Below are 115,343 nucleotides of genomic sequence, written 5' to 3'. Positions count from 1 at the left end.
TAAAAATCAAGCTAATGCCACATCATTGTGCCAAAAGATGTGGGCGGTAGCGTGCAAAACGACACGCGCTGGAGTGAAGCCGAAAACCTGCAGGGCCACCAGTTATCGAAATATCGGATCACCTATACCAAGACCAAAGGCAAGAAAAACCGCACCGATATCTCAGGATCTGTATAACGAACTCCCCAAGAACAGAGGGAAGTTATTCACCCCATGCAGAAAAGCCTTTGAGCGGGCGGTAAAAAGAGCTGGTGTTGAGCTGCCAGAAGGCCAATGCACTCACGTTCTGCGCCATACATTCGCCAACCATTTTATGATGAACGGTGGTAACGTCCTTGTGCTCAAAGAAATACTTGGGCATTCAGATATAAAAATGACGATGATTTATGCACATTTTGCTCCAACACATCTTTAAGATGCCATAACTAAAAACCCTTTATCTAATTTAACGGATTAAACAAAAAATGATTAATGATTTTTTTAAGATGATATCAAATGGTTACCCATTAATTATTTTTGTAGTATATATTATTGGCGAGATTTTATATTTAAAAGCAACTAATGGTTTTAATATGAATACCCGTCCATTAACCGAGCAACGCCTTTTTTGGAGCGCGATACGTATCCCTCTTATTGCATTTCTGTGGTTTGGCGTCTTTTCATGGAAAGGTACTGGCTTACTAATTTCATCAGAAGGATTTAATAATTTCCTTAATATTAGCAAACTTCCATTAGCATGTCTTTCTCTCTCCCTTCCCTTAGGAGTGATAGTCAACAATATCCATAGAACCATTCAAACAAATAAACAAATTGAAGAAACCGAAAAAAAGAACAAGAACGATATTTATTATAGCCACATCAAATTTATAGTTGACAATTTAAATGCAATATCCCTAAAGGAAATAAAAATAAAACAATATCATGGGGAATATTTTTTTGACTTATCAATTGAAAAACCCTTTAAGTTATATAAAGCTTTATTTCAAAAATCATCCTCTACAGACAATAATTTCACTGTTTCCGAGAGTTTCATGACTAATTCACTTCAACACTGGGATGAATTAAACACTCAATTATCAATTTTCCGAGATGGAAACTCCAAATTAATCGACATAGCATTGACTGTATCCTCCATTCAAAATATCTTAGAAAAGATAAGAAAGGAAACCCATATAAAACTAAATGGTATGTCAACTGACTTTTATGCCTGTAATGAAGAATTTTCAATTAAAACAAAACTTACAGATGAGGAATCCATTCAAAAATTCATTAGTGCTCATATCGAAATTTTCATTGAACTAACGGATCTGCTTAATATTCCCTTACCAGATAATTCAGTCATTTTTTCGGTTAAAGAATTCACAACATCAAAAACTGGCAATATAATAGATTTTTCAAGTCTGGATTTTTCACTAAATAAACCAATCAATCTAAATTCAATTTTTCATGCTGGTCCACAAATTGTCCGCATAGGGTTTTAACCATTGTTATCGCGTGTAAACGACTGACAACCGCCCCTTGATTTAGTTGGTAACTTATTGTTTTTAAATGACCCGCATAAGAATGTAGGAATTTCGGACGCGGATTAAACTCCCGACAGCACCAAAATTCTCCATTGGTGATTACCAGAGTTATCCGATGAAGTCCTAAGAGCCCGCACGGCGCAAGCCCTGCGGGCTTTTTTGTGTCTGCTATTGTCCGAGGACATCCGGCTAAATCCAGAGAAAATTGGTACACGTATAGGTACACGCTATCTATACTGTGGTCCATTAAACATGTACCAACTATGGAAAGAATCCAGACATGGCGCGTATCACATGCCCCTCACTAACAACGAGATCCTTAAAGCTAAGCCCCGAGAAAAAGAAACCATGGTCAGTTTTGAACGATATACTGACCTTTACTTGCGAAAAACGTCTTAGATTACAAACTCAAGGCACTAATACAGAGCAGAAGTTTTTCGGCTGCATTGCTGGCGGCATCCCAGATGTTAGCGATAAGAAGGGACTTAGTCAGAGTACTCTTTCAGCATGGCAAGAACCGCCCAACGAGCCGCATCGTCTGCAATATTGTCAGGCAAAGCATCAGCTCGCAGATTGATATAAGCATCAGCGGCCATTTTGATGGCCATGCCGACGGAGTCACAATCGTGCGTGGACAGCGTAGAAGTCAGCAGGCCATCAGGATCAATGCTGAGGAATTCAATGCGGCGAACCCCACGTTGCGGTAAATTTGCACGACGGTACAGCATAGGTCCCAGCACCTGCTCGCGGAAGAATGCCAACATACCCATCGCTTCAAAAAGTTCGCCCCTTCCCAGTTTAACCACCGCATAATGAAGCCAGATCCAGGCGCGGGACTCAAACCACTCCGGCGTCATGTTTGGCCAGTGAGCGCTAAACTTTGCCAGTTGTCGCTCCAGAGCAGTGTTATCACGGGTAAATAACACCGCTGGCTCCTCAACGCGTTGAGTGAGCATATCCAGGGTGACGAATTTCAGATCAACATGAAGGAGTTCAGGGCCATACAGGCATATAAGCAGACGAGGCTCTCCGACATGTTCCCCGGTGAAAGCATGCAGCAGATGGCCTAATGTTCCGGCGAGCGCCCTACGCTGCGCCATGATTTCGTTGTAGTAGAGGGGATCTACGACAACGACAAAATCGAGGTCGGAGTATTTATCAAACCCGCCATGAACAATCGAGCCACCAGCAAGAAGGGAATGGATTCGCAAATCCGACTGAAATTTAAGCTTGAGTTGCTCTGCAAAACTTCTGTGTAAATCGGGTAATGTACTAAGCATACTTTTTCCTGTTCACAAAAAATACAAAGCATTTCAGAATATCGAGTAGTTTATATTCAGGCCAGATATTTTTTGCAGGAACAGTCATGTCCTTTGAAGACGCTCACTTAGCCGCATGCCCACTATTGGTGGGGAAGACCAGAGAGCGAAGTGCAGCGTTTAGCTGGGGGAACGTTTGATCGTCTGCATTGGCAACGTCCTCAGATTCCATCGAATGGTGAAATCCTGCCCACCTTTCAGTCGTATTGCTAGCACAGTTTTAGAACGTCCTGTCAGAACGAATAGCGGATATGCAAGCCAGGATAAAATGTAGTTAGTCAAACCACCAACAAGTAATCTGCCGACACGGGAAAATACGCCATAAGAATTGCTACTTCATCGCGTCTATAAATGTTCAGGAGGGTTCAATGTCTTCATCTTTTCAACATCGTATCATTCTTACAGGTGGCCCTGGGTCAGGCAAAAGCACGATAATTGATACCATAAAAAAAAGAGGTTTTTGGTGTTCTAAAGAAGCTGGACGAGGTGTTATACAAGACCAGGTTAACATCGGCGGTGATGCATTGCCATGGGCCAATCAAACTGCGTTCGCAGAGCTCATGCTATCCTGGGAAATGCGTTCATGGCACGAAGCAGAAGGGCAAACAAGACCCTGCTTCTTCGACCGCGGTGTTCCTGATGTTGTAGGTTATTTACGTCTTTCAGAGCTTACCATACCGAAGCATTTGGAAAACGCCATCGAGAGATTTCGCTATAACCGAACCGTATTTATAGCACCACCCTGGCGTGACATATATGTACAGGATACCGAGCGCAAGCAATCTTTCGATGTCGCCGTCGCGACCTATCACGCAATGGTGCAAACATACCGTATGTATGACTATCAGTTGATTGAATTGCCATGCGTTTCTGTTGAGGAGCGTGTGGATTTTATCCTTTCCAGGATAGTATGCTGATAAAACAGCAACTACGCGTAATGGTGAATCCCCCTGCCTGAATCGGCCATCGTGGCATGAAAATACATTCTCTATGCGCGCGCTTGCAGACTGCAATTTATGTTTGTATGAAAATCCGCAATGAGGGTTTAAATTTTATTTAAGAGGGAATAAATGCGTACTCGTCCATCCTCTCGATTGATAGTCCTTTCACCTGAAAATCACGTTCTGCTCTTTAGGTTCTGCCATAAAGATGATGCTCTGGATGGAAAAACTTACTGGGCAACGCCAGGGGGAGGAGTTGAGCACAACGAGTCTTTTGAGCAGGCGGCGTTACGTGAATTATTTGAAGAAACGGGCCTGACAAGAAAAACGGCGGGACCACAAATAGCCTCCAGAACCTTTCCTATGATGTTGCCAGGTGGCGAGAACGTTCTTGCTGAAGAACGTTTCTTTATTATTACTGCAGATAAATCAGATATTGACCGCTCAGGTTGGAGTAACAACGAAAAAGAAGTCATTCGCGAGCACTACTGGTGGAGCTTAGAAGAGCTCAGACAAACTAATGAAATCATCTTCCCACTCGATTTGATAATTAACATACTCGAAGGTTCCCCCTGCACTTAACTCTCTGAAACGGCTTAGATGTCCACTTCTGACACAAAGTGGACAAGTTACCTGAGCTGAAGGTCCGCTGTGAGCGAGGAACGGACATTTGCGATTCCCTGGCTAGCGCGTTAACTAACGCTGTTAGTATTATTTCAATAATTTTGCCATCAACTCAAAAAACATAGGCAGGTCGCGGCTGAAAGAGAAGGATGCGTTTATAGCCTTGCGCGCGATTAAACCGTCAATAAAGGCAAAAAGAATAATCGTGACTTCCTCAAGGCTAATGTCCCGACGAAACTCTCCCGCTGCAATTCCGTCTACAATAATTCCCGCAATACTTTGCCGCATGATGGTATCACTGGATATATACGTTTTCTGCAATTCAGGGTTCCGCGCAGACTCCGCCATGATTTCAACCCACAGTTGATGCGTAACTGGGTAACCTACATCGCTTATGCACGATGTAACCTGCGCGCAAAGGCGCTCGAAATAAGTACCGTTAGACGGATCATTGTGAGCGGTCAACGCTGAATTCTGCTCTTCAAGAACGATTGCCTTGATGAGGTCATCCTTGCTTTTGAAATACGTGTACATCGCTCCCTGGCTGATCCCTGCCCGGTTAGAAATTTCACGCACGCTTGTCGCACTAAAGCCTTTTTCTGCAAAACAGGCAGCGGCAGCGGTAATCAGCTTATGGTAGGTTTCGGTTTTCTTTAACATGTTGACTATTATGTTTAATCCAGGGCCCAGACTTTAGCGCGCTTTTTATCCTGGAGCCAGTATTGAACTCTGACCCCAGAATCAGACATTACTTCATAAGCGGCAATGCATTGAGCATGTTCTTCAGATTCAGCATATCCCAGGGTAAATGTTCAGCAAGTGTAAGGCCGACAGGTTCCGCTTTTGAGGTTGCCTGATCTACCAGATTTAGAACATCTGCAATAGATAGTTTACCTTCGGCGACATCACCAAAGTCATGTTCTCCTCTGCCAGGCCTGGCGAAAAGAACCGAACGGAAAAGTGACGGATCGAGAACGTCCAGATCAATGTGTATTGCCAGATGTTCAATATTTTCTCTCTCTACCCATTCCGCGACATCTTTCGCGTCGTTTTTGACCTTTTCAGGACCTATTGTCTCAATGCGATGACTAGCCAGATACTCAGCTTCATAAGGCAGTGGATCGTGGATACCTGCAATCATTATTTTTGAAGGGTTGAGTCTGGTGGATACATGAGCAACTAAATCTTTATCACCTGTCCCAATTAGCGCGCCAAGAACATGGGCATGGGCGTTTGGATATTGTTTGGAAGTCTGCACATCAGGATGAGAGTCAATCCAGAGCACCCCCAGTTTATCACCGTATTTATTGAGCAGATGGGCAAAAGGAGCCAGTGATACCAGGCAATCGCCACCAAAAACGACGATTGAATCAGGATCATATTTCTTAATCAGAGCGCCTGCATCGGTAAGCTGACTGATAATTTGAGGTTTGGCTGTGATGCCGTCCACTTCGGCCTGTGGCTCCGTTGTGGGCTCATCAACCGGAACAGACTCAAAAGGGCCATCTGATTCGGGGGAAAGATACGAGAGAAGAAGCGAGCCAAGATGATAGGCTGGATTATTGCCACCTTGCCATTGAGGGAATAAAAGTCTGAGCGTTTTACTGGTCATAATTTGCCTGTGCCTATTTATAAACGAAATGATTTGCGTGAAGTAATTACCCGCAAAATGAATGAACGTTCATTCATTTTTGATCAGTCGTTGATCCTTCGCAAGCAGGGCAGCACGTTTAGTAAATTAAAAAAGGGAAAGAATCTTTGCAGTCTTATTTCAACCAAAGTCCGCTTCTGGCACTAAGCTGACGACCAACAGAATCATGGGCCGTGACAAGCAACGCGCGAACATAGTTTACATCTCTACTGTTTATAGTAACGCTGAGTGGATGCAGGGTGCCGCAGGAGGGATGCTTCGGGGCGTATTGGACGTCGCACCAGCTCCCCACCGCAGTTCGGGCACTGGCCATTAAGTCGTTGGGTCACGCAATCTACGCAAAATGTGCATTCGAATGAACAGATGTAGGCCCCTTTTGATTCAGGTGGCAGATCTTTATCACAGCATTCGAAATTAGGACGGAGTTCAAGCATGGTGCTCTCTTATTGTTAAAGGCACATCATTGGACATACCAAAAGCCCTCTATCGGTATCACTTTTGCGATAAACGACGTTATTGTTTATGCCCGTATTAAATAAGCATGGTCTACAGGCCGGAAAAATCAAGAGAGTGAATTATTTGATAGAAACGCTCACCTCCGGAAACGAACGACAAGCCTATAACGCTCCAATCAATCACATAAAAATCAAACAGATAACACTTTTTATATCAACATTATAACTACGCTTTTTGCACCTTTCCTATCGCGCAAAAAAACAAAACCCGCAACAAAAATAACCGTATTAATTGCTCACAGCTGCACTAAATGGATAAATAACGTTATCAGCACTTACAGTTTTTTCCTAAAGTCAGCGCTTCGTTTGTATGCCATGCTTCATTACGCTAATAACTTATAACGCTAAGCGAGGATATTATGAAAAAGACAATTATCGCATTATCTGCCATTCTGCTGGCTTCTCCTGTTATTGCCGCAACAACACACGCAACCGATAATGATGTAGCCGCCGCGCACGAAAACGCGAATACTGCAAAAGAAAAACTGCATCAGGCGCAGAATCAGGGCGAAGAGCAAAAATTAAAAGCAAAACATGCTGCTGAAGGTAAGCAAGATGACCTGAGCAGCAAGGTGAGTGAAGGTTCACAAAAAGCCTGGAATGATACCAAAGAAGGTACAGAAAAAGGCTGGAATGCAACAAAAGAAGGTGCAGAGAAAGGCTGGAATAAGACCAAAGAAGGTGCAGCCTCCGTTGAGAAAAAAATCAGCGAATAATCCTCCAGCCATTCAATAGTAAAAAGCCGCGAAAGCGGCTTTTTACTATTAGCATGATCCGTCCTGCACAGCGTTGACACGTTCCTGACTTAAATCCGCAGAACGTGATGATGACAGCGTTCAAACGGACCCAACATGATGCCATGATCGTCACCGGATGATAACCTTGTGGCGCCATCACCATCACCATCACGGTTGTAGACTGTCATACACTCATCCAGCGCCCCGTTAAAATACTGTCTGTTATTACCATAAGCTACAATTATATTAATTTTAGATAATCAGCCTCGCGCCTGCTGACAATAATGAGTAAAGGTTTACTATAGACCTGTCTTTTTTTAGCAGGAAAGTAAAATGAAAAAAACAAAAGGGTTGCTGATTATTGCCCTTGCTTTCACTCTGGCATCATGTGCTTCAATTCCTGAAAATATCAAAGGTAATAATCAACCAGATATACAAAAAAACTTTATCTCCGTGCATAACCAACCGGGGTTATATACAGGCCAGCAGGCCCGATTTGGGGGTAAAGTCATCAATGTAATTAACACCAAAACGGATACGTTACTGGAAATCGCCGTTCTGCCGCTGAACAACGACGCTAAACCACAAATAGACGCCAGCTATCAGGGCCGTATTATTGCCCAACAGAAAGGTTTTCTCGACCCGGTAAACTACAGAAACCACTTCGTGACTATTTTAGGGACAATTCAAGGGGGTGAACAAGGATTCATCAACAAAATCCCGTACAATTTTGTTAAAGTTGATTTACAAGGTATTCAGGTTTGGCATTTAACTGAGTCCGTCAACACCACCTATAATATGTGGGATTACGGTTATGGCGCATTCTGGCCAGGACCGATGTGGGGAATGCCCTACTCCGCAAATACCGTAACCGAGGTTACTCCAGAGCTAGTGAAATAATCTCTGTAGTACGATGACGTGAATAGACTCCGGAGCCGAGTGTTTGCCAACACGCTTTCTAATCACTCCGCGCTTTGCTTATTTCGTCATCGTGCTCCATGCGATCCTTCGCTAAATATTCATTGTTTCTGTTACATATAATTTTAACCGCTAACTTTTAGCGCGGAAATGGGCGTTACTCTTCTCATGCCTGACCATCTTCTGTTATTTACCGATAACTCCCCCACCCTGCATGCCATAAAAAAACATTTGTGCTTACGAATTCTTCAGGGATTACTATGAACAGAAAATGCTTACTGTTGATACCACTATTTTTTAGCAGCGTCATTATTACCGCCTGCGATAATAAACCTGCAGTAAAAACCCCCTCCATGGAGCCCGAGGTCGGCGTTGTGACCTTAGCGCCTTCCTCGGTGAATATTAAAAGCGAACTTCCTGGCCGCGCGGTTTCATTTGAGATCGCCGAAATCCGCCCTCAGGTTGGTGGGATCATCATTAAACGTAATTTTATTGAAGGTGACAAAGTCAGCAAAGGAGAGTCACTGTATCAAATTGATCCCGCCCCGTTGCAGGCCAGGCTGGATGCAGCCAGAGGCGCACTGGCAAAGGCGCAGGCGACGGCCAATAATGTGCGACTGACATTAAATCGGCAGTCAGCATTAATAAAATCCAATTACGTCAGCCGCCAGGACTACGACACGACGCGCTCACAGCTTAATGAAGCAGAGGCCAATGTCGCCGTCGCCAAAGCGGATCTTGAGCAGGCCACCATCAACCTTCGTTACGCCAATGTCACCTCGCCGATTGAGGGTATCAGCGGTAAATCCTCCGTAACCGTGGGCGCGCTGGTCACCGCGAATCAGGGAAACGCGCTGGTTACCGTGCAAAGACTGGATCCGATTTATGTTGATTTAACGCAGTCAGTACAAGACTTCTTACGCCTAAAAGAAGAAAAAGCCAGTGGGAAGATTGCCCAGCAAAAGGGCAAAATTCCGGTTGAACTGATGCTGGAAAATGGCAAGCCCTATCGCTATACCGGCACGCTTGAGTTTTCCGATCCTGCCGTCGATGAGACTACCGGTTCCGTGACCTTGCGCGCCGTATTCCCCAATCCGCAGGGTGAAATTTTACCCGGAATGTACGTCACTGCATTGCTGGATGAGGGCAACCAACAAAATGTTTTAATGGTCCCACAGCAAGGGATTACGCATAACGCGCAGGGAAAGGCCACTGCGTTAATCCTCGATCAAGAAAACGTGGTGCAACTACGCGAAATAAATGCGGTGAAGGCTGTAGGCAATCAATGGTTGGTGACGACAGGATTACATCCCGGCGATCGGGTCATTGTGTCCGGATTACAAAGAATCCGTCCGGGAATCAAAGCCAGAATCCTCGCTGCAAAACCAAACACACCTGACACGGTAACTGAACAGTAATATTTCAGGTATTAAGGACACTTTCTTCATGGCTAACTTTTTTATTGAGCGCCCGGTTTTCGCCTGGGTGCTCGCTATTATCATGATGTTTACCGGCGGTATCGCGATAATGAACTTGCCCATCGCGCAATATCCGCAAATTGCTCCCCCCACCATTACCATTAGCGCAGCCTACCCCGGTGCAGACGCCAAGACCGTTGAAGACTCGGTAACTCAGGTGATTGAACAGAATATGAACGGGCTTGATGGCCTGATGTATATGTCATCCACCAGCGATGCGGCCGGTAATGCGTCGATTATCCTGACCTTTAAAACGGGGACCTCACCTGATATAGCGCAGGTTCAGGTACAGAATAAGCTACAGCTGGCGATGCCTTCCTTGCCACAGGAAGTCCAGCAGCAAGGGATCAGCGTTGATAAATCCAGCAGCAATATCTTAATGGTTGCGGGTTTTATCTCTGATAATAACAGTCTGAGCCAATATGATATTGCTGACTATGTGGCGTCGAATATTAAAGACCCACTGAGCCGCACCCCCGGGGTCGGGAGCGTACAGTTATTCGGTTCGCAATACGCCATGCGTATCTGGCTGGATCCGCAAAAGCTCGACAAATATAACCTTACGCCGCAGGACGTTATTACCCAGATCAAAGTACAGAATAACCAGATATCGGGCGGACAGTTGGGAGGAATGCCGCAATCAGCCGACCAGCAGTTAAATGCGTCGATCATTGTTCAGACACGCCTGCAAACTACCGATGAATTTGGCAAGATCTTCCTTAAGGTTCAGCAGGATGGCTCCCAGGTTCTGCTGCGGGATGTCGCTCGTATTGAGCTGGGTGCGGAAAATTATGCCACGGTGGCACGTTACAACGGAAAACCCGCTGCCGGGATTGCAATTAAACTTGCCGCTGGCGCCAATGCCCTTGAAACATCTCAGGCCGTTAAACAAGAGCTGAACAGGTTATCAGCCTGGTTTCCGGCCAGCATGAAAACCGTTTATCCCTATGACACTACCCCCTTTATCGAGATTTCAATTCAGGGTGTGTTTCATACATTGATCGAGGCAATCATCCTGGTATTCCTCGTCATGTACCTGTTTTTGCAAAGTTTCCGCGCGACGCTTATCCCCACTATCGCGGTTCCGGTTGTTATTCTCGGAACCTTTGCGATACTCGACGTCGCCGGTTTTTCGATCAATACGCTCACGATGTTTGGCATGGTGCTGGCAATAGGACTGCTAGTTGATGATGCCATCGTGGTGGTTGAGAACGTAGAACGTATTATTGCCGAAGAGCATTTGTCACCCAAAGCGGCGACGCATAAAGCGATGGAGCAGCTCCAGAGAGCGCTGGTTGGTATTGCCGTCGTTTTATCCGCCGTGTTTATGCCAATGGCATTTATGAGCGGGGCAACGGGTGAAATTTTCCGTCAGTTTTCCATCACCTTAATTTCCTCCATGCTGCTGTCGGTATTTGTGGCGATGAGCCTGACGCCCGCACTCTGCGCTATGCTGTTGAAATCCCACGAGGGAGAAACAGAAAACACCCATTTTCTGTTTACCCGTTTCAATCACTTCATGGAGAAATGCACCCATCACTACACTGACAGCACCCGTAGGCTATTACGTTGCACCGGACGCTATATGGTAGTCTATTTAGTGATTGGCGCTGGCATGATGGTGCTGTTTCTCCGTACTCCCACCTCCTTTTTGCCTGAAGAAGATCAGGGCGTTTTCATGACCACGGCACAATTACCTTCCGGTTCAACGATGGTAAATACCAGCAAAGTGCTTGGGGAAATAACGGATTACTATCTGACAAAAGAACAGAAAAATGTTGCGTCTGTTTTTACCGTTGGCGGATTTGGCTTCAGCGGACAGGGGCAAAATAACGGTCTGGCATTTATCAGCCTGAAACCGTGGTCAGAACGCGTTGGCGAAGAAAACTCGGTTACCGCCATCATTCGACGGGCAATGATGGCATTAAGCACCATTAATAATGCCGTCGTTTATCCGTTCAATTTACCCGCAGTCGCCGAATTGGGTACCGCTTCAGGTTTTGATATGGAGTTGCTGGATAACGGTAACCTTGGGCATGAAAAGATGATGCAGGCCCGCAACCAGCTCCTGGCTTTGGCCAGCCAGTCACCCGATGAAGTTAACGGGGTGCGCCCAAATGGGCTGGAAGATACGCCGATGTTTCGCATTCATGTCAACGCGACAAAAGCAGAGGCGATGGGTGTGGCATTGTCGGATATCAACCAGACCATCTCTACGGCGTTTGGTAGCCGCTACGTCAATGATTTCCTTAACCAGGGGCGCGTTAAAAAAGTGTATGTCCAGGCCGATACGCCGTTCCGTATGTTGCCGGACAATATCAACCACTGGTACGTACGTAACGCCTCCGGCGCGATGACGCCGCTTTCAGCCTACTCATCAACCGAATGGACCTACGGCTCTCCCCGTCTTGAACGCTACAACGGACAGCCTGCAATGGAAATTCTCGGCCAACCGGTCGCAGGGAAAAGCAGCGGCGATGCGATGAAATTTATGGCATCACTGATTAATAAACTGCCCGCGGGCGTCGGTTATGCCTGGACGGGACTGTCGTATCAGGAGTCGCTGTCCACCCATCAGGCGCCAATGCTGTACGGCATTTCTCTGATCGTCGTATTTCTGGCGCTGGCGGCACTGTATGAAAGCTGGTCAATACCATTTTCCGTAATGCTGGTTGTACCAATTGGGGTGGTCGGTGCTTTGCTGGCGACCGATCTGCGTGGCCTGAGCAATGATGTTTACTTTCAGGTTGGCCTGCTCACCACCATGGGACTTTCAGCTAAAAATGCTATTCTGATCGTCGAGTTTGCCGTCGAGATTATGCAAAAAGAAGGAAAAACGCCGCTTGAAGCCGCGGTGGAAGCTGCGCAAATGCGTTTACGTCCTATTTTGATGACGTCATTGGCCTTCATTCTGGGGGTTATCCCACTGGCAATAAGTGACGGCGCTGGCTCTGGCGCGCAAAACGCCGTCGGTACGGGCGTTATCGGTGGAATGTTGGCCGCGACCGTGCTGGCGATCTACTTTGTTCCGGTCTTCTTTGTTCTTGTCGAAAACATGCTGGCGCGATTTAAAACCCGACATTGATTCCCTACCCTTGTAAGTGCTTATCCCTGGGATCGGGTAATAAGATCCCAGGAATGGCGCTTCGCTTATCAGACCTACAGTAGTTAGCAGACACTGCTATCCAGCGAGTTTCCTCGTGGATAGCTGAGCGAGTTATTTTATTGTGAGGGGAAATGTGGGTGTGGGGACAGAGGTTGTCAATTCTAACTAAAGCCAGGCTATCGAAACGGTTAATCAGTAATGCAGACCGGCCCCCTTCAGATTTACGGTCAGTTCGCCTAATTTCGTATCCGGGTGTTGATGACACATGTTAATCATTTTCGGAACAGCGACAGTTTCCACCTCATGCAGCGGAACATAATCATCGCCTTTAAAGTCAGAATTTTTATTAACGATCACAAAGGCAATTGCCGTCATGTATTGCCGACTCATATCAGCAAACTCTTTACAGGTCATATCTTGTGGCGCAGCTTCGGTTGCCTGAGTAGCAAACGCACAGCTCATCGGTGCCAAAACAGAGGTCATAATAACAACAGCTGAAACCATCATTTTAATATTCACGATACACTCCAGAGGCAGTTTTAATGGTTATTAGCAAGTTTGTCTGTTGCTACCAACTTCGTATTCCTGCGCAGACTGATAAAAGCCAAAGAACTGAAGATCATCTCGACCCCAATAAAAATCGAGGTAAACACGTAAGACTTGTCGGGATCCATATTCAGCCATACGCCAGCAATAAGCAGATCTAAAATGCCGATAAAAATGTTCCAGCCATAGCCCGGACTGCGGAACATTTGAACTCCGGAAGCCACACGAAAAATACCGCCAAGAATAAACAAGCAGCAAAAAACCATAGCCAACGAATTCATGCCAATCACCGGGTTAACAAGGAAACAGTACCCCAGCAGTAACCATGCGATAGCAAAAAATGCATAGGTAAATTTGGCTTTCAACTGCTTCTTCCCGGCGCTAAACAGGCTATAAATAGAATAAAAACCGCACACCAGGAACATAAAACCTGTCGCATAGCTTAAGTAAACGCCAGCAGCGATAGGATAGATTAAGCAGCAAATACCACATACCAACAACAGCACCGCCATAATTGTTGCGTGTCTTTTATAATGAGAAAGTGTTTTTTCGTTAAACGTTCTCAGGGCTTGCTGATTAAAAATGAACATACATCCTCCGTTACATGTAAACGTAATGTAACCTACTAATAAAAGAGTTAATACTCACACAATACATATTACTTACAATGAAATAATAAGACTTCAGATAAGGATGCGTATATAAGAAGAAAGGAATGTTGTTATCCGTTTAATCCTACACATGTCAGACGTCTGACACCTGTAAGATTAAGCGCTCATTATTCTATCCTGGCTCTGATTCCTCTCTTTAAACTTATTTAATATGATTATTGCGTTTGGTGAACAATACCAACTTTATTCAGGAGAACGTAATGAAAAAGATTATTCTTGCAGGTCTGCTTGCAACTATGATGGGTTCAGCTCCGGTAATGGCATCTGCCACTACTCCCACTGCGGCACAAACAGCCACAGCCAATGTACAAAAAGAAGCAGCCGATATTATGCAGGTCGCCGTACAAGGCGCCAATGCGATGCGCGATATTCAACTGGCTCGTCTGGCTCTGTTTCACGGACAGCCTGACAGCGCAAAAAAATTAACCAATGACGCCGCTTCCCTGCTGGCAGGCGACAGCAGCGACTGGGCGAAATTTGTCAAAGCAGCGCCTAAGGCGAAGATGATTGACGATCAGTACGTAATTATTAACGCTACGATCGCATTATCAGAAGATTATATTGCTACGCCGGAAAAAGAATCTGCTATCAAAACCGCGAACGGCAAAATGGCCAAAGGTGACTGGAAAGGTGCAGTGGATACCTTGCAACTGGCAGGGATCAGCGTGCTTCAGACCCAATACCTGATGCCTTTGAATCAGACGCGTAAAGCCGTTGCCAGCGCCCAAAAACTGCTGTCCACGGGTAAATTTTATGAGGCTAACCTTGTGTTAAAAGGTGCTGAAGAAGGTATTGTTATTGATAGCGAAATGGTGGGTGCAGGCCAGTAATACTCTGTACTAACGAGTGATGAATCAAGACATTTCTCTCCGGATCGGGCAGCTACGGCTACCTGATCCGGGGGGATTAATGGCTCATCAGACTGTCGATCTCAATTTCAATTTCTCGCATGACAGCAACAATTTTCTGTAATGCCTGCTGCCGTACAGCCAGCGGAAGATCGTCATGTCGCATAGACTCAAAAGGTTCGCACAGCGTCTGAAGCGCGGTGATACCCAGAATTTGCGCCGAACCATGCAACCGATGAAGCGCCCGTAAAAACAGCTGCGGCTCATCTTGCGCAACGGCTTTCTCAGCCGCTTGTAAATCACTCAGCGTTGCTTCGCGGAATGTTTCGAGTATCTCGTTCATTAATGCGCGATCGCCACCGGTATTTTCAGTCAGTACATTGAATTTTAAATGCCGGATTGCACAAGGTGACGCATAGCCCGTGTCGATTTTGCTCAGTTCATGCGTCAGCGTCTGGATTGACACCGGCTTAAACAGACACAAATTCATACCGTTTTGCAAACATCGATCGCGTGACTGCGGGAGCGCACTGGCCGTCAGCCCCCATATTTGCAAATGAGGTTGTTGACGACGTAGTGAAGCCGCGAGATCAAACCCGTCTTTCTTCGGCATATTCACGTCGGTTATCAACAGGTCGTATGATTTTTTGGCCAGTTTGGCTTCGGCTTCCTCGCCATCACAGGCCTCATCTACGCTGTAGCCAATGGTATTCAACTGGCGTTTAAGCAGCAGGCGATTAGTTGGGTTATCGTCTGCGATCAGAATCGACAGACACGGTAGCGGCAACACTGCGCCCGGGGTATCCCCATCCGCTACTATCGATTGTCGGGCAGTTTCAACCGGTAGCGTAATCGTGAACGTGGTTCCCTGAGCCGGAATACTCCTCAGTTCCAGCGTACCGCCCATCAGCGTTACCAGTTCTTTGCAGATAAATAACCCCAGACCAGACCCCGTTTGTTGACGTCCGCAACGCCCCTGAGCATAACGATGGAACAGTCCAGCCTGCTCTTCTTCGCTAATGCCACAACCGGTATCACTGATGGCGATTGTCAGGGTGCCGTGATTATCTGTGTCCGGAGTCAGTCGGGCCGTAACATGAATACTGCCCTGCGCCGTAAACTTCAGCGCATTTCCCAGCAGATTGGTGAGAATTTGCCGCAAAGCCTGCTGATCGACAAATACCCGTTCATTTACTGGCAACTGGCTGACGCAGGCAAGCGATATACCTTTCTGCCTGGCCAGGGCATCGAAAGAGTGGCACTGCAATTCAATAAGCTGCGAGAGATCGGTCCACTGGGGAACAACCTCATATTTTCCGGATTCAATCTTATCAACGTCCAGAATCTTACCAATCAGTCCCAGCAATGATTGGGCCGTCGCCCCGGTCAATGCAATGGCCTCTTTGCGTTGTGCCGGACTGAGCTCAGAGCTTGAGAGTAATTCCACAAAACCAACAATCGAGCTTACCGGGGTACGTAACTCATGACTCATGCTCGCCAGAAAACGGCTTTTGGCTTTTGTGGCGGCAATCGCTTTATTCTTTTCGGTCTCCAGCTCTTGAGATAAAACCTCTTTGAGATGCAACTGTTCTTCCAGTAACCGCTGCGATTGCTTTCTTTTACGGACTTCACGGGAGAGTGATATCCCCCAGATCAGGCTAATAGCAATAAGTACCAGCGCAAATAACCCCAATTGATAGAACTGTTTACTATATCGGCTCCAGATATCAACCTGCGTATTGGAAATCTTCGACCACTTCTCCGTCATTTGTAAAATTTCACGCGGAGGTATGGCTTGCAGGGCCTTATCAATGACAGACTTCAGCATCGGCTCATGAGAAGAAATAGCAAAACTCACCGATGCGCCTGGCATATCAGGCAGCCGGAAGAAGTGCATATTATTCTGGTAGTAATGATCGGTAATGAACTTTGCCGACAATTCGGTCGCGATTGCCGCATCAACGTCGCCCTCCTTGACCATAGCCATTGCAGCGCTACCGGTATCCGCATTCACCCAGGTCACCTGCGGATACTGTTGTTTAAGGCCACGTTCCAGAATATGTCCGGCAGGCAGAGCAATACGTATCGGTTTTCCCAGCAGCGAGTCGACTGTTTCCTGGCGCGATGTGATAACCACGAATGCAACATTCATCAGCGGATCGCTCAATGCCGAATCGTCCTGGTTTTGGTTAGTCGGGGCGATCGTCGGATACATATCCCACTGCCCACCACTGATGAGTTTGGTCTGTTCACTTCTGGACGTGGCCAAAACAGGTTCAAAATCAAGACCCGTTTGCAGATGAATAATATTCAGCAAATCGCCAAGAATACCGCGTAACTCGCCGCTGCTATCTACCAGCGTATAGGGTGGGTAATCCGGGTTGATCAAAATGCGGATAGTATGTTTATTCTTCAGCCATTCTTTTTCCTGATGACTGAAAGGAATGGGCGCATTCAGATAAGCAAGATTACCGCGATTTAACCAGTTCTGCATCACCTGCATATGGATTTCATTACTTATTGACGTAATAAAACCATCAAGAATATTTCTTAATAGCGGTTGATTTTCATTAACCACAAAATAATTATATTGTTCTTGCTTATCAAAATAATGCGTAATAACCAGGGATTGCGAGAAATACCGCGAGATACAATGACTAGTGGTAATATTGTTACCAATATAATATTGGTTATCATCGTTCACCACCGACGCCATTGCCTGATACTCGTCGTCATAAAATGAGACTTTAGCATCAGGAAAAGCGTCCTGGATAACGTTAAGAAAAGGGCAATCCCGCACACAGGCGACGCTGACCTTATGGTTCGTCATCAGCGGTAGCATCGTGTTTTTTAATGACGTCACAAGCGTCGGCCACGTTGTGAGTAATGCCGATGTGCGCAGTAAATGCCCGCCGACATCCTGCCGCCGGGAAAGCTGGGTTATCAACGTATCAACATCATTACTGGCGAGTGCGGCAAGCGCCTGCTGCTCGTTATCGTATTGCTTTATAACAATTTTTACATTGAGACTTTTTTGCATTAGCGCAAGGTAGTCCGCGTTAACGCCCCGATAATTTTCCCCGCTGTTTTGATAGACAATAGGTGAGACTTCCGGTAACCAGGTGCCAACCACTAATGTTTTTTTATGCGCCAACCAGTTTGTTTCTTCCCTGTTTAAGCTGATATTTTGCACCGCAGTATTATAGTTACTTTTTAGTTCAACCTGGCGCGCTGAACTCACATCCGTAAATAATCCGATGGTAAATATGACCATCAAAAAAATAAATAAGCGTTCCAGCATTACTCTACCCTATTTTATTTCTTTGCGCGTAATCATAAATTTCCATTAATGAAGAACAATCTAATTTTTCCATTAAACGACTTTTATAAGTACTGACCGTTTTATTACTGATATTCATTTTACTGGCAATCGTACTGTAATCCATACCATTAAGGATATAACGCAACACTCTCATTTCCTGTGTTGATAGCGTATCAAGTTTATCCTGTTCGCTGGCCGATGAACCAGTAAAGTGTTCAAGGGAGAAAGGGAAATAACTATAACCATTTTTGGCGGCTTCGATGGCGGCAAGAATATTATTCATGCCTTCTTTTTTACTCACAAATCCGTTAGCACCGTATTCAGCACTACGTTTACCATAAAAATATTCATTTTTTGCTGAAATGATAATGATCACACCAGCATAGTGCCGCTTGCGTAATTGTTCCAGCACCTCAATGCCACTGATACCAGGAATATCCACATCAATAATTAGTAGTTCAGGTTTGTTTTTCTCAACCACCTGTACGACTTGCTCGCCACTGTCGAGTTCAGTGGTCACAGTGATACCATTAGTATCGAGTAAGTTGCGAATGGCAATGCGGGCCAAAGGGTGATCATCAACGATTATCGCGTTCATTGCGTATAAGAATCCCGATAAATAAAGAGAGGCGATGGCTATAGTGCAGGTGAGTCTTCAATATTACTGATTTATAAGTGCCAGACCCAGGACGCAAATTCTAACATAGTCACGTGTATATTTTATGATTTTTTCATAATCAAGATGAATAAATCATAAAAATAACATTTAGACTTACAAGAATTAAACCTTGAGCCTTTCTGTAGATCAAATCATTAACACATTATAGAGGGAATATTCCTACACATGTAGGACTGGTCTTTCATTTATTATGCTTAATTCTTAATAAGGAGAGGAATAGAATTGCAGTGGTAACTGTACATCTGGCGGGAAATTCAGTTATTGCGAGTGATTAAACGTTGATGCCCCTCAATCCCTGTGGCTCTGAAACAGCAGAGCCACAGGAGACAGACATTAATCAAGCCTGACTGGGTAATGCTCCAACCGCGCGCGAGTTTTTCACGGTCAGCGTAACGACGGCAGAACATAACAGTGCGGCAATCATAAAGATAAAGGCGCTGTTATAGCTTCCTGCGCTGCTTTGGATCAGCCAGCCGATGATAGGTGCAGAAACAACGCCCGCCATCTGGCCGCCAAAGTTAACGATCCCCGACGCCCGTCCCATAATGTTGCTGGGGATGGTATCCATCAAAATTCCCCAGAACGTCGCCATAGCGAAGAACATGAACAGGGCTGAAATACACTGATAAACCACCGCCATATCTGCGCTGCTTACGCTGAAGGTCAGGTACAGGAAGCCTGCGGCAATGACTGAGGTGACGACGTACAACGTTTTACGCATCGGTTTGAATTTATCTGAACAGTATCCGCCTAACAATGTGCCTCCTGCGCCAAACAGGAAGGGAATTGCCGCCATTACGCCGGTCTTGGCCAGAGAAAATTCACGTACGGTGATCAGATAACTGGGCAACCAGGTTGAAAATCCCCAGAAGGTGATATCAAACAAAAACCAGATACTTGCCATTTGCCAGAGCACCGGCATTTTGAGTACGTCTTTAAACGCGATAGCGCTGGTATTTTGCAGCCCACCCTGATCGTCAACGGCCAGTTCCGCCAGATCCTGCTGCGTAATGGCGGGGTGATCTTTCGGGTTGTCACGCGTAAATAAGTAGATCCCTGCGGCAATAAACAGTCCAGGAATACCCAGCACGATAAAAACCATATGCCAGCCAAAAGCCCCAATAATGCTGGCTGCGACCACAACCGCCAGCGCCGGGCCTAAGGTGTTCACCGTTGATTGAATCGCCGTCGCGCGCCCGCGCTCTTTCGACGGGAAATAGGTCGAAATCATCTTCCAGGAGGCCGACGGGAAGCACCCTTCGCCGATACCAAAGAAGAAGCGCACTGCCAGCATTAGCGGTAGCGTCAGCACAGCGCCGGTTAAGCTGGTGAAAACAGACCACCAGGCAATACCAATGGCCATGATTTTACGCGAGCCAAACTTATCCGCCAGTAAACCACCGGGAATTTGAAACGCGGCATAACCAATAAAAAAGGCGCTAATAATTAAACCTTGTTGGGTGGTATCCAGATTTAAATCTTTGCCGATATAAGGGAGCGAAACGCTCATGACCATTCTGTCGAGAAAAGAGAGGAGCCACGCCAGCCAGATTAATGTCAGGACGGTATATCTTGCTTTCCAGGTCTTTGGTTTACCTGAAGGTAAAGATGTTTGTAGGTTCATTGTGATGTCCTTAGGGTGTAGCGATCTACCGCGGCCATAAATAGTCGCGATAGATCAATGCGTGTTTAGCGTTATTTATTAATATTGTTTTCTTATAACCGTACCGCTACAGGCATAACTTTCCGTGCCATTAATTAAGGCAATGCGCCCATTAACCATGACAATTTCAATCCCTTGCGGATACTGATTAGGTTCAACAAACGTGCCCCTATCAGCGATAGTGTTCGGATCGAACATCACAATATCCGCCGCGTAACCCACCTTCAGCAGCCCGCGATCCTGCAGGCCCAGCACCTCAGCAGGTTTACCCGTCATTTTGCGAATTGCCGCTTCCCAGCTCAGACATCCCTCTTCACGTACGTATTTACCGAGCACACGTGGGAATGCGCCGAACACGCGAGGGTGCGGTTTTCCGGCCCCCATTAAACCGTCGGTACAAACGTTTTGCTCTGGCCGACAGAGAAACTTAATCACATGCTCTTCAGTGCCGTAGAAGTCGACCATTCCGACAGCGTTTTCTTCTTCATAAAGTAGGTCGAAGGTGGCGTTGTAGGGGTCTTTCCCGCGCAATTCACCCAACTGGACGAGGTTCAGACCAACGGCATCCTGATTTTTGGCCGTTTTCACGCTGGTAACAAAAATCTGGTCCAGACCGGCAAAATCGATAAAGTTATCCCAGCCAGGGATGCCCTGCTGAATATCCTCGATCATTTTGGCGCGCAGTTCAGGTGAGGCCAGGCGTTCCAGTAATTTGTCTGTTCCACCGGAGTGGACCCATGGCGGCAGGATCACGCCGAGCATCGTGCTGCCCGCCACATAGGGATACTGGTCGAAAGAGATGCGGATCCCCTCTTCCTGCGCCTGCTCCAGCATTCCCAGCATCTGGTCGATCAGCCCCCAGTTTTTCTTTCCGCAGACCTTCATATGTGAAATATGTAGCCAGACGCCTGTGGCTTTGGCGATATCAATCAGCTCCTGCGTTGAGTTGATAATATCGTCAGCTTCACTGCGCTGATGTACCACAAAGATCCCGTTATATTTCGCCGTGACCTTGCACAGTTCAATCATTTCGGCAGTATCGCCAAAGGCGCAAGGCATATAGATAAGCCCGGTGGAAAGACCAAACGCGCCCGCTTTTAATTCCCGCTCAAGGACTTCGCACATCCTCGCCACATCTTCACGGGTCGAAGGCCGCCCATCCAGCCCCATCGCCTCCATGCGCACGTTGCCATGCGGAACTAAATAGGCAAGGTTTGTCGCCGGATGTCGTGATGCCAACAGATTGAGATAACCGTCCGTATTTTTATATTTCCAGTCTATTTTGTCGGTATCACCGTCCAGTCCGGCAATATTTTTACGCCACGCCGGAATATATTCTTCCGGCAACGGTGCTAACGCGACGCCATCCTGCCCCAGCAATTCAGTGGTAATTCCCTGGCGAATTTTTGCCGACAGCGCGGGGTTAATAATCGCCGACAGGTCAGAGTGCGTATGGGTATCAATAAAGCCAGGACAAATAATTTTTCCCGTGGCATCAATAACCTGTTCATTGACGCCAGCTTCTATTTGACCGATTGCGACAATACGTCCGTCATCAACGACCACATCGGCAATTCTGCCTTCACTGCCCGTCCCATCGATCACATTTCCGTTTTTGAAAATGGTTTTCATCGTTATTCTCCATTGCGGCGGCGCTGCGCGGCACCGCCTGTAAGGTAAGAGGATTTTTATCGTTCTTTTATTGGCGATAGAGTGTCTGGATGATGCTGTAATAGCCGCTGGCCGAACCGGTTAACTGATCGATCTCGATATACTCATCAATGGTGTGCGCCAGATTTTCACGCGAAGGTCCGAAGCCGATAGTTTTAATTCCCGCTTCGCCCGCATAGTGACTACCGTTGGTGCAAAATGAGTATTGCGTGATGGTCGGATTAAACCCGGCCTCGCGGACGCCAGCCAGAGCGGCTTGCACGAATTCGTCCGACTCGTCATACACCCAGCCCGGGAAGAAGCGCTCCCCCTCAATGGTGGCACCGGTATAACAAGACTCCTGGCCCACAGCGTAGGAGACACGGGCCTTAAACTGCGGATCCTGCGTGATGAATTCTGCCAGGACATTTTCCAGCGGGGCAATGACGCTTTCTTTGGTTTCGCCCACCAGCAAACGGCGATCGTAGGTTGCGCGGCAGTAATCCGGCACGACCGAGGCACCCGGGTACGGCGAAGATTTAATGTCGGTCAGTTCGAGAATGCCAGGCCCGAGTACGGGGTGCGTTGGCGGGGTAATGGTGCGAATTTTGTCGATCAATTGCGCCATTTTATACACCGCGTTAATCCCTGCCTGCGGGTTGGCGGAGTGCGCAGGTTTACCAAACGTTTCAACCACAATTTCAGCACGGCCACGCTGGCCAATTTTCAGGTTTAGCTCGGAAGCTTCACCGATGATTACGTAGTCTGGCTTATAGCGCTCGCTGACCAGACGAGCGGCAATGCCTTCAAAGCACTCTTCATGCACGATACAGGCAACGTAGATTTTCCCGGCGAAATTACGCTGGTTGTCCTGGCCGAAAAAACCCACGGCGGAGATCATTGCCGCCACGGCGCCTTTCATGTCGGTCGTACCGCGACCATAAATCTTGCCATCTTCGATATCACCGCCGTACGGGTTGCGGGTCCACTTCTCTTCGTTCACCGGTACAGTATCAATATGTCCATCGAGGACCAGCGTTTTCCCTGGCTGATTACCCACGATACCGCCAACAATGTTGCCGTACTTATCAACATGGATGTCATCGAACTGGTAATGCTGCATCATTGTTTTTATGGCATTAACCACTTCCCCTTCCTGACCGGAATAACTTTTTTGTTGGATTAGCGCCTGACAGTTTTTAATCACTTCTTCAATACGGTTTGCAGATAACATGGGTTTCTCCGTTCTTATTCTCAATCAGGAAATTATTTGTTGATGCCCGGGTACTGACCGCCCCAGACAATATCCAGATACTGTTGTGGGTCAGTGTCACCCTCAGTACTTATCAACAACACGCGGGAATGCTCATTCAGTCCCAGTTGCGCACGCGTTTGCGCCAGTTCAGGCGAGGACATCAGCAGTGACAGCAGGCCGGTCGTCACCGCCCCGGACTCACCAGAAACGATCTGCGGATCGCCTGCCAGCGGATTACCCAACATGCGCATGCCAAGCGCCGCAACCTCATCCGGGCAGGAGGCAAATGCGGTGGCATAATCACGCAACAGCTTCCAGCCAATGCTATTTGCCTCACCGCAGGCGAGACCAGCCATCACGGTTTGCAAATCTCCGCCCACCGCTATGGCATCACCCTCTTTCGAGCGGGCGGAGCGGTAGAGACAATCGGCAATTAACGCCTCGGCGACGATCACTTTCGGGCGATTTTCTCCCCATGCCGCTGTCACCATTCCCTGAACCATGCCGGCAAACGAGCCAACGCCTGCCTGAACAAAAATATGCGTCGGCGCAACCTGATGCAGTTGGTCGATCGCCTCCAGCATCAGCGTGCCGTAACCCTGCATAATCCACTGCGGGATCTTTTCATACCCTTCCCAGGCGGTATCCTGCACCACTATCCAGCCATGCTTTTCCGCCTGTTCCGCGGTCATGCGAACCGCATCGTCATAGTTCATATCGACGATTTCGGCAGTAGCGCCTTCGTTACGGATCGACGTCAGACGTTGCTGTGAAGAACCTTTTGGCATGTAAACCACGGCATTTTGCTTCAACTGTCGCGCCATCCAGGCAACGCCGCGACCGTGATTGCCATCGGTGGTGGTAGCAAACGTAACGGTTTGCAGATCGCGGCGCACCTCTTCGCTGGTCATCACATCAAACGGTAATTCGCTGATATCTTTACCGAGTAATTCAGCGATATGGCACGCCATCGCATAGGAACCGCCCAGCGCTTTAAAGGCTTTCAGGCCAAAACGCTGCGACTCATCTTTGAGGTAGATATTTTTTACACCCAGTTTTTGTGAAAGTGCCGGCAGCGTATACAACGGCGTTGGGGAATATCCCGGAATAGACCGATGAAAATTCAACGCCTTGACCAACTCCTGGCGGCTAAACGGAGCCAACGGCGCGTTCGGATGTTCGGTAAACGGTGTCTGGTTGATAAAAAATGATAAGTTTTCCTGCATCATAAAACCTCATTGTGCTGGTAATCCATTCCCTGCAATTGATGTCATACAGAGATATTTCCGCTATCGGTAATGCCAATAGAGCAAAATGCTTACCAGCTTTTTATTAATTGAGTAAAATCTTATAAATAATTTAATAAACACTTAAATTTCAATTAAATAGATAGAATACAAGATTTGCAGCCAAAAATATCATCGCGTTAGTTTATCGTTTCATTTTGATAAATTCTCACAATTGATAAATAGTGTGATCGCGGAAGATAAAATAAAAAAAACATACTAAAACAGAGCGGTAGATTGATTTTTCGCAAATCATTTTGGGATTAGTTCGCCTATTTATCATTTTCCATGAGAAATGCGACACGCGCCGGAGAAGTAGCATGATTTCAGTACTCAGCAATATTCAGGATGATATATGCAATTATGCCGATGCTATTTCTGGCATCACCGGAACGGATGTTGAGATCATTGATGAATCTTTAATGCGCATCGCTGGCACCGGTAAATACCGGCATATGCTCAATGAAAACGTGGCAAAAAATGGCTACATCTACCGCCACGTTTTACAGGTGCGGGAAACGGTGCTGATCAAAAATCCTGGCGAACATCCGCTGTGTCAGTTATGTGAAAAACACCACTATTGTTCTGAAATGCTGGATTTGAACGCACCAATTTTTCTCAACAATCGCGTCATTGGGGTGATCGGGATTATTTGCTCAACCCAGGCGCAGCGCGACACCCTCCTGGGCCAGATTGAGAAATTTGTTACTTTCATTGAGCAAATAGCCGTGATGATCTCCAGTAAGGTTTTTGAATGTCTGGAACGTTTACGCGCGCAAGAACGGCTGGGCGCATTTCGCCGTCTGATCGATGCCATGGACCGCGGCGTCGTGGCAATCGATGGTGATGGTCTTGTCTGGCATGCCAACCATTCAGCCGATCGCATTCTCAATCGCGAGGTTCAGGGATTACCGTTGACCATTGAAACAACCGGGGACAGTTTGTATGGCGATGAGGAGGCCTGGCTGACGCTCGAAGGTCAGAAATACCATGTACTGTGCAAGCAAATTTCGCTCTCGTCTTTGGATAACGATCGCTTAACCATGATTATCTTTCGTGACGCGCACGACTACCTGAGTACCCTTCTTCCATCGCCTTATGAGGCCGACACCCAGGTGCGGTTGATTGGTCACTCCCCCTTGATGGAACAGCTCAGAAGCACGATCGGTAAAATCGCCAACAGCTATGCCAGTGTGCTTATTACCGGCGAAAGTGGCTCAGGAAAAGAGGTCGTGGCATTTGCCATTCACCAGAGCAGCCCCCGTAAAGCCGCCCCCTTCGTAACAATCAACTGTGCTGCCATTCCCGAACAGTTGTTGGAAAGCGAACTGTTTGGTTATGTGCGCGGCGCATTCAGCGGGGCCGACCCCAAAGGCCGCGTGGGAAAATTTGAACTGGCCAACGGCGGCAGTCTGTTTCTGGATGAGATCGGCGATATGCCGCTTCATCTGCAGGCTAAGCTGCTCAGGGTTCTGCAGGAAAAAGCGATCACCCGCGTCGGGTCTAACAACACCATCAATATTGATGTACGAATTATTGCCGCGACTAACAAAAACATTAACGCGATGGTGGAGAGTAATCAGTTTCGCGAAGATCTTTTCTATCGCCTGAACGTGGTCCCTTTGGTTCTTCCCTCGTTGCGCGAACGGCGGGCAGATATTGCGGTCCTCGCACAATATTTTGCCGATGAGTTTTCGGTCAGTTATCAGCGACCATCACAACAACTTCCCGATGACGTCATCAACCGCCTCTATGCCTGGCACTGGCCTGGCAACATTCGTGAATTACGTAACGTTATCGAATATATTTTCGTGATGCGCGGGGAAGCCGCAGGGATCAACGCCAGCCATCTGCCTCCTTACCTGCTCACCGCAGCTGACAACAGAAAAACGTCGATGACAGCCCAGCCTCAGCAGCTTGCTAATAAGGGAAAACAAGCGGAAAGGGAGGCCATAGAAAATGTCATCCAGCGATTTGGCGCAAGCGTGGAGGGGAAAAAACAGGCAGCGACCGAACTGGGGATCAGCATTGCCACGCTTTATCGAAAAATAAAGCTGTACGGGTTATGAACCTGACCTTACTTAACGAAAAAGCCCGCGTAATGCGGGCGTCCAGCAGGCACAACAGAGCAAATTAATTCCGTGGCGAATCAATCAAACACGCCATTAATAACGGCAGTGACAATCGCCGTGCTCAGTGCAATCAACACCAAATTGTCGCCAACGACCTGCCATTCATAACCAGGATAATACGGCAGTTGATTCAACATAGAAGGTGGAACGCTTTTTTTAGCGATCCCCGGAGGAAGCGGTTTTCCTCGCGCCAGATTTTTGGCAATGCCTGGCGGCAGTGATTTATACCCTGTCAAACCGTATCTGACAGCATACTGCCTGGCCACGTTATAGCTGATGTCGCTATCCACGTGATCCGGCTTGCCATAATTTTTACGCTGTTCCGTATGTGCATTATTTTTTTGGCCGGCGTTTCCTTTCTGGCTGTTACCACTATTACCTTTGTTTCCGCTATTACCATGGTTGCCACTATTACCATTGCCGTTACCGTTACCGGGGTTAGCGAATACAGGGGTGGCGCACATCGTCATCGCGGCAACGGCGACTAAAGCCGTTGCTAAAGTACGGAGTCTGGACATGATGATTCCTTAAGATGTGGATACATATAAAAATGTAAGGTATTCCATGATGACTTGCTATCGCTATAACTCCGATTTATTGGCAAAAAAAGCGATGTCATTTTACCAGGCGTAGGCTTGCGAATATCCCCATTTGCAGTTTACCCCCGCCATCTGTTAACTCAGAACGGCAGAACGCGTATCGCATTTCGCCCTCGCTACGGTGGAGAAAAATCAGTCAAAAATGTTGCAAAACTGCTATAAACTCTTTCGCTTCTGTCGGCTGGTGTTAAACTGGAAAGTGTGATCTTCATCATAACCTGCTCAAACAGAGAAAAGAGACACTGCTATGCAACATATCATTGAGGGCTTCCTCAACTTCCAAAAAGAGATTTTCCCTCAACGTAAGGAACTCTTCCGCAGCCTGGCATCCAGCCAGAATCCAAAAGCGCTTTTCATCTCCTGTTCCGATAGCCGTCTGGTGCCAGAACTGGTGACTCAGCAAGAGCCCGGGCAGTTGTTCGTTATCCGCAACGCCGGCAATATCGTCCCCTCTTTCGGACCGGAACCCGGTGGTGTCTCCGCCACCATCGAATATGCGGTAGTCGCACTCGGTGTGACGGATATTGTCATCTGTGGCCATTCCAATTGTGGCGCGATGAAAGCCATTGCTGATAGCCAGCCCCTCGATCCAATGCCCGCAGTGGCGCACTGGCTGCACTATGCCGATGCAGCTAAGGCCGTGGTCGAGAAGAAAACCTGGGATAATCCCATCGATAAAGTTAACGCCATGGTGGAAGAGAACGTTATCGCTCAGTTGAACAATATTAAAACGCACCCTTCCGTTGCTGTTGGGCTGCGAAATAATGCGCTGCGTCTGCATGGCTGGGTGTATGACATCGAAAGCGGTGAAATTCGTACCCTGGATAAAAACAGCAAAACCTACGTTTCCCTTGCTGACAATCCGCAGGTGCATTTCGAGTAAACCCTCCACTGGAGCAAGGATGCTCTGGATAATTATTTCCTACTTTTGTGCTATAGACAAAAAACACACCCGGACCTAATTTTTAAAAATAGCCTTTGATGTTTCTGCATTAGTCTTCGCGCATTCATTCAACATTACGACAGATATCATGTACGCAGCAGCAAATTAGCTGTTCGTATGAGATTTTTGTTAAGATGCAGGTAATTAAAGGAGCAGGCGCGAATGCAAACGAAAATAAAAAAAATAATTAAAACATTTTTCTATCATGAGTCGTGGGACATCATGATTCTAAAGGATCATGGCTCACACTTATTCCCCGATAACACTCTGGAAATACTGAGTAAAACTACTGCCCAGCAGTTAAAAAAGAAATATACGTTTCAGGCCGACCCTTTTATTGTTGAAAAGGCCGATAAACTGTATGTTTTTTATGAAGCTTTTAGCTTTCGAAATTCGAAAGGTACGCTAAGATGCCGCGTCCTGGATCGTGAATTGACTGAAATCGATGATGTTAAACTTGAGGGGTTTGACGACTTAAAGTGTCATTTGTCATTCCCTTTCCTGATTCATATCAACGATCAGCTTTTCATGATCCCTGAGTCTTCAGAAAGAAAAGAAGTCATACTGTTTCAGTCGGTAGAATTCCCGGTACGCTGGAAGAAAATCAAAGTCTTAATATCGGATACTGAAGTAACAGATAACGTGTTTCTCACAATTAATGAAACCTGCTATCTTTTATCCACCACAATGGATAATGAAATCATTATTCACTCTGCTGAGAATATCTTTGGGGAGTGGCAGCGGATTGCCCCCTCACTGAAGGTGAGCAACCACCACCACCGGGGAGCCGGCGCGCCTTACAGTGTCGATAATAAAATGTACTTCCTCACCCAGGAGTGCACACCAGAAACCTACGGAAAATCCATCTACATCAAAGAGTTAGTTACATTAAATGATACTGTTTTCGATGAAAGCCTGATCGAGAAAATCAATTCCTCGATCAACCACAGTGATGGTGTCCATACACTAAACTTCTCAAATAACTATATTGTTTATGACTCAAAAATAAACAAGTTCAGTTTTTTATCTATACTTAAAAAAATATCTTATAAATGTATGGTGAGATATCGTAACTACAACCTTACCAGACTTCACCAATAGCATGTTTTCTATGGTAGTGGCGTGAATCAATGCCCGTTTTGATAGCATAAATCTGGAGTCTGTATGGCAATTCTTGTCACTGGTGGCGCAGGTTATATTGGTTCACATACTGTTTTAACACTACTGGAAAGAGGCGATGATGTCGTTGTCATTGATAATCTGTCGAACTCTTGTCAAGTCTCGCTGGACAGAGTCGCGGAACTCGCCGGAAGGAAACCGACTGTCTATATCGCCGATATTCTGGATCGGCAGGCGTTAAAGAACATTTTCACCCGCCATAACATCACTGATGTCATTCATTTTGCGGGACTCAAATCGGTTTCGGAGTCGATAAAAGAACCCCTCGCCTACTATGAAAACAACGTCACGGGTACGCTGGTATTACTTGATGAGATGCGGGCCGCAGGCGTGAATCGTTTTATTTTTAGCTCATCGGCCACGGTATACGGTAATCCGGAAAGCGTGCCGCTAAGCGAGCAGTCGCGCACGGGCGGTACGACCAATCCGTACGGCACGTCTAAATTAATGGTCGAACAGATTCTGGCCGATTTTTCACGCGCACAGCCCGATTTTCGCATCACCTGCCTGCGCTATTTTAACCCGGCCGGTGCCCATCCATCGGGTCGAATTGGCGAAGATCCTAACGGTATTCCCAATAATCTGGTCCCGTATATCTCCCAGGTCGCGATTGGTAAACTTGAGACCGTGTCGGTATACGGTAATGACTACCCAACCTCCGACGGTACTGGCGTTCGTGATTATATACACGTCATGGATCTGGCGACCGGCCACTTAGCCGCGTTGGATTCCCAGAACAAAGGCGCCGCTTACAAGGTGATTAATCTTGGTACCGGAGTCGGGTATTCCGTACTTGACCTCATTGAGGCGTTTGAAAAAGCGGCGCAGACAAAAATTAATTATCAGTTTGTCGCCAGAAGACCCGGAGACATTGCCGAGTGTTGGTCAGACCCTTCTCTGGCGCGAAAAGAGTTAGGCTGGCAGGCTATCTATAGCCTTGATGAAATGATGCGCGACACGTGGAACTGGCAAAAAAATAACCCGAATGGTTATAACCTGTGATGTTCTCAGCCACGAGCCAGGTCGCAAGGCTCGTGGCTTTACCAGGCTAGCGTGACGTTATTGTTGATACACGATACCAGCCGTTGCTCTGCTTCCCTTCATTGGCCAGGTTGATTCTCGCGGCGCCGGATTTATCCAGCATCGCAACCTCAATCGCATATTGCCCTTTCGCCAACTGCTCCGGCATAGGCAGCGCATAACTAACCTGATGAATTCCAGGGAGCCAATGTCGTATATCATCCGCCGCATTGCCCTGCGCCACCACCTTATTAGCACTGTCTACTACACGAAATGCCAGCGTATAGGACAGATAGATCGGTGCCACTCCATCGTTATACCAGGTACTGTTCAACGTCAGAGTTTGTCCACTGTTCCACACTGACTCATGGCTCAGGGACGCTAAGCGAAATCGGTAGCCCAGTTTGGTCAGCGCATCGTCGACAATCGGTCGATAATCGCTGGGTATCGCTCTCGATTTCAGGTTGATGGTACTGGCATGCTGCTTGAGCGCCCAGTCAAAAATCCCCTGCACTTCGGCGCGCGTATAATGAAAAGAATTCTTCCAGTCCTGCATATACGAACAGATTTCCAGACTCACCGGCGCGCGTTTCCAGGCATCGTTAAAGCCTGCATAACTTTGCTGCGCTGCCAGTAATCGCTGAGGATAGTCATCTTGCATATGATTCCACGAGTCTGAAAACACGCGCAGGTCGCCCCAACAGTCCGCTCGCCACCCGGCCCCACGCGCCACCGCATTTGCCAGGCTTTGCCCACCGCTTATCAGCATAATTTTGGGCGTTTTGGGAAAGGCAGAAAAGTGCATCGCAACGTAGCGATCCAACTGTCCGGTGGTGTATCGCTGCATGAGTGGCTGCAGGTCGGGGAAGTTGCTGTTATGCCACTCTCCCCACGACCCCACCATGCCGATATCAACAAAAGCGAGATTCTCATTACCATCGTAGCGCTGCCCCAATGCGTTGAGCAGTCGCTGGCTGTATTCGATAAACAAAGGGTCATCTAAATCCGGCACAAACGTCTTATTATCAGACGTCCAGGTCCCTTTTACGCCTTTTTTAATCAGCCAGTCGGGAATTTTAGTACCGTCCGCCGGGTCGGCAAGCGCCATAAATCGTAGCCCGACATTCATCGCAGGACGATGCGCCGCAGCGTATTTAAAGGCATCATCCACCCGCGCAAAATTGTACTGGCCCTCAACAGGTTCCAGATCTCGCCAGTAAAATCGCTCATATTCGAACCCGGTATTGGGATAATCCGCCAGACTCAGCGTTTCACCGTATCCCTGATGAAAACTGGCAACGCCAATCCCCGGATTAGTTAACGGCCCCGTCAATGCTTTGGGAGTTACGGTCGTTAATGCGGCCATGACCGACAGCGGGAGGAACATACCCAATAGCGCAGAAACCCATTTACTCTTCATCGCAGTAACGCCCCCCACTGGTTTAATCACGCTAGTGGTTTTTCAGATTTAACCACCAGTCCCAAATACCGACGTGAAAATTTTGGAATACATCAATACCTAACGCTGATTTGATCATATACAACGTCAGCAATACGCAGCAGGTGACGAACAGCACGGCGATCAACAGCAAAAAAGTGAGCAAGATCCGCGACAAGGTCGATTCCTGGCGATGCTGGCGGCGTAAATCTCTGCCAAACAAAAAAACCAGATAAAAACGTTTACTGAAAAAAGGAAAACTCCGGCGAATATCAATCTGATGCCGTGACGCCAATGTCGAGGCCAGGATCGCGTTTTCTACCCCTGCTTTTTGTTCCGGGGTCAACCCCGCCGCTATTTGCTCATCTAGGTGAGCGTAGAATCGCTCGATGACGGGAGGACGATTTTGAGGACTGGTCAAAATTAACCTATATCTTTATCAATTGAGTGATAGACGTTGACTGTCTTTTTGGCGATTTCATACCAATTATAGTTTTGCAAATATACACGATAGTCCACGCGATTGGCTGTCAACCACTGGGTTAATTTCTCGGCCAGACTGTTCACATCCCCGACCTTAAAATAGGCTTCGGCAGGTAGCTGAACTTCCAGGTTCGCCGGAATATCACTGACCACGGCGGGAAGAGAAAAGGACATCGCTTCCAGCAACGCAATAGGCAGACCTTCGTGATATGAAGGCATCACAAACAGTTTCGCCTGTGAAAATACCGCCTGCAGCTCATCACCGCGTAAAAATCCGGTCATCACGACGCCTGGCGTGTCGGCGGCCTGCTTTTTGAGGCGAATGCTGTATTCAGTCGGATGATCCGCATCGCCAATTAACACCAGCGGCATGGTCAAACCGCTTTGTTGATAAGCGGCGATGGCGTCATGCATCCCTTTTTCTTCGACAAATCGTCCAACCACCACAAGATAATTTTTCGGCTGTAGCCTAAAGCGGGAGAGCGTATTTTCGATAGTCAGCTCAGATAATAACCGCGGATCGTTCACACCGTTGTGAATTAAATGCGCGTCATAGCGACCATGTTTTTTCTGGATCAGTTGATTAATCACCTCAGAAATCACAATCACCTCGTTGGCGTATCTCACCGCCCAGCGTTCACCCAGTAACAGTATTTTTTTGGCAATGAAACCCCATTTCTGACGATCGTAGTCAGGCCCATGGTGGGTAAAAACGACCTTCTTGCCTAAAACACGTAATAATGGGATCACAAGGCCTGGTCCGATAGCATGCACATGCACAATATCCGAATGGTCGAAAACTGCCCTCAATGCCGCTAAAACGGAATGAACAATCGCTTCCAGCGAACGTTTTTTGGGCGCCCACAGCGCATAGGTTTCGACTTTCTTATACGTTGACCGTTTGTAATTCACATACGGTGAGCGAGCGATAACACAAATATCAACATCGAGCTGCTGCTTAATAGCAGGATAAAGATTCTGGCAGTGCGTCTCCACGCCGCCCAACACATCCGGAATACCTCGTGTGCCAAAAACCGTTATTTTTTTCATACTATGGCCTGCTCAGCAGTTCTTTATACAGCGCCAGTAAGGTATCCATATGTTTACTTAGCGCATATTTTTCACTTAACCGCGCACGACCATGTAACCCCATAACCCGCGCTTTCTCTGGTGCGTCAGCCAGCGTATCCATCGCATTCGCCAACGCTTGCGCATTGCCCGGCTCGAATAAAATCCCTTCGATACCGTCACGAATTTGTTCCGGGATCCCGCCAATGCGCGATCCAATCACCGGCTTACCTAAAGCCATCGCTTCTAATATCGCCATGGAACAGTTTTCATAACATTCAGAAGGAAGGATCACCGCCCGCGCATGCTTAATAAGCTTATCGAGGGCCTCCCCTTGCTGCACATAACCTAAAAACTCGACATCCGGGTATTGGGCGACTAACTCGTCATGTAGCGGACCGTGGCCCACAATTTTTAACGGTGCTTTGTTCTGCATTTTCTTATGCGCCGCCAGCAGCGTTGCCACCCCTTTTTCACGGCTCAGGCGACCAAAGAACAACATATAGCCTTCATCGCTTGTCTCATCCAGAGGACGGCTGTCATCGACCCCATTAACGATCACATCAATGCGGGAATTCGGCAGCGTACGCAACAACACACCGCGTAAAAAAACGCTCGGCGAAACAATCACATCCAGCGTCTGGTAATTTTGCGCAATGTATTGCCAGGTTGCCTCCAGAGAGAGCAATAAGCTTTTTGAAGCGGAACCTTCCTGACAACGATACCTGAAGGCATTAAAAACCGTGCCGGTGATACAGGCATCACACACTTTGCCGTCGCGCAGCATGGAATATGCAGGGCATACAATCTTATAGTCATGCGCAGTCAGTACCGTTTTGCAGCCAAAATTGCGCGCAACTTTAATTATCGCTGGCGTTAACTGGTGGTAGATATTATGAAAATGAACGATATCCGGGCGCTCTTTTTGCAATAACGCCAGCATTTTTTTGCAGGCCTGCGAATTATGAATAAAGTTAACCGCCGTTTTGAGCCCGCCCAACAAATTACTTTCTTTGTGGTAGTCCACATTGCTGACAAAATAATCCGCATAGTCCGAAGGGAAATTTTTCTCATGCTGCATCGAGAAATCAATCACCTGCACTCCGGCCTGTTTCAGCATATCGCGCTCTTGAAAATAAACTGTTTCCGCGCCGCCTTTGATGAAAAAAAACTTATTTACTAATAAAACTTTCATGGCGTCTGCCTTAGTTATTCATGAATGATTTTACTGTCAGGCGGAGTCAACGGATCGCGTAGCGGATGTGTCAGCCCTTTAACAAGCCCCGCAGAAAGCACAGCTAAGTTCATCACGCTTTGCAGACCGTTCAATAACGAACGATTCTGCACGGTTTTCAGTATGACAAAGGCAAGCAATGGCAGAAATGCGATATCGAAAAGCTCGAGATTAAAGGTCACCGCCGCAATGAACAAAGCGACCAGGTAAACAGCAAAAATCGCCTCATTTTTAACCATCTTTAACGCGTTGATGAAATAGGGTTTTCCCCAGGCGCAGCGTAAAAATTCGCCCGGTGCCTGATAGTATTTGCTTTTCCAGCGATGCTTCAGCATCTGAAAGGTCGGCATGGTATGCGAAGTATGAATGAAATACGGAATATTCAGACGACGTAGTTTATAACCCGCGTCAAGTAAACGCAGGCCGAGTTCGGCTTCTTCATAAGCGTGCAGATTACGGTTGGTAAGATAACCAATTTTCTCAATGGCGGAGCGGCGATATAGCCCCCCGCCGCCTAAATGGTCGCTGTCCCCTACGGGATAGATTTTATTAATGCGTTGCTTACGCGATTTAAATTCATAGTTAACGGCATCGTCCATTTCGACGGTTCCCGCTACGCCTGCATATTCCGGTTCAGCCTGCAAAAACGCGACAGCCTGATCCACAAACCCTTCTTCCAGTTCCATGTCGCCATCCATCAGCAACAGATATTCCCCCTCACTATAAAGGTAACCCAACTGATGTCCGACGCCACAGCAACGATCGCCAGGATCGGTTAATGACACCACAGTCACCCCTTTATCAATCGCCAACTGCTGGGTGTTATCCGTTGACAGACTATCTGCCACAATGATTTTATGTGGATAATCAACAAGCTGTTTCCGGATACTATCAATTGTTTTCTCAATACATTCAGATTCATTGAGCGTTTTAATACTCACTGAAATAAACGGTTTATTGTCCATACAATTACCCTACGCAGCGAAGGACGGTTCGACGAATCACTAAACTTGATCCTAGTGATAAATAGAACAGGAATTGTAACATCGGTATAATCATCAGTATCTGGCTGTAAGGTAAGCTAATTAAGCAAGCAATCGCAAAAGCATTAAATGCCGGAGCAAAGCTCAACAACTGAAGATCCTGCTGGTCCAGTTGTTCAAGCATCAGTAAAGGCTTGGGCTGACATATTTTCAGGATATAAATGAATAAGCTAATGAAGAGTAACGTGCCAATCACCCCCACTTCCCACAGCAGCATACTCAGAGAAGTCGAGTCGAGGATTAAGTTATAAATAATATTCAGAAAGCCTGGCGAAACCGTACTACCACTGTTAGTGGCGTTGAGTCCATAGCCAAATAACGTTCCTGAAAGTCCCCACAGATCGTTATTTTTTAGCCAGAACAGGAAGGTCGTAAAGCGCCCTAACTCCCCGGTAGACATAATGTAGTTCGGGTCAAAAATATAGCTCAAAGAGTCGATGAAAATACTCAACGAACTTTTCGACGGATCGCCGCCAAACGCAGTAGAATAATAATACGCAAGGATCACTATCGACAGGCTAATCAGCAGCAACATCCCCGCCACAATAACCAATAACGTCTTCAGATTAACCTTACTAACGTCTTTAACGTAGCTCGGTGAGATCCACACCCACGCCAGGAACAGCGGCGATAGCAGGATAACGAACTTTACTTCGCCAATAATACACAGCCCGATCCCGAGAACAATGTGCAACGCCATGGATTTAAACGTGGTCAGTCCGTGCTTATACTCAGAGACCTTTAACAACATAATCAGCAGGCAAAACAGGCCCATCGCAGCAGTGTTACCGCCCCCCATCGGGTCGCCGCCAAACGTGCCCACCACGGAATCCCATTTTTCATCTTCACCACGCACCGCGACACGCTGGGGAACAACCAGTAAAACCTGATAAATCATTACCGGGATCTGCGCGTAGAACACCCAGTACAAATAGCGAGTCACGCGATAAATCTGCGACTCCCGGCAAAATCCCAGCAGTAAACAGATCATCACCAGCGACAGTGCGATTTCATTTTTAAAGGCCACAATCGCGACGGTGATCCCGCCCTGAATCAGAGTTGAAGCCCCGGCCAGTATCAGGAATGAGAAATACAGCGCCAGCACAATCGTCTCCTGCGCATCCAGACGCAGCGAGCCATCCCGCGTCTGCATCACCAGTAATCCCACCATCAACAGGGTCAGAAAAAAGGGGATCCATAGCACCGACTGTATGCCGGTAAAGTATTGCACCAGGCCACACAGGATCAGGGTAACGAAGGTATAACCTTGTAAATAATATCCGGTATTCAGCGTCATAGTATCACCGGCCTGTCTTTCAGCAGATTAGCCCGCTTGTTCATTTTCAAATAAATAAAGGCGTAGCGAATAAATGTCAGTGAAGAAAACAAAATCACCGACGTTGCATACTCTTTATAAAAATAGGGCGTCACGACAAAAGCGAATAGCACAATCGCCAGTTGCTCCAACTGGATGCGCAGAAAATAGCGATGGGAGCCAAAAATAAGCTCTATGACCGTCAGGGGGCTTATCGCCAGCGCCGGGAACAGGTAGGGTAGCATGTAGCGTGACGTTTCAATGGAGTTAATCCAGTCTTCGCTAAAACCAAGGCGCATCACAATCGGGTAGAAAATAAACACGCCAAGAGTACAGATAACCCCCAGCACCAGCAGCAGCATCCGTACCCGGGTATATTCCTGATAATTAAAGGTGTTATTTCTAAAATCGATAGACCACTTGGAAAAAATAGTATTACGCACCGCGTTCCCGATGATCACCACCGGCGCCAGGCAGAAGCGGCTGACCACGGAAAAATAACCGGCTGTCAGCGCCGAAAACCAGAAGTTAATCAGCATAATCGGCAGATTGCTGCTGGCCATCGCCAACACCTCAGCGCTGCCAACTTTAGTGATGTGATGAATATTCTGTTTAAAAAAATGCCAATTGCTGGCGGGCCGCAAATGTTGGGCCGCCACCAAACGAATATCAAACGAATGCAAAATACAGCTGATGGTCAGTACCATCGTCGCGCAGGCCCATGACCAGTAGAACAGTTGCACATGGTGCGTAACCAGTATCGAAAGTAATACCACCACAGAAACAGAAATGCGCTGGAAGATCAGAAAACGAAAGTTAGCTGTGCGCAGCGACAGATTTTCCGAGATCAGAACCCATGCCGTAGCAAGCGTCAGTAAATAGAGAAACAGTATGCTCTGGTGAAACAACCACGCGGTCAGTACAGCGTAGGGTAAGGCGATAATCGTGCTTTGTATCAGGCAAAACACAACATTCTGTACCAGTTCGTCGTCCTGCTGTTTAGGAATTAACAGCTGTGATGCAAAGGTACAGACCTGAGCACCCACCACGGCAATACTGTAGTTGAGCGCATAAAGCCCCACTTCAGCCATATCGTACTTGTGTGAGATCAACCAGATAGACAGCGCACCAATCAACTGCGAGATGACTGATGAACCGGCTATCGTGGAGGCGCTCTTCAGTAGACTCATACGCGGCCTGGCGTTGTCATCAGTTGATCGGTGCTGAAGTTCAGTGAACGCAGGCCCTCTTGCGTTTCAAGGTCCTTTTCTTCAACCGCATTCAGCACAGCGCCAATCACAACGCCATCATTTTCCTCGATCTTGTCCAGCGCGTTGGCTATATGTCCCGCCGAACCCGACCCGGCTTTCACGATGAAAATAACGCCATCAACGGCGCGTTTGATCAATTGCACATCCTGACTCTGATTTACTGCAGCCACATCGATAATGATGCGTTGATAGTGGGATTTCAGTTCGTGCATTAACGGCTCAAGGTGCCCGGACGACAACATCAGCAAAGAAGAGATGGTGGTCTTCCCGTGCGGGATAAAATCGAGATTATCACTGAGCTTGATCCGCGCCTGTTCAAGCTGGGTCTCCCCACGCAGCAGTTCCGCTACGCCTGCGGACGTTGCCGATGCCAACTCGGATGAGAGTCCGTCAGTATTGAAGAAATCCGCATCGATAAGCAGCGTTTTCTGATCGAAACTAAAGGAATTTGCTAACAGACTCGCCAGCAAAGAGCGCCCTTCACGGTGCTCCGTCGACGCCACGGCGAGTGTCTGTAACGGTCGATTATCCAACATAATCCGGGTACGGATACCGTGCACAATATCGGCATTCAGCGGGTTCTTCAGGATCATGTCCCGCACCTGCGCGCGCCCTGAGGTTCCGCTAAAACGACGGATTTCGCCCAGCGGAGCAACGTTCAGACGTTTTTTCATACGACTCAACGTACCGATTGAGTTGTCCATCGCCGCTTTGACAATGAAATACATGATACTGAACACCACCACCAGCAGGACTACCATCACCAATAAGAGGGATTTATTCGGCTTCGCTGGTTTTAGTGCGGGAACGGCAGGATCATATAACACCGCGTCGGCATTTACGCCGGACAGCGACAGTTCCTGAGTACGTTGATACAGCGATTTATACAGATCTTCCATTTTATCTAACGACAGCTTTTGGCTATTCCAGGCATCACGTTTTGAGGCCATTTTCTGGAAGATCTCTTTCTGTTGCTCCACCTGCTGCTGATAATTCTTTTCATCCGCCAGCGCCGCCAGATATTGCTGACGTAACCCCACTTTCAGCTCACCCAGAACCCGTCCGGTTTGGCTTTGGATCGACTGGACATCCGCTTCTGCTTTTAAAATAGCGGGATTTTTCGGCCCGTATACTTTGCGCAGTTCAGACAACGTGCGCTGCGCCTGAATTAACGCGATACGTAAATCCTGAATCTGGGCGTGGTTAGAGACCGAAGGTAGTGAGATAACGCTCTCCACCGACCGCCCTCCGCTGTTCACCTCGTTATAGACAGATTCTGCGGCAACGCGACGCTGGGTCGCATCAGCCAGACGATTGGTGACAATACTTAACTGCTCGGTTTCAAAACCATCGATACCGCGAAAAGTCAGCAGCCCGGCGTTTTTCAGATAGCTGTCCATTTCCTCTTTTTGTTTCGCTATCGACTTCTGAATCTCTTCCATTTTTTCAAAATTCAGTTCGCGGGCTTTCTCTACTTTCAGGCGCTTTTGCTCAACCGTATAGTTGATGAAGGCCTGCGCGACGCCGTTGGCAACGTCAGCAGCCATCAGCGGCGAGGGAGATTCATAGGTGATAGACGCCAGGTTCGTTGTACGAATACCGATGACATTCAGGTTTTTCGACAACGTTTTCAGCGCTTGCTCCATCCTCAACTGCCGACTTTCATTGCTTTCCGCTCCCTGGTTACCGGCTTTTTCCCCGGTAAATTCCGGGTTTTCATCCAGTTTCATATCGCGGACGGCTTGCTCAAGCACAATACGCGAATGCATCAACGCATATTGCGTTTCATAGTAACCACTGCGCGTTGAATCGAAACCATCAACCTGTGGGAATGGAGAAACGTTATCGGCCTGGGCTTTAATCAGTACCGTCGCCGTTGAGACATACTTTGAGGACATCATGCTGATTAATGGGTATGCCACGACCCCGGCAACGATACCGGCCAGTGCGATTTTCCAGGCGTTCTTTTTCAGCTCTTTGGCAAAGCGGGAGAATTCAACCGTACTTTCTCGTTTTTTGCCGTTTTCCACTATAGATAGTTTCATCGTCAGAAGAACCCCATGCCAATAATCACGACATCCCCAGGATGAACAGAGTGCGTTAAATCGACATTCTCAAGCAGCTGATTGCTCCCCGACAGGCGAATGTTGATATCTTTTCGGTCAGCACGATCTGTAAATCCGCCCGCCTGCGCAATTGATTTCTCGACGGTAAGACCTGGCTCCCAGGCAAATCCGTTCGGGCTTTTCACCTCACCCGAAACATAGTATTTACGGAACTCGGCAATACTTACCGTCACCATCGGCGTGGTAAAGTAATCTCCCGTCAGCCGTTGAGTTAATTCGTTAGTCACCTGTTCGACAGTTTTATCTTTTAATTTAAGAGCGCCCACAAACGGGAAATTAATCTCCCCGCTCTTATCCAAAATAAACCGCATCGTCATATCAGGTTGACCGTGAACAGCGATATTGACAGTATCCCCCGCCCCAAGCCGGTAATCCTGCTGAACAGTAGCAGGATCATCCATTAATCTCGGGCTGGACGTTGTGCATCCGACCACCAGGATACTGAATAGCAAAAACGCGCACAGTTCTATTATTTTCATTTTAGATCTGAACCTTAGCTTTAAGCATAATCATAGAATTATCATAACCCAACGTTCTAATAACTTCCTGGTTGTCGTTGGGACCGATATAAAACGAGTCAGTATCCTTATTCGAATTCAATGTATCTAATTGATATTTAATCTCAAAATTAACCGATGGCGTATAGTCGTAGCTCATGGTTACGCTAAATACCCCATCTTTATCATGCCGATCCTTGTTCTGTTTTTTATAGTCTTCCGCAGTGTATGAATAATCCAGCAAAGTCGAAAAACGATTACCTAACCAGAAATGCTGGTAAGAAATGCCATACTGGGTCACTAAAATGTATCCCCCAACTTCCGACGGGTCTTTAATACTTTGTGCCGAGTGGGCTGTGAAAACCGACTGTTGCAGCGGCTTCCACTCTGCTTTTATGTCCCAGTTGAGGCCATTAAAATCATGCGAATTTGTGCTGTTTTCAAATGTTTTGTACAACCATGAAATATTCATGTCGACGTTAGTTTTTCCGGTCAACTGCGACTTCATGCCGTACAGCAAATAGTACTCATTAGTATCTTTTTCTGAGTTGTTGTCATAGCGACGCTGGTTAGTAATAAAGCTATAGCGAAAGCGTGTTCTGGATGTGTATTGGTCAAAAATTTCCGCTACCAGACTATTTTCATGCCATTCCTGTTCCTGAATGTAATGGTAAAAATCCTCACTGGTATCCTGCACATCAGAAGTATTACCGAAAGTCAGTTTTTTGTATAACAACGCCAGTTCCGCTTTGCCACGCCCCTCTGGCGCGCCGTAGCTGTAGCGTAATTCACTGTTGATGAAATTTGTCGTCAACGGAGATTTAATCCCATACTGCTCGAACTGGCCCGGTAAAAAGCCCTCGGTAATGCCGCGGCCACGGGATTCATGTCCAAGCGAATCCTCCAGATTGAGGGTTAAGCCATGCTTGAGTCCATAACGCCAGGCCCCGTTAAAACGGAAAAAATGATCGGTGTAGTTATCAGCAGAATCGCTCGAGTAGTTACGGTAATCCCCAGAGTACATCAGTAAATACTTATCCTGACCGCGCTCGCCGATCATACTCAGCACTGGCGCTGCGCTCTGAAACGAGGAACCGACAGCATCGCTGTTATGTGGCTGATAGGTCACGTTATCATTATAACCATAATCCACAGCAACCTTGCCCTGGAAGTCGATCCCCGCAAAGCCTATGTGTGATTTCGGTGTTAAATCAGCCCATGCGGACTGCGTTATCACGATTCCGGTAATAACGATTAATTTAGTATGCATTCTTACCGACAAATCCTTTGAAAATGGTTTTAATGATAATTTTTATATCCAGCCATAATGACCAGTTTTGAATGTACTCAATATCGTACTGAACCCGTTTTTCCATCTTATAAAGCGCATCGATTTCCCCACGAAAACCGTTAATCTGCGCAAGTCCGGTGATGCCAGGCTTTACCTTATGGCGGATCATGTAATTTTCGACCTGTTTACGATACTGCTCATTATGCGTAACCGCATGGGGTCTGGGACCCACAATCGACATACTTCCCTGCAATACGTTAATAAATTGCGGAAGTTCATCCAGCGATGTACGACGTAAGAAGCTACCGAATTTCGTCACCCGCGGATCGTTTTTCGTGGCCTGAATTACCGTCCCGGAATTCTCCATAACGCGCATAGTGCGAAATTTCCAGACCTTAATTTTTTGCCCACTCAGGCCATACCTGTCTTGTTTGAAAAAAACCGGCCCACGAGAAGTGAGTTTGATACCAATAGCAATAACCAACATCAGCGACGAAATCATCAGCATAATGATACTGCCAAGCACCAAATCTTCCGCCCGCTTAATAAACGAACCCGCCCCTTCAAACGGTGAGCTAAAGATACCGATGGTTTGCAGGTTGTGGATAGAGCGTAGCTTGGACATATTGTTGCTGTAGGTATAAAAGTCAGGAACAATATAGGTATCTACGGTGGTGTCTGACATCATAGCCAGGAAATGGCGGATGCGGTGCAGCGCCACCATCGGTAAAGCGATATATATTTCGTCAATATTTCCCAGTCGGGCTTCCTCAACCAGATTAATCACCGGGCCACGAAAGGGGCTTTTGATCTTATCAACGATGTCGCCACAGCGCGATAACGCCCGCTCATCATAAAAAGCCAGATCCAATTTGATATTGGCGTACTCATACAGTAACGCGCTTTCCGCGGCCAGACCATTGTCGGTCAAACCAATAATCGCCACGCGCATACTCTTTTTCGTTGAATATTTAAAAATAAAAAAGCGAATGTAATAAAGAAAAGGTAATGGAATGAAGTACCAGTAAATAATGGCAGAATAAAAAGGCGAAGGTAACCTGTCTAAGTAACCGAGGGACGCCGGTTCTGCCACTGTCATACTCACCAGCTCGTTAAAAAAAATAGCCAGCAGCGTACAAAAAAGTAACCGTTTTTGATTACGTAAACCAATCGTTTTAATTTTTTGCTGATAAATCTTGATATATTCAGCAAACAGCAAAAAAAAGACTGAAAACAGAATACTCAGAATAGCAATGGTGTTAAATGGCATCAACCCCAGCAGATGGGCACTAAAAATTAGCGTCACATTAATAACGATAAAATCAACCAGTTTTAAAAAGACTGGATATCCTTGACTGCTAATCTTTAGCGATTTTTTTAGCATATCTCAGCCCATTATCTATTGATATTTAATTATTTTTTTCTCATTTCATGTTGCTAATTATATCACAAGTCTAAAAAACGCAATGACCCATTGTCAGTAAATGTAAAAAATAATGTTTATTAGTGTGATACAAACCACCCACTCGCTCTCATCATTATGATTTTAAAGAAAATTAATGCAACATAAGTTTTAACCACCAAATCAAAAAAATTCATTTTTTACAACAAAACCACCATTGACAATGAACAAAACATAGTCTATGAAAAGTGTTTTATGTATGACAAATTTCACTACGGCTTTGCTTGATTTATTCTGAACCCACTTTTCATTGTGGCTAAACGCTGTAATTAAATAACAACAAATACCTTATGGTGATATTTAAAAATGCAACAATAACAAAGTTAATTACTTTTAATTATATTTGAGCGCCGGGCGCCACAATAAAAACATATCAGGCAACAACGCTTAAAAAGCGCACCCGCACGCTTAACCCACCTAATGTTTCGCTGCGTGCCAGCTGCGGATGCGTACGGTGTAAGCGAGCAATGTCGTTAACCAGCGCCAGACCAATTCCTGCGCCAGGGACATTGCCAACGTTATCGAGTCGATGAAACGGTAGCATCGCCTGATGAACCATCTGGTCATCTATACCTGGCCCGCTATCCTCAATCATCAGCACCACGGCTTCGCCTTCACGCTGCAGTCGGGCAGTCACCACCCCATGCGCAGGGGTGTATTTCAGGGCGTTATCCAGTAGATTTCCACACAGCTCGCCGAGCAGGACTTCATCGCCCTCAATCCACACCGCGCCCTGTTCCCCCTCATAACCCAGATCGATAGCTTTACTGCGCGCCTGCGCCAGCCGGGTAAAACAGCTGCTTTGCACCACCTCATACAAATTAACCGGTGAGAAGTGCTTTTCTTCCTGCTCTTTGCGCTTCACAGCCGACAGCTGAAGCAGCCTTTCCGTCAGCTGAATAGTGTTATCCAGAGTCACGCTCATGGCCTGTAAACTCTCGAACCATTGCTGAGGCTGCGGGCTGGCGAGGGCTACCGCAGCCTGAGTTTTCAGTACCGCTAACGGCGTTTTAAGCTGATGGGATGCGTCCGCGCTGAAGCGTTCCTGACGAGAGATAAGGCCACGAAGTCGGTCCAGATAGCGGTTGAAAGCCACAATCAGCAGACGGGTTTCCGACCACGGCAACAGTTCCGGCAACGGCGTCAGCAGCCCAGGCTCACGACGCACCATCAGCGATGACAACTGGCGCATCGGACGTAGCACCCGGCGTAGCAGCCAGCCAACCAGCACCAGCGTGAGCATTACCAGCAGTCCTTGCGAAACCCACGAGGAGAACAGCAGCTGTCGCGCCAGATACCGCCGCGATTGCAGCGTTTCAGCGACATAAATTTCCGCCATACCGGTAATGCCGCCCTCGTTGACTGGCTGAAGAAGACGTGCCACGCGGATTGCCTCGCCGCGATATTCAGTGTGATAAAACCACGCCAGCGCCGGATAAAGCCGGGTGCGCGAGGTTGCAGGCGACATCGCAGGTAAATCGTCATAACCTGATATCACCTTCCCCGCCGGGTCGACCACTTTGTAATACAGCCTGTCATTCATATTCAGTTCAAAACTGTCCAACACCACCCACGGCACATTCACTTCCAGTCGTTTATTACGTACCACTAACCGCTCAGAGACGGTTCTGGCGGACGAGAGCAGGGTCCGATCATACGCCTGCGTCGCCGCCTGTAACGCGCTGACATAGCTGTTAAATGCCGACAGTCCCCACAGCAACAGCAGCGGTAATCCCAGAAACATCAGCAGTTGCAGATACAACGACTGGGGCTTAACCCATTTCATCGCTACGCTCCAGCACATAGCCCAGACCACGTAACGTGGCGATGCGCACATCGCTTCCCTGAAGTTTTTTACGCAGACGATGGATGTACAGTTCGATACTTTCGGGGCTGACCTCATCGCTTAGACTGAAAACCTGTTCAAACAACTGCTGGCGCGAAACCGGACGCAGGCGACGGTACATCAGCACCGTCAGCAGAGCCTGTTCACGCGGCGTAAGCGCCAACGGCTGTCCCTGTAACATAAAATAGCCTTCATCGTGAAACGCCAGCTCCCCCAGTTGCTGTATGCCTTGCACCTGCCCCGCGCTGCGACGAAGCAAAGCCCGCAGCCGGGCATCCAGTTCCTCAATTTCAAACGGCTTTGCCAGATAATCATCGGCCCCGACGTTTAACCCTTTCACCCTGTCGGCCACCGCGCTGCGCGCCGTCAACAGCAGAACGGGGAGCGTCTGACCGCGCTTGCGCAGCCGCTGGACGACTTCAAGACCGTCCAGCCCCGGCATATTGATGTCCAGCACCGCCAGCGCATACGTTTCGCTATGTAAAAGATGGTCGGCCGCCAGGCCATCAAAAACGCAGTCGACGGCAAAACCGTTTTGCACCAGCGCTTTCTCCAGCCAGTGAGCTAACTCACGGTTATCTTCCGCTAATAAGAGACGCATATCACATCCTGTAAAGTTTCTGCCGCATTGAAAGGGAATTGAAAGGTTAATGTTTTAACAATCACGCAACCGAACTGCTACACATCGGTTCACATAATCACAAAAATCTTCTTCCGTACCCGAAAATCCGGTTTTCCGGTGTGAGGATAAACAATGAAAAAACAATTACTTCGTACCCTTACTGCAAGCATTTTACTGATGAGTACCTCTGTTCTGGCAGAACAAGCGCCATCGCGCACCGAATGTATCGCCCCAGCGAAACCCGGCGGTGGCTTCGATCTCACCTGCAAACTGATTCAGGTGAGCATGATGGAAACCGGCGCTATCGAAAAACCGATGCGCGTAACCTACATGCCCGGCGGCGTTGGCGCTGTGGCCTATAACGCAATCGTCGCTCAACGCCCGGCTGAAGCGGGTACCGTGGTGGCTTTCTCCGGCGGCTCCCTGTTGAACCTGTCACAAGGTAAATTTGGTCGCTATGGCGTGGATGACGTGCGCTGGTTGGCAAGCGTGGGCACGGATTACGGCATGATAGCCGTACGCCAGGACTCACCATGGAAGACGCTGAAAGATCTGCTGACGGCAATGGAAAAAGATCCTAACAGCGTAGTTATTGGCGCGGGTGCCTCAATCGGTAGTCAGGACTGGATGAAGTCGGCGCTGCTGGCGCAAAAAGCCAACGTCGATCCGCACAAGATGCGCTATGTGGCCTTTGAGGGCGGCGGTGAACCGGTTACCGCGCTGATGGGCAATCACGTGCAGGTAGTTTCCGGCGATCTCAGCGAGATGGTGCCTTATCTCAGCGGCGACAAAATCCGCGTGCTCGCGGTGTTCTCGGAAGAACGCCTGCCGGGTCAGTTAGCCAATGTGCCAACGGCCAAAGAGCAGGGTTACGACCTGGTGTGGCCGATCATTCGTGGCTTCTACGTTGGACCAAAGGTCAGCGATGCCGAATACCAGTGGTGGGTCGATGCCTTTAACAAACTCCAGCAGACTGAGGAATTTAAAAAGCAGCGCGATCTCCGCGGCCTGTTCGAGTTCAACATGAGCGGTAAGCAGCTCGACGAGTACGTGAAGAAGCAGGTTACGGATTATCGTGAGCAGGCGAAAGCCTTCGGTCTGGCGAAATAAGCGCAGAGGCAAAGATGATGAGCGATCGTATTTTTGCAGGTATCTGGCTGTTGCTCTGTATAGCCGGGCTGTTCGTGGCCTGGCAAATCACCAGCGAATACAGCTATGAGCCGGTTGGCCCGCGCCCCTTTCCGCTGGGCATTATCAGCCTGATGCTGGTATGCGCCGTGGCGCTGCTGTTGCGCCATCCTGACACCATCAGTTGGCCACGCCGCCACGTGCTGCAAAAGCTGCTGACGATGGTGATTGTTCTGTTGATGTACGCCTGGGGTTTTGAATGGCTCGGTTTTCCCATCGCCACCGCCATTCTCACCGTGGTGATTGGCATGCTCTTCGGCGCAACCATTCCGGCTGCGGGTATTTCCGGCGCGGTACTCGGCATTCTGTTGTGGTATGCCTTCGACCGGCTGCTTGACGTCACCTTACCACTCGGCGCCTGGCTGGGTTAACGGAGAAACGATGGATACCTGGATTTATCTTTCTCAGGGTTTCGCGGTGGCGATGACGCCGGAAAACCTGGTTATCGCCTTGATTGGCTGCTTTGTCGGCACCATCGTCGGGCTGCTGCCCGGCCTCGGGCCGATTAACGGCGTGGCGATCCTGCTGCCGCTGGCTTTCGCTTTGCACCTGCCGGCTGAATCTGCGTTGATCCTGCTGGCGACGGTCTACATTGGTTGTGAATACGGCGGGCGTATCTCCTCGATCCTGCTGAACGTGCCCGGCGATGCGGCAGCGATTATGACCGCGCTGGATGGCTACCCGATGGCGCAGCAAGGGCGTGGCGGCGTTGCGCTCTCTATCTCGGCGGTCAGCTCATTCTTTGGTTCGCTTATCGCTATCGGCGGCATCATTTTGTTTGCCCCAGCGTTAGCCCAATGGTCGCTGTCCTTCGGCCCGGCCGAATACTTCGCCTTAATGGTTTTCGCCATTGCCTGCCTCGGCAGCATGATGGCGCAAAATCCGCTGAAATCATTTCTGGCAGCGCTTATCGGTCTCGGCCTCGCGACCGTCGGCGTGGACGCCAACACCGGGGTTTATCGCTTTACCTTTGACAGCGTTCATCTCTCCGACGGTGTGCAGTTTATCGTGGTGGTGATTGGGTTGTTCTCTGTCTCAGAAATACTGTTAATGCTGGAACATACCAGCAGTGGCCAGACGCTGGTGCGTAAAACGGGCCGCATGTTGTTCAATGCCAAAGAAGGCGCACAGTGCGTGGGCGCCACCCTGCGTTCATCGGTGATTGGCTTTTTCGTCGGCGTTCTGCCTGGCGCAGGCGCCACCATTGCCAGCGCTATCACCTACATGACCGAGAAAAAGCTCAGCGGCAACAGCGACAGCTTCGGCAAGGGTGATATTCGCGGTGTGGCGGCACCTGAGGCCGCAAACAATGCCTCGGCCTGTGGCTCTTTTATTCCGATGCTGACGCTCGGCGTTCCAGGCTCCGGCACCACGGCGGTGATGATGGGTGCGCTGACCCTGTACAACATCACCCCTGGCCCGGCGATGTTCACCGAGCAGCCGGATATCGTTTGGGGACTGATTGCGGCGCTGCTGATTGCCAACGTGATGCTGCTGGTGATGAACATCCCGCTGATCGGCCTGTTTACTCGTATGCTGACCATCCCGCTGTGGTTTTTGGTACCGGCTATCGCGGCAGTCTCCGCGGTTGGCGTGTACGCCGTTCACAGCACAACCTTTGATCTGGTGTTGATGGTCGCCCTTGGCGTACTGGGCTACATTCTGCGTAAGATGCACTTCCCGATGTCGCCGCTGATTTTAGGCTTCGTTCTCGGGGAAATGCTGGAGCAGAACCTGCGCCGGGCGCTGTCTATCAGTAACGGCAGCATCGATATTCTGTGGGCCAGCGGCGTAGCGAAAGTGCTGCTGGTGATGGCGGTACTGGTTATCGTTATCCCGCCGGTGCTGCGCCTGATCCGTAAGCGTAACAGCAAACCGCAGGTGGATATCGGTTAGTAATATGCCGGATGGCGCTGGCCATCCGGCATTTTCATCTTAATTCCTGAACTGCACTAAGAACGTGCTCGACAAACCGCGTCAGCTTTGGCAACGCACGCAAATCTTGCCGCCACAGCAGATGAATGGGTCGTGGCTGCGGCGTAAACGCCTCCAGCACCCGCACCAGCCTGCCAGTAGCTAACTCTTCCGCCAACAGCACCTCCGGTTGTAACAACAGCCCCGCCCCCGCCACTGCCGCCATACGCAGGCCATGACCATCGTTACAGCGCAGGATCGCATCGCGTTTCCATCGAACTTCGCCTTCCGCGCCCGGTAGCATCCATTCGTTGCGGGCCGTCCACACGGTGTGGGACAGGCACAAATGATCCACCAGATCCGCGGGCGTGAAGGGGGTGCCATGACGAGCGAGATAATCCGGTGACGCGCAAATCGCCATACGGTACGGACACAGGTATTTCGCCACTACATCAGTCTGATGGATATCGCCAATGCGGATCGCCAGGTCAACTCCTTCATTCACCAGATCGACCATCCGATTGGTCAGATCCAGTTCAATGCGCACTTCCGGCCAGGCCTGTAAAAACGCGGCGGCCAACGGCGAGATAACGCAGGCGCCAAAGGAGGTCGGCGCGCTGATGCGCAGCGTCCCCGCAGGCGCCAGCCGCAGACGCTCCACTGAGCGTTCGGCTATCGACACCTGTTCCAGCACACGCCGGGCTTCTTCAAAATAGACACGACCGGCATCGGTCAGGCTCTGGCGACGTGTGTTGCGCTCCAGCAGGCGCGTACCGAGTTGCGTTTCAAGGTGGGTGATGTACTTCCCCACCATCACCGCAGACATCCCCAGTCGCGTGGCCGCGGTGGTAAAGCTCCCGCTCTCTACCACCGCGATAAACGTTTCCATGCCGCGCAGTTTATCCATATTGCAAACCTCTGGTTAGTAATCATCTAACTTTTGGCCAGTTTATCCGATTTCATTTTCGTTAAAGAATAGCGGCTCACACTATTGCGGAGGTGGTTATGAAAATCGTTATTGTTGGTGCCAGCGGTACGGTGGGTCGTGCAGTTACGGAAGCATTAAGCCGTAAACATGAAGTGATCCGTGTGGGCCGCACGCAGGGAGATTACCAGGTTGATATCACCTCCCAGGAGAGTGTCGAGGCATTGTTTGAAAAAGTCGGACGGGTAGATGCGATCGTTTCCGCCACCGGCAATTTGTTCTTTGGGCCGTTATCCACCATGACCGATCGGGATTTTAATCAGGGTTTACAGGATAAGCTGTTAGGCCAGATTCGTCTGACATTAACCGGGCAGCATTTTCTCAATGATGGCGGCTCAATTACGCTCATTAGCGGCATCATCGCCCATGAACCCATCGCGCAGGGGGCGAATGCGGCAACGATCAATGCCGGTCTGGAAGGATTTGTTCGCGCGGCGGCCTGTGAGCTGGGGCGTGGGCTGCGTATCAACCTGATTAGCCCAACCGTGCTCAGTGAATCCGCCGCAGCCTACGACGATTTCTTTCCGGGTTTTGAAAGCGTCCCGGCCGCTACCGTTGCCAACGCCTATCGCCGCAGCGTGGAAGGCATCCAAACCGGGCGTACTTATAAAGTAGGTTACTGATAAAAGCATGACCTTGCCTCTTACGTCATCAGTAAGAGGCAAGCCACTGCCTATTTTCAGGCACCCGTTTCATTTCTTATTCGCGCATTAATATATTCCACGGCCTGAGAGACATCCATAATGCCGTTAATTGCATTCGTCACACCTTGCCCGATAATAATCTCTGCCTGGCGCAGGTTGAAAGGTTCACCTTTACTTCCCTCAGACTCCCTTATTCCCGTCATGCCTTTTTCATTCAATAAATTAAACCACGGGTAGAGATTGAGAACGTTTTGATCGTGACATATTCCAGACCAGGCGCTATTTCCTCCCAGCAAAACCAGATGGCGCGCAATTTCATCGGAATAAAGCCAATGAAAGAACTGCTCAACCTGTTTTTTCTTTTTACTGTAGCGGGACATTCCAATGGAACCGCCCCCCAATTGTGGAAGTTGCCCCGGAACGGGAGCATAGCCAATAGTGGGCGCTATGGCCGTGTGCGCCACATCGTTGAACAAATTGAGATACATGATCAGCATGGCAAGATTTCCACGCTCAAACTGTTTTACCGCGTCGCTCCACCACTCACCGGGCAGATTCACGGCGATAGAAAGCTGTTGTAGATATTGTTCGAGTGCAGTTGCGGCAAGTGAAGGCTCGAGTTGTACCGGCTCGCCTTCGCGCACTAAACGCCCACCGAGCGCGTAGTAACGCAGCAGATACTCGGTAGCAATAAGCCCCGAGCTTCCCAGCGTCACCGCTGTTCCCATCGGGCGCTGTCTGTTTTCTGGCTGATGTAATTGACTAAAGAAAGCCGCTATCTCATCAAATTGCGCAAAGCTCTCTGGCAGCGTTAACTCTTTTCCCGTTGCTTCATAAAACATCCGTTTAATCGTCGCGTCTTCAAACAGATCTCGTCGATAAAACAAAAGCTGCATACTGGCATCAAAGGGTATTGCCCATGCGGTCCCATTCACCATGCTGAAGTGCTGTTGAATTTGCTCAGAGAAATTTTCCAACAGCAATGGAAGCTCAGAAGAGACGGATTCCAGCGGCAAGAGTGCTTTCTCTGCAAACCACGGAAAACACGCCATATCGATTCGCAGTAAATCGTAATAAGGATGTAGATGAAGGTGGGAGAGGATTTCAAAAACTTCATCATAGGGATAAACCGCAAGATTTACCTTAATACCGGTCTGGCGATAAAAGTGGGGTAACAGTTTCTTCAACGCATCAGTCGAAGGACTCGGTAAAATTAACATATTCAGCGTCGCCTCTGTTTCAGGCGGCGGCACGTACTGTCCATTCCAGGAAAAACCGCAATTTGTCAGAATACGATGCTTTTCTTTACTTTTAGGCAGGCGAATACTGGAGGCAATAGTTGTCCCCAGGCGACCATAATCCATCTGGTAGCTGGTGATCCCGTCGAAGGATGCAGGGAGATTATCACTCAGTTGCAATATCGGCGGGCAGGACTGGGAGCTACCAAACCAGGCTGCTTGCGTCAGTGCTCGCGTTCTCTCAGAGTCCTGGACAATAAACAGATCGGGAATTGCCCCACGAAAAAAGTCAAAAGCGACGGTGTTAGCTTCACTGGCATGTGCAGGTAAAATCGTAAGCTTCGTATGCGGACTTAATTCCCGGCAGGTTTCCTGTATCGCCTGAGTAAAACTCGCGCTATGGGAAAATTCCAGACGTTCGCAAAAAACACCAATATGGCCCGGCTGCTGCGCCAGCGCCCTCCTCGTTATTTCTTCGCCTGCAGTCACATAGTCAAGGCTAAAATAACAAACTGCGCCGACAGGCTGGCGATATGCAAACAAAATATTTTCCGGGGAAAGCCTGAGCAAGTCGTAATAGGGCTGACTGTCATTCAGGCAACTGACCGAGACAACAGCCTGATAAGACTTTGCCGCCAGCGTTTGCAGAATCTCCAGCTCAAGATTAGGCAGATCGTTGGTCAGGTAAAGGTCGATCGGTTCGCTTAATGAAGGCTGCCAAACCTGATGCAATCCCCGATAGAGTTGAAAGTACTGTTCGGCATTGATGTCGGGCAGAATCAATGCCAATCCCTGACTTTTGCTGGCTCTTAACGATTGCGCCTGCGCATTCAACTGATAGCCAACTTCTCGGGCTGCACGTTGAACCGCTTCAATCTTCTCGACGCTTACATTCCCTCTGCCATTGAGCACATTCGAGACAGTCCCATGCGACACACCGGCAATTCTTGCTATGTCTTTGATAGTTGGCATTTTTACATCCTTCCCCTGATGCTTTGATGCTAGCACGGCGCTCATCAGGAAACTATCTTCAGCACTAAAATTTGAACGTTACAATATTAAAAAGTGCATTTTATAAGCATGTCATAATAAAAGCCTGACGCTATCGATAGACACACCTCATTCACGAAAAAACATTAACACAATGAAATATATGTATAAATTTTATAATTTTTGAAGAGGATCACTTCTGAGGCAAAAGATCGTTGTTCATATAAAACACTGGAATCATAATTGACACGTTCCAATTACGTTTTATTACATAAACGTCTAAAAAAACAACAATCACATTTGTCATTAAGAGGGAAACATGAAGATTCATTTTCTGGGTACCGCTGCATCTGAAGGGATCCCCAATCCTTTTTGCCGTTGTGAGCACTGCCAGCAAGCCCGCATTCGTAAAAGTAAAGACTTACGCACACACTCTTCAGCGATTATCGACGATGAACTGCTCATTGACGTGGCGCCTGAATTCAGCCAACAACTGCTGCGAGATGGCCTGGACGCAACAGAGATCAGATCGCTATTGTTCACACATACTCATCCCGATCATTTCAACGTCGGCGATCTTTTTAGCCGTATGGAAGGGTATGGATTTGAAATTACTCATCCGTTGCACATTTTTGGTAATGACCGTGCAATTAACGGTGCTGCGGAAGTGTTACCAGGCTACAGCGCTGAAAGATTTGCTTTTCATTGCCTGGTGCCCTTCGTGACCGTTGAAACTCGCGGATACCGCATCACTCCGCTGCTGGCTAACCATGCCAAGTGGGAGCTTTGTTATACCTGGTTTATTGAAAAAGAAGGCCAGTCAATTTTCTATGGACATGATTCAGGCTGGTTTCCTGAGCTCACATGGCAATGGCTGAAAGGGAAAAAAATCGATCTGACTGTCCTGGAGTGCACCTACGGTTTTAATGGTGATAATCGTACAAATAACCACATGAGTCTGGAAACCGTCTTCGCCGCCAGAGACAGGCTTGCGGAACTCGGTTGCCTTGAGAAAAATAGCCAACTTATCGTCTCGCATATATCACACAGCGGAGGTCTGCTGCACGACGATCTCGTTGCGGCATGCGACAAAGAGAACATTCTTGTCGCCTGGGACGGGCTTAACCTGAGCATCAACCAGTAAGGATATGCAATATGGACCTTAATAAAACACCACGCCTGTTGATTATGATGTTCATACAATATTTCATGCAGGGTGCCTGGAATATGACCATGGGGCTGGTATTGAGCACCTATGGTATGGCAACAATTATTGGCTCATCCTATGCTTTGCTTGGCCTGGCGACTATTCTTTCCCCGCTATTTATTGGCATGGTCGCCGACCGCTTCTTTGCGTCACAAAAAGTCATGGCGATCCTGCATTTAATTAATGCTGGTGTACTGTTGTTTGTTCCGCAATTTATTGAGGCACAAAACACAGGTATGACGTTAACCATGATTTTCCTGGTTGGTCTGCTGTTTTATCCAACAACTGCGCTGGCGAACAGTATCAGTTTCAGCCACATTAACGGAGTAAAATACTTCCCATTTATTCGTGTATTCGGCACATTTGGCTTTATGGTCATCGGCTTTATCATTGGTGAAATGGGTTATTCTGGAAATACCATCACCTGGTATATTGCGTCGGCCTCCGGTGTTGTTCTCGGCCTGTACTGTTTTACGTTGCCAAATACCCCGCCGAAAGCAAAAGGAAGCGTGTTTACGCTTCGCGATCTGTTATGTCTGGATGCTCTGGCGCTCTTCAAAGACCGCAGCTTCTCGGTTTTGATGCTCAGTATTTTTGTCCTGATGATCCCAAAAACGGCTTATTCCGCCTATATCCCGGTCTTTTTAAAAGCGCTTGGATTCGATAACGCCGCCTCAATGATGCAGGTTGGCATCGCCTGTGAAGTCATTTTCATGTTCCTGCTGTCGTTCTTCTTACTGAAAGCTGGCTTCAAAATCACGCTGATGTTAGGCGCCGTCTGCTGGATCATCCGCACACTATTATTTGCTAATGCCTCGCTGGATGCCAACATGATGTTTGTGCTGATCGGCCTGATGTTACAAGGATTCTGCTGGGACTTTTTCTTTACCGTGGGCGACATTTATGTTGACCGTAAAGCAGCGCCAGAGATTAAAGCACAAGCCCAAAGCTTGCGATTTATCGTCTCCAACGGCGTTGGTCTGCTATTTGCCTCCACCGTATGCGGGCAAATCTTTAACAACACCGTGACGGAACAAGGTCCAGAGGCGTTGCCACAATGGGAAACATTCTGGCTAGTTTCAGCAGGCGTTGCCGCAGTGGTCAGCGTATTCTTCCTGATTTTCTTCCGGGACGATATTTCGAAACGCAAAACGGACCTCACATTGAAAAAAGCAAACTCCTGATCGTTAAAGACTCTCTCATTAAGGTAATTGCATGAATAATCTGGCCGCCATCATCAATGAGCAAGGATTGTTGCCTTTAACTACGATCATCAAAATCAGTATTGCATTTATTCTGGGTGGCATTATTGGCCTGGAAAGAGAATCGAAAGGGAAACCGGTCGGCTTCAAAACCTGCGTTATTTTATCCGTAGCCAGCTGTGTATTAACTGTCGTATCAATACAATCTGCTGAATACTATGCAGAAATTTCGATGAATATCCGTAGCGATCCTATGCGCCTGGCGGCGCAGATTATCAGCGGCGTTGGTTTTCTCGGTGCAGGAGTCATTCTGCACCGACATGACGATGCTATCTCTGGTCTCACGACTGCGGCAATTGTCTGGGCATCTGCAGGGGTGGGAATCACCTGCGGAGCCGGTTTTTATTTTCATGCTGTTTTTGCCACGGCTTTATTTTTATTAGCGATCAAACTAAGCCCATTCATTATCTTCTTACAGACCAGAAACCAGTTTCCCGGAAAAGTGAAAGTGCGGGTTATTCTTGATGAACGAAACGCTGTGGAAAGTCTGATAACCCGCATTCATCAACAGAAAAACATTATCGAAAACATCACTATCAGGGATATCAAGAAGGGCAAAATTGAGGTTAATCTCAAAATCGTAATTCGTCAAAAGATGACCTTGCCCGACTTATATCACGATCTGACTCATGTGGAACACGTCTGCGCCATCGCCCTGGAACATTAATACACCTTATCTTCCTCTTTAAAATCAGGGGCTTTCGCCCCTGAAATAGCCACTCAGTATCCATCCAGCCTCTAAATCCTCACCTTTTGCAATGTTAAATAATTGTTGTTTTTGATCACAAATAAGAAACAAACAAGCTCATTGTGTGCGCGTTTTTCAAAAATGTAGATATTTTTAATTTATGGCTACGAAACGAGCTGCGCCATATCTCCCTGACAATCTACTGAGAGGATCGATTTGATGAACGCACTGACTGCCGTACAACCGAACGCTGAAGATCCAGCCCAGCACTACAGAGGTTTCACACTGAAACCATCAGTCCAGTCTCCACGTCTGCTGGAGCTGACTTTTTCTGCCGAGACCACTGAGCAATTTCTACAGGCCGTCGCGCAGTGGCCGGTGCAGGCCCTGGAATACAAATCTTTCCTGCGCTTCAAAGTGGGCAAGATCCTCGATGATTTGTGCGGCAACCAGTTGCAGCCCCTGCTGCTGAAAACGCTGCTCGATCGTGCCGAAGGCGCGCTGCTGATCAACGCCGTCGGCGTGGATGATGTGGCCCAGGCTGAAGAAATGGTCAAACTGGCGACGGCGGTCGCGCATCTGATCGGACGCTCCAATTTTGATGCGATGAGCGGTCAATACTATGCCCGTTTTGTGGTGAAAAACGTCGATAACTCAGACAGCTATCTGCGCCAGCCGCACCGTGTTATGGAGCTACATAACGACGGAACCTACCTTGAAGAAATCACCGATTACGTGCTGATGATGAAGATCGACGAGCAGAACATGACCGGCGGTAACTCGCTGCTGCTGCACCTCGACGACTGGGAACATCTGGAGCAGTACTTTACCCATCCGCTGGCGCGTCGCGCGATGCGCTTTGCCGCGCCGCCAAGCAAAAACGTCAGCAAGGATGTGTTCCATCCGGTATTTGACGTTGACCAGCAGGGCCGCCCGATAATGCGCTACATCGACCAGTTCGTCCAGCCGAAAGACTATGAAGAAGGCGTCTGGCTGAGCGACTTGTCCGATGCGCTGGAAACCAGCAAGAACATTATTTCCGTTCCGGTTCCCGTGGGTAAATTCCTGCTGATCAACAACCTGTTCTGGCTGCACGGCCGCGATCGCTTCACCTCGCATCCTGACCTGCGCCGCGAACTGATGCGTCAGCGTGGTTATTTCGCTTACGCGAGCAACCACTACCAGACCCATCAGTAAGGGCGAAGGAAAAAAGCGGATGTATGATTTTGTGATTATTGGCGGCGGCATTATCGGCATGTCGACCGCCATGCAACTGATTGATGTCTATCCGGACGCCAGAATCGCGCTGCTGGAAAAAGAGTCCGGCCCGGCCTGTCACCAGACGGGCCATAACAGCGGCGTGATTCATGCCGGGGTTTATTACACGCCCGGCAGCCTGAAGGCGCAGTTTTGCCTGGCCGGAAATCGCGCCACCAAAGCCTTTTGCGACCAAAACGGCATCCGCTACGACGTCTGCGGAAAAATGCTGGTTGCCACCTCCGCTCTGGAAATGGAGCGTATGCGCGCGCTATGGGATCGCACCGCTGCTAACGGCCTGGAACGCGAATGGCTGAATGCGCAGGAGCTACGCGAGCGTGAACCCAACATTACCGGGCTGGGCGGCATTTTTGTCCCGTCGAGCGGGATCGTCAGCTACCGCGAAGTAACCGCCGCGATGGCGAAGATTTTCCAGGCCAAAGGCGGTGAGATTATTTACAACGCCGAGGTCAGCGCGCTGAGAGAACACGCCGCGGGCGTGATCGTCCATACCCGTCAGGGGCACGAATATGAAGGCGCAACGCTGATAAGCTGTTCCGGCCTGATGGCCGATCGACTGGTGAAAATGCTCGGCGTTGAACCCGGTTTTATCATCTGTCCGTTCCGTGGCGAATACTTCCGTCTGGCGTCAGAACATAACCAGATAGTCAATCATCTGATCTACCCGATCCCCGATCCGGCGATGCCGTTTCTCGGTGTGCATCTCACCCGCATGATTGATGGCAGCGTCACGGTGGGCCCCAACGCGGTACTGGCATTTAAACGCGAAGGTTACCGTAAACGTGATTTCTCACTCAGCGATACGCTGGAGATCTTCGGCTCTTCCGGCATCCGCCGCGTGCTGCAAAACAACCTGCGCTCCGGGCTTGGCGAAATGAAGAATTCGCTGTGCAAAAGCGGCTATCTACGGCTGGTGCAAAAGTACTGTCCCAGTCTGACGCAGAAAGATCTGCAACCGTGGCCTGCGGGCGTGCGGGCGCAGGCGGTGTCGCCGGACGGCAAGCTGATCGACGATTTCTTGTTTGTCACAACGCCACGCTCCATTCATACCTGCAACGCCCCTTCTCCGGCAGCAACGTCAGCGCTCCCTATCGGCGCGCATATTGTCGGCAAAGTACATGCGCTGCTGGAGAGCCAGAGTAATCCCGGACGCACGCTGCGTGCGGCACGTAGCGTGGAGACATTACACGCCGCATTCACCCGTTAACATGATTAAGACAGGAAGTAATTATGCAACTAAACGATCCAACCTTATTTCGCCAACAGGCGTTGATTGACGGTAACTGGCGTGACGCCAACAACGGCGAGACCATCGCAGTAACGAATCCCGCCAATGGTCAGCAATTGGGTAGCGTACCGAAAATGGGGGCGGATGAAACCCGTGAAGCCATTAACGCCGCGAACCGCGCTCTACCCGCCTGGCGTGCGCTGACCGCCAAAGAACGGGCCAATATTCTGCGTCGCTGGTTCAACCTGATGATTGAACATCAGGACGATCTTGCTCGTCTGATGACCCTGGAACAGGGTAAGCCGCTGGCGGAAGCCAAAGGCGAAATCACCTATGCCGCCTCATTTATTGAGTGGTTTGCCGAAGAGGGCAAACGCATTTATGGCGACACGATCCCCGGCCATCAGGCTGATAAGCGTCTGATCGTCATCAAGCAGCCGATCGGCGTTACCGCCGCGATTACGCCGTGGAACTTCCCGGCGGCGATGATCACTCGCAAAGCCGGTCCGGCACTGGCGGCGGGTTGCACCATGGTGCTTAAACCGGCCAGCCAGACCCCCTATTCCGCGCTGGCGCTGGCAGAGCTGGCTAATCGTGCCGGGATCCCGGCTGGCGTATTCAGCGTGGTGACCGGTTCAGCAAGCGCGGTCGGCAACGAACTGACCGGCAACCCGCTGGTGCGCAAACTGTCATTTACCGGCTCCACCGAAATTGGCCGTCAGCTGATGGAACAGTGTGCCAAAGACATCAAGAAGGTGTCGCTGGAGCTGGGCGGCAATGCGCCGTTTATCGTCTTTGATGATGCCGATCTCGACAAAGCCGTGGAAGGCGCGCTGGCGTCGAAGTTCCGTAACGCGGGGCAAACCTGCGTCTGCGCCAACCGTCTGTACGTGCAGGACGGCGTGTATGAGCAGTTTGCCGAAAAACTCGAGCAGGCGGTGAGCAAGCTGCGCCTCGGTGATGGTCTGCAACCAGATGTCACCACCGGGCCGCTGATCGACGAGAAAGCGGTTGCCAAAGTGCAGGAGCATATCGCCGATGCCCTGGATAAAGGCGCACGCATTATCGCTGGCGGTAAACCTCATGCGCTGGGTGGGAACTTCTTCCAGCCCACCATTCTGGTCGATGTACCTGACAACGCGAAGGTCGCCAAAGAAGAGACATTCGGCCCGCTGGCGCCGCTGTTTCGCTTTAAAGACGAAGCTGACGTCATCGCCCAGGCCAATGACACCGAGTTTGGCCTGGCAGCCTATTTCTACGCCCGTGATTTAAGCCGCGTCTTCCGCGTTGGCGAAGCGCTGGAGTACGGCATCGTCGGGATTAACACCGGCATCATCTCCAACGAAGTCGCCCCATTTGGTGGGATCAAAGCCTCCGGTCTTGGCCGTGAAGGATCGAAATACGGCATCGAAGACTACTTAGAAATCAAATATATGTGTATCGGCCTTTAATAAAACAAATACTGGAGAACACCTGATGAGCACCAACAAAGAACTCATGCAACGTCGCAGCAACGCCGTTCCCCGTGGCGTAGGACAGATCCACCCTATTTTTGCCGAGCGGGCAGAAAACTGCCGGGTCTGGGACGTTGAAGGCCGCGAATTCCTCGATTTTGCTGGCGGTATTGCGGTGCTGAATACCGGTCACCTGCACCCGCAGATTGTCTCTGCGGTAGAAGCGCAGTTGAAAAAACTGTCGCATACCTGCTTCCAGGTGCTGGCCTATGAGCCCTACCTGGAGCTGTGCGAAATCATGAACAAGAAAGTGCCGGGCGATTTCGCCAAGAAAACCCTGCTGGTGACCACCGGTTCTGAAGCCGTGGAAAACGCGGTGAAAATTGCCCGCGCCGCCACCAAACGTACAGGTACGATCGCCTTCAGCGGCGCTTATCATGGCCGTACCCACTACACCCTGTCGCTGACCGGGAAAGTCAACCCGTACTCCGCCGGAATGGGGCTGATGCCGGGCCATGTTTATCGCGCACTTTTTCCTTGCCCGCTGCATGGCATCAGTGAAGATGATGCTATCGCCAGTATTCACCGCATCTTCAAAAATGATGCCGCGCCGGAAGACGTTGCCGCCATCGTCATTGAACCCGTCCAGGGCGAAGGCGGTTTTTACGCGGTCACCCCGGCATTTATGCAGCGTCTGCGCGCCATTTGTGACGAACACGGGATCATGCTGATTGCCGATGAAGTGCAGAGCGGCGCGGGCCGCACCGGTACGCTGTTCGCCATGGAGCAGATGGGCGTTGCGCCCGATCTTACCACCTTCGCCAAATCTATCGCTGGCGGCTTCCCGCTGGCAGGGGTAACCGGTCGCGCCGACGTCATGGACGCTATCCCGCCGGGGGGCCTTGGCGGTACCTATGCCGGTAACCCGATTGCCTGTGCCGCCGCGCTGGCGGTGCTGAACATTTTCGAGCAGGAAAATCTGCTGCAAAAGGCCAACGAACTGGGGCAAACCCTGCGCGAAGGCCTGCTGGCTATCGCCGAAACGCATCGCGAAATTGGCGACGTGCGTGGGCTGGGGGCGATGATCGCCATCGAACTGTTCGAAGACGGCGACCATACGAAACCAGACGCCAAGCTGACCGCAGAAGTGGTGGCGCGCGCGCGTGATAAAGGGCTGATCCTGCTCTCCTGCGGGCCTTACTACAACGTGCTGCGCATCCTTGTCCCGCTGACCATTGAAGATGCGCAAATCCGCCAGGGGCTGGACATCATCGCCCAGTGTTTTGCTGAGGCGAAGCAGGGCTAACTATACAAAAAAGCAATCCGTAGGCCGGATAAGGCGGAGCCGCCATCCGGCACATAGGGTCAATAACAATAATACGCGTGCCCCGGCGCGGGAATGCCGGGGTGCTCTCCCAAGTGAAATACTTTCGAGAGGTTTACAAGATGGGGCAAGTGTCACAATCACATGATTTAGGGGGCGGGCTGAAATCACGCCACGTCACCATGCTGTCTATTGCCGGGGTTATCGGCGCGAGTTTATTCGTAGGTTCAAGCGTGGCGATTGCAGAAGCCGGTCCCGCGGTATTATTAGCTTATCTGTTTGCCGGACTGTTGGTGGTGATGATTATGCGCATGCTGGCCGAAATGGCCGTCGCCACCCCGGATACCGGCTCCTTCTCCACCTACGCCGATAAAGCCATTGGCCCATGGGCAGGTTATACCATCGGCTGGTTGTACTGGTGGTTCTGGGTGTTGGTTATCCCACTGGAGGCCAATATTGCCGCCATCATTCTGCATTCCTGGATCCCAGGCATACCTGTCTGGTTATTTTCTCTGGTTATCACGCTGGCATTAACCGGCAGTAATTTGCTGAGCGTCAAAAATTACGGTGAATTCGAATTCTGGCTGGCGCTGTGCAAAGTGATTGCCATTCTGGCGTTTATTGTCCTCGGCGCGGTGGCGATTAGCGGTTTCTATCCTTATGCTGAGGTTAGCGGCGTTTCACGCCTGTGGGATCAGGGCGGCTTTATGCCGAACGGTTTTGGCGCCGTACTCAGCGCGATGCTGATCACCATGTTCTCCTTTATGGGTGCAGAGATTGTTACCATCGCCGCCGCCGAGTCCGATACCCCGGATAAACACATCGTCCGCGCCACCAACTCGGTTATCTGGCGTATCTCCATCTTCTATCTGTGCTCCATTTTCGTGGTGGTGGCACTGATCCCATGGAACATGCCGGGGCTAAAAGAAGTGGGTTCTTACCGCTCGGTACTGGAGTTATTGCATATCCCACACGCGAAGTTGATCATGGACTTCGTCATTTTGTTGTCGGTGACCAGTTGCCTGAACTCCGCGCTGTATACCTCATCCCGTATGCTCTATTCCCTGAGCCGTCGTGGCGATGCCCCCGCCTTTATGGGGAAAACTAACCGCAGTAAAACGCCTTACGTGGCGGTGTTGCTGTCTACGGGGGCGGCATTCCTCACCGTGGTGGTCAACTATTACGCCCCGGCCAAAGTGTTTAAATTCCTGATCGACAGCTCCGGCGCCATCGCCCTGTTGGTTTATCTGGTGATCGCGATTTCCCAACTGCGGATGCGCAAAATTCTGCTGGCGCGAGGCGGTGAAATTAAACTGAAAATGTGGCTTTATCCGTGGCTGACCTGGCTGGTTATCGCCTTTATTATCTTTGTGCTGGTGGTTATGCTCTTTCGCCCGGCGCAACAGCTGGAGGTTATCTCTACCGGGTTGTTAGCCATAGGAATTATTTGCACGGTGCCCATTATGGCACGCTGGAAAAAACTGCTATCGTGGCAAAAAGCACCCTTGCAAAATACGCATTAAATCTGTTCCCGGCGCACGCCGGGACATTTATTCAGGAGTAAGACCATGACCGCCATTCCCCAACCGACGGCCATTGATGGATACCGCTGGCTCAAGAACGACATCATCCGCGGTATTTATCAGCCTGATGAGAAACTGCGTATGAGCCTGCTGACCTCGCGCTATGAGCTTGGCGTAGGACCGCTGCGCGAAGCGCTTTCACAGCTGGTGGCGGAGCGACTGGTCACGGTGGTTAATCAGAAAGGGTATCGTGTCGCCCCGATGTCCGAGCAGGAATTGCTCGATATTTTCGATGCCCGCGCCAATATGGAGGCCATGCTGGTCGCACTGGCCATCGAACGCGGCGACGACGCCTGGGAAGCGGAGATTCTGGCACGGGCGCATATGCTCAGTAAGCTTGAAGCTGTGGACGCCAGTGAACAGATGCTTGATGAATGGGATCAGCGCCATCAGGCATTTCACTCGGCGATTGTCGCCGGCTGCGGTTCCCAATATCTACTGCAAATGCGCGAACGATTGTTTGATTTAGCGGCACGTTACCGGTTTATCTGGCTACGTAAAACGGTGCTGTCAGTCGAGATGCTGGAAGATAAACACGATCAGCATCAAACGCTGACCGAAGCCATTCTGGCACGCGATGCCGTGCGCGCCAGCGAATTAATGCGCCAGCACCTGCTGACGCCGATTCCAATTATTCAACAGGCGATGTCCGGCAAGCTGCTGACGGAATAAGCCCGCACATCATTATTCTTCCGGAATACGTAACACCTGCCCGGGATAAATTTTATCCGGGCTTTTCAGCATCGGTTTATTCGCTTCGAATATTTTATTGTACAGGTTAGCGTTACCGTAAACCTGTTTGGCAATAGCGCTCAGGGTATCGCCCGCTTTCACGGTATAAAACTGGCTTTCGCTCGCGGGTGCAGAGGTTTTAACCTGATCGTCCACGCTGGCGATACCGGAAATATTACCAATCGCAATCAGGATTTTCTCTTTCGCTTCCTGGCTTAATCCATCGCCAGAAACGGTGGCCTTGCCTTCGTTAATTTGCACGTTCACCTTATCTGCATCAGGGATGCCGGTTTTATTCAGGTGTTCCTGCACCTTCTTCGCCAGATCAGCCGTGTCATGATTTCCGGTGACCGCATCCCAAAGTTTTTCACCTGCATCTTTCACAAAATTGAAGAGTCCCATATCCACCTCGGTTATTAACAAGCAACACCAGGAAGTGTAGCAGAGGAGAGAGGACGGCAAAGAAAACGGCGCAAATGCGCCGTTTATGAAAGGAAGTATTAATTACGCGTCTGTACCCAGAAGGCGTGGATCAAACCAGGAATGTAGCCCAGCAGCGTCAGAACGATATTAAGGATAAACGCCCAGCCGAATCCTTTTCCCAGCAGTACGCCAAGCGGGGGCAGAATAATAGTAAAAACGATTCTCCAGAAACCCATACACACTCCCTACAAGCAAAAAGTTAATCATTGTTTAAAAAGAGATTTTATCTCTAAGAGTAGCCATTCTACTCAAATCCGCCAGCCTTCCCCTGCTGTTTTACCCTCCTTTACGCTCTTTACGCTGGCGTACGTTGGCTTTTTATTTTAGAATTCACTTAATTTAGATTATGCTTAAATACATATGACTGAACTTGAACAACTCCAGGCCAGCGCTGAACAGGCTGCCGCTCTGCTTAAAGCGATGAGTAACCCGAAGCGGTTGCTGATTTTGTGCATGCTCTGCGGTTCGCCCGGTACCAGCGCGGGCGAGTTAGCACGCGCTACCGGACTGAGTCCTTCCGCCACGTCCCAGCATCTGGCGCGTATGCGTGAAGAAGGTCTGATAGACAGCCAGCGCGATGCCCAGCGCATCCTTTATTCCATTAAAAATGCGGCTGTGAATTCGCTGATCGCCACATTAAAAACACTGTATTGCCCATAAGGAGCCATCATGACCATTGGGAAGATTTCCCCGCGCGAGGCGCAGACGCTGGTCGCGCAAGGCGCGAAACTGATTGATATCCGCGATGCCGACGAGTACCTGCACGAGCATATTCCTGAGGCGCATCTGGCACCGTTACCCACGCTTGAGCAGGGATCGTTGCCTGCGAATTTACGCGCCGAGCAGGTGATTTTTCACTGCCAGTCAGGCAAACGCACACAAAATGCAGCGAACAAACTCAGCGCCATTGCCGCGCCTGCGCAGGTCTGGTTGCTGGAAGGTGGAATCGATGGCTGGAAAGCCGCAGGTTTACCCGTGGCAAAAGACAGTTCACAACCACTGCCGCTGATGCGTCAGGTGCAGATAGCCGCAGGTAGCCTTGCCTTACTCGGCGTCATTCTCGGATACGCCGTCAACAGCGCCTTCTTTCTGCTGAGCGGTTTTGTGGGTGCCGGGCTGATACTCGCTGGCCTCACCGGCTTTTGCGGCATGGCGCGATTGCTGGACAAAATGCCCTGGAACCGGCGTACTCATTAAGCGGTAATACCTGAAACAGCGCTGTACCCGTCGATTGACGTGATCTATGGTGAGTTGTGCGATAAATAAAGGAGCGCAATATGTTTAAACCTGGCGATCTGGTTCAACCACGCATGGGCGGACCTAAACTGAAAGTTGTCGAAGTCAACGAAGATCAAATTGTGGCGGTACAAGCCAGTAATGAAAGCGGTGAAAAATTCACACTGAAAGCAGCTGATGTGACGCGATATACCGAAGACGGTGATTTCGGCGTTTGCTGAAAACAGGCGGTGAGGACACCCTCACCGCATTTATAATTAGATTAAAAAGTCATCAAGAGATTTACCGGCAGCCAGCGCCTGGGCAATTGGCTTTGGTGTCCGACCTTGTCCGGTCCATGTTTTTGTTTCACCGTCGAAATCGGTAAAACGATATTTCGCCGGGCGTGGTTGACGTTTTTTAACTGCCCGCGACGTCGCTGGGGTCATACTCAGCAGCTCTTCCGGATTGATCCCATCGGCCTGCATCAGAGCCAGCAAATTATTAATTTTTTCCTGCTGTTCTGCACGTTGGCGCTGTAGCTGTTCTTCTTCATCGCGGCGTTCTTTAGTCACTACTCTGAATTTTTCGAGCATATCTTCCAGCACATCAACGGAAAATTCACGTGCCATTACACGCAGCGAGCGGATATTATTTAAGTTTTTTAACATTGAACTCATATTAACAAAACCTCTTTAACGTAAAAATGGTATCACGCTAAATATTGTATGCGACTGATTATTATTTTTCCAGTCTAATTTTTTCGCAGATTATAAAACAAATAGCCAACCCCGTTATTTAAATGGCTATCCTGAAACCTGACATCAAATATTTTATATTCCCAGGATAGTCACTGTAAATATACTCGCATGACCTCTCAGCGCATCGTCTGATAAACACATCACTTTATTGCCCGGGGCCGGCACGCGCACATTCTGAACATCAGTCAACTTTCAGAAAAGGAGCGCAAAAAATTCAGAAAAACAAGTCTTCATAACCTATTGATATAAAATACTTTTAATCAGCAGAACAACGAAAACACCAAAACGAACAAAAATCAAACCAATCCAGAGCATTTTATCGACAAAAAGGCAATAAATAAAAATTTTAAGCTAGTTGCTAGTTATTATCCAGGCAGATATCCTATTGAAACGCGAAAGCAGCAAGACAAATCACTAGCATTGAAGGTATTCAAAACCTTTTTTCCCCTTTTTACAAGGAGCATTAACATGTTCTCTCCGCAGTCACGCTTGCGTCATGCTGTAGCAGACACGTTCGCGATGGTTGTTTATTGTTCTGTCGTGAACATGTTGATCGAGATATTCCTTTCTGGAATGAGCTTTGAACAGTCACTGTACTCCAGACTGGTGGCCATCCCTGTCAATATTCTGATCGCCTGGCCATACGGCATGTACCGTGATTTGTTTATGCGCGCGGCACGTAAAGCCACGCAGGCAGGATGGGCAAAAAACCTGGCGGACGTGCTGGCTTATGTCACCTTCCAGTCGCCGGTTTACGTGATTATTCTGTTGACGGTTGGCGCGGACTGGCACCAGATTACGGCTGCGGTAAGTTCGAACATCGTGGTATCGATGCTGATGGGCGCAGTATACGGCTACTTCCTTGATTATTGCCGCCGCCTGTTTAAGGTCAGCAGCTATCACCAGGCTAAAGCCTGACACGCCTCTTCGCGACTGGCCCTGCCAGTCGCGTTATTAGTTAGCGTTAACGTCGCCAAATAACCCACTCAGATAACGCTCAAGTGCAATACGCGAACTGAAGCCGTGCGGAATACCATAATGCTCATGGGTCTCTCCGGCTAAATACAACGGGAATTGCTGGTAGTGATCGCAGGTTTTAATGTCTGTCGCAGGTTCCGCCAGTGAAGAGCTGCGCTCTTTAAGCGTGGGATGGATGACTAATGCGGTACGTCCCATACGTGCTTCCCGGTTAACGTACACATAATTTTCACCACGTCGATAGCCGTACGTTTTCGGCGTCACTACATCAACGGTAAAGCCCACTTTTTCAAGTACGCGCGCCACCTCATCAGGTCGTAAATACATATTATTTTCCTCGTTATCTTTTACTGCGGGCTTACCTTACCTGATTCAGCATTAGCAACGCTTTCAGAAAAGTCCATAAACGAGTGAAGACGGTGGGACGAATATCTTAAGAACCGTGCAGATTTATGTCAGCGCCTGCCGCAATTGATAGGCCGCCTGCTGCGCCATTTCCGCTGAGCTAATATTGGTAAATGACAATAATATTCCCCCTTGTCCGTTCGGCGTTATACGCCACTGGCTCAAGGCCTGTACGGCCAGACCTGCCCGATTCGCTTTACGTACTAACGCAACATCGTCTGCGTCTACACTCATCACCAGTTGGATCCCACCCTCTTGCGGGAGCACGCTAAAACCGTGTTCGGTCAGAGCATTTACCATCCACTGACGTCGCTGGGCATAATGTTGACGCATGCGTTTTAAGTGCCGCCAGAAGTGCCCCTCGCGCATAAAATCCGCCAGCGTTTGTTGCCATAAAACCGGAACGCTACAGGCCGCCAGCGCCACCTGCTGGCGAAAATGCTCGACCTGAGTCATGGGCACCACCAGCCATGCCGTGCGCAGAGCAGGAAACATTGATTTGCTGAACGTTCCGGCATAAATCACCCGCTGCGGCGCATCCAGGCTTTTCAACGGCGGCAACGGTTTACCGTGGTAGCGAAATTCACTGTCATAGTCATCTTCAATAATCCATGCCTGGGTGCGGGCCGCCCACTCCAGCAACTGATGGCGACGCTCCAATGAAAGGGCCACACCCAGCGGGCTTTGATGCGCGGGTGTAAGCAAAACAAAGCGCGCCTGCGGGTAATCGCGGATCCCAGCGCAGACATCCAGACCATTGGCATCAACAGGAACCGGCATCAGCGCAATTCGCTCCTGAGCCACCACCGGTCGGATCAACGGAAACCCGGGATCTTCGACCCACATCCCTTCACCGGGTTGAGACAGCGCGCGCAGAATTAACGTCATCGATGCCGCATAGCCAGAGGTGATAAAAACCTGCTCCGGCTGGCACTCAATGCTGCGTGAAACGCGCAGGTAATCAACAATCGCCTGACGCAGCACCCTTTCGCCGCAAACCTCCCCCACCGCCAGATCAAAACGCGTTTGGGTGCGTAAACGTCGGCCCATCACCCGCGCCCATACTTCACGCGGGAAGAGATCGAGTGCGGGTAGCCCCATCTGAAAAGGTTGGGGTCTGGGATTTTCTCCTGCGAAGATAGCGGGAGCCGCAGGTGCGGTCTCTGGTCGCAACTGCTCACTGACAAAAGTTCCCGCCTGCCCACGTCGAGCCAGCCAGCCCTGCGCCACCAGCTCGGCATAGGCATGTTCCACCGTCGAACGCGAAACGCCGAGTTCCTGGGACCACGTCCGGCTGGAGGGCAATCTTGCGCCTGGTTTGAGTTCACCTGTCTCAATGGCATTTTTTAACTGGCGGGCGATTTGTTGATAGCGCGGCATTTATGGTCTGCTTTTTTTGCAAAAATATGGCTCTCTGTAGCAGTCCATTATAGTGCTACATTGCGGGTTATCCAAACGAGGAGAAATACCATGACAATGTTACGCCAGCCCTATTATGAACTCAGTCCTGAAATCTATAACGCTCTGGTTCAGGCCAGCAAAGCGCTGGAAAATTGCGCACTGGAACCTACGCTGACGGAACTGGTTTACCTGCGGGTCTCGCAAATCAACGGCTGCGCATTTTGCCTGGAAATGCACAGTAAGGCGCTCCGCAAAGCAGGCGTTGCGCAGGCTAAACTCGACGCGCTGGCAGGTTGGCGAGTGAGCCACCATTTCAGTGAACAGGAACGTGCAGCGCTGGCGTGGGCCGAATCGGTCACTCATATCGCCAGCAGCCACGCGGAAGATGATGTTTATCTGCCGCTGCTCGACCATTTTAGCGCGAAAGAAATCAGCGATCTGACGTTTGCCATCAGCCTGATGAACTGCTTCAACCGCCTGGCGGTTGGGATGCGTATGTAATTCTGCCCTGCCGGATGGCGGGATAAATGCCTTATCCGGCCTGGGATGTGTTCTCCTGTAGGCCGGATAAGACGCGACGCGTCGCCCTCCGCCCCCCCCGTCATGCTACACATCCCAGCCCCCGTCACGCTCATCATTCTGCCCTTCATCAATCTAAAATTACCATATCTTGTATGGTTGAATATTTTTAAAACTACATCTAGTATCACTCCTATCAAGACACCTACAATCCGACGCTATCAATCGCGTCGATCTTTTATCTATAAATGGAAATACGAATCATGCGTATTATTATTTACACTCGTAATAACTGTGTTCAGTGCCACGCCACTAAGCGGGCAATGGAAAGCCGCGGGTTTGACTTTGAGATGGTAAATATTGATTTGCAGCCCGCTCTGGCTGACAGCCTGCGCGATCAAGGCTTTCGTCAGTTACCGGTCGTTGTCGCCGGGGAAACCAGTTGGTCCGGGTTTCGCCCGGACATGATCAACCGTCTGCGCCCACAACCCGATATGGCCAGCGCATGAGTCAGCTCGTCTACTTCTCCAGCAGCTCCGAAAATACGCACCGCTTTATCCAGCGTCTGGGGCTGCCTGCCATCCGCATTCCGCTTAATGAACGCGAGCGGATCCGGGTCGACGAACCTTACATCTTAATCGTGCCGTCCTACGGCGGCGGCGGAACGGCAGGCGCGGTTCCGAGACAGGTGATCCGCTTTTTAAACGATCCGCACAACCGGGCGTTAATCCGTGGGGTGATTGCTTCCGGCAATCGCAATTTCGGTGAAGCCTATGGCCGCGCGGGTGAAGTCATCTCACAAAAATGCGGCGTGCCGTGGCTCTGGCGCTTTGAGCTGATGGGCACCCAAAGCGATATCGACAACGTTCGACAAGGAGTGAGTGAATTTTGGCAACGACAACCGCAGAACGCATAACCCAGCCAACGCTGGATTATCACGCCCTGAACGCCATGCTGAATCTGTACGATAAAGCTGGACGCATTCAGTTCGACAAAGACCATCAGGCGGTGGAGGCTTTCTTTGCCGCCCACGTCCGCCCCAACTCGCTGACGTTTGCCAGCCAGCAGGAGCGCCTGGAAACGCTGGTTGCTGAAGGCTACTACGACGAAAGCGTATTAAGCCGTTACGATCGCGCATTTGTAATAAAGCTCTTTGCTCACGCCCACGCCAGCGGATTCCGGTTCCAGACGTTCCTCGGCGCATGGAAGTTCTACACCAGCTATACGCTGAAAACGTTCGACGGTAAGCGCTATCTCGAAGATTTTGAGGATCGGGTCACGATGGTGGCACTCACGCTGGCGCAAGGCGATGAAATGCTCGCCATGCAGCTTAGCGATGAAATGCTCTCCGGGCGCTTTCAGCCCGCCACGCCAACCTTCTTAAACTGCGGCAAACAGCAGCGCGGCGAGCTGGTTTCCTGCTTCCTGTTACGCATTGAAGACAACATGGAGTCCATTGGCCGGGCGGTTAACTCTGCGCTGCAACTTTCCAAACGCGGCGGCGGCGTAGCGTTTTTGCTCTCTAACCTGCGCGAAGCAGGTGCGCCGATTAAACGCATTGAAAACCAGTCCTCCGGCGTGATCCCGGTAATGAAAATGCTGGAAGATGCGTTTTCTTATGCCAATCAACTCGGCGCGCGTCAGGGCGCAGGCGCGGTGTATTTGCACGCGCATCATCCGGACATTTTGCGTTTTCTGGATACCAAACGTGAAAATGCCGACGAAAAAATCCGTATCAAAACCCTGTCGCTTGGCGTAGTGATCCCGGACATTACCTTTAAACTGGCCAAAGAGAATGCCGACATGGCGCTGTTCTCGCCCTATGACGTGGAACGCATTTACGGCAAAGCGTTCGGCGATATCGCCGTCAGTGAACGCTATGACGAACTGCTTGCCGATGGACGCGTGCGCAAAAAATACATTAACGCCCGCGATTTCTTCCAGCGGCTGGCTGAGATCCAGTTTGAGTCCGGCTACCCTTACATCATGTTTGAAGATACGGTGAATCGCGCGAATCCGATTGCTGGCCGTATTAACATGAGCAATCTGTGCTCCGAAATTTTGCAGGTTAACAGCGCCTCCACCTACGATGAAAATCTCAACTACGCGCAGACCGGACACGATATCTCCTGCAACCTCGGCTCGCTAAATATCGCCCATACCATGGATTCCCCGGATTTTGGTCGTACCGTGGAAACGGCGGTTCGCGGCTTAACCGCCGTTTCGGACATGAGTCATATTCGCAGCGTGCCCTCGATTGCAGCCGGAAACAGCGCATCGCACGCGATTGGTCTTGGTCAGATGAACCTGCATGGCTATCTGGCGCGGGAAGGCATCGCCTACGGCTCGCCGGAAGGGCTGGATTTCACCAATATCTACTTTTACACCATCACCTGGCATGCGCTGAATACGTCAATGAAGCTCGCCCGCGAACGGGGTAAAGCCTTTGCTGGATTCAGGCAGTCTCGCTACGCCAGCGGCGAGTATTTTAGCCAGTATCTGCAGGGTGACTGGCAGCCAAAAACCGACAAAGTTCGCGCGCTGTTTGCCGCCAGCGGCATTACGCTGCCGACGTGTGAGATGTGGGCGCAGTTGCGTGAAGATGTCATGCGCTACGGCATTTATAACCAGAATTTACAGGCAGTTCCGCCAACCGGCTCTATTTCCTACATCAACCATGCGACGTCAAGTATTCACCCGATCGTGTCAAAAGTGGAAATTCGCAAAGAGGGCAAAACCGGGCGCGTGTACTACCCTGCTCCTTTTATGACCAATGAGAATCTGGCCTTGTATCAGGATGCCTACGAGATTGGCCCACAAAAAATTATCGATACCTATGCTGAAGCGACGCGCCATGTCGATCAGGGACTGTCGCTGACGCTCTTTTTCCCCGATACCGCCACTACCCGCGATATTAACAAAGCGCAGATCTACGCCTGGCGTAAGGGCATTAAATCGCTGTACTACATCCGACTGCGTCAGCTGGCGCTGGAAGGGACCGAAATCGAAGGTTGCGTGTCATGCGCGCTGTAAGGAGGAGATCATGACATTATCCCGCGTGAGCGCCATCAACTGGAACAAGATTGAAGATGATAAAGACCTGGAGGTATGGAATCGCCTGACCAGTAACTTCTGGCTACCGGAAAAAGTCCCGCTTTCTAACGACGTCCCGTCCTGGCAAACGCTGAGCGCTGCCGAGCAGCAGTTAACTATCCGCGTTTTTACCGGGCTAACGCTACTCGACACCATTCAGAATGTTGCCGGTGCGCCAACGCTAATGGCGGATTCATTAACACCGCACGAAGAAGCGGTGCTGTCGAATATCAGCTTTATGGAAGCCGTTCACGCCCGCTCATACAGCTCTATTTTCTCCACGCTTTGCCAGACCAAAGATGTGGATGCCGCCTACGCCTGGAGTGAGGAAAATATCCCGCTCCAACGTAAGGCGCAGATTATTCTGGCCCATTACGCCAGCGATAATCCGTTGCACAAGAAGATTGCCAGCGTGTTTCTGGAATCATTCCTGTTCTATTCCGGCTTCTGGTTGCCGATGTATTTCTCCAGCCGCGGCAAACTGACTAATACCGCCGATCTCATTCGTCTGATCATTCGTGATGAAGCGGTCCATGGGTATTACATTGGTTATAAATTTCAAAAAAGCCTGGAGCATATTTCCGAATCCACACGCGAGGAGTTAAAGAGTTTTGCCCTCGACCTGCTCATGGAGTTGTATGATAACGAAGCGCGTTATACAGAAGAATTGTATGCAGAAACCGGTTGGGTGGATGACGTCAAAGCCTTCCTTTGTTACAACGCCAATAAGGCATTAATGAATTTGGGTTATGAGGCGTTATTCCCGTCAGAAATGGCGGAGGTTAACCCGGCAATCCTTGCCGCGCTGTCGCCCAACGCAGACGAAAACCACGATTTCTTCTCAGGTTCTGGCTCATCTTATGTGATGGGTAAAGCTATCGAAACCGAAGACGACGACTGGAATTTTTAACTCTCATGTTTGCGGGAAATACCGTACATTTTTCGCGGTAATATTTTAACAGGATCACACTTTTATCGTGCAATTATAATTGTGTGATCTACACTCAATATCAGCCGCATTATTCGCCTGCATTACACCAATTCAGGCGCTTTTTCATTGGCGTTTACAAAAAATATCAGTTAACGCACATTCACGCTCAGCCCTTATATCACGGGAAATCCCGCCGACTGACCTTCGGCAATATTCATGCCACAACTAAATTCAGGGTTGTCTCAGATTCTCAGTATGTTAGGGTAGAAAAAGGTCACTATTTCCATCAGGTAATATATCGATATAAACAAATAACAGGAATCATTCTATTGCATGGCAATTAAATTAGAAGTGAAGAACCTCTATAAGATATTTGGCGAGCATCCTCAGAGAGCGTTCAAATATATTGAAAAGGGACTTACCAAAGAGCAAATTCTGGAGAAAACAGGGCTATCGCTTGGCGTTAAAGACGCCAGTCTGGCCATTGAAGAAGGCGAGATATTTGTCATCATGGGATTATCCGGCTCGGGTAAATCCACAATGGTACGCCTTCTCAATCGCCTGATTGAACCCACCCGCGGACAGGTACTGATCGACGGCGTAGATATCGCCCGGATCTCCGATGCCGAACTCCGCGAGGTGCGCAGAAAAAAGATTGCGATGGTCTTTCAGTCCTTTGCCCTGATGCCGCATATGACGGTGCTGGACAATACGGCATTCGGCATGGAATTAGCCGGCGTCGCCGCGGATGAACGTCGCGAAAAGGCGCTGGATGCGCTACGTCAGGTCGGTCTGGAGAATTACGCTCACAGCTACCCGGATGAACTTTCCGGGGGGATGCGCCAGCGTGTAGGCCTTGCCCGCGCATTAGCCATTAATCCTGACATCTTATTAATGGATGAGGCCTTCTCAGCCCTCGATCCATTAATTCGCACCGAGATGCAGGATGAACTGGTAAAACTCCAGGCGAAGCATCAACGCACCGTGGTCTTTATTTCCCATGATCTCGACGAAGCTATGCGTATTGGCGACAGAATTGCCATTATGCAAAACGGTGAAGTAGTACAGGTCGGTACACCGGATGAAATCCTGAATAATCCGGCTAATGATTATGTACGCACCTTCTTCCGCGGCGTTGATATTAGCCAGGTGTTCAGCGCGAAAGATATTTCCCGCCGTAGCCCCGAAGGTTTAATTCGTAAAACACCCGGTGTAGGCCCTCGTTCGGCGCTGCAATTATTGCAGGACAAAGATCGCGAATATGGTTACGTGATCGAACGTGGCAATAAATTCGTCGGCGTCGTCTCTATCGACTCACTAAAAACCGCGCTTAGTCAGGCGCAAGGTATTGAAGCGGCGTTGATCAATGAACCGCTGGCTGTCGATGCACAAACTCCTCTCAGCGAGTTGCTTTCTCATGTCGGCCAGGCACCGTGCGCGGTACCGGTAGTTGACGAGGAACAGCAGTATGTGGGCGTCATTTCAAAACGCATGCTGTTACAGGCTTTAGATCGTGAGGGGGCAAACAATGGCTGATCAAACTAATCCGTGGGATACCACACCAGCGGCCGATAGCGCCGCACAAACCGCCGATGCGTGGAGCACACCATCCTCCGCGCCTACTGACGGCGGTAGCGCAGACTGGCTGACCAGCGCGCCCGCGCCGGCACCAGAGCATTTTAATATTATGGATCCGTTCCATAAGACGCTGATCCCATTGGACAGTTGGGTCACCGAGGGGATCGACTGGGTGGTGACCCATTTTCGTCCGGTCTTCCAGGGCATCCGTGTACCGGTGGATTACATTCTCAACGGCTTCCAGCAAATGCTGTTAGGTATGCCAGCCCCCGTGGCGATTATCCTGTTCGCCCTGATCGCCTGGCAGATTTCCGGCGTTGGAATGGGTGTCGCGACGCTGATTTCGTTGATTGCTATCGGCGCCATTGGCGCGTGGTCGCAAGCGATGATCACGCTGGCGCTGGTGCTGACCGCATTACTGTTCTGTGTGGTGATCGGTCTGCCGATGGGCATCTGGTTGGCGCGCAGCCCTCGGGCAGCAAAGATTGTTCGTCCGCTGCTGGATGCGATGCAAACCACCCCCGCTTTCGTGTATTTGGTGCCGATTGTCATGCTGTTCGGTATTGGTAACGTCCCGGGCGTAGTGGTGACGATTATCTTCGCCCTGCCGCCAATCGTCCGTCTGACCATTCTGGGGATTAACCAGGTGCCGGCCGACCTGATTGAAGCCTCGCGCTCGTTTGGCGCCAGCCCGCGTCAGATGCTGTTTAAAGTGCAGCTCCCGCTGGCGATGCCCACGATTATGGCCGGGGTTAACCAAACGCTGATGCTGGCGCTCTCGATGGTGGTCATCGCCTCGATGATTGCCGTTGGCGGATTGGGTCAGATGGTTCTGCGCGGAATTGGTCGTCTGGATATGGGATTAGCCACGGTTGGTGGCGTTGGGATTGTGATCCTCGCCATCATCCTGGATCGCCTGACGCAGGCCGTTGGTCGCGATTCGCGTAGCCGGGGTAACCGTCGCTGGTACACCACCGGTCCCGTTGGGCTTATCACTCGCCCTTTCACGAAGTAATACACCCGTTGCCCGGTGGCGCTGCGCTTACCGGGCCTACACGTCCCTCCAATAATTAAGGAACAACGATGCGACAGAAAGTTATTATTGCCACAGCGTTTGCCACCCTTGTCTCCACCAGCGCTTTCGCTGCCGACCTGCCGGGCAAAGGCATTACCGTCCAGCCAATCCAGAGCACTATCTCTGAAGAATCCTTCCAGACGCAGCTGGTCGCCCGCGCGCTGGAGAAACTGGGTTACACCGTTAACAAAACCAGCGAAGTTGACTATAACGTCGGCTATACCTCCATTGCCTCTGGCGATGCAACTTTTACCGCCGTGAACTGGCAGCCGCTGCATGATGATATGTACGCCGCGGCGGGCGGAGACAAAAAGTTTTATCGCGAGGGGGTATTCGTTACGGGTGCCGCACAGGGTTATCTGATCGACAAAAAAACCGCTGAGCAGTACAAAATCACCAACATCGCCCAGTTAAAAGATCCCAAGATCGCTAAAATTTTTGACACCAACGGCGACGGCAAAGCCGATATGATGGGCTGTTCGCCAGGCTGGGGCTGTGAAGCGGTGATCAACCACCAGAACAAAGCCTTCGATCTGGAAAAAACGGTCGAGGTCAGCCACGGTAACTATGCGGCGATGATGGCAGACACCATCACCCGCTTTAAAGAAGGCAAACCCATTCTTTACTACACCTGGACGCCGTACTGGGTCAGCGACGTGATGAAGCCGGGCAAAGATGTGGTCTGGTTGCAGGTACCGTTCTCTTCCCTGCCGGGTGAGCAGAAAGATATCGATACCAAATTGCCAAACGGCGCTAACTACGGCTTCCCGGTGAACACCATGCACATCGTCGCCAACAAAGCCTGGGCGGAGAAAAATCCGGCGGCAGCGAAACTGTTCGCTATCATGAAATTACCGTTGGCGGATATCAACGCACAGAACGCGATGATGCATGATGGTAAAGCGTCTGAAGCCGATGTTCAGGGTCACGTAGACGGCTGGATCAAAGCCCACCAGCAGCAGTTCGACGGCTGGGTGAACGAAGCGCTGGCTGCGCAGAAATAACCCACTCGCAGGTCTGATAAGCGTAGCGCCATCAGGCACAGTAACCGCACCATTGCCGGATACGCTAACGCTTATCCGGCCTGTTTCCCTCTATCCCACCTAAACCGCACAATCCATCACCCAACAAATCAGCAACAGTTAATCACTTCCGTTATGATTGTTTTCTGCAACCCATTATTCAGTTGAAAACCATGACGAAAACCACTCAGGGACTTAGCCCTTCGCTGATCCTGTTAATGTCTATCGCCACCGGCCTTGCCGTCGCCAGTAACTATTACGCACAACCGCTGCTCGACACCATCGCCCGCAACTTCTCACTGTCTGCCAGTACAGCGGGATTTATCGTCACCGCGGCCCAGCTCGGCTATGCCGCAGGTTTGCTATTCCTGGTACCGCTTGGCGATATGTTTGAGCGACGGATGTTGATTGTCTCCATGACGCTACTGGCGGCTGGCGGCATGCTGATTACCGCCAGCAGCCAGTCGTTGGGCATGCTGATCCTCGGCACCGCCCTGACCGGACTGTTCTCGGTAGTGGCGCAGATCCTGGTTCCACTGGCGGCAACGCTTGCCACCCCGGACAAGCGCGGGAAAGTCGTCGGGACGATTATGAGCGGCCTGTTGCTGGGTATTCTGCTGGCGCGTACCGTAGCGGGGTTACTGGCGAACCTTGGCGGTTGGCGCACCGTATTTTGGGTGGCATCGATACTGATGGCATTGATGGCGATTGCGCTGTGGCGCGGTCTGCCGAAGATGAAATCAGATACCCATCTTAACTATCCGCAGCTGTTAGGTTCCGTATTCAGCCTGTTTACCCATGATAAATTGCTGCGTACCCGCGCAATGCTGGGTTGCCTGACTTTCGCCAACTTCAGCATTCTGTGGACCTCAATGGCATTTTTGCTCGCCGCGCCGCCGTTTAACTATTCTGAAGGGATGATCGGTCTGTTCGGTCTGGCGGGAGCCGCGGGGGCGTTAGGCGCACGCCCGGCGGGTGGTTTTGCCGATAAAGGGAAATCACATCTCACCACTACCGTCGGCCTGTTGTTACTGTTGCTCTCGTGGCTGGCTATCTGGCTCGGACATACTTCGGTGCCAATGCTGATTATCGGTATTCTGGTTCTGGATCTCACCGTTCAGGGGGTGCATATCACTAACCAGACGGTTATCTATCGCATTCATCCGGATGCACGTAACCGTCTGACCGCCGGCTACATGACCAGCTATTTTATTGGCGGGGCCGCTGGTTCGTTGATTTCGGCCTCCGCCTGGCAACATGCCGGTTGGGCGGGCGTTTGTCTGGCGGGTACGACTGTTGCCGTACTCAACCTGTTGGTCTGGTGGCGAGGTTTTCACCGTCAGGAAGCCGTAAATTAAGCGTATAGCGCTTGTTTACCGCTGATTGGGCTCCTCAGGGTGTTAAGGAGCCCATCAGTCTGCTAAGGTTATAACTCATTGAACCAAGTTATATTAATTTCGGTAATGAAACCTATAACCCTATGGAAAGCCCTATACCCCAGTCCGGATCCCGTTCGGCGACGTTAACGGAAGGATTCAAAGACAGTCTGCCGATAGTTATCAGCTATATTCCGGTCGCTTTTGCATTTGGTCTAAATGCTACTCGCCTTGGCTTTACGCCGGTCGAAAGCGTCTTTTTCTCCTGCATTATCTATGCGGGAGCCAGCCAGTTTGTCATTACCACCATGCTTGCCGCAGGCAGTTCTCTGTGGGTCGCCGCACTGACCGTTATGGCTATGGATATCCGCCATGTTTTATACGGTCCCTCCCTGCGCAGTCGCATCACACAGCGCCTGAACAAACCCAAAAGCGCGCTGTGGGCCTTTGGCCTCACCGATGAAGTCTTTGCCGCCGCAACGGCTAAACTGGTCCGGGATAATCGGCGCTGGAGTGAAAACTGGATGATTGGCATTGCGCTATGCTCCTGGGCTTCCTGGGTATTCGGCACAGTGATCGGCGCGTTTTCCGGTAGTGGTTTACTCAAAGAGTATCCCGCGGTTGAAGCGGCACTGGGCTTCATGCTTCCGGCGCTATTTATGAGTTTCCTGCTCGCCTCTTTCCAGCGTCAACAGGCGCTCTGCGTGACTGCCGCACTGGCTGGCGCGCTGGCCGGGGTAATACTCTTTTCTATCCCTGCTGCCATCCTTTTGGGCATTGTCTGCGGATGCCTGACCGCGCTGCTCCAGTCATTTTGGCAGGGAGGACCTGATGAGCTATGAAGTTTTACTGCTCGGCCTGCTGGTCGGCTGCGTGAATTATTGCTTTCGCTATTTACCGCTCCGTCTTGGGGTAGGGAATGTTCGCCCGACAAGACGCGGTGCGACGGGCATATTACTTGACACCATTGGCATTGCATCAATTTGCGCCCTGTTGGTGGTGTCTACCGCGCCAGAAGTGATGCACGATGCTCGTCGGTTCGTGCCTACGCTGGTGGGGTTTGTCATACTGGGCGCAAGCTTCTATAAGACCCGCAGCATCATCATTCCGACCTTACTGAGTGCTCTGGGCTACGGATTAGCCTGGAAAATGCTGGTTGGCTTATAGACAAAAACAATCATTTTAAATAAATAATACATTTACTTTATTTGTCACTGTCGTTACTATATCGGCTGAAATTAATGAGGTTATACCCAAATGGATAGTTCGTTTACGCCCATTGAACAAATGCTAAAATTTCGCGCCAGCCGCTACGAAGAGTTCCCTTATCAGGAAGTGCTTCTGACTCGTCTTTGCATGCACATGCAGGGCAAGCTGCTGGAAAATCGCAATAAGATGCTGAAAGCTCAAGGGATTAACGAGACATTGTTTATGGCGTTGATTACGCTGGAGTCTCAGGAAAACCACAGTATTCAGCCTTCTGAACTGAGTTGCGCGCTTGGCTCGTCACGGACTAACGCTACCCGCATTGCGGATGAGTTAGAAAAACGTGGCTGGATTGAACGTCGCGAAAGCGATAACGATCGCCGCTGTCTGCATCTGCAATTGACCGAAAAAGGCCATGCTTTTTTGCAAGAGGTGTTACCACCTCAGCACAACTGCCTGCATCAACTCTGGTCATCTCTTAGCACCACCGAAAAAGATCAGCTTGAGCAAATCACCCGTAAACTTCTGACCCGTCTTGACCAGATGGAGCAGGATGGCACGGTATTAGAAGCGCTGCGCTAACGCGCCGACTCGCTCAGAAATCCAGATTTATAAATGAAAACCGACAGGCCAGCACGCATACTGCTGGCCTTTCTGATGAACAGGTCGGCTCAGCCGATGTGAAAAAAATAAGATCGTGGAGAACAACATGAGCGCAAATGCGGAGACTCAAACCCCGCAGCAACCGGTTAAGAAGAATGGCAAACGTAAAAGTATGCTGCTCCTTCTGACCTTGCTCTTTATTATCATTGCCGTGGCATATGGGATTTATTGGTTTTTAGTACTACGTCATTACGAAGATACTGACGATGCGTACGTGGCAGGGAACCAGGTTCAAATCATGGCGCAGGTATCAGGCAGCGTGACGAAAGTCTGGGCTGATAACACTGACTTTGTTAAACAAGGCGATGTGCTGGTTACTCTCGATCAGACGGATGCTAAGCAGGCATTCGAAAAAGCCAAAACGGCATTGGCTTCCAGCGTGCGCCAGACGCACCAACTGATGATCAACAGTAAGCAGTTACAGGCTAGCATTGAAGTGCAGAGAACCGCGCTGGCGCAGGCACAAAGCGACTTTAATCGCCGCGTCCCGCTGGGCAACGCCAACCTGATTGGCCGCGAAGAGCTGCAACATGCGCGAGATGCCGTTGCCAGCGCTCAGGCGCAGCTTGATGTCGCTATCCAGCAATATAATGCTAACCAGGCAATGATTCTCGGCAGCAAGCTGGAAGATCAGCCCGCCGTACAACAGGCCGCCACCGAAGTGCGCAACGCCTGGCTGGCGTTGGAACGTACCAGAATCGTCAGTCCAATGACCGGCTATGTTTCCCGTCGTGCCGTACAGCCTGGCGCGCAAATCAGCCCAACCACGCCGCTGATGGCAGTTGTTCCGGCCACCAACCTGTGGGTCGATGCTAACTTTAAAGAAACGCAGCTAGCGCACATGCGTATCGGCCAGCCTGCGACGGTTATCAGTGATATTTACGGCGATGACGTGAAATACACCGGTAAAATTGTTGGCCTTGATATGGGTACGGGCAGCGCCTTCTCCCTGCTGCCTGCGCAAAACGCAACCGGTAACTGGATCAAAGTCGTCCAGCGTCTGCCGGTACGTATCGAACTGGATGCGCAGCAGCTGGCGCAACATCCGTTGCGGATCGGTTTGTCCACGCTGGTTACGGTAGATACCTCCAATCGTGACGGACAGATTCTGGCAAGCCAGGTCCGCACCACGCCGGTATCAGAAAGTAATGCACGTGAAATCAACCTTGCTCCGGTCAATAAAATGATCGAAGAGATCGTGCGGGCCAACGCGGGCTAATTCAAAGGTGCGTGTGATGCAACAGCAAAAACCGCTGGAAGGCGCGCAGCTCGTCATTATGACGATCGCGCTGTCTCTGGCGACATTCATGCAGGTGCTGGACTCCACCATTGCTAACGTGGCGATCCCTACTATCGCCGGGAACCTGGGCTCTTCGCTGAGCCAGGGAACCTGGGTGATCACCTCATTCGGGGTGGCGAACGCTATCTCAATTCCAATCACCGGTTGGTTGGCAAAGCGCTTTGGCGAAGTAAGGCTATTCATGTGGTCAACGACTGCCTTCGTCATTGCGTCATGGGCATGCGGGATGTCCACCAGCCTGAACATGCTGATTTTCTTCCGCGTGGTACAAGGGATTGTCGCCGGTCCACTAATTCCGCTTTCGCAAAGCCTGCTGCTGAATAATTATCCTCCCGCCAAGCGTTCCATTGCCCTCGCGCTGTGGTCGATGACGGTGATTGTCGCCCCAATATGCGGCCCTATTCTTGGGGGCTATATCAGCGACAACTATCACTGGGGTTGGATATTCTTCATCAACGTGCCAATCGGCGCGGCGGTGGTATTGATGACTCTGCAAACTCTACGCGGGCGAGAAACCAAAACCGAGCAGCGACGCATTGACGCCATTGGTTTGGCATTGCTGGTCATTGGTATCGGTAGCTTGCAGATTATGCTCGACCGCGGCAAAGAGCTGGACTGGTTTGCCTCACAGGAGATTATCATCCTGACGGTGGTCGCCGTTGTCGCTATCAGCTTCCTGATCGTCTGGGAGCTTACCGACGAGCACCCGATTGTCGATCTCTCGCTGTTTAAGTCGCGAAACTTTACCATCGGCTGCTTGTGTATCAGTCTGGCCTATATGCTCTACTTCGGCGCAATCGTCCTGCTGCCGCAGCTATTGCAGGAGGTTTACGGATATACGGCAACCTGGGCCGGTCTGGCCTCCGCCCCGGTTGGGGTGATCCCGGTGATCCTGTCGCCGATAATCGGTCGCTTCGCGCATAAGCTGGATATGCGTCGTCTGGTCACGTTCAGTTTTATTATGTACGCCGTCTGTTTCTACTGGCGCGCGTGGACGTTCGAACCGGGTATGGATTTTGGCGCATCGGCCTGGCCGCAGTTTATTCAGGGATTCGCGGTAGCCTGCTTCTTTATGCCGCTGACGACCATTACGCTGTCCGGTTTACCGCCTGAACGTCTGGCGGCGGCGTCCAGCTTGTCTAACTTTACGCGAACGCTGGCAGGTTCTATCGGAACCTCCATCACCACGACAATGTGGACTAACCGTGAGTCGCTACACCATGCGCAGTTAACGGAGTCCGTTAACCCCTACAACCCAAATGCACAGGCAATGTATAACCAACTGCAGGGATTAGGGATGAGCAAGGAGCAAGCCTCTGGCTGGCTGGCCCAACAGATAACCAATCAAGGGCTGATCATTTCCGCCAACGAAATCTTCTGGATGTCAGCGGGGATCTTCCTGGTGCTGCTTGGTCTTGTCTGGTTCGCTAAACCGCCGTTTGGCGCGGGCGGCGGCGCGGGCGGCGCACATTGATCAAAAAAGCCAGTTCAGATGAACTGGCTTTTTTATACCGGCTGGCGCCTATTATTTGTCGACCAGATGAGAAGCGTGAGCTTCACCATCCAGCATGACAACTAAATATGCAGTTCCTGCAGCTTCTCTTTCGGCAGTGCCAGCTCTTCATTGCTGTTCACACGAACATCGTGCTCAAGGATATGACGGGCAATGTCCTGCGCTTCACTGAGAGAGTGCATCTGATACGTGCCGCACTGGTAAATGTTCAGTTCTGGGATCTGGTTTTGATCCTGCACTTTCAGTACGTCAGCCATCGCCGCTTTCCACGCGTCGGCAACACGCTGCTCGTCCGGCGTGCCAATCAGGCTCATGTAGAAGCCGGTGCGGCATCCCATCGGAGAGATATCGATAATCTCAACGCCGTTACCGTTGAGGTGGTTACGCATAAAACCTGCAAACAGGTGTTCCAGCGTATGGATACCTTTCTCAGGCATCACTTCTTTGTTCGGAATGCAGAAACGCAGATCAAACACGGTGATTGCGTCGCCATGCGGGGTATTCATCGTTTTTGCAACCCGGACCGCGGGAGCTTCCATCCGGGTGTGATCGACAGTAAAACTATCTAACAACGGCATTTAGCCACCTCCGATAAATTTTTTAAAAATAATCTGAACTCTTTGTTCCGGGGCGAGTCTGAGTATATGAAAGACGCGCATTTGTTATCATCATCCCTGTTTTCAGAGATGAAATTTTGGCCACTCCCGAGTGGCCTTTTTCTTTTGTATCAAGCGTGCTTTTCCAGCCACACGCTAAACGGCTCGGTATCAGCCGCTTCGATCTCCTGCTGACGACGCTTTGACGCTTCGGTTTCAGCAATAAACTCTTCTTCCTGCAATATTTCCAACGGCTCTTCGCGCAGAAGGTTTCGGTATGCCTCACCCAACGCTTTGCCCGTACCGCCAATGCCTTCATCAATCATAGACCGTAGGATCCGGGCGGAGAATGTCAGTTCAGGATTATCAAAGCAGGCGACCAACTTGTCGCATACCTTTTGATACTCCTCTCCCCCGTGGATGCTGTCCAGCGTTTGTGCTACGCGTTTCAGGTCGCGGAACAAATCTTTACCCACTTCAGGCAGTGGGAACTGCGCTGTCTCACAGCCAATGCCTAAGGTCAGGCCAGGCTTACGCCCTTCCAGAATAACGCGATTCCAGTTAGTACGCGTACATAACAGCTCATCGCTACTCATTTCCGGCGCATCGGCCAATGCGCACCAGACCATAAACAGATCGAGGAAGCGCACCTGTTGCTCGTCTACGCCGATTGGTGAGAACGGGTTAATATCCAGTGAACGTACTTCGATGTACTCAATACCGCCACGCAGAAGCGCGTCAGAAGGCGTTTCACCACGACGAGTGACGCGTTTCGGACGGATAGGCGCATACAGTTCATTTTCAATCTGCAAAACGTTGCTGTTAATTTGCAGACGCTTACCGTCCTTCTCCAGACCGATCGCCGCGTACTCCTCGGAAGGGGTTTTAATCGCGCGCTTTAATCCTGCCACATACTCATGCAAATCGTTAAACGTAATTCCGAGATTGCTTTGCGACTTATTGGTATAGCCCAAATCGCTCAAACGCAGCGACGTCGCGTACGGCAGGTAATACATCCCACAGTCGGTTTTTTCAAACGGCAGGGTGGTCGGTTTTCCTTGCAGGAAGGAGGAACAAATGGCCGGAGAAGCGCCAAACAGATACGGGATGACCCAGCCAAAACGGTAATAGTTACGGATCAGACGGAAATAACCCGCAGAGATCTTCTCTTTAGCATCTTCACCGTCCGTTACGCCGCATTTCGCCTGCCAGAAAGCCATCGGCAGCGAGAAGTTGTAATGTACGCCGGAGATGGTCTGCATCAACGCGCCATAACGGTTTTTGAGGCCTTCGCGATAAAGCGTTTTCAAACGACCGGTATTCGACGTACCGTACTGCGCCAGCTCAATATCCTGACCGTCGGCAATATAGCAAGGCATGCTCAACGGCCACATACGCTCGTCGCCCAGGTTTCTGGCGGTATAACGATGCAGGTCGCGCATGAACGTCAGCATTTTATGAATATCGTCGCCAGGTGGAGTAATAAACTCCAGCAGCGCTTCGGCAAAGTCCGTGGTTATCCACTTATGTGTTAGCGCTGAGCCTAACACCTCAGGATGGCCTGTCGTCGCCAATGACCCATCAGCATTGACGCGCAGCGTTTCACGCTCCAGCCCACGTTGAATCCCCTTTAACGCCTGAGGATGGTTTTCCAGCCAGGCCAGCGCCTGTGATACGTTCGGGATCAAATTGACCTCCCGCCTGTCAAAATCGTTTTAATTAGCATAATGGTATTGGTTACCCTGAAGGCTATCTCACAACACAATTAGTGCCACCACATAATGCCTTGCGTCGTAACCGCTGCGACAACAACATAGCGCAACGCCTTGCCAAGGCATAAGAAAAAGAGAACTGGGCCCCACGAGATGCGCATCCATCCAGCTAACAGGCACAGTAAATCACCCACAACCGGCATCCAGCTTAATAATAGTGTGACAGCGCCATAGCGCCGCAGCCAGCCAGTGGCTTTCTCTTGCCAGCGCGATGTTTTACGCAATGGAAAGAAACGCCCAAGGATAACGTTAGTTAACCCTCCAAGGCTATTACCCATTGTTGCTGTTAAGACTAAGACCCAGGGATGACTTACCCCAGAAATCAGCAAAGCAACCAGAACAACTTCAGAATTGCCGGGTAATAGCGTGGCGCTGAGAAAACTGCTGGCAAACAGTGACAGGAGCGATAGTCCATCACTCACAATAACCGAACATCCACGGCGTCCATCCCCGCTGCGCTCGCCGCCTGCAGTCCAAAATCGGCATCTTCAAACACGACGCAGCGCGCCGGAACAACCCCCATTCGCTCAGCACAAAGCAAGAACGTATCAGGAGCAGGCTTATGGCGTTGTACGTGATCGGCGGCTACCACAGCATCAAAATAGCGACGCAGACCAAGGTGAGCGAGCAGAGCCTCTGCAATTGCGCTTTCACTCCCCGTCCCTACCGACATAGGACGGCGGCCATACCAGGCTTTCACCACTTCAACCAACGGTAAAGGCTGGACGCTATCCAGCAGCATGCTTTTTACCTTGTCCGTTTTTTCTCGTGCCAAAACATGGGGGTCAAGATCGGCATGATTCAATTCAATCACCGCCTGGGCAATACGCCACGTTGGAGAGCCGTTGAGGGCAACCATGGCTTGTTCATCAAACCGTAGCCCATAATGGCCCAATACCTCATGCCACGCCTTACGGTGCGTAGGTTCGGTATCCAGGATGGTGCCATCCATATCAAAAATCAAACCCGCATAACGTTCGTACATCGTCTTCTCACAAGCCGAATGACCAGACGTTATTTTATCGTAATTGATTGATTTTGTCGCTGACAGCGAATTGAGGGATGTTCAGGGAGTATGTGGAAATGATTCATGAGGGGGAAAGTGCTGGCGATTATCTCGGAGAAGATGGTGCATCCGGGAGGATTCGAACCTCCGACCGCTCGGTTCGTAGCCGAGTACTCTATCCAGCTGAGCTACGGATGCATCGGGAATTGCTGATTACTACTGATACGGCAAAGAAGATGGTGCATCCGGGAGGATTACTCGGCTGCGCCTCGCCCTGCGGGCCGTTGCTGAAGCAACGTTATCCTCCCTGGTGCTGGCGATTATCTCGCAGACCATGCAACAACAGTTTCGCTGTTATTCAGGAGAAGATGGTGCATCCGGGAGGATTCGAACCTCCGACCGCTCGGTTCGTAGCCGAGTACTCTATCCAGCTGAGCTACGGATGCATCGGAAAACTTGCTTTACTGCCGATATTGATATCGTAATAAACGATATCAAGTAAGAGATGGTGCATCCGGGAGGATTACTCGGCTGCGCCTTGCCCTTCGGGTCGTTGCTGAAGCAACGCTATCCTCCCTGGTGCTGGCGATTATCTCGCAGACCATGAAACAACAGTTGCGCTGTTATCTCGGAGAAGATGGTGCATCCGGGAGGATTCGAACCTCCGACCGCTCGGTTCGTAGCCGAGTACTCTATCCAGCTGAGCTACGGATGCATCGGGAAACTTACTTTACTGCAGATTTGATGTCGCTGCTAAAGCGCTATCAAGTAATATGGTGCATCCGGGAGGATTACTCGGCTGCGCCTCGCCCTGCGGGCCGTTGCTGAAGCAACGTTATCCTCCCTGGTGCTGGCGATTATCTCGCACACCATGAAACAACAGTTTAGCTGTTATCTCGGAGAAGATGGTGCATCCGGGAGGATTCGAACCTCCGACCGCTCGGTTCGTAGCCGAGTACTCTATCCAGCTGAGCTACGGATGCAAATGGCGGTGAGGCGGGGATTCGAACCCCGGATGCAGCTTTTGACCGCATACTCCCTTAGCAGGGGAGCGCCTTCAGCCTCTCGGCCACCTCACCAACACGCCTCTTACGAGTGCTTCGAAGAACTTGTTTCTGCTCATCGTCGCTGCGTGGCGCACATATTACTTTCTGGGACTTATAAGTCAAACAATTTTTCCAGAGCTTTTATCGTTTGCACATTTCACGCGCAATTAGTCTGCAAAAACGGCAAAAAGAGTGTTTTATCAACAGATAAATTGGCAGTTTCCGCAGACAATGAACAAACAGAAAATTCGCCGGGAACGACAATGTGCGTATGGGAAAAGAGAAAATGGGGGGAGTGAAGCAGAAAAGCGAAGAAAGAGGACAACTCAATCAGGTTGCGCCTCACCAGAATGGTGAGACGCGAAAACCTTAATAACTGGACTGCTGGGATTTTTCAGCCTGGATACGCTGGTAGATCTCTTCACGATGGACAGAAACTTCTTTCGGGGCGTTTACGCCAATGCGTACCTGGTTGCCCTTCACCCCTAAAACTGTCACGGTGACCTCATCGCCTATCATGAGGGTCTCACCAACTCGACGAGTCAGAATCAGCATTCTTTGCTCCTTGAAAGATTAAAAGAGTCGGGTCTCTCTGTATCCCGGCATTATCCATCATATAACGCCAAAAAGTAAGCGATGACAAACACCTAAGTGTAAGCAGTCACGGCATCACATTCTGTTAAACCTAAGTTTAGCCGATATACACAACTTCAACCTGACTTTATCGTTGTCGATAGCGTTGATGCAAACGCTGCGGATTGAAGCCCGCAGCGTCGACTTACGCTTATAATTATTACAGTTTTGCGCTGACCCAGCCTTTCACACTGGCTAACGCTGCAGGCAGAGCCGCTGCATCCGTACCACCGGCTTGCGCCATGTCCGGACGACCACCACCCTTACCGCCTACCTGCTGAGCGACCATACCAACCAGTTCCCCTGCTTTCACTCGGTCTGTCACATCCTTAGACACACCAGCAATCAGAGAAACCTTACCTTCAACTACCGTTGCCAGAACGATAACAGTAGACCCCAGTTGATTTTTCAGATCATCAACCATGGTACGCAACATTTTCGGCTCAACGTCCGCAAGTTCACTGACCAGCAGCTTCACGCCGTTGATATCAACCGCTTTGCTGGAGAGATTTGCACTCTCCTGCGCCGCAGCCTGTTCCTTCAATTGCTGCAATTCTTTTTCGAGTTGACGCGTACGTTCCAGTACAGAACGCACTTTATCACCGATATTCTGGCTATCGCCTTTCAGCAGCTGCGCGATATCGCTTAAGCGGTCGCTCTCAGCATGCACGGTTTGGATAGCGCCTTCACCGGTTACGGCTTCGATACGACGAACGCCCGCCGCCGTGCCTGACTCAGACACAATGCGGAACAGACCGATATCCCCCGTACGGCTGGCGTGAGTACCGCCACACAGTTCGGTGGAGAAATCGCCCATACTCAGAACGCGCACATGGTCATCATATTTCTCGCCAAACAGCGCCATTGCGCCTTTGGCTTTCGCCGCTTCCAGATCCATGATGTTCGTTTCAATCGGCAGGTTGCGACGAATTTGCGCATTCACCAGATCTTCAACGGCACGGATTTCAGCAGGCTTCATGGCTTCGGTATGAGAGAAGTCGAAACGCAGCACTTTATCGTTAACCAGCGAGCCTTTCTGTGCCACATGCGTGCCCAATACCTGGCGCAGCGCCGCGTGCATCAGGTGCGTTGCGGAGTGATTCAAGCGGATACGCGCACGACGCGCTTCATCCACATCAGCCTGTACTGCATCGCCTATTTTCAGAGAACCCGCAGACAGTTTGCCGATATGACCAATCGCCTGGCCATATTTTTGCGTGTCACTCACGGCAAACGCAAAGCCCGCACCTTTCAGTTCGCCCTTGTCGCCAACCTGACCACCAGATTCCGCATAGAACGGCGTCTGATCCAGTACAACAACAGCGTCCTGACCGGCGTTAATGGCGTCTACCGCTTTACCATCGACAAACAGCGCAGTCACTTTGCCGTTCAGCTCAAGATGCTCATACCCTTTAAATTCTGAAGCGCCATCAACGCGAATCATCGCATTGTAGTCTGCGCCAAAACCGCTGGCTTCACGCGCACGACGGCGCTGTTCTTCCATTGCGGCTTCAAAGCCCGCCTCGTCAACCTTGATGTTGCGCTCGCGGCAAACGTCTGCCGTCAGGTCAACCGGGAAGCCGTATGTGTCATACAGACGGAAGGCGGTTTCGCCATCCAGCGTATCACCCGTCAGTTTTGCCAGCTCTTCGTCCAGCAGTGCCAGACCACGTTCCAGCGTACGAGCGAACTGTTCTTCTTCGGTTTTCAGAACCTGTTCAACCATTGCCTGTTGACGCTTCAGCTCTTCACCTGCAGACCCCATGACTTCCACCAACGGACCAACCAGCTTGTAGAAGAAGGTATCCTTCGCGCCCAGCATGTTGCCATGACGTACCGCGCGGCGAATGATACGGCGCAGCACATAGCCACGGTTTTCATTCGACGGGACAACGCCATCGGCAATCAGGAATGCACAAGAACGGATATGGTCGGCGATAACGCGCAGCGACTTGTTGCTCAGATCGGTCGCACCAGTAACTTTCGCGACGGATTCAATCAGTGAGCGGAACAGGTCAATTTCATAGTTGGAGTTAACGTGTTGCAGCACGGCCGCAATACGCTCCAGCCCCATACCGGTATCCACGGACGGCTTCGGCAGCGGTTCCATGGTGCCGTCAGCCTGACGGTTGAACTGCATGAAGACGATGTTCCAGATCTCAATGTAGCGATCGCCATCTTCTTCTGCGCTTCCCGGAGGGCCGCCCCAAATGTGGTCGCCGTGGTCGTAGAAAATTTCGGTGCACGGACCGCAAGGACCGGTATCACCCATTTGCCAGAAGTTGTCGGAAGCATAGGCCGCGCCTTTGTTATCACCAATGCGGATGATACGCTCGCGCGGAATACCAACTTCTTTTTCCCAAATTTCATAGGCTTCATCGTCAGTTTCATAGACGGTGACCCACAGACGTTCTTTTGGCAGGGCAAACCAGTTTTCACCGGTCAGCAGTTCCCATGCGAATTGAATGGCGTCGTGTTTGAAATAATCGCCGAAGCTGAAGTTGCCCAGCATTTCGAAGAAGGTATGGTGACGTGCAGTGTAACCGACGTTTTCCAGGTCGTTGTGCTTACCGCCCGCACGTACACAACGCTGCGAGGTGGTTGCGCGGGAATAATTACGCTTGTCGAGGCCAAGGAAAACATCCTTGAACTGGTTCATCCCGGCGTTGGTAAACAACAAAGTAGGGTCATTGTTTGGTACCAGGGAGCTGCTGGCAACTACCTGATGTCCTTTACTATGGAAAAAATCGAGAAACGCCTGACGGATCTCAGCGGTGCTCTTGCTCATAATTATCCTGAAGAAATCAAGCTAACGAAATGTCATTACCAGCATCGGCAGCAAACTGCGCCTCTGGCAATCGAAAAGTGGGAATAAGATAAGTTTTCTTTACTGGGAAGTAAAATCCCGTATGCGCTCAATCGTCAAAATTTCGCCATATTGCCTGAATATCTTCCATCAGATAGCCACGATAGAGCAAAAAACGCTGGACCTTTACCTTATCTGAAAAATCGACTGGTAAAGGTTCACCGTATTTCCTGATTGCCTGCTCGCGCGCAAGCACTGCCCAGTCAATTTCACACTCACGCATGGCGCGCTCAATAGCCTCACGCGAGATTCCTTTCTGGCTGAGTTCCTGCCGCACTCGCGCAGGCCCATAACCTTTGCGGCTACGGCTGGCAATAAACTGCTGAACGAAGCGGTCATCATCCAGATAATGACTTTCAATGCACCAGGCAATGACCTTGTCGTAATCTTCCGGGGAAGCATCAATGTCTTCCGGCCCTTGTTTGCCCATCACCGGCGCGGCCAGCTTCCGCCGTAGTTCCTGCTCGCTGTGATCGCGCATTGCCAGAATACGCACGGCGCGGTCAAGCAGTCGGGAATAAGCGGATCGGCGGGAAGTTGCATCTGTCATAGTGAACCTTCAGAAATGCAAAAGGGCTGCATGATATGCAGCCCTTTACTGTATGCGATGTAAAACAGATTATCAGAAATCTTCGTTCGTTTCTGCTACGTCTGCACCACCGTCATCAACGGAGAAATCTGGCGTTGAATCCTGGTTATTGAGCAGTAACTCGCGCAATTTCTTCTCAATCTCTTTTGCGGTTGCCGGGTTTTCTTTCAGCCAGTTGGTCGCATTCGCTTTACCCTGACCGATTTTCTCACCGTTATAGCTGTACCATGCACCGGCTTTTTCAATCAGCTTCTCTTTCACGCCCAGGTCAACCAGTTCACCATAGAAGTTGATACCTTCACCGTACAGAATCTGGAATTCAGCCTGTTTAAACGGCGCGGCGATTTTGTTTTTCACGACCTTAACGCGGGTTTCGCTACCAACCACGTTGTCGCCCTCTTTCACTGCGCCAATACGGCGAATGTCCAGGCGCACGGAGGCATAGAATTTCAGCGCGTTACCACCGGTAGTGGTTTCCGGGTTACCGAACATAACGCCAATTTTCATACGGATCTGGTTGATGAAAATCAGCAGCGTGTTGGACTGCTTCAGGTTACCGGCCAGCTTACGCATCGCCTGGCTCATCATACGCGCCGCAAGACCCATGTGAGAGTCGCCAATCTCGCCTTCGATTTCCGCTTTCGGCGTCAGCGCCGCCACGGAGTCGACAACGATAACGTCAACCGCACCGGAACGCGCCAGCGCATCACAGATTTCCAGCGCTTGTTCACCGGTATCCGGCTGGGAACACAGCAGGTTGTCGATATCAACGCCAAGCTTACGGGCATAGACGGGATCCAGCGCGTGTTCCGCATCAATGAACGCACAGGTTTTACCTTCGCGCTGAGCGGCGGCAATAACCTGCAGCGTCAGCGTCGTTTTACCGGAAGATTCAGGCCCGTAGATTTCGACGATACGGCCCATTGGCAAACCGCCCGCGCCTAATGCGATGTCCAGAGAAAGCGAACCGGTGGAGATGGTTTCCACATCCATGGAACGGTCTTCACCCAGGCGCATGATGGAGCCTTTACCGAATTGCTTTTCGATCTGACCCAGCGCTGCCGCCAACGCTTTCTGTTTGTTTTCGTCGATAGCCATTAATTACTCCTGTCATGCCGCTTTCGGGGTAAACCGCGAAACGTGAAAGATAATGTTCTGTTGAGGCAATTATACTGTATGCTCATACAGTATCAAGTATTTTGTAGAAATTGTTGCCACAGGGTTTGTAACGCATAGGCAGTCGCCTGCCGACGTACCGCATCGCGATCGCCGCTGAAACATTCCCGGCGGGTAATCCCCTCACCGCTTGCGCTGGCAAAGGCAAACCATACCGTACCCACAGGCTTTTCCTCACTGCCGCCATCCGGCCCCGCAATACCGCTGATCGAGACCGCGAAATGCGCGCGGGCCGCTTTTAGAGCACCAATCGCCATTTCCACGACGACAGGCTCACTCACCGCGCCATGCTGGGCCAGCGTCTCTTCGCACACGCCAATCATCTGCGCTTTGGCTTCATTGCTGTAGGTCACGAACCCGCGTTCAAACCAGGCGGAACTGCCGGCAATATCCGTAATGGCTTTGGCCACCCAACCGCCGGTGCAGGATTCCGCCGTCGTAACGGTCGCCCCGCGCGCTTTCAGCGCCAGGCCAACCTGCTCGCTTAACTGCATCAGTTCACTGTCGGTCATTTCAGCCTCTGTCAGTTAAAAAAATATGCCGCACAAGATAGCACTTTCACAACCAATGTGGGGATGGGGAGAACGTTTTACGAGGGGGATTCCAAAAATTGATCCGTTGCAAAATAAGACCCGCCGGATGGCGATGTCAGAGCATCTTATCCGGCCTACAAGCAATATCTTATCTGTAGGCCGGTTGGAGCGATTACTGTACGCGCGCCAGCGCTACCGCCTGACCCAATTGCCACACCGCCATCGCGTAGTGGGTACTGTGGTTGTAGCGGGTGATGGTGTAGAAGTTTGGCAGCCCGTACCAGTACTGATAACCGGTGCCAATATCCAGGCGCAGCAGGCTGGCCTGCTGATGATTCCCCAACGACTGCTGCGGCGTCAGACCCGCGGCGGCAAGCTGTGAAATGCTGTACTGGGTTTTAAAGCCGTTCGCCAGCCCAGGCGCCTGACCATTCGCCGGCACCGCGACCGTATCGCCTTTCACCCAGCCGTGGCCTTTGAAATAGTTCGCCACGCTACCGATGGCGTCAACCGGATCCCACAGATTAATGTGCCCATCGCCATTGAAATCGACCGCATATTCTTTATAGGAAGACGGCATAAACTGGCCGTAGCCCATCGCACCGGCGAAGGAACCTTTCAAATCGAGCGGATCATCACTTTCATCTCGCGCCATCAACAGGAAAGTTTCCAGTTCGCCAGAGAAGTATTCCGCACGACGAGGATAATTAAAGGACAGCGTCGCCAGCGCATCCAGAATTCGCGTTTTGCCCATCACGCGGCCCCAGCGCGTCTCTACGCCAATAATACCGACGATGATTTCCGGTGGTACACCGTAGACCTGCCACGCACGGTTCAGGGCATCTTCATATTGATTCCAGAAGGCCACGCCGTTTTGCACGTTATCCGGCGTGATGAACTGCTTGCGATAACGCAGCCACGCGCCGTTAGGTCCGGCTGGAGGTTGAGTCGTCGGCGCCTGACGGTCCATCAAACGCAATACCGAGTCCAGCCGCTTGGCCTGCGACAGGATCTCCTGCAACTGCTGGCGATCAAAGCCATGCTTGTTCACCATCTTCTCGATGAACTGTTGCGCGTTCGGGTTATTGGCAAAATCACCGCCCGTTAGCATGACATTGTGCTGTGGCTCAAGCAGGAAGCCGCCGGAAGGCGTACCCGTAGTCGTTTGAGTCTCTGAAGGTTTAGGTTTGCTGCTACAGGCAGCAAGCAATACGAAAAGGGGAAGTAACGCTACATAACGACGCTTGAACATGAGACATCCATTAAACAAATTCAGCCTGGGAGAAGTATGGTAAAGCATCCTCAGCCATACAAGGAAGCAGTAGTCGCTCTGCTTCACAGAATTTCCCCCCTCTTGCACTTCCGACCGTCATATTTGCGAGCGCTTACGCAATAACTTTCAAATTAAAATATTTACCTTTCATTTTGAGATCAAAATAACACTTTTAAATCTTTCGATCTGATTAAAATTAGTTTCCGTTTGGCAAGATAACTAAAAAACCCTACAGGAGAGAATAATGATCGACACCATCACACTCGGTGCTGAGTGGTTTATCGGGCTGTTCCAGAAAGGCGGAGAGGTGTTTACCGGCATGGTGACCGGTATTCTTCCCCTGCTGATTAGCCTGCTGGTCATCATGAATGCGCTGATTAACTTTATCGGCCAGCAGCGTATTGAACGTTTTGCTCAGCGCTGCGCCGGAAACCCACTGTCCCGCTATCTGCTGCTGCCGTGCATCGGCACATTTGTGTTTTGTAATCCGATGACGCTAAGCCTGGGCCGCTTTATGCCAGAAAAGTACAAGCCCAGCTACTACGCTGCGGCCTCTTATAGCTGCCATTCCATGAATGGCTTATTCCCGCACATCAACCCCGGCGAGCTGTTTGTCTATCTCGGTATCGCCAGCGGCCTGACGACGCTGGGCCTACCGCTTGGCCCGCTGGCGGTGAGCTATTTGCTGGTCGGTCTGGTCACCAACTTCTTCCGCGGCTGGGTAACCGATTTCACCACCGCCATTTTCGAGAAAAAAATGGGCATTCAACTTGAGCAGAAAGTTCATCTGGCGGGAGCAACATCATGACGCGTATTCGTATTGAAAAAGGCACCGGCGGCTGGGGCGGCCCGCTTGAACTGGATGCCGTACCGGGCAAGAAAATTGTCTATATCACTGCAGGGACTCGCCCTGCAATTGTCGACACGCTGGCGAATCTGACCGGTTGGCAGGCCGTTGATGGTTTCAAAGAGGGTGAACCGCCGGAGAGTGAAATTGGCGTGGCGATCATCGACTGCGGCGGCACGCTGCGCTGTGGGATCTATCCCAAACGTCGCATACCCACGGTAAATATTCACGCCACGGGGAAATCCGGTCCACTGGCCCAGTACATTGTCGAAGATATCTATGTCTCTGGCGTGAAAGAAGAAAACATTACTGTTGTCGGTGAAGCATCCATTGCGCCGCAACCTGCAAGCAGCACGATTGGTCGCGATTACGACACCAGTAAAAAGATTACTGAACAAAGCGATGGTCTGTTGGCAAAAGTCGGTATGGGCATGGGGTCAGCCGTTGCTGTCCTGTTCCAGGCTGGTCGCGACACTATTGATACCGTTCTGAAAACCATTCTGCCATTTATGGCGTTCGTCTCGGCGCTGATCGGCATCATCATGGCTTCTGGTCTGGGAGACTGGATAGCCCATGGACTCGCACCGCTCGCCAGCCACCCGCTGGGACTGGTGACGCTGGCGCTGATTTGCTCTTTCCCGCTGCTGTCGCCTTTCCTCGGCCCTGGTGCGGTCATCGCCCAGGTTATCGGGGTGCTGATCGGCGTACAGATTGGCCTAGGGAACATCCCTCCCCATCTGGCGCTACCGGCCTTGTTTGCCATTAATGCGCAAGCCGCATGCGACTTTATTCCTGTGGGGTTATCGCTGGCCGAAGCGCGTCAGGACACGGTCCGCGTCGGCGTGCCATCCGTCCTGGTAAGCCGCTTCCTGACCGGCGCGCCTACCGTTCTCATCGCCTGGTTTGTATCCGGCTTTATTTACCAATAAGAGGCACTCAAAAATGACCGTGATTTATCAAACCACCATCACCCGCATCGGCCAAAGCGCCCCGGACGCACTTTGCGACCAGATGTTAATTACCTTTCGTGAAGGCGCGCCAGCGGATATTGAAGAGTTTTGCTTCATCCATTGCCACGGCGATCTGAACGGTTCTTTGCACGCCGGGATCCAGTTTGAACTGGGCCAGCATCACTACCCGGTCACCGCCGTTGGCAGCGTGGCGGAACAAAACTTACGTGAACTGGGGCATATCACCCTACGTTTTGACGGACTCAGCGAAGCGGAATTTCCTGGCACCGTACATGTGGCGGGCCCTGTACCGGACGATATCGCGCCGGGCTGTATTTTGAAGTTTGTTGCTTAAGATTGAAGGAGAAAAAGATGAATCAGGTTGCCGTTGTCATTGGTGGAGGCCAGACCCTGGGAGCGTTCCTTTGCCGTGGGCTTGCGACAGAAGGATACCGCGTCGCGGTGGTGGATATTCAAAGCGATAAAGCCGCCAACGTCGCGCAGGAGATTAACGCCGAGTTTGGCGCAGGCACAGCGTACGGTTTTGGCGCTGATGCCACCAGCGAACAGAGCGTGCTTGCACTGTCACGCGGAGTGGATGAAATATTTGGTCGCGTCGACCTGCTGGTTTACAGCGCGGGTATCGCTAAAGCCGCGTTCATCAGCGACTTTCAGCTTGGGGATTTCGACCGCTCGCTGCAGGTGAATCTGGTCGGTTACTTCCTCTGCGCCCGTGAATTCTCGCGCCTGATGATCCGCGATGGCGTTCAGGGACGCATTATCCAGATCAACTCCAAATCAGGGAAAGTAGGCAGTAAACACAATTCGGGCTACAGCGCGGCAAAATTTGGCGGCGTGGGTTTAACCCAATCGCTGGCGCTGGATCTGGCGGAATACGGGATTACCGTCCATTCGCTGATGCTCGGCAACCTGTTGAAATCACCGATGTTCCAGTCATTATTACCGCAGTACGCTACCAAACTGGGCCTTAAGCCGGATGAAGTAGAGCAGTATTACATTGATAAGGTTCCGCTCAAACGCGGCTGCGATTATCAGGACGTGCTGAACATGCTGCTGTTTTATGCCAGTTCGAAAGCCTCTTACTGCACCGGACAATCAATTAACGTCACCGGCGGTCAGGTGATGTTCTAAGAGGTATGACTGCCCGGTGGCGCTGTGCTTACCGGGCCTACGAATATTATGTAGGCCGGATTAGGCGCAGCCGTCATCCGGCAAAATCAAAGGAGCGCAGTATGGTTTCCGCACTGATTACCGTCGCCGCCATCGCCTGGTGCCTGCAACTGGCACTTGGTGGCTGGCAAATATCCCGCTTTAACCGCGCGTTCGATAAACTTTGTCAGCGGGGTCTGGTGGGCGTGGGTCGTTCCGGCGGACGGTTTAAGCCGCGCGTGGTCGTCGCCATCGCACTTGATGAGCAACAGCGGGTTACCGATACGTTATTTATGAAAGGTCTTACCGTATTCGCCAGACCCGGCAAAATTGCCACCATAATGGGCAAACATCTTGATGATTTACAGCCTGATGTGATCTTTCCCCATGATCCGTTAGCGCAGAATGCACTATCATTGGCGCTTAAACTGAAACATGGGTAATTTCGTTGTGAATGCTAATAGCTTGCGAAATTATCATTTTGCAACCTAAATAAGTCAGGGTAATCACGCCTATGAAACCTCGTCAGCGTCAGGCTGCCATACTGGAGCACCTGCAAAAGCAGGGAAAATGCTCGGTTGAAGAACTGGCCCACTACTTTGACACGACCGGCACAACCATTCGCAAAGACCTGGTCATTCTGGAAAATGCTGGAACCGTCATTCGTACCTATGGCGGCGTAGTGTTGAACAAAGATGAATCTGACCCGCCCATCGATCACAAAACCCTAATTAACACGCATAAAAAAGAGCAGATCGCTGAAGCCGCCGTCCGTTATATCCATGATGGCGACTCCATCATTCTGGATGCGGGCAGTACCGTATTGCAGATGGTGCCGATGCTTACCCGCTTTAGCAACATCACCGTCATGACCAACAGTCTGCACATTGTTAATGCCCTTTCGGAGCTGGACAACGAGCAAACCATCCTGATGCCTGGCGGGACCTTTCGCAAAAAATCTGCGTCATTTCACGGTCAACTGGCAGAAAACGCCTTTGAGCAATTCAGCTTTGATAAACTCTTCATGGGGACCGACGGTATTGACCTCAATGCCGGCGTGACCACCTTTAATGAGGTCTTTAGCGTCAGTAAAGCGATGTGCAATGCCGCTCGCGAAGTGATTCTGATGGCTGACTCCTCAAAATTTGGGCGTAAAAGCCCTAATGTTGTGTGCAGTCTGGAAAGCGTTGACAAGCTGATTACCGATGCGGGTATTGACCCTGCATTTCGTCAGGCGCTGGAAGCAAAAGGGATTGAAGTAATCATAACCGGAGAAACCAATGAGTGATGCACTACTGAACGCGGGCCGTCAGACGTTAATGCTGGAACTGCAGGAAGCCAGTCGACTGCCGGAGCGACTGGGCGATGATTTTGTCCGCGCCGCCAATACTATCATCCACTGTGAAGGCAAAGTCATTGTCTCCGGGATTGGCAAATCAGGCCATATTGGCAAAAAAATTGCTGCGACCCTCGCCAGTACCGGCACCCCTGCCTTTTTTGTGCATCCGGCGGAAGCGCTGCATGGCGACTTAGGCATGATTGAAAGCCGCGACGTGATGCTGTTTATCTCTTACTCCGGCGGCGCGAAAGAGCTGGATCTCATCATTCCGCGCCTGGAAGACAAATCCGTCGCCCTGCTGGCCATGACCGGAAAACCAACCTCGCCGCTGGGCCTGGCGGCCAAAGCCGTGCTGGATATTTCTGTTGAACGTGAAGCCTGCCCGATGCGCCTGGCGCCGACCTCCAGCACCGTGAACACGCTGATGATGGGCGACGCGCTGGCAATCGCCGTGATGCAGGCGCGCGGCTTTAACGAAGAAGATTTTGCCCGCTCGCATCCGGCTGGCGCGCTGGGCGCTCGTCTGTTAAATAAAGTGCATCACCTGATGCGCCGTGACGAGGCCATTCCGCAGGTAACGCTGACCACCAGCGTCATGGACGCGATGCTGGAACTCAGCCGCACGGGTCTTGGTCTGGTGGCTGTCTGTGATGACGCGTCACTGGTGAAAGGCGTCTTCACTGACGGCGACCTGCGTCGATGGTTGGTAGGCGGCGGCGCGCTCACCACGCAGGTTAGCGAAGCAATGACCCATAATGGCATTACGCTGCAGGCGCAGAGCCGCGCCATTGACGCCAAAGAGATCCTGATGAAACGCAAAATCACTGCCGCACCGGTGGTAGATGAAAACGGGAAACTCACCGGCGCTATCAACCTGCAGGATTTCTATCAGGCCGGTATTATCTAATCCTTCAGCCCCAGGCGTTTCGCCAGCCGGTGCAGGTTGGCGACGTCTGTTTCCAGCGCCCGCGCGCTTGCCGCCCAATTGTGATTATTTTGCGCCAAGGCCCGGCGGATCATCTCGCGCTGAAATGACTCCGTTGCCTCACGCAAATTGTGATGCTGCGGGATCTCTGCCACGACGTCCGGCTGCGGTACAGGGCTTTCATTCTGCAAGGCAAAATGCTGTGCCTCCAGCACCACCTCATCCCCTGCCCGGGTAGCCCTTGCCAGCACAACCGCCCGATGAATGGCATGTTCCAGCTCGCGCACGTTTCCGGGCCAGCCGTAACTCAGCAGATGATTACGCGCGCCGGGGCTTAACACAACGCGGGAAAGTCCCAGCCGCAGCCGACATTGCTCGCAAAAATAGCCTGCCAACAGCACTACATCTTCGCCGCGCTCACGCAGTGGCGGCACGGAAAGGGGAAAAACGCTCAGGCGATGAAACAGATCCGCGCGAAAATTCCCCGCCAGCACCTCTTCTCGTAAATCACGATTGGTCGCCGCCAGTACGCGCACGTCAACGCGCAGGCTGCGATCGTCCCCTACGCGCTGAATATCGCCATACTGCAATACGCGCAGCAGCTTGGCCTGCAGCGCCAGCGAGAGTTCGCCAATCTCGTCGAGAAACAGCGTGCCGTTATCCGCCATTTCAAACTTACCGCTACGATTACTGATAGCCCCGGTAAAAGCCCCTTTTACGTGACCAAAAAGTTCACTTTCCGCCACGCTTTCGGGCAACGCCGCGCAGTTGAGATACACCAGCGGATTCACCGCACGCGGCGAACCTTCATGAATCGCTTTGGCTACCAGCTCCTTCCCGGTCCCGGTTTCGCCACTGATCAGTACGTTGAGATCGGACCCTGCCACAATCTCAATCTCTTTTTTCAACTGCATCATATTGGGCGACAGGCCAATCATCTGGGTTTCCGTCACCTGCTCGAAAGCCGTCGACGAACCCGGCAGCATATTCTGGCTTTCCAGTTGTTCAATCAGCAACGCATTACTCAGCGCCCCCGCAGCCAGAGCGGCAATTAGCCTAAGCTCTTCATCGCTGAAGACATCGAACTGATCGGGCTCCATGCCATCCAGCGTTAACGCGCCAATCAGACTTTGTCCGGCAAACAGCGGCAACCCGATGCAGGCATGCACTTTCAGGCTCTCCTGACCCGGGATTAACCCGTCATAAGGATCGGGCAGATCGCTGTCGGCAGGAAAACGTACCACGTCCCCGGCGCGGGCAATCGCCTCCAGCCGCGGATGTCCCTCCAGCGTGAAGCGGCGGCCGAGGACATCCTGCGCCAGGCCATCGATAGCCAGCGGGATAAACTGTCGCGACTCGTAGCGCAGCAGTGCCGATGCATCGCACTCCAGCACCTGGCGCAAGGTCGTGATCAGGCGCTGAAAACGGTCCTGATGACCGATACCGCTTTGTAATTCAATGGCGATACCCGCCAGCACATCTACTGAAAAGCTCATGGCAACCTCATTGTCATTTTGACAATTCATATTGTCATATTGACAATAAAATAAACAGTCATTTTGACTACCACTTTATAGGCAATAAATAATAAATCATTAAAAATCAAACAACTAAAAAGTTGGCACACAACCTGCAATTAACAAAATATCTTTTTAGAAAAACGCTGAATTAATTGAGGTTGCTATGTCTATTCTGGTTAAAAATAACATTCATTGGGTTGGCCAACGTGACTGGGAAGTGCGAGATTTCCACGGCACTGAATACAAAACGCTGCGCGGTAGCAGCTACAACAGCTATCTCATCCGTGAAGAAAAAAACGTGCTGATCGATACAGTAGACCATAAGTTTAGCCGTGAATTCGTGCAGAACCTGCGCAGTGAAATTGACCTCGCGGATATCGACTACATCATCATTAACCACGCGGAAGAAGATCACGCCGGTGCGCTGACCGAACTGATGTCCTGCATCCCGGACACGCCAATTTACTGCACCGCTAACGCGATTGATTCCATCACCGGCCACCACCATCATCCGGAGTGGAACTTCAACGTGGTGAAAACCGGTGATTCTCTGGACATCGGCAACGGCAAACAACTGATTTTTGTTGAAACGCCGATGCTGCACTGGCCTGACAGCATGATGACCTACATGACCGGCGATGCGGTACTGTTCAGTAACGATGCCTTCGGCCAGCATTACTGCGACGAACGTCTGTTCAATGATGAAGTTGACCAGACCGAACTGTTCGAACAATGCCAACGCTACTACGCCAACATCCTGACCCCGTTCAGCCGTCTGGTGACGCCGAAAATCACTGAAATCCTCGGCTTCAATCTGCCGGTCGATATGATTGCCACCTCCCACGGTGTGGTATGGCGCGACAACCCAACGCAGATCGTTGAGCTGTACCTGAAATGGGCGGCCGATTATCAGGAAGACCGCATCACCATCTTCTACGACACCATGTCCAACAACACCCGCATGATGGCGGACGCCATTGCCCAGGGCATCAATGAAGTTGACCCGAACGTGGCGGTGAAAATCTTTAACGTCGCCCGTAGCGACAAAAACGACGTCCTGACCAACGTCTTCCGTTCTAAAGGCGTACTGGTCGGTACTTCCACCATGAACAACGTGATGATGCCTAAAATCGCCGGACTGGTGGAAGAGATGACTGGCCTGCGTTTTCGTAACAAACGCGCCAGCGCCTTTGGTTCTCACGGCTGGAGCGGCGGCGCAGTTGACCGCCTGTCCACCCGTTTACAAGATGCCGGTTTTGAGATGTCGCTTAGCCTGAAGGCGAAATGGCGTCCGGATCTGGATGCGCTGGAACTGTGTCGTCAGCACGGTCGTGAAATTGCACGTCAGTGGGCGCTTGCTCCGCTACCGGAAACGACCGTCAAAGCGGCAACCAAAGAAGAAGAGTGCGCTTGTGCCGCTGCGGCTGCGGCTGACCTCGGCCCAAGCATGCAGTGCAGCGTGTGCCAGTGGATTTACGATCCAGCAAAAGGCGAACCGTTGCAGGATGTCGCGCCAGGTACCCCATGGAGCGATGTGCCGGATAACTTCCTGTGCCCGGAATGTTCATTAGGTAAAGACGTCTTCGACGTACTGGCAACGGAGGCAAAATGAGCCACGGAATTGTCATTATTGGTTCGGGCTTCGCCGCCCGCCAGTTAGTCAAAAATATCCGTAAACAGGATGCAACTGTTCCGTTGACCCTGATTGCCGCTGACAGCATGGATGAGTACAACAAGCCCGATCTCAGCCACGTTATCAGTCAGGCACAGCGTGCAGACGACCTCACCCGCCAGTCGGCGGGGGAGTTTGCCGAACAGTTTAATTTGCGCCTGTTCCCCTACACCTGGGTGACCGACATCGACACCGATGCCCACATCGTGAAAAGTCAGGACCAACAGTGGCAGTACGACAAGCTGGTGCTGGCGACGGGGGCTTCAGCCTTTGTGCCTCCAGTTACCGGACGTGAGTTAATGCTCACATTGAACAGCCAGCAAGAATACCGCGCCTGTGAAACGCAACTGCGTGATGCCCAGCGGGTACTCATTGTCGGCGGCGGTCTGATTGGCAGTGAGCTGGCGATGGATTTTTGTCGTGCCGGTAAAGCGGTAACGCTTATCGACAACGCCGCCAGCATTCTGGCCTCGCTGATGCCACCGGAAGTCAGCAGTCGCTTACAGCATCGTCTGACCGATATGGGTGTGCATCTGCTGCTGAAATCACAGCTTCAGGGTCTGGAAAAAACTGAATCGGGTATTCGCGCCACGCTCGATCGTAGTCGCAGCGTAGAAGTCGATGCGGTGATCGCCGCCACCGGTCTGCGCCCGGAAACGGCGCTGGCGCGTCGTGCCGGATTGAGCATTAATCGTGGCGTCTGCGTCGACAGCTATCTGCAAACCAGCCACCCGGACATTTATGCCCTCGGCGACTGTGCGGAAATTAACGGTCAGGTGCTGCCGTTCCTGCAACCGATTCAACTGAGCGCCATGTATCTGGCGAAAAACCTGCTCGGCGGCAATGCTCCGCTGAAGCTGCCTGCCATGCTGGTAAAAGTTAAAACGCCGGAACTGCCATTGCATCTGGCGGGGGAAACCCAGCGTCGCGATCTGAGCTGGCATATTGCCGCGGAAGCGCAAGGTATGGTGGCCAGAGGAATGAACGACGAAGGCCAGCTATGTGCGTTTGTGGTCAGTGAAGACCGGATGAAAGAGGCCTTTGCGCTGCTGAAAACGTTGCCCTTGTAAGTCTGTGGTGCCGGATGGCGCCGCTTCGCGCCTTATCCGGCCTACAAATAGATGCTCACTTGTAGGCCGGATAAGGCGCAGCCGCCATCCGGCACCTTACCCTTAAGCTAACGCTCGCGCCGCGGCAATCACGCCCTGCCCCAGCGATAATCCCCCATCACCCGCCGGCAAACGCTGCGGGAACAGTAAGGTGAAATCAGTCAGATAAAATGCCAGCCGCGATGACAACAAACGGTTATGCATCACGCCACCGCTAAATACTAACGTCTTAACGCCACGCGCTTCAGCCTGCTCACGCATCAGCGTGGCAAACCCACACGCCAGCGCATCATGAAACGCCCACGCTCTTGCTGCAGGCGCCCCCTGCCAGTTCAGCCATTGCTGCCAAAAAACAGCCAGGTCAAGCTCATTACCTTGCAAGGGGATTGTTACCGGATGCTCAACGCCTTCACATTGCGATGCCAGTGCCTCCAGCGCGCAGGCGGCCTCGCCTTCATAGCTCAGCGAAGTCGGTGCGCACTGAAGCGCGGCGGCAACGGCATCAAACAGCCGTCCGCACGATGACGCCAGCGGCGCATTGATCCCCCGCTCAATGGCGCGTGCCAGCACGTTCCAGTTTTGCTGTTGCAGCGCCGATGTTTCCGGGAATCGCTGCCAGTCAGGGACAAAACGCAGACACTGCGCGAGCAGGTTACGCCACGGCTGCTTTGCCGCCAGATCGCCGCCCGCCAGCGCGACCGCGGGTAAGCCGCCCAGGTGTTCGCATTCACGATAGTTGACCCGCAAACACTCTCCGCCCCACAGCGCGCCGTTTTCACCCATGCCGATACCGTCTAACGTCAGAGCGATAACATCGCCACCGTCCAGCGGCCAACCGTGCTCGGCCATACACGCAGCGGCATGCGCATGGTGATGCAGCACCGTTTCGCTCGGCAGATTCATCTCACTGGCCCACTGGCTGGAAACATAGCCGGGGTGAGCATCATGCACGATACGCTGTGGCGTAAAGTCATAAATGTTCTGGATCAGGCGCAGCGCATTACGCCACTGCTGCTGGATGCCGTCATCGCTGAGATCGCCCAAATGCTGACTGATAACCGCCTGTTCGCCACGCACCAGACAGAAGGTATTTTTTAGATCCGCGCCTAAACACAGCATCGGCGGCACGTCACGAAAACCCGGCGGCAACGCGACCGCATCCGGCACGTAACCCCGCGAGCGGCGCAGCATTTCCCCACTTTCACGCACCACGGAGTCATCCATACGCTGCACAATTTCGCGGTTATGCAGCAGGAAACCGTCGGCAATCTCGCGTAAATCTTCCAGCGCCTGCGCGTTGGTAATGGCTGGCGGCCTGCCGCTGAGGTTGCCGGAGGTCATTACCAGCGGGCACTGCATCTCTTGTAACAGGAGATGCTGCAACGGATTCGCTGGCAGCATAACGCCAACTTCCGTTAACCCTGGCGCTATTCCCTCGCTCAATGCCGCTACATAGCGTTTTTGCACCAACACGATCGGCGCGGCAGGGGTGGTTAACAGACGACGCGCAGCTTCAGGCAGTCCGTCGTCAGCAGGCAACATCACCGCCAACGGTTTAGCCGGGCGATGTTTACGCAACCGGAGCAGCGCCACAGCATTATCATTTTGCGCATCGCAGACCAGATGAAAACCGCCAATGCCTTTCACAGCGACAATGCCGCCCGCTTTTAGCAACGCTACCGCCGCCTGCAGCGCCTCTTCTTTTTCCGCTCGCTCACCCGCGCTTAGCCACTCAAGATGTGGACCGCATTGCGGGCAGGCAACGGGTTGGGCGTGAAAGCGACGGTCATAGGGATCGCGATACTCTGTATCGCATTGCGCACAGAGAGGGAAGGACGCCATCACGGTAAACGGACGGTCGTACGGCATGGCACGGATAATCGTAAAACGCGGACCACAATGGGTACAGTTGATGAAGGGGTAGCGATAGCGACGTTCGCCGGGGGTGTTCATTTCAACAAGGCATTCGGGACAGGTCGCGGCGTCCGGTACAATTTGCGTATTCATCGTACCGCCTGCACTTTGGCGAATCGAGAAATCGGCAGGCTGCTGCGTCCAGGCGAATGGCTCGCTCTCAATGCTATCAATGCGCGCCAGCGGCGGACAATATTGATGCAATTGCGCAATAAACTCCGCCGGATCTTCCTGTAAGCGCACCACCACACCGTCACCGTCGTTGCACACGTCGCCATGCAGTTGCAGGCGCTGCGCCAGTTGCCAGACGAAGGGGCGAAACCCGACGCCCTGTACCTTGCCGCGAATACGCAGTTGTACGCCGGAGTGGTTATTGATTGTCATTATGTCCTTCCCGCAGTCATCTATCCCGGTTTGCCGGATGGCGCTACGCTTATCAGGCCTACGTGAATGCGAAAAGTAGGCCGGATAAGGCGAAGCCGCCATCCGGCATAAGTACTACCGTATTTTACGCGGACTTTTAGCGATCAGAACAGCAAAGATGCGGTGGAGTCCAGCGCCGCGCGGCGGCGTTTTTCAGCGCTCAGTTGCTCAAGCTTATTGCGATCCACATAAATCAGCGCGTGAGTCGGGCAGACTTCCATACAGGCAGGACCCGCTTCGCGGTGGTGGCACAGGTCGCACTTGTTGGCTTCGGCTTTTTCTGCACGAACGTTCAGGCCCGCGCCGCTGTTACGCACAACCGGACGCACGACAACTTCCATTGCCCCATAAGGACACGCCACCACGCAGGTTTTACAGCCAATGCAGCGTTCCTGCATCACGTGGACAAAGCCTTTATCACGGCTGATTGCTCCGTTCGGACAGACGTTAGCGCACGGCGCGTCTTCACACTGGCGGCACAGCGTCGCCGTGGAGACGTTAACGCCTTTGATGACGTGAATGCGGGGTAAAAAGGTTTCAGGGGTCAGCGATGCGCAGTCCTGGTTATCCTGATGGGATACTACGCAGGCCACTTCACAGGTACGGCAACCAATGCATTTATTGGCGTCTGCAATGATGAAACGGTTCATCAATTTCTCCAGCAATGACAGATTATCTGCCGAATATTCACGAATCGTGCCAAATTTTAATGCACTGTTATTAAAGGGTTTTTATTTTGATGGATGTGAGAATGGTGTGTCATCGTCACTAGTGACGATGACAAATGACAGCCGTCAGCGCGAAACGTATGGCGCAACAGAATCGCGCTGAATGAGTTCTCCGGTGAAGATTTTTGGCGGCGTAAATGCCCCGTCACCCAGCATAAATATCAGGCGACCAATCGTTTCCTGGATCATTTCCGTCACCGGAATTTTGACGCTGGAAAGCGCCGGAATAGTGTATGGCGCGATGGCGATATCATCGAAACCAATCACCGACACCTGGGCAGGCACACGGATACCCTGATCATGCAACTGCTTCATCGCGCCTATCGCCATATCATCATTGCTGGCCACCAGCGCGGTAAAATTGACCTTGCGTGAAAGCAGCGTATCAACGCCCGCGGCACCGCAGGCTGGCGTCCACTTTCCTTTGACAATCAAATCATTATTTAGCGAAATGCCATGCGCAGCCAGCGCGTCTTTATAGCCTGAGAGTCGTTCCACGCCGGTAGGCGAATCCATCGAGCCGGTAATAAAACCAATCTCCTGGTGCCCGGCGGCAATCAACTGCGCAACGGCGTTAAAGCTGGTTTGTTTTTGATCGCACCAGACGCTGTGGCTACTGTTTTTACGCAGCCGTCGATTAAGCACCATAATCGGCTGGGCGTGCGCGTCAATGATCTCGTCTATTTCATCCACGCTGAGAAAACGCGGATAGATCATAATCGCGTCACAGCGCAGGTCGAGTAAGTACTGGATCGCCTGACGCTCTTCCTCTGCGCTATGTTTACCATCAGCCAGCAACAACTGGCGCCCCTTATCCTCCGCCATCCGCGCGGTGTGAAACAGCAGCTCGCTGAAATAGACGCCATGATAAAGAGTATTGGTCACCACCAGACCCAGCGTCTGCGTGGTCTTCGCCGCCAGGCTGCGCGCCAGTAAATTAGGGCGGTAACCACTCTCTTCAATGGCCTGAAACACACGGTCTTTGGTTTCCTGGCTGACGTAACCGTTCCCGGAAAGCACCCGGGAAACCGTCGCTTTCGACACCCCGGCCCGCTTCGCCACCTCCAGCATCGTGGTCATAGTACTCATCCCTTTGCTCTTAATGTGACGCAGTGTACTGCACCGTTTCGCCGCTGTCCTCGCTGCTAAAACGCGGCGCCTGACATCTGGTGATCATCATCACAATTATAAAAACAATAAAAATTAATTCTTGTTTAATGAATATAAATTAAACATGATTTTGTGGAACCGGTTTCCTATCTGAGTTTCATCAACTCAGAAACGTGACCTGCGCAAACGGATAAAACATAACGTACCCTACTGATAAAACAGGATTAAATCCGATGTCCAAGAATTATGCAGCGCTAGCGCGCTCCGTTGTGACGGCTCTGGGAGGCGTCGACAACATCACAGCAGTGACCCACTGTATGACCCGTTTGCGTTTCGTTATCAAAGATGATGCGCAGGTCGATAGCGCGACGCTGAAAACGCTCCCTGGCGTGCTGGGCGTAGTACGTAACGATAATCAGTGTCAGGTGATCATCGGCAACACCGTTTCGCAGGCGTATCGCGAAGTTGTCAGCCTGCTACCTGCCAACATGCAACCTGCTGAGCCGCAAACCAAACCCCGGCTGACGCTGAAACGGATTGGCGCGGGAATCCTCGATGCGCTGATCGGTACGATGTCACCGCTGATCCCGGCAATTATCGGTGGATCAATGCTCAAGCTGCTGGCAATGGTTCTGGAAATGACCGGCGTGCTGGTGAAAGGATCGTCCACCCTCACCATTCTGACCGTTATCGGCGACGGCGCATTTTTCTTCCTGCCGCTGATGGTCGCCGCTTCGGCAGCCATCAAATTCAAAACCAACATGTCGCTGGCAATTGCTATTGCGGGTGTGCTGGTCCATCCCAGCTTTATCGATCTGATGGCAAAAGCCGCGCAGGGTGAGCACGTTGAGTTCGCCCTGATCCCGGTGACGGCGGTCAAATACACCTACACCGTGATCCCGGCACTGGTCATGACCTGGTGTCTGTCATATATCGAACGTTGGGTGGATCGTATCACGCCGGCAGTGACCAAAAACTTCCTCAAACCGATGCTGATCGTGCTGATCGCCGCCCCGCTCGCGATCGTTTTAATCGGCCCGATTGGTATCTGGATCGGTAGCGCAATTTCAGCGCTGGTCTATACCATTCACGGCTATCTCGGCTGGCTGTCGGTCGCCATTATGGGCGCACTGTGGCCGCTGTTGGTGATGACGGGTATGCATCGCGTGTTTACGCCCACCATTATCCAGACCATTGCCGAAACCGGTAAAGAAGGCATGGTGATGCCGTCTGAAATCGGCGCCAATCTGTCGCTGGGCGGTTCATCGCTGGCGGTGGCATGGAAAACCAAAAACCCGGAACTGCGTCAGACAGCGTTAGCGGCCGCCGCTTCAGCCATCATGGCAGGCATTTCCGAACCCGCGCTGTACGGCGTGGCGATCCGTCTGAAACGCCCACTGATTGCGAGCCTAATCAGCGGTTTTATCTGCGGTGCCGTTGCCGGTATGGCTGGACTGGCGAGTCATTCCATGGCGGCTCCTGGCCTGTTCACCAGCGTCCAGTTTTTCGATCCGGCTAATCCGATGACCATTGTCTGGGTGTTTGGCGTGATGGCGCTGGCGGTCGTGCTTTCCTTTGTATTAACACTGATTCTCGGCTTTGAAGATATTCCTGTCGAAGATGCTGCCGCGCAGGCCAGAAAAAATCAGGCCGCACAAGCGGGCAATATCAATGGAGCCAGCATTTGACTGGCATGAACTGAGGTTAACTATGTCTGTTTTTCCGCAAGGATTTTTATGGGGCGGCGCGCTGGCCGCCAACCAGTCTGAAGGGGCATACCGGGAAGGCGGTAAAGGGCTGACCACCGTCGATATGATCCCCCATGGCGAACACCGGATGCCGGTTAAACTGGGTCAGGAGAAGCGCTTTACGCTTCAGGACGACGAATTTTATCCCAGCCATCAGGCGATCGACTTTTATCATCGCTACAAGGAAGATATTGCGCTGATGGCGGAAATGGGGTTTACGGTTTTTCGCACCTCAATAGCCTGGAGTCGTCTCTACCCTAACGGCGACGAACTGGCGCCTAATGAAGAAGGTATCGCGTTTTACCGGGCCGTTTTTGCCGAGTGTAAAAAATATGGTATTGAGCCGTTAGTCACGCTATGTCACTTCGATGTGCCCATGCATCTGGTTACCGGGTACGGCTCCTGGCGGAACCGCAAAATGGTGGAGTTCTTTACCCGTTACGCCCGCACCTGCTTCGAAGCCTTTGACGGTCTGGTGAAATACTGGCTGACGTTCAACGAAATCAACATCATGCTGCACAGCCCTTTTTCAGGGGCCGGGTTGGTGTTTGAAGAGGGGGAAAATCAGGATCAGGTGAAATATCAGTCCGCCCACCACGAACTGGTTGCCAGTGCCCTGGCGACGAAAATCGCCCATGAAGTGAATCCGCAAAACCGGGTCGGTTGCATGCTGGCGGGCGGTAATTTTTATCCTTATTCCTGTAAACCAGAAGATGTGTGGACCGCGCTGGAAAAAGACCGCGAAAACCTGTTCTTTATTGATGTGCAGGCGCGCGGGGCTTATCCCGCCTACTCCGCCCGGGTGTTTCGCGAAAAGGGCGTGACGATAGAAAAAGCCGCGGAAGATGACGACATCCTGAAGAACACCGTCGATTTCGTCTCGTTTAGCTATTACGCATCACGCTGCGCCTCCGCTGACATGAACACGGGCAACACCAGCGCTGCCAACGTAGTGAAATCACTGCGTAATCCGTACATTGCCGCCAGCGAATGGGGCTGGGGTATCGATCCGCTTGGCCTGCGCATCACGATGAATATGATGTATGACCGTTATCAGAAGCCGCTGTTTCTGGTGGAAAACGGGCTGGGGGCGAAAGATGAAATGGATGCCAACGGCGAGATCAATGACGACTATCGCATTTGCTATTTACGCGAACACATCCGCGCCATGGCTGACGCCATTGAAGATGGTGTGCCGCTAATGGGTTACACCACCTGGGGCTGCATCGATCTGGTTTCCGCCTCAACCGGCGAGATGAGCAAGCGTTACGGTTTTGTGTATGTAGACCGGGACGATGCGGGCCAAGGCACGCTGGCGCGTACCCGCAAAAAATCATTCTGGTGGTACAAAAAAGTGATCGCCAGTAACGGGGCCGATCTGGCGTAATTCCCCAGCCGGAGGGTTTTGTAATCCTCCGGCAGAATCACCTATTTTCATTTCATGAATTGCATTCCAAATGTGGAATCTTCCTTCCAGTTTCCGGTTTGCTCTTGCGCATTTTTACTGGCATTTTATTCAGTAGTTTTGCTCTTATCCGTTCACCACAAGGAAGCTTTCATGTCTGATGAAAATGGCACAACAGCAGTGGTTATCACCAAACCCGTACGTCGTTTGAAAGTGGGCTATGTCAGAAAACGCCATGAAGATCGTAACACGGGTTTCACGCTCCGTATCAGTCGGCATGCCTCGCTAACGCTGAACGGCGACTGGCTGGAACAAGCGGGATTCCCTACCGGGACGGCAGTGAATGTTTCGGTGATGCAGGGGAAATTAATTATCGAGCAGGCAAGTGAAGAACAGAGTGTGTGAGGCTCAAAACAGGCCGGATGCCACTGGCATCCGGCGTTGGTAAGGTTACTCTTCTGGCGCTTCTAACCCGGAAAATCCACCGTGGCCTTCCCATCCGGCTAATCGTTGATAGACAGTCTCGACCGCATCTTTGATCGGCTGCGTCATCGGGTAATAAAAACCGACAATATCCGGCTGAATGCCGAGGAAGATCACCTCGCCAACATCCTCTTTTAGCTGATCGACCAGATAGTTCAGCGGCATGTTGTGGGTGGTCATCATGAACATTTCAGCAATATCATCCGGGTCGATAATGCGGATTTCACCCGGGTTTAACCCCATGTCGGTGGCATCCACAATCAACAGACGCTGCGGGCGCAGTTCACGGATAGCGACGATATCGTTTTCCGGCGCGCTGCCGCCGTCGATGACAACCCAGTTGCCCTGAGGATTGGCAGCGCACATTTCCGCCAGTAGCGGACCCGCGCCGTCATCGCCCATCATGCTGTTGCCGACACAAAGTAAAACGTCAGTCACGGTGTCTCCTCACCATCAGATAGATGGCGCTTTCCTGGTGTATATCATGCAGCATGCTGAGCATCAGCTTGCTCCACTCCTGCTGCTGCGGAGTCTGCACGGCACGCGCATCATCAAACGCGCGCGCCAGCATTTGCACATGGTTGAAATCGATGACGATCTCGCCATACTTCGGCACGCCTTCCATTTTCCGCCGGGCTTCGCTGCCCTCGGCAAGGGTGGCTATCCAGGCCAGATATTCATCCCACGGACAGGTTAACGCCGCTTCCAGGCAATCGATGATCCCAAGGTGGTGACCAATCGCCAGGCTGTAATAGACAACCTGCTGCGCCTCTGCGGGCGTCGCATCGTTCTCATCAATAAACTTACGGCTCAGTTGACTGAACACCACCGTTTCACTCATCGGATACGCGCCTCTTCGACTACATGGTTAAGATGCGTGACGATTTCGGTCAGACGCGGATCGTTTTCCGCTTCCAGCCAGCGCGCCACCTGATGTTCACCCTGCCCTAACTGCGTCATATAGTCATCAGCAATCTGGCGACCGTAGCGGTAACCCGCCAGACGGCGAGCTTCGCGGTCCACCTTCACACGCAGCGGTTGAACCATATCCGGATGCAGAATTTCAGCGGGCTGTTCGTCCAGTTCACCTGGCGCACGCGCATGAATTTTCTGTTCCAGCAGACCCAGCGCCATCGCAAAACCGTACAGCGTTGCCGCAGGCGTCGGCGGACAGCCAGGAATATACACGTCCACCGGTACGATTTTATCCGTGCCGCCCCATACGCAGTATAAGTCGTGGAAGATACCGCCGCTGTTGCCACAGGCGCCGTAAGAGATACAAATTTTCGGATCCGGCGCAGACTGCCAGGCGCGCAGCGCCGGAGAACGCATCGCGCGGGTTACCGCGCCGGTAAACAGCAGGATATCCGCATGACGCGGCGACGGTACCACTTTGATACCAAAGCGTTCGGCATCAAACAGCGGAGAGAGCGTGGCGAAAATTTCGATTTCGCAGCCGTTGCAGCCGCCGCAGTCCACACGATAAACATACGCTGAACGCTTGATGCTTTTCAGCAGCGATGCTTTCATGCTGGCAATGGATTCATCCACCGTCATCGGTACCGGAATACCGTTGGCGTCACGTGGGCCTAATAAATTGCTCATCAGCTGGCCTCTTTCATATGGCGAGTCAGTTCAATACGGTCAGACGGCACCAGACATTTCTGGCGCTTACAATCCGGGCAGGTCTCAAAGCTTTCACGGTGGTTTTCCGCGCGGCTGTCACCGTTGTGCTTGAGCAGCGCAATGGCGTAATCAATCTCTTTTTGTACCGCGAACGGGCGGTTACAGACGCGGCAGTTACACAGCGAAAAGCGAGACTGCTGCAGGAAATCTTCTTTCTTCCATACCGCCAGCTCATATTCCTGCGACAGCTTGATCGCCGCCGTCGGGCAAACTTCTTCGCAGCGGGCGCAGAAGATGCAACGACCGAGGTTGAACTGCCACGCCAGCTCATTGGTAACCAGATCGGTTTCAACCGTCAGCGCATTGGATGGACACGCATTGACACAGGCCGCGCAGCCAATGCACTGCTGCGGATTGTGCTCGGGTTTACCGCGGAAATTTTTATCGACCGCAATCGGCTCCAGCGGATACGACGACGTCGGCGCCCCGGTTTTGATGACTTTTTTGATAAAGGTAAACATGGCGATTCCTTATTTCAGCGGCGAGTTTTTACGCTCGATGCTGTAGCGCTCAAGTTCTTTGTACGGTACGACTTTGCTCTTCTTCTTACGCACATCGACCACGGTCATACGGTCAGTACAGGAGTAGCAAGGATCGAGGCTACCGATAATCAGCGGGGCATCGGAAACAGTGTTGCCACGCAACATGTAACGCAGCGTTGGCCAGTTGGCGTAGGTCGCCGCACGGCAGCGCCAGCGATACAGTTTCTGGTTATCGCCGGTCATGCTCCAGTGGATGTCATCGCCGCGCGGCGCTTCGGCAAAGCCCAGCGCGAAGCGGTGAGGAATATAGGTAAAGCCTTCCACCGCCAGCGGGCCGCCCGGCAGGTTGTCCAGACCAAAGTCGATCATGTTCAGTGCGGTATAGACTTCATTGATACGGACTTTAAGACGAGAAATGACGTCGCAACCCTGCTCGCTGTGCACTTCCATCGGCAGCAAACCATAACCCACAAATGGGTGATCGGCGCGGGTGTCACGCGCGTGACCGCTGGCGCGAACCATCGGACCGACGTTACTAAAGTCGCGGGCGATCTCCGGATCCAGACGACCAATACCCACGGTACGCTGTTCCATGTTCGGCGTGCTGAGCAGCATATCGACCAGTTCCTGCACCTCACGACGCATCTGCTGCGCCAGTTGACGGGTCTGGATCATATCGTCTTTCAGCAGGTCACGACGGATACCGCCGATCAGGTTCATACCGTAAGTTTTACGCGCCCCGGTGAGGATCTCCGCCATCTTCATCGACGTTTCACGCACGCGGAAGAACTGCATAAAGCCGGAATC

At 50.9% G+C, this 115,343-nt stretch carries 107 protein-coding genes, 5 tRNA genes and 1 pseudogene (1 of these 113 running past the window's edge); 56 read left to right on the top strand and 57 right to left on the bottom strand.

Annotated features, from left to right (window positions below; all coding sequences use genetic code 11):
* Positions 1-66: 66 nt before the first annotated feature.
* Together AC534G_RS06010 and AC534G_RS06005 are read left to right on the top strand one after the other, a co-directional pair.
* Positions 67-415, top strand: a pseudogene (locus tag AC534G_RS06010) (tyrosine-type recombinase/integrase); the annotation flags it as partial.
* Between the two features lie 49 nt (positions 416-464).
* Positions 465-1,481 (top strand): hypothetical protein, encoded by a 1,017-nt coding sequence (locus tag AC534G_RS06005; RefSeq protein WP_110497104.1) that lies wholly within the window; start codon positions 465-467, stop codon positions 1,479-1,481.
* A gap of 527 nt (positions 1,482-2,008) precedes the next feature.
* Here the strand turns inward: AC534G_RS06005 and AC534G_RS06000 are convergent.
* Complete coding sequence (locus AC534G_RS06000; protein WP_110497102.1) at positions 2,009-2,803, bottom strand: nucleotidyltransferase domain-containing protein; 795 nt, start codon at positions 2,801-2,803, stop codon at positions 2,009-2,011.
* A gap of 407 nt (positions 2,804-3,210) precedes the next feature.
* On the opposite strand from AC534G_RS06000, the gene AC534G_RS05995 reads away from it, so the two are divergent.
* A complete protein-coding gene (locus AC534G_RS05995) occupies positions 3,211-3,759 on the top strand; it encodes an AAA family ATPase (RefSeq protein ID WP_038632799.1) in 549 nt (182 codons plus the stop codon).
* A gap of 153 nt (positions 3,760-3,912) precedes the next feature.
* Positions 3,913-4,365 (top strand): NUDIX hydrolase, encoded by a 453-nt coding sequence (locus AC534G_RS05990; RefSeq protein ID WP_079893831.1) that lies wholly within the window; start codon positions 3,913-3,915, stop codon positions 4,363-4,365.
* 129 nt (positions 4,366-4,494) lie between these two features.
* On the opposite strand, the gene AC534G_RS05985 is transcribed toward AC534G_RS05990, so the two are convergent.
* The 3 genes from AC534G_RS05985 to AC534G_RS05975 form a co-directional block, all read right to left on the bottom strand.
* Positions 4,495-5,067 (bottom strand): TetR/AcrR family transcriptional regulator, encoded by a 573-nt coding sequence (locus AC534G_RS05985; RefSeq protein ID WP_110497100.1) that lies wholly within the window; start codon positions 5,065-5,067, stop codon positions 4,495-4,497.
* Positions 5,068-5,155: 88 nt separating this feature from the next.
* A complete protein-coding gene (locus AC534G_RS05980; RefSeq protein ID WP_069324614.1) occupies positions 5,156-6,019 on the bottom strand; it encodes an arginase family protein in 864 nt (287 codons plus the stop codon).
* Between the two features lie 245 nt (positions 6,020-6,264).
* On the bottom strand, positions 6,265-6,492 hold the full coding sequence (locus tag AC534G_RS05975) for a DUF1272 domain-containing protein (RefSeq protein WP_085048909.1): 228 nt from the start codon (positions 6,490-6,492) through the stop codon (positions 6,265-6,267).
* Positions 6,493-6,932: 440 nt separating this feature from the next.
* Here AC534G_RS05975 and AC534G_RS05970 point away from each other — a divergent pair, with 440 nt between their 5' ends.
* The 4 genes from AC534G_RS05970 to AC534G_RS05955 all read left to right on the top strand — a co-directional run bounded on the left by AC534G_RS05970 (position 6,933) and on the right by AC534G_RS05955 (position 12,791).
* Complete coding sequence (locus AC534G_RS05970) at positions 6,933-7,289, top strand: KPN_00521 family repetitive protein (protein ID WP_038632820.1); 357 nt, start codon at positions 6,933-6,935, stop codon at positions 7,287-7,289.
* A 354-nt stretch (positions 7,290-7,643) separates the two neighbouring features.
* Positions 7,644-8,210, top strand: a complete 567-nt coding sequence (locus AC534G_RS05965; RefSeq protein WP_110497098.1) for a Slp family lipoprotein — start codon at positions 7,644-7,646, stop codon at positions 8,208-8,210.
* Between the two features lie 278 nt (positions 8,211-8,488).
* Entirely contained in the window at positions 8,489-9,646 is a 1,158-nt protein-coding gene (locus tag AC534G_RS05960; RefSeq protein ID WP_110497097.1) for an efflux RND transporter periplasmic adaptor subunit, read from the top strand.
* 28 nt (positions 9,647-9,674) lie between these two features.
* Positions 9,675-12,791, top strand: a complete 3,117-nt coding sequence (locus tag AC534G_RS05955) for an efflux RND transporter permease subunit (RefSeq protein WP_199981021.1) — start codon at positions 9,675-9,677, stop codon at positions 12,789-12,791.
* Positions 12,792-13,004: 213 nt separating this feature from the next.
* Here AC534G_RS05955 and AC534G_RS05950 read toward each other — a convergent pair whose 3' ends face one another.
* Both AC534G_RS05950 and AC534G_RS05945 read right to left on the bottom strand, forming a co-directional pair.
* A complete protein-coding gene (locus AC534G_RS05950; protein WP_051594538.1) occupies positions 13,005-13,319 on the bottom strand; it encodes an HdeA/HdeB family chaperone in 315 nt (104 codons plus the stop codon).
* A 32-nt stretch (positions 13,320-13,351) separates the two neighbouring features.
* Complete coding sequence (locus AC534G_RS05945) at positions 13,352-13,948, bottom strand: DUF308 domain-containing protein (protein WP_085048904.1); 597 nt, start codon at positions 13,946-13,948, stop codon at positions 13,352-13,354.
* A 281-nt stretch (positions 13,949-14,229) separates the two neighbouring features.
* Between AC534G_RS05945 and AC534G_RS05940 the strand changes: the two genes are divergently transcribed.
* A complete protein-coding gene (locus AC534G_RS05940; protein WP_069324610.1) occupies positions 14,230-14,859 on the top strand; it encodes a YfdX family protein in 630 nt (209 codons plus the stop codon).
* A 76-nt stretch (positions 14,860-14,935) separates the two neighbouring features.
* Here the strand turns inward: AC534G_RS05940 and AC534G_RS05935 are convergent, their stop codons facing one another.
* The 6 genes from AC534G_RS05935 to dpaL form a co-directional block, all read right to left on the bottom strand.
* Complete coding sequence (locus AC534G_RS05935) at positions 14,936-18,178, bottom strand: response regulator (RefSeq protein ID WP_110497093.1); 3,243 nt, start codon at positions 18,176-18,178, stop codon at positions 14,936-14,938.
* 4 nt (positions 18,179-18,182) lie between these two features.
* Complete coding sequence (gene evgA / locus AC534G_RS05930; protein WP_038632843.1) at positions 18,183-18,797, bottom strand: acid-sensing system DNA-binding response regulator EvgA; 615 nt, start codon at positions 18,795-18,797, stop codon at positions 18,183-18,185.
* A 418-nt stretch (positions 18,798-19,215) separates the two neighbouring features.
* The gene (locus AC534G_RS05925) at positions 19,216-20,502 is read right to left on the bottom strand and encodes an MFS transporter (RefSeq protein ID WP_042313230.1); all 1,287 of its coding nucleotides are present in this window, start codon (positions 20,500-20,502) and stop codon (positions 19,216-19,218) included.
* A 78-nt stretch (positions 20,503-20,580) separates the two neighbouring features.
* A complete protein-coding gene (locus AC534G_RS05920; protein WP_069324608.1) occupies positions 20,581-22,173 on the bottom strand; it encodes an N-acyl-D-amino-acid deacylase family protein in 1,593 nt (530 codons plus the stop codon).
* 67 nt (positions 22,174-22,240) lie between these two features.
* Positions 22,241-23,425: a YgeY family selenium metabolism-linked hydrolase gene (locus tag AC534G_RS05915; RefSeq protein ID WP_038632852.1), complete on the bottom strand. Its 1,185-nt coding sequence runs from the start codon at positions 23,423-23,425 to the stop codon at positions 22,241-22,243.
* A 32-nt stretch (positions 23,426-23,457) separates the two neighbouring features.
* Positions 23,458-24,672: a diaminopropionate ammonia-lyase gene (gene dpaL / locus AC534G_RS05910; RefSeq protein WP_110498796.1), complete on the bottom strand. Its 1,215-nt coding sequence runs from the start codon at positions 24,670-24,672 to the stop codon at positions 23,458-23,460.
* A 380-nt stretch (positions 24,673-25,052) separates the two neighbouring features.
* On the opposite strand from dpaL, the gene AC534G_RS05905 reads away from it, so the two are divergent.
* Positions 25,053-26,801 carry a sigma-54 interaction domain-containing protein gene (locus AC534G_RS05905; protein ID WP_110497091.1) on the top strand — a complete coding sequence of 583 codons (1,749 nt, stop codon included), beginning with the start codon at positions 25,053-25,055 and terminating at the stop codon, positions 26,799-26,801.
* Between the two features lie 80 nt (positions 26,802-26,881).
* On the opposite strand, the gene AC534G_RS05900 is transcribed toward AC534G_RS05905, so the two are convergent.
* Entirely contained in the window at positions 26,882-27,382 is a 501-nt protein-coding gene (locus tag AC534G_RS05900; protein ID WP_038632857.1) for an anti-virulence regulator CigR family protein, read from the bottom strand.
* Between the two features lie 328 nt (positions 27,383-27,710).
* Here AC534G_RS05900 and AC534G_RS05895 point away from each other — a divergent pair, with 328 nt between their 5' ends.
* The 3 genes from AC534G_RS05895 (at position 27,711) to galE (ending at position 30,587) form a co-directional block, all read left to right on the top strand.
* Positions 27,711-28,346 (top strand): carbonic anhydrase, encoded by a 636-nt coding sequence (locus tag AC534G_RS05895; protein WP_038632863.1) that lies wholly within the window; start codon positions 27,711-27,713, stop codon positions 28,344-28,346.
* A gap of 222 nt (positions 28,347-28,568) precedes the next feature.
* Positions 28,569-29,507 carry a glucosamine inositolphosphorylceramide transferase family protein gene (locus tag AC534G_RS05890; protein ID WP_110497089.1) on the top strand — a complete coding sequence of 313 codons (939 nt, stop codon included), beginning with the start codon at positions 28,569-28,571 and terminating at the stop codon, positions 29,505-29,507.
* Between the two features lie 63 nt (positions 29,508-29,570).
* Positions 29,571-30,587: a UDP-glucose 4-epimerase GalE gene (gene galE / locus AC534G_RS05885; protein ID WP_038632871.1), complete on the top strand. Its 1,017-nt coding sequence runs from the start codon at positions 29,571-29,573 to the stop codon at positions 30,585-30,587.
* A gap of 46 nt (positions 30,588-30,633) precedes the next feature.
* Here galE and AC534G_RS05880 read toward each other — a convergent pair whose 3' ends face one another.
* The 13 genes from AC534G_RS05880 to tctD all read right to left on the bottom strand — a co-directional run bounded on the left by AC534G_RS05880 (position 30,634) and on the right by tctD (position 46,280).
* Positions 30,634-32,025: a DUF4832 domain-containing protein gene (locus AC534G_RS05880; protein WP_110498795.1), complete on the bottom strand. Its 1,392-nt coding sequence runs from the start codon at positions 32,023-32,025 to the stop codon at positions 30,634-30,636.
* Between the two features lie 31 nt (positions 32,026-32,056).
* Positions 32,057-32,464: a hypothetical protein gene (locus AC534G_RS05875; protein WP_038632874.1), complete on the bottom strand. Its 408-nt coding sequence runs from the start codon at positions 32,462-32,464 to the stop codon at positions 32,057-32,059.
* Between the two features lie 2 nt (positions 32,465-32,466).
* Positions 32,467-33,576 (bottom strand): glycosyltransferase family 4 protein, encoded by a 1,110-nt coding sequence (locus tag AC534G_RS05870; protein WP_110497087.1) that lies wholly within the window; start codon positions 33,574-33,576, stop codon positions 32,467-32,469.
* A gap of 1 nt (position 33,577) precedes the next feature.
* Complete coding sequence (locus AC534G_RS05865) at positions 33,578-34,789, bottom strand: glycosyltransferase family 4 protein (protein WP_110497085.1); 1,212 nt, start codon at positions 34,787-34,789, stop codon at positions 33,578-33,580.
* A gap of 14 nt (positions 34,790-34,803) precedes the next feature.
* Positions 34,804-35,793 carry a glycosyltransferase family 2 protein gene (locus AC534G_RS05860; RefSeq protein WP_110497083.1) on the bottom strand — a complete coding sequence of 330 codons (990 nt, stop codon included), beginning with the start codon at positions 35,791-35,793 and terminating at the stop codon, positions 34,804-34,806.
* Positions 35,794-35,797: 4 nt separating this feature from the next.
* Entirely contained in the window at positions 35,798-37,168 is a 1,371-nt protein-coding gene (locus AC534G_RS05855; protein WP_038632883.1) for a hypothetical protein, read from the bottom strand.
* The gene (locus AC534G_RS05850) at positions 37,165-38,376 is read right to left on the bottom strand and encodes a lipopolysaccharide biosynthesis protein (protein WP_110497082.1); all 1,212 of its coding nucleotides are present in this window, start codon (positions 38,374-38,376) and stop codon (positions 37,165-37,167) included. The genes AC534G_RS05855 and AC534G_RS05850 overlap by 4 nt, the downstream gene beginning before the upstream one ends.
* Positions 38,373-40,502, bottom strand: a complete 2,130-nt coding sequence (locus AC534G_RS05845; protein WP_110497080.1) for a GumC family protein — start codon at positions 40,500-40,502, stop codon at positions 38,373-38,375. The genes AC534G_RS05850 and AC534G_RS05845 overlap by 4 nt, the downstream gene beginning before the upstream one ends.
* 2 nt (positions 40,503-40,504) lie before the next feature.
* Positions 40,505-41,062: a polysaccharide biosynthesis/export family protein gene (locus tag AC534G_RS05840; RefSeq protein ID WP_038632893.1), complete on the bottom strand. Its 558-nt coding sequence runs from the start codon at positions 41,060-41,062 to the stop codon at positions 40,505-40,507.
* A 1-nt stretch (position 41,063) separates the two neighbouring features.
* Positions 41,064-42,350, bottom strand: a complete 1,287-nt coding sequence (locus tag AC534G_RS05835; RefSeq protein ID WP_137351665.1) for an outer membrane beta-barrel protein — start codon at positions 42,348-42,350, stop codon at positions 41,064-41,066.
* The gene (locus AC534G_RS05830) at positions 42,340-43,755 is read right to left on the bottom strand and encodes an undecaprenyl-phosphate glucose phosphotransferase (RefSeq protein ID WP_038632899.1); all 1,416 of its coding nucleotides are present in this window, start codon (positions 43,753-43,755) and stop codon (positions 42,340-42,342) included. The genes AC534G_RS05835 and AC534G_RS05830 overlap by 11 nt, the downstream gene beginning before the upstream one ends.
* A gap of 451 nt (positions 43,756-44,206) precedes the next feature.
* Positions 44,207-45,619 carry a sensor histidine kinase gene (locus tag AC534G_RS05825; RefSeq protein ID WP_110497077.1) on the bottom strand — a complete coding sequence of 471 codons (1,413 nt, stop codon included), beginning with the start codon at positions 45,617-45,619 and terminating at the stop codon, positions 44,207-44,209.
* Positions 45,606-46,280, bottom strand: coding sequence for a transcriptional regulator TctD (gene tctD, locus AC534G_RS05820; RefSeq protein ID WP_069324600.1), 675 nt, complete (start codon positions 46,278-46,280; stop codon positions 45,606-45,608). Before tctD ends, AC534G_RS05825 begins: the two co-directional genes overlap by 14 nt.
* Before the next feature lie 153 nt (positions 46,281-46,433).
* Between tctD and AC534G_RS05815 the strand changes: the two genes are divergently transcribed.
* Genes AC534G_RS05815 through AC534G_RS05805 form a run of 3 tightly spaced genes read left to right on the top strand, consistent with a single transcriptional unit; the run spans position 46,434 to position 49,385 of the window.
* Complete coding sequence (locus AC534G_RS05815; RefSeq protein ID WP_038632908.1) at positions 46,434-47,411, top strand: Bug family tripartite tricarboxylate transporter substrate binding protein; 978 nt, start codon at positions 46,434-46,436, stop codon at positions 47,409-47,411.
* A gap of 14 nt (positions 47,412-47,425) precedes the next feature.
* Positions 47,426-47,860 (top strand): tripartite tricarboxylate transporter TctB family protein, encoded by a 435-nt coding sequence (locus tag AC534G_RS05810; RefSeq protein ID WP_087050849.1) that lies wholly within the window; start codon positions 47,426-47,428, stop codon positions 47,858-47,860.
* Between the two features lie 10 nt (positions 47,861-47,870).
* On the top strand, positions 47,871-49,385 hold the full coding sequence (locus AC534G_RS05805) for a tripartite tricarboxylate transporter permease (protein ID WP_038632911.1): 1,515 nt from the start codon (positions 47,871-47,873) through the stop codon (positions 49,383-49,385).
* 34 nt (positions 49,386-49,419) lie between these two features.
* On the opposite strand, the gene AC534G_RS05800 is transcribed toward AC534G_RS05805, so the two are convergent.
* Positions 49,420-50,310 carry a LysR substrate-binding domain-containing protein gene (locus AC534G_RS05800; RefSeq protein ID WP_110497075.1) on the bottom strand — a complete coding sequence of 297 codons (891 nt, stop codon included), beginning with the start codon at positions 50,308-50,310 and terminating at the stop codon, positions 49,420-49,422.
* A gap of 98 nt (positions 50,311-50,408) precedes the next feature.
* Between AC534G_RS05800 and AC534G_RS05795 the strand changes: the two genes are divergently transcribed.
* A complete protein-coding gene (locus AC534G_RS05795; RefSeq protein ID WP_069324597.1) occupies positions 50,409-51,011 on the top strand; it encodes a short chain dehydrogenase in 603 nt (200 codons plus the stop codon).
* Between the two features lie 56 nt (positions 51,012-51,067).
* Here AC534G_RS05795 and AC534G_RS05790 read toward each other — a convergent pair whose 3' ends face one another.
* The gene (locus tag AC534G_RS05790) at positions 51,068-53,242 is read right to left on the bottom strand and encodes an extracellular solute-binding protein (RefSeq protein ID WP_199981022.1); all 2,175 of its coding nucleotides are present in this window, start codon (positions 53,240-53,242) and stop codon (positions 51,068-51,070) included.
* A 337-nt stretch (positions 53,243-53,579) separates the two neighbouring features.
* On the opposite strand from AC534G_RS05790, the gene AC534G_RS05785 reads away from it, so the two are divergent.
* The 9 genes from AC534G_RS05785 (at position 53,580) to csiR (ending at position 63,956) form a co-directional block, all read left to right on the top strand.
* Positions 53,580-54,404, top strand: a complete 825-nt coding sequence (locus tag AC534G_RS05785) for an MBL fold metallo-hydrolase (RefSeq protein ID WP_110497071.1) — start codon at positions 53,580-53,582, stop codon at positions 54,402-54,404.
* 11 nt (positions 54,405-54,415) lie between these two features.
* Entirely contained in the window at positions 54,416-55,651 is a 1,236-nt protein-coding gene (locus AC534G_RS05780; protein ID WP_038632926.1) for an MFS transporter, read from the top strand.
* 31 nt (positions 55,652-55,682) lie between these two features.
* Positions 55,683-56,396 carry an MgtC/SapB family protein gene (locus tag AC534G_RS05775; protein ID WP_038632928.1) on the top strand — a complete coding sequence of 238 codons (714 nt, stop codon included), beginning with the start codon at positions 55,683-55,685 and terminating at the stop codon, positions 56,394-56,396.
* A gap of 240 nt (positions 56,397-56,636) precedes the next feature.
* Entirely contained in the window at positions 56,637-57,614 is a 978-nt protein-coding gene (glaH, locus tag AC534G_RS05770; protein ID WP_110497069.1) for a glutarate dioxygenase GlaH, read from the top strand.
* A gap of 19 nt (positions 57,615-57,633) precedes the next feature.
* On the top strand, positions 57,634-58,902 hold the full coding sequence (gene lhgO / locus AC534G_RS05765; protein ID WP_038632934.1) for an L-2-hydroxyglutarate dehydrogenase: 1,269 nt from the start codon (positions 57,634-57,636) through the stop codon (positions 58,900-58,902).
* 23 nt (positions 58,903-58,925) lie between these two features.
* Positions 58,926-60,374, top strand: a complete 1,449-nt coding sequence (gabD, locus tag AC534G_RS05760; protein ID WP_110497064.1) for an NADP-dependent succinate-semialdehyde dehydrogenase — start codon at positions 58,926-58,928, stop codon at positions 60,372-60,374.
* A 25-nt stretch (positions 60,375-60,399) separates the two neighbouring features.
* Complete coding sequence (gabT, locus tag AC534G_RS05755) at positions 60,400-61,683, top strand: 4-aminobutyrate--2-oxoglutarate transaminase (protein WP_038632940.1); 1,284 nt, start codon at positions 60,400-60,402, stop codon at positions 61,681-61,683.
* 140 nt (positions 61,684-61,823) lie between these two features.
* Positions 61,824-63,224, top strand: coding sequence for a GABA permease (gabP, locus tag AC534G_RS05750; RefSeq protein WP_069324592.1), 1,401 nt, complete (start codon positions 61,824-61,826; stop codon positions 63,222-63,224).
* A 45-nt stretch (positions 63,225-63,269) separates the two neighbouring features.
* Positions 63,270-63,956, top strand: a complete 687-nt coding sequence (gene csiR, locus AC534G_RS05745) for a DNA-binding transcriptional regulator CsiR (RefSeq protein ID WP_038632944.1) — start codon at positions 63,270-63,272, stop codon at positions 63,954-63,956.
* 12 nt (positions 63,957-63,968) lie between these two features.
* Here csiR and lysM read toward each other — a convergent pair whose 3' ends face one another.
* Together lysM and AC534G_RS05735 are read right to left on the bottom strand one after the other, a co-directional pair.
* Positions 63,969-64,418, bottom strand: coding sequence for a peptidoglycan-binding protein LysM (lysM, locus tag AC534G_RS05740; RefSeq protein ID WP_038632949.1), 450 nt, complete (start codon positions 64,416-64,418; stop codon positions 63,969-63,971).
* A 98-nt stretch (positions 64,419-64,516) separates the two neighbouring features.
* Entirely contained in the window at positions 64,517-64,675 is a 159-nt protein-coding gene (locus tag AC534G_RS05735) for a YqaE/Pmp3 family membrane protein (RefSeq protein ID WP_038632951.1), read from the bottom strand.
* Positions 64,676-64,859: 184 nt separating this feature from the next.
* On the opposite strand from AC534G_RS05735, the gene AC534G_RS05730 reads away from it, so the two are divergent.
* The 3 genes from AC534G_RS05730 to AC534G_RS05720 all read left to right on the top strand — a co-directional run bounded on the left by AC534G_RS05730 (position 64,860) and on the right by AC534G_RS05720 (position 65,956).
* Positions 64,860-65,159 (top strand): ArsR/SmtB family transcription factor, encoded by a 300-nt coding sequence (locus tag AC534G_RS05730; RefSeq protein WP_006687216.1) that lies wholly within the window; start codon positions 64,860-64,862, stop codon positions 65,157-65,159.
* Between the two features lie 9 nt (positions 65,160-65,168).
* The gene (locus tag AC534G_RS05725) at positions 65,169-65,696 is read left to right on the top strand and encodes a rhodanese family protein (protein ID WP_038632958.1); all 528 of its coding nucleotides are present in this window, start codon (positions 65,169-65,171) and stop codon (positions 65,694-65,696) included.
* Between the two features lie 80 nt (positions 65,697-65,776).
* Positions 65,777-65,956 (top strand): GDFGVC terminal motif YodC-like protein, encoded by a 180-nt coding sequence (locus AC534G_RS05720; protein WP_038632960.1) that lies wholly within the window; start codon positions 65,777-65,779, stop codon positions 65,954-65,956.
* Between the two features lie 36 nt (positions 65,957-65,992).
* On the opposite strand, the gene stpA is transcribed toward AC534G_RS05720, so the two are convergent.
* Positions 65,993-66,394 (bottom strand): DNA-binding protein StpA, encoded by a 402-nt coding sequence (gene stpA / locus AC534G_RS05715; RefSeq protein ID WP_038632963.1) that lies wholly within the window; start codon positions 66,392-66,394, stop codon positions 65,993-65,995.
* Positions 66,395-66,943: 549 nt separating this feature from the next.
* Between stpA and alaE the strand changes: the two genes are divergently transcribed.
* Complete coding sequence (alaE, locus tag AC534G_RS05710) at positions 66,944-67,393, top strand: L-alanine exporter AlaE (RefSeq protein ID WP_003037259.1); 450 nt, start codon at positions 66,944-66,946, stop codon at positions 67,391-67,393.
* Between the two features lie 36 nt (positions 67,394-67,429).
* Here the strand turns inward: alaE and AC534G_RS05705 are convergent, their stop codons facing one another.
* The gene (locus AC534G_RS05705) at positions 67,430-67,780 is read right to left on the bottom strand and encodes a DUF2002 family protein (RefSeq protein WP_038632969.1); all 351 of its coding nucleotides are present in this window, start codon (positions 67,778-67,780) and stop codon (positions 67,430-67,432) included.
* A gap of 123 nt (positions 67,781-67,903) precedes the next feature.
* A complete protein-coding gene (gene pdxR / locus AC534G_RS05700; protein WP_085048885.1) occupies positions 67,904-69,238 on the bottom strand; it encodes a MocR-like pyridoxine biosynthesis transcription factor PdxR in 1,335 nt (444 codons plus the stop codon).
* A 90-nt stretch (positions 69,239-69,328) separates the two neighbouring features.
* Between pdxR and AC534G_RS05695 the strand changes: the two genes are divergently transcribed.
* The 14 genes from AC534G_RS05695 to emrB all read left to right on the top strand — a co-directional run bounded on the left by AC534G_RS05695 (position 69,329) and on the right by emrB (position 83,496).
* Positions 69,329-69,760 carry a carboxymuconolactone decarboxylase family protein gene (locus AC534G_RS05695; RefSeq protein ID WP_110497062.1) on the top strand — a complete coding sequence of 144 codons (432 nt, stop codon included), beginning with the start codon at positions 69,329-69,331 and terminating at the stop codon, positions 69,758-69,760.
* A gap of 281 nt (positions 69,761-70,041) precedes the next feature.
* Entirely contained in the window at positions 70,042-70,287 is a 246-nt protein-coding gene (gene nrdH, locus AC534G_RS05690) for a glutaredoxin-like protein NrdH (protein WP_038632979.1), read from the top strand.
* Positions 70,284-70,694, top strand: a complete 411-nt coding sequence (nrdI, locus tag AC534G_RS05685; protein WP_038632982.1) for a class Ib ribonucleoside-diphosphate reductase assembly flavoprotein NrdI — start codon at positions 70,284-70,286, stop codon at positions 70,692-70,694. The genes nrdH and nrdI overlap by 4 nt, the downstream gene beginning before the upstream one ends.
* Positions 70,667-72,811 carry a class 1b ribonucleoside-diphosphate reductase subunit alpha gene (nrdE, locus tag AC534G_RS05680; RefSeq protein ID WP_110497060.1) on the top strand — a complete coding sequence of 715 codons (2,145 nt, stop codon included), beginning with the start codon at positions 70,667-70,669 and terminating at the stop codon, positions 72,809-72,811. Before nrdI ends, nrdE begins: the two co-directional genes overlap by 28 nt.
* 10 nt (positions 72,812-72,821) lie before the next feature.
* Entirely contained in the window at positions 72,822-73,781 is a 960-nt protein-coding gene (nrdF, locus tag AC534G_RS05675) for a class 1b ribonucleoside-diphosphate reductase subunit beta (protein ID WP_110497058.1), read from the top strand.
* 354 nt (positions 73,782-74,135) lie between these two features.
* Complete coding sequence (gene proV, locus AC534G_RS05670; RefSeq protein WP_038632990.1) at positions 74,136-75,338, top strand: glycine betaine/L-proline ABC transporter ATP-binding protein ProV; 1,203 nt, start codon at positions 74,136-74,138, stop codon at positions 75,336-75,338.
* Positions 75,331-76,395, top strand: coding sequence for a glycine betaine/L-proline ABC transporter permease ProW (proW, locus tag AC534G_RS05665; RefSeq protein WP_038632993.1), 1,065 nt, complete (start codon positions 75,331-75,333; stop codon positions 76,393-76,395). Before proV ends, proW begins: the two co-directional genes overlap by 8 nt.
* A gap of 68 nt (positions 76,396-76,463) precedes the next feature.
* Entirely contained in the window at positions 76,464-77,459 is a 996-nt protein-coding gene (gene proX, locus AC534G_RS05660) for a glycine betaine/L-proline ABC transporter substrate-binding protein ProX (RefSeq protein ID WP_048215698.1), read from the top strand.
* A 191-nt stretch (positions 77,460-77,650) separates the two neighbouring features.
* Complete coding sequence (locus AC534G_RS05655; RefSeq protein ID WP_038633000.1) at positions 77,651-78,835, top strand: MFS transporter; 1,185 nt, start codon at positions 77,651-77,653, stop codon at positions 78,833-78,835.
* A 122-nt stretch (positions 78,836-78,957) separates the two neighbouring features.
* Positions 78,958-79,695, top strand: a complete 738-nt coding sequence (locus tag AC534G_RS05650) for an AzlC family ABC transporter permease (protein WP_110497056.1) — start codon at positions 78,958-78,960, stop codon at positions 79,693-79,695.
* A complete protein-coding gene (gene ygaH, locus AC534G_RS05645) occupies positions 79,685-80,020 on the top strand; it encodes an L-valine transporter subunit YgaH (protein WP_042313111.1) in 336 nt (111 codons plus the stop codon). Before AC534G_RS05650 ends, ygaH begins: the two co-directional genes overlap by 11 nt.
* A gap of 90 nt (positions 80,021-80,110) precedes the next feature.
* Positions 80,111-80,641: a multidrug efflux transporter EmrAB transcriptional repressor EmrR gene (gene emrR / locus AC534G_RS05640; protein ID WP_042313109.1), complete on the top strand. Its 531-nt coding sequence runs from the start codon at positions 80,111-80,113 to the stop codon at positions 80,639-80,641.
* 127 nt (positions 80,642-80,768) lie between these two features.
* Positions 80,769-81,941: a multidrug efflux MFS transporter periplasmic adaptor subunit EmrA gene (gene emrA / locus AC534G_RS05635; RefSeq protein WP_085048879.1), complete on the top strand. Its 1,173-nt coding sequence runs from the start codon at positions 80,769-80,771 to the stop codon at positions 81,939-81,941.
* Positions 81,942-81,957: 16 nt separating this feature from the next.
* A complete protein-coding gene (gene emrB / locus AC534G_RS05630; RefSeq protein WP_069324580.1) occupies positions 81,958-83,496 on the top strand; it encodes a multidrug efflux MFS transporter permease subunit EmrB in 1,539 nt (512 codons plus the stop codon).
* 101 nt (positions 83,497-83,597) lie between these two features.
* On the opposite strand, the gene luxS is transcribed toward emrB, so the two are convergent.
* The 15 genes from luxS to mltB form a co-directional block, all read right to left on the bottom strand.
* Positions 83,598-84,113, bottom strand: coding sequence for an S-ribosylhomocysteine lyase (luxS, locus tag AC534G_RS05625; RefSeq protein ID WP_006687194.1), 516 nt, complete (start codon positions 84,111-84,113; stop codon positions 83,598-83,600).
* A gap of 149 nt (positions 84,114-84,262) precedes the next feature.
* Complete coding sequence (gene gshA / locus AC534G_RS05620; RefSeq protein ID WP_110497054.1) at positions 84,263-85,819, bottom strand: glutamate--cysteine ligase; 1,557 nt, start codon at positions 85,817-85,819, stop codon at positions 84,263-84,265.
* Positions 85,820-85,896: 77 nt separating this feature from the next.
* Positions 85,897-86,325 (bottom strand): YqaA family protein, encoded by a 429-nt coding sequence (locus tag AC534G_RS05615; protein WP_038633018.1) that lies wholly within the window; start codon positions 86,323-86,325, stop codon positions 85,897-85,899.
* The gene (yqaB, locus tag AC534G_RS05610) at positions 86,322-86,888 is read right to left on the bottom strand and encodes a fructose-1-phosphate/6-phosphogluconate phosphatase (RefSeq protein ID WP_087856222.1); all 567 of its coding nucleotides are present in this window, start codon (positions 86,886-86,888) and stop codon (positions 86,322-86,324) included. The genes AC534G_RS05615 and yqaB overlap by 4 nt, the downstream gene beginning before the upstream one ends.
* A gap of 142 nt (positions 86,889-87,030) precedes the next feature.
* Positions 87,031-87,107: transfer RNA gene (locus tag AC534G_RS05605), tRNA-Arg, on the bottom strand.
* Positions 87,108-87,278: 171 nt separating this feature from the next.
* Positions 87,279-87,355: transfer RNA gene (locus tag AC534G_RS05600), tRNA-Arg, on the bottom strand.
* Positions 87,356-87,547: 192 nt separating this feature from the next.
* Positions 87,548-87,624 (bottom strand) — tRNA-Arg (locus tag AC534G_RS05595).
* A gap of 191 nt (positions 87,625-87,815) precedes the next feature.
* A tRNA-Arg gene (locus tag AC534G_RS05590) sits at positions 87,816-87,892 on the bottom strand.
* 3 nt (positions 87,893-87,895) lie between these two features.
* Positions 87,896-87,988: transfer RNA gene (locus AC534G_RS05585), tRNA-Ser, on the bottom strand.
* 336 nt (positions 87,989-88,324) lie between these two features.
* On the bottom strand, positions 88,325-88,510 hold the full coding sequence (csrA, locus tag AC534G_RS05580; protein WP_000906486.1) for a carbon storage regulator CsrA: 186 nt from the start codon (positions 88,508-88,510) through the stop codon (positions 88,325-88,327).
* A gap of 238 nt (positions 88,511-88,748) precedes the next feature.
* Positions 88,749-91,376: an alanine--tRNA ligase gene (gene alaS, locus AC534G_RS05575; protein ID WP_061382320.1), complete on the bottom strand. Its 2,628-nt coding sequence runs from the start codon at positions 91,374-91,376 to the stop codon at positions 88,749-88,751.
* A 127-nt stretch (positions 91,377-91,503) separates the two neighbouring features.
* Positions 91,504-92,004 carry a recombination regulator RecX gene (gene recX / locus AC534G_RS05570; RefSeq protein WP_085048877.1) on the bottom strand — a complete coding sequence of 167 codons (501 nt, stop codon included), beginning with the start codon at positions 92,002-92,004 and terminating at the stop codon, positions 91,504-91,506.
* 72 nt (positions 92,005-92,076) lie between these two features.
* The gene (recA, locus tag AC534G_RS05565; RefSeq protein ID WP_042310549.1) at positions 92,077-93,141 is read right to left on the bottom strand and encodes a recombinase RecA; all 1,065 of its coding nucleotides are present in this window, start codon (positions 93,139-93,141) and stop codon (positions 92,077-92,079) included.
* Positions 93,142-93,233: 92 nt separating this feature from the next.
* Positions 93,234-93,731, bottom strand: coding sequence for a nicotinamide-nucleotide amidase (pncC, locus tag AC534G_RS05560; RefSeq protein WP_085048876.1), 498 nt, complete (start codon positions 93,729-93,731; stop codon positions 93,234-93,236).
* A gap of 193 nt (positions 93,732-93,924) precedes the next feature.
* The gene (mltB, locus tag AC534G_RS05555; protein ID WP_038633043.1) at positions 93,925-95,004 is read right to left on the bottom strand and encodes a lytic murein transglycosylase B; all 1,080 of its coding nucleotides are present in this window, start codon (positions 95,002-95,004) and stop codon (positions 93,925-93,927) included.
* A 265-nt stretch (positions 95,005-95,269) separates the two neighbouring features.
* On the opposite strand from mltB, the gene srlA reads away from it, so the two are divergent.
* From srlA to gutQ, 7 genes are all read left to right on the top strand, one after another.
* Positions 95,270-95,833 carry a PTS glucitol/sorbitol transporter subunit IIC gene (srlA, locus tag AC534G_RS05550; RefSeq protein WP_003825953.1) on the top strand — a complete coding sequence of 188 codons (564 nt, stop codon included), beginning with the start codon at positions 95,270-95,272 and terminating at the stop codon, positions 95,831-95,833.
* Complete coding sequence (gene srlE, locus AC534G_RS05545; protein ID WP_069324575.1) at positions 95,830-96,801, top strand: PTS glucitol/sorbitol transporter subunit IIB; 972 nt, start codon at positions 95,830-95,832, stop codon at positions 96,799-96,801. Before srlA ends, srlE begins: the two co-directional genes overlap by 4 nt.
* A 13-nt stretch (positions 96,802-96,814) precedes the next feature.
* On the top strand, positions 96,815-97,177 hold the full coding sequence (gene srlB, locus AC534G_RS05540; RefSeq protein WP_038633050.1) for a PTS glucitol/sorbitol transporter subunit IIA: 363 nt from the start codon (positions 96,815-96,817) through the stop codon (positions 97,175-97,177).
* Positions 97,178-97,194: 17 nt separating this feature from the next.
* Positions 97,195-97,974, top strand: coding sequence for a sorbitol-6-phosphate dehydrogenase (gene srlD, locus AC534G_RS05535; protein ID WP_006687183.1), 780 nt, complete (start codon positions 97,195-97,197; stop codon positions 97,972-97,974).
* A 101-nt stretch (positions 97,975-98,075) separates the two neighbouring features.
* Entirely contained in the window at positions 98,076-98,435 is a 360-nt protein-coding gene (gene gutM, locus AC534G_RS05530; protein WP_110497052.1) for a transcriptional regulator GutM, read from the top strand.
* 71 nt (positions 98,436-98,506) lie between these two features.
* Positions 98,507-99,280 carry a glucitol operon DNA-binding transcriptional repressor SrlR gene (gene srlR / locus AC534G_RS05525; protein ID WP_006687181.1) on the top strand — a complete coding sequence of 258 codons (774 nt, stop codon included), beginning with the start codon at positions 98,507-98,509 and terminating at the stop codon, positions 99,278-99,280.
* On the top strand, positions 99,273-100,238 hold the full coding sequence (gutQ, locus tag AC534G_RS05520) for an arabinose-5-phosphate isomerase GutQ (RefSeq protein WP_110497050.1): 966 nt from the start codon (positions 99,273-99,275) through the stop codon (positions 100,236-100,238). The genes srlR and gutQ overlap by 8 nt, the downstream gene beginning before the upstream one ends.
* On the opposite strand, the gene norR is transcribed toward gutQ, so the two are convergent.
* A complete protein-coding gene (gene norR / locus AC534G_RS05515; protein WP_496594515.1) occupies positions 100,235-101,752 on the bottom strand; it encodes a nitric oxide reductase transcriptional regulator NorR in 1,518 nt (505 codons plus the stop codon). The two genes, gutQ and norR, sit on opposite strands and share 4 nt — an antisense overlap.
* A gap of 187 nt (positions 101,753-101,939) precedes the next feature.
* On the opposite strand from norR, the gene norV reads away from it, so the two are divergent.
* The gene (gene norV / locus AC534G_RS05510) at positions 101,940-103,388 is read left to right on the top strand and encodes an anaerobic nitric oxide reductase flavorubredoxin (protein ID WP_110497046.1); all 1,449 of its coding nucleotides are present in this window, start codon (positions 101,940-101,942) and stop codon (positions 103,386-103,388) included.
* Positions 103,385-104,518, top strand: coding sequence for an NADH:flavorubredoxin reductase NorW (norW, locus tag AC534G_RS05505; protein WP_110497044.1), 1,134 nt, complete (start codon positions 103,385-103,387; stop codon positions 104,516-104,518). Before norV ends, norW begins: the two co-directional genes overlap by 4 nt.
* A gap of 102 nt (positions 104,519-104,620) precedes the next feature.
* Here norW and hypF read toward each other — a convergent pair whose 3' ends face one another.
* The 3 genes from hypF to AC534G_RS05490 all read right to left on the bottom strand — a co-directional run bounded on the left by hypF (position 104,621) and on the right by AC534G_RS05490 (position 108,702).
* Positions 104,621-106,855 carry a carbamoyltransferase HypF gene (gene hypF / locus AC534G_RS05500; protein WP_110497042.1) on the bottom strand — a complete coding sequence of 745 codons (2,235 nt, stop codon included), beginning with the start codon at positions 106,853-106,855 and terminating at the stop codon, positions 104,621-104,623.
* 143 nt (positions 106,856-106,998) lie between these two features.
* On the bottom strand, positions 106,999-107,544 hold the full coding sequence (gene hydN, locus AC534G_RS05495) for an electron transport protein HydN (protein WP_003037366.1): 546 nt from the start codon (positions 107,542-107,544) through the stop codon (positions 106,999-107,001).
* 144 nt (positions 107,545-107,688) lie between these two features.
* A complete protein-coding gene (locus tag AC534G_RS05490) occupies positions 107,689-108,702 on the bottom strand; it encodes a LacI family DNA-binding transcriptional regulator (RefSeq protein WP_085048869.1) in 1,014 nt (337 codons plus the stop codon).
* A gap of 263 nt (positions 108,703-108,965) precedes the next feature.
* Between AC534G_RS05490 and ascF the strand changes: the two genes are divergently transcribed.
* From ascF to AC534G_RS05475, 3 genes are all read left to right on the top strand, one after another.
* Positions 108,966-110,420 (top strand): PTS cellobiose/arbutin/salicin transporter subunit IIBC, encoded by a 1,455-nt coding sequence (ascF, locus tag AC534G_RS05485; RefSeq protein ID WP_087856227.1) that lies wholly within the window; start codon positions 108,966-108,968, stop codon positions 110,418-110,420.
* A 22-nt stretch (positions 110,421-110,442) separates the two neighbouring features.
* Positions 110,443-111,867 (top strand): 6-phospho-beta-glucosidase, encoded by a 1,425-nt coding sequence (locus AC534G_RS05480; RefSeq protein WP_110498794.1) that lies wholly within the window; start codon positions 110,443-110,445, stop codon positions 111,865-111,867.
* A gap of 171 nt (positions 111,868-112,038) precedes the next feature.
* Positions 112,039-112,290 carry a SymE family type I addiction module toxin gene (locus AC534G_RS05475; RefSeq protein WP_038633077.1) on the top strand — a complete coding sequence of 84 codons (252 nt, stop codon included), beginning with the start codon at positions 112,039-112,041 and terminating at the stop codon, positions 112,288-112,290.
* Between the two features lie 45 nt (positions 112,291-112,335).
* Here AC534G_RS05475 and hycI read toward each other — a convergent pair whose 3' ends face one another.
* The 5 genes in view from hycI to hycE are tightly spaced (at most 9 nt apart) and all read right to left on the bottom strand, a layout consistent with a single transcriptional unit that may run on beyond the window.
* Positions 112,336-112,806 carry a hydrogenase maturation peptidase HycI gene (gene hycI / locus AC534G_RS05470; RefSeq protein WP_038633079.1) on the bottom strand — a complete coding sequence of 157 codons (471 nt, stop codon included), beginning with the start codon at positions 112,804-112,806 and terminating at the stop codon, positions 112,336-112,338.
* Entirely contained in the window at positions 112,799-113,209 is a 411-nt protein-coding gene (locus AC534G_RS05465) for a formate hydrogenlyase maturation HycH family protein (protein ID WP_003037385.1), read from the bottom strand. The genes hycI and AC534G_RS05465 overlap by 8 nt, the downstream gene beginning before the upstream one ends.
* Positions 113,206-113,973 (bottom strand): formate hydrogenlyase subunit HycG, encoded by a 768-nt coding sequence (gene hycG, locus AC534G_RS05460; RefSeq protein ID WP_003037388.1) that lies wholly within the window; start codon positions 113,971-113,973, stop codon positions 113,206-113,208. Before hycG ends, AC534G_RS05465 begins: the two co-directional genes overlap by 4 nt.
* Positions 113,973-114,515, bottom strand: a complete 543-nt coding sequence (gene hycF, locus AC534G_RS05455) for a formate hydrogenlyase subunit HycF (RefSeq protein WP_038633082.1) — start codon at positions 114,513-114,515, stop codon at positions 113,973-113,975. Before hycF ends, hycG begins: the two co-directional genes overlap by 1 nt.
* A 9-nt stretch (positions 114,516-114,524) precedes the next feature.
* A protein-coding gene (gene hycE, locus AC534G_RS05450; RefSeq protein WP_006687169.1) for a formate hydrogenlyase subunit HycE crosses the window boundary here: on the bottom strand, positions 114,525-115,343 show its 3' portion. 891 nt of this gene lie beyond the right edge of the window; only the last 819 of its 1,710 coding nucleotides appear in the window; the start codon falls outside the window, past its right edge; its stop codon occupies positions 114,525-114,527.

This window comes from Citrobacter sp. CRE-46, from assembly GCF_059615875.1.
The sequence above is the reverse complement of the archived record's forward strand: the minus strand, read 5'-3'. Positions and strand labels throughout refer to the sequence as shown.

Bases quoted from the DNA above. Each gene is read 5' to 3' on its own strand.
- gabT (WP_038632940.1), top strand. From the start codon at position 60,400: ATGAGCACCAACAAAGAACTCATGCAACGTCGCAGCAACGCCGTTCCC.
- AC534G_RS05900 (WP_038632857.1), bottom strand. From the start codon at position 27,382: ATGTCCAGACTCCGTACTTTAGCAACGGCTTTAGTCGCCGTTGCCGCG.
- AC534G_RS05695 (WP_110497062.1), top strand. From the start codon at position 69,329: ATGACAATGTTACGCCAGCCCTATTATGAACTCAGTCCTGAAATCTAT.
- AC534G_RS05890 (WP_110497089.1), top strand. From the start codon at position 28,569: ATGCAAACGAAAATAAAAAAAATAATTAAAACATTTTTCTATCATGAG.
- AC534G_RS05800 (WP_110497075.1), bottom strand. From the start codon at position 50,310: ATGGATAAACTGCGCGGCATGGAAACGTTTATCGCGGTGGTAGAGAGC.
- AC534G_RS05925 (WP_042313230.1), bottom strand. From the start codon at position 20,502: ATGAACCTACAAACATCTTTACCTTCAGGTAAACCAAAGACCTGGAAA.
- evgA (WP_038632843.1), bottom strand. From the start codon at position 18,797: ATGAACGCGATAATCGTTGATGATCACCCTTTGGCCCGCATTGCCATT.
- AC534G_RS05975 (WP_085048909.1), bottom strand. From the start codon at position 6,492: ATGCTTGAACTCCGTCCTAATTTCGAATGCTGTGATAAAGATCTGCCA.
- AC534G_RS05655 (WP_038633000.1), top strand. From the start codon at position 77,651: ATGACGAAAACCACTCAGGGACTTAGCCCTTCGCTGATCCTGTTAATG.
- hydN (WP_003037366.1), bottom strand. From the start codon at position 107,544: ATGAACCGTTTCATCATTGCAGACGCCAATAAATGCATTGGTTGCCGT.
- gabD (WP_110497064.1), top strand. From the start codon at position 58,926: ATGCAACTAAACGATCCAACCTTATTTCGCCAACAGGCGTTGATTGAC.
- nrdI (WP_038632982.1), top strand. From the start codon at position 70,284: ATGAGTCAGCTCGTCTACTTCTCCAGCAGCTCCGAAAATACGCACCGC.
- AC534G_RS05805 (WP_038632911.1), top strand. From the start codon at position 47,871: ATGGATACCTGGATTTATCTTTCTCAGGGTTTCGCGGTGGCGATGACG.
- AC534G_RS05905 (WP_110497091.1), top strand. From the start codon at position 25,053: ATGATTTCAGTACTCAGCAATATTCAGGATGATATATGCAATTATGCC.
- proX (WP_048215698.1), top strand. From the start codon at position 76,464: ATGCGACAGAAAGTTATTATTGCCACAGCGTTTGCCACCCTTGTCTCC.
- AC534G_RS05830 (WP_038632899.1), bottom strand. From the start codon at position 43,755: ATGCTAAAAAAATCGCTAAAGATTAGCAGTCAAGGATATCCAGTCTTT.
- alaS (WP_061382320.1), bottom strand. From the start codon at position 91,376: ATGAGCAAGAGCACCGCTGAGATCCGTCAGGCGTTTCTCGATTTTTTC.
- hypF (WP_110497042.1), bottom strand. From the start codon at position 106,855: ATGACAATCAATAACCACTCCGGCGTACAACTGCGTATTCGCGGCAAG.
- AC534G_RS05945 (WP_085048904.1), bottom strand. From the start codon at position 13,948: ATGTTCATTTTTAATCAGCAAGCCCTGAGAACGTTTAACGAAAAAACA.
- AC534G_RS05790 (WP_199981022.1), bottom strand. From the start codon at position 53,242: ATGCCAACTATCAAAGACATAGCAAGAATTGCCGGTGTGTCGCATGGG.
- norR (WP_496594515.1), bottom strand. From the start codon at position 101,752: ATGAGCTTTTCAGTAGATGTGCTGGCGGGTATCGCCATTGAATTACAA.
- stpA (WP_038632963.1), bottom strand. From the start codon at position 66,394: ATGAGTTCAATGTTAAAAAACTTAAATAATATCCGCTCGCTGCGTGTA.
- gutQ (WP_110497050.1), top strand. From the start codon at position 99,273: ATGAGTGATGCACTACTGAACGCGGGCCGTCAGACGTTAATGCTGGAA.
- AC534G_RS05490 (WP_085048869.1), bottom strand. From the start codon at position 108,702: ATGACCACGATGCTGGAGGTGGCGAAGCGGGCCGGGGTGTCGAAAGCG.
- AC534G_RS05960 (WP_110497097.1), top strand. From the start codon at position 8,489: ATGAACAGAAAATGCTTACTGTTGATACCACTATTTTTTAGCAGCGTC.
- AC534G_RS05865 (WP_110497085.1), bottom strand. From the start codon at position 34,789: ATGAAAGTTTTATTAGTAAATAAGTTTTTTTTCATCAAAGGCGGCGCG.
- AC534G_RS05725 (WP_038632958.1), top strand. From the start codon at position 65,169: ATGACCATTGGGAAGATTTCCCCGCGCGAGGCGCAGACGCTGGTCGCG.
- AC534G_RS05995 (WP_038632799.1), top strand. From the start codon at position 3,211: ATGTCTTCATCTTTTCAACATCGTATCATTCTTACAGGTGGCCCTGGG.
- norW (WP_110497044.1), top strand. From the start codon at position 103,385: ATGAGCCACGGAATTGTCATTATTGGTTCGGGCTTCGCCGCCCGCCAG.
- AC534G_RS05465 (WP_003037385.1), bottom strand. From the start codon at position 113,209: ATGAGTGAAACGGTGGTGTTCAGTCAACTGAGCCGTAAGTTTATTGAT.
- luxS (WP_006687194.1), bottom strand. From the start codon at position 84,113: ATGCCGTTGTTAGATAGTTTTACTGTCGATCACACCCGGATGGAAGCT.
- srlE (WP_069324575.1), top strand. From the start codon at position 95,830: ATGACGCGTATTCGTATTGAAAAAGGCACCGGCGGCTGGGGCGGCCCG.
- gutM (WP_110497052.1), top strand. From the start codon at position 98,076: ATGGTTTCCGCACTGATTACCGTCGCCGCCATCGCCTGGTGCCTGCAA.
- AC534G_RS05965 (WP_110497098.1), top strand. From the start codon at position 7,644: ATGAAAAAAACAAAAGGGTTGCTGATTATTGCCCTTGCTTTCACTCTG.
- lysM (WP_038632949.1), bottom strand. From the start codon at position 64,418: ATGGGACTCTTCAATTTTGTGAAAGATGCAGGTGAAAAACTTTGGGAT.
- AC534G_RS05780 (WP_038632926.1), top strand. From the start codon at position 54,416: ATGGACCTTAATAAAACACCACGCCTGTTGATTATGATGTTCATACAA.
- lhgO (WP_038632934.1), top strand. From the start codon at position 57,634: ATGTATGATTTTGTGATTATTGGCGGCGGCATTATCGGCATGTCGACC.
- csrA (WP_000906486.1), bottom strand. From the start codon at position 88,510: ATGCTGATTCTGACTCGTCGAGTTGGTGAGACCCTCATGATAGGCGAT.
- srlD (WP_006687183.1), top strand. From the start codon at position 97,195: ATGAATCAGGTTGCCGTTGTCATTGGTGGAGGCCAGACCCTGGGAGCG.
- AC534G_RS05705 (WP_038632969.1), bottom strand. From the start codon at position 67,780: ATGTATTTACGACCTGATGAGGTGGCGCGCGTACTTGAAAAAGTGGGC.
- AC534G_RS05895 (WP_038632863.1), top strand. From the start codon at position 27,711: ATGCAACATATCATTGAGGGCTTCCTCAACTTCCAAAAAGAGATTTTC.
- emrR (WP_042313109.1), top strand. From the start codon at position 80,111: ATGGATAGTTCGTTTACGCCCATTGAACAAATGCTAAAATTTCGCGCC.
- ygaH (WP_042313111.1), top strand. From the start codon at position 79,685: ATGAGCTATGAAGTTTTACTGCTCGGCCTGCTGGTCGGCTGCGTGAAT.
- AC534G_RS05720 (WP_038632960.1), top strand. From the start codon at position 65,777: ATGTTTAAACCTGGCGATCTGGTTCAACCACGCATGGGCGGACCTAAA.
- AC534G_RS05935 (WP_110497093.1), bottom strand. From the start codon at position 18,178: ATGCTGGAACGCTTATTTATTTTTTTGATGGTCATATTTACCATCGGA.
- AC534G_RS05835 (WP_137351665.1), bottom strand. From the start codon at position 42,350: ATGCATACTAAATTAATCGTTATTACCGGAATCGTGATAACGCAGTCC.
- hycF (WP_038633082.1), bottom strand. From the start codon at position 114,515: ATGTTTACCTTTATCAAAAAAGTCATCAAAACCGGGGCGCCGACGTCG.
- recX (WP_085048877.1), bottom strand. From the start codon at position 92,004: ATGACAGATGCAACTTCCCGCCGATCCGCTTATTCCCGACTGCTTGAC.
- csiR (WP_038632944.1), top strand. From the start codon at position 63,270: ATGACCGCCATTCCCCAACCGACGGCCATTGATGGATACCGCTGGCTC.
- nrdF (WP_110497058.1), top strand. From the start codon at position 72,822: ATGACATTATCCCGCGTGAGCGCCATCAACTGGAACAAGATTGAAGAT.
- AC534G_RS05870 (WP_110497087.1), bottom strand. From the start codon at position 33,576: ATGAAAAAAATAACGGTTTTTGGCACACGAGGTATTCCGGATGTGTTG.
- AC534G_RS05735 (WP_038632951.1), bottom strand. From the start codon at position 64,675: ATGGGTTTCTGGAGAATCGTTTTTACTATTATTCTGCCCCCGCTTGGC.
- emrB (WP_069324580.1), top strand. From the start codon at position 81,958: ATGCAACAGCAAAAACCGCTGGAAGGCGCGCAGCTCGTCATTATGACG.
- norV (WP_110497046.1), top strand. From the start codon at position 101,940: ATGTCTATTCTGGTTAAAAATAACATTCATTGGGTTGGCCAACGTGAC.
- proV (WP_038632990.1), top strand. From the start codon at position 74,136: ATGGCAATTAAATTAGAAGTGAAGAACCTCTATAAGATATTTGGCGAG.
- dpaL (WP_110498796.1), bottom strand. From the start codon at position 24,672: ATGCAGGAAAACTTATCATTTTTTATCAACCAGACACCGTTTACCGAA.
- pdxR (WP_085048885.1), bottom strand. From the start codon at position 69,238: ATGCCGCGCTATCAACAAATCGCCCGCCAGTTAAAAAATGCCATTGAG.
- yqaB (WP_087856222.1), bottom strand. From the start codon at position 86,888: ATGTACGAACGTTATGCGGGTTTGATTTTTGATATGGATGGCACCATC.
- AC534G_RS05650 (WP_110497056.1), top strand. From the start codon at position 78,958: ATGGAAAGCCCTATACCCCAGTCCGGATCCCGTTCGGCGACGTTAACG.
- srlR (WP_006687181.1), top strand. From the start codon at position 98,507: ATGAAACCTCGTCAGCGTCAGGCTGCCATACTGGAGCACCTGCAAAAG.
- AC534G_RS05840 (WP_038632893.1), bottom strand. From the start codon at position 41,062: ATGAAAATAATAGAACTGTGCGCGTTTTTGCTATTCAGTATCCTGGTG.
- AC534G_RS05980 (WP_069324614.1), bottom strand. From the start codon at position 6,019: ATGACCAGTAAAACGCTCAGACTTTTATTCCCTCAATGGCAAGGTGGC.
- AC534G_RS05825 (WP_110497077.1), bottom strand. From the start codon at position 45,619: ATGAAATGGGTTAAGCCCCAGTCGTTGTATCTGCAACTGCTGATGTTT.
- tctD (WP_069324600.1), bottom strand. From the start codon at position 46,280: ATGCGTCTCTTATTAGCGGAAGATAACCGTGAGTTAGCTCACTGGCTG.
- AC534G_RS05920 (WP_069324608.1), bottom strand. From the start codon at position 22,173: ATGAAAACCATTTTCAAAAACGGAAATGTGATCGATGGGACGGGCAGT.
- AC534G_RS05860 (WP_110497083.1), bottom strand. From the start codon at position 35,793: ATGGACAATAAACCGTTTATTTCAGTGAGTATTAAAACGCTCAATGAA.
- proW (WP_038632993.1), top strand. From the start codon at position 75,331: ATGGCTGATCAAACTAATCCGTGGGATACCACACCAGCGGCCGATAGC.
- srlA (WP_003825953.1), top strand. From the start codon at position 95,270: ATGATCGACACCATCACACTCGGTGCTGAGTGGTTTATCGGGCTGTTC.
- AC534G_RS05955 (WP_199981021.1), top strand. From the start codon at position 9,675: ATGGCTAACTTTTTTATTGAGCGCCCGGTTTTCGCCTGGGTGCTCGCT.
- AC534G_RS06000 (WP_110497102.1), bottom strand. From the start codon at position 2,803: ATGCTTAGTACATTACCCGATTTACACAGAAGTTTTGCAGAGCAACTC.
- AC534G_RS05785 (WP_110497071.1), top strand. From the start codon at position 53,580: ATGAAGATTCATTTTCTGGGTACCGCTGCATCTGAAGGGATCCCCAAT.
- ascF (WP_087856227.1), top strand. From the start codon at position 108,966: ATGTCCAAGAATTATGCAGCGCTAGCGCGCTCCGTTGTGACGGCTCTG.
- emrA (WP_085048879.1), top strand. From the start codon at position 80,769: ATGAGCGCAAATGCGGAGACTCAAACCCCGCAGCAACCGGTTAAGAAG.
- AC534G_RS05950 (WP_051594538.1), bottom strand. From the start codon at position 13,319: ATGATGGTTTCAGCTGTTGTTATTATGACCTCTGTTTTGGCACCGATG.
- AC534G_RS05775 (WP_038632928.1), top strand. From the start codon at position 55,683: ATGAATAATCTGGCCGCCATCATCAATGAGCAAGGATTGTTGCCTTTA.
- alaE (WP_003037259.1), top strand. From the start codon at position 66,944: ATGTTCTCTCCGCAGTCACGCTTGCGTCATGCTGTAGCAGACACGTTC.
- AC534G_RS05970 (WP_038632820.1), top strand. From the start codon at position 6,933: ATGAAAAAGACAATTATCGCATTATCTGCCATTCTGCTGGCTTCTCCT.
- nrdH (WP_038632979.1), top strand. From the start codon at position 70,042: ATGCGTATTATTATTTACACTCGTAATAACTGTGTTCAGTGCCACGCC.
- glaH (WP_110497069.1), top strand. From the start codon at position 56,637: ATGAACGCACTGACTGCCGTACAACCGAACGCTGAAGATCCAGCCCAG.
- AC534G_RS05730 (WP_006687216.1), top strand. From the start codon at position 64,860: ATGACTGAACTTGAACAACTCCAGGCCAGCGCTGAACAGGCTGCCGCT.
- AC534G_RS06005 (WP_110497104.1), top strand. From the start codon at position 465: ATGATTAATGATTTTTTTAAGATGATATCAAATGGTTACCCATTAATT.
- mltB (WP_038633043.1), bottom strand. From the start codon at position 95,004: ATGTTCAAGCGTCGTTATGTAGCGTTACTTCCCCTTTTCGTATTGCTT.
- pncC (WP_085048876.1), bottom strand. From the start codon at position 93,731: ATGACCGACAGTGAACTGATGCAGTTAAGCGAGCAGGTTGGCCTGGCG.
- AC534G_RS05850 (WP_110497082.1), bottom strand. From the start codon at position 38,376: ATGAGTCTACTGAAGAGCGCCTCCACGATAGCCGGTTCATCAGTCATC.
- gabP (WP_069324592.1), top strand. From the start codon at position 61,824: ATGGGGCAAGTGTCACAATCACATGATTTAGGGGGCGGGCTGAAATCA.
- AC534G_RS05795 (WP_069324597.1), top strand. From the start codon at position 50,409: ATGAAAATCGTTATTGTTGGTGCCAGCGGTACGGTGGGTCGTGCAGTT.
- AC534G_RS05475 (WP_038633077.1), top strand. From the start codon at position 112,039: ATGTCTGATGAAAATGGCACAACAGCAGTGGTTATCACCAAACCCGTA.
- AC534G_RS05940 (WP_069324610.1), top strand. From the start codon at position 14,230: ATGAAAAAGATTATTCTTGCAGGTCTGCTTGCAACTATGATGGGTTCA.
- AC534G_RS05880 (WP_110498795.1), bottom strand. From the start codon at position 32,025: ATGAAGAGTAAATGGGTTTCTGCGCTATTGGGTATGTTCCTCCCGCTG.
- AC534G_RS05845 (WP_110497080.1), bottom strand. From the start codon at position 40,502: ATGAAACTATCTATAGTGGAAAACGGCAAAAAACGAGAAAGTACGGTT.
- srlB (WP_038633050.1), top strand. From the start codon at position 96,815: ATGACCGTGATTTATCAAACCACCATCACCCGCATCGGCCAAAGCGCC.
- AC534G_RS05985 (WP_110497100.1), bottom strand. From the start codon at position 5,067: ATGTTAAAGAAAACCGAAACCTACCATAAGCTGATTACCGCTGCCGCT.
- AC534G_RS05810 (WP_087050849.1), top strand. From the start codon at position 47,426: ATGATGAGCGATCGTATTTTTGCAGGTATCTGGCTGTTGCTCTGTATA.
- AC534G_RS05855 (WP_038632883.1), bottom strand. From the start codon at position 37,168: ATGACGCTGAATACCGGATATTATTTACAAGGTTATACCTTCGTTACC.
- galE (WP_038632871.1), top strand. From the start codon at position 29,571: ATGGCAATTCTTGTCACTGGTGGCGCAGGTTATATTGGTTCACATACT.
- AC534G_RS05480 (WP_110498794.1), top strand. From the start codon at position 110,443: ATGTCTGTTTTTCCGCAAGGATTTTTATGGGGCGGCGCGCTGGCCGCC.
- AC534G_RS05815 (WP_038632908.1), top strand. From the start codon at position 46,434: ATGAAAAAACAATTACTTCGTACCCTTACTGCAAGCATTTTACTGATG.
- AC534G_RS05990 (WP_079893831.1), top strand. From the start codon at position 3,913: ATGCGTACTCGTCCATCCTCTCGATTGATAGTCCTTTCACCTGAAAAT.
- recA (WP_042310549.1), bottom strand. From the start codon at position 93,141: ATGGCTATCGACGAAAACAAACAGAAAGCGTTGGCGGCAGCGCTGGGT.
- hycG (WP_003037388.1), bottom strand. From the start codon at position 113,973: ATGAGCAATTTATTAGGCCCACGTGACGCCAACGGTATTCCGGTACCG.
- AC534G_RS05915 (WP_038632852.1), bottom strand. From the start codon at position 23,425: ATGTTATCTGCAAACCGTATTGAAGAAGTGATTAAAAACTGTCAGGCG.